The sequence below is a fragment of the Myxococcus sp. CA040A genome, assembly GCF_013336725.1.
Taxonomy (GTDB): Bacteria; Myxococcota; Myxococcia; order Myxococcales; family Myxococcaceae; genus Myxococcus; species Myxococcus llanfairpwllgwyngyllgogerychwyrndrobwllllantysiliogogogochensis.
The window spans coordinates 861,442-976,784 of the sequence record NZ_JABUMR010000003.1 but is presented as its reverse complement, the minus strand read 5'-3'; the positions used below and the strand labels follow the sequence as shown (position 1 = coordinate 976,784).

Genomic DNA, 115,343 nt, shown 5'->3' with positions numbered 1-115,343 from the left:
GTGTATCCGGAGGCCCAGCAGCCCAACACGCTGCAGGGCACTTGCGCGGATGGCACCGCGGTCACCACCGTGGGCACGGACGTCACGGGCGGCTACCTCAAGGATGGCTCGGTCGAACGCGTCCGGGTGATGACGCTCGACAAGACGCCGTTCGCCTCGGGGAAGACGGTGCGCGTGGAGGTCAGCGCCTTTGCCTCGGGCACCGGGGAGCAGTTGGAGATCTTCACCGCGGCCAACGCCGCCAGCCCGACGTGGGTGAGCCTGGGCGCGACCACCCTGTCGAGCGCGGGGTATGCGTGGGTGACGCGAACCTACACCCTGCCCTCGGGCGCGCAGCAGGCGGTGCGAGCCGTCCTCCGCTCCACCAGCCTCTCGGGTGCATGCCCCGGTGGCGGCTTCACGGACGTGGATGACCTCGCCTTCACGGTGCAGTGACGTGAACGACTGACCTACCAGAAGCGCCTGGGGCCGGAGTTCATCCCAGTCCCGGGTGCCGTTGGGAGGTGTGCCCTTCAGGCCGTGACTTCCGCAGGCTCCAACCGGCCCAACCCTGGCAGGAAGCGCCCCACCCGCGCCGCGTACTCGCGATACGCCGGGCCGTGCAGCCGCGCGAGGTGCTCCTCCTCCAGCCTTGCTTGAAGAGACACGAGTAGCACGTAGTCGGCGCACGCCATCCACGTCCACGCGCTCGGCGTCACGCAGGCCATCCCCACCACGACCCACAGCATGCCCGCGAAGATGGGATTGCGGACGACGGAGAACAGGCCGTCCGTCACCAGCGCCGTGGGCTCCCGGTCGATGCCAATGCGCCAGGACGCGCCCATCTGCACCTGGGCCACCAGCACGACGACGAGCCCCGCGAGCAGCACCGCCCAGCCCAGCCACCGGACGGCGTCCGGCACCGGCCACACACCGAGCCGCTCCGAGCCCAGCGCCGCGTACAACGCGCTCCAGGCCGTCAGGCCGAGGATGAACAGGCCCATGCACACGCCGATGACGCGCTGGAAGGGATTGGCGCGGCGGTGCAGCACGAAGGCAGCCTGGCCCGTGCGGCGGCGCAGCCGCGCGGTGGGCAGCACCATGGCGAAGAGGAGGAAGGCGACGGCGCTGGCGGGCAGCGCGAGGCGGTGGAGGGTTTCGGCGTCCATGAGAGGTCCTCGACGAAGGGGGCGAGCACCCGCCCGCCCCTGACGCCAGGGCTGACGCCCGGACTCCTCGCCGCATTACACCGGCTTTTGTCGGGCCTCTTCGGTGACTCGGGGACGCCCCGGCTCGCAGGCGCAGTCCACGCAGCCGTGGGTGCAGCAGGTGCCGCACAATTCGATGAGCCGACGGCCCAGGGCCTGCCGGGCGCGGTGCAGGCGGACGGCGGCGTTGTTCGCGGTGAGCCCTTCCTCGCGGGCGAACGTCGAGACGGGCGTGCCCTCCAGGTCCACGCGGCGGATGGCGGCCGAGTACTCCGGCTTGAGCGTGTCCGTCAGCCCCGCCACGCACGCGCACACGGAGGACTCCAGCGCCTCGGCATCCTCGGTGGAGCGGGGAGCCTCGGCGTCCTCGACGGCCAGGGCGCGCTCCTCCCTGCGGGCGCGGCGGTGGCGGTCCACCAGGACGTTGCGCAGCAGCCGGTAGAACCAGGCCACCGCGCTCTCCTCGTCGCGCAGCCCCTCGCCCTTCTCCAGCCCCTTCACCAAGGCGAGCTGGAGGACCTCCTCGGCTTCCTCCGGGCTGCCCACGCGCGGGGCCAGGAACGCGAGGAAGCGGCGCCGCTGGGCGACGAGGGTCTCCATGACGCGCGCGTCCAGGCTCATGCGGGCTTCAGCCTACCGCCTCGCGCGCGAGCGTCACGGCGGGCAGTTCGTCCTCGGTGGTCGTCGTCCGAGGCTGACGGAAGTAGATGCGCTCCATCAGGCGGCGCTGGTGCACCAGCGGCTTGTCGTACCGGTCCAGGCGCATGCCCCTGTGGCTGTAGGGCGTGTCCGCGACGGTGGGGATGAAGCGCGCGTCGTCGACGACCTCCCAGCGGGTGAGCTCCATGGCCACTCGGGCCGCCACCGGCAGGAAGGGCTTGAGCAGCGGCTGCACGCAGCGCAGGAAGGAGAAGACATGCAGGCGCGTCGTCTTCGCCGTCTCCGGCACGAAGAAGATGTTGGCGCGGGTGATGAATGGACGCTGCTTTCCGGAGGGCGCCTCCCAGCTCACGGTGTACTGGCTGTGCACCGGGTCGAAGCGCGTCACCCACTCGTTGCGGAACAGGTCGCCGTCGCGCACGCCCAGAAGCTTCATGAGCGGCGCGGGCCGCTGGGGGGCGCGATAGAAAACCTCCGTGTGGTCCTCGAGGTTGTGCGCCTCGAACTCCACCTGGCCCGCGTGAGGGTCATCCCAGCCCAGGCGGGTGTGGACGTAGGGCGTGTGCTCGTCCTCGCTGAAGTTGTCGAGCGCGACATGCAGCGGCGCCTCGAAGAGCACGGAGAAGCTGCCGCCGAAGAGGTAACCGTCGTTGGCGGGCAGCTCCGGCAGCGAGGACAGCGGGGTGTCGCGGTGGGCCAGCCACAGGTAGCCCCGGTGCTCCACCACCTGGAAGCTCTTCACGTCGCAGTGCCGCAGCTCCGGCTGACTGGGATTGGCGCCCTGTCCCTGCGCGTCGAAGCGCCAGCCATGGTACGGGCACTGGAGCCGACCATCCGCGCGCACGCGGCCCTTGGACAAAGGCGCGAAGCGGTGGGGACACGCATCCGCGAGCGCGGCGGGACGCCCTTCAGCGTCCCGGAAGAGGGCATAGGCACGACCGGCCACCTCCACTCGCATGGGTTTCTTACGGAGCGCGGTGGCTGGGAGCACGGGATGGAAATGACGGAGGACGTCGGGCAGTGGCTCCATACTTTCCAAGTATAGCGAGCGACTCAGGACAGGGGAGGAAGGCGCTCCAGCAACCGTCGCAAGTCGGGCTGAAGCTCATCCGGTGTTTCACCGGCCAGTTCCTCCACGGGGTGAGTGCCCCAGGTGACACCGTAGGTGCGCAGTCCGGCCGCCTTGCCTGCACGCAGGTCCAGGGTGGTGTCACCCACCATCCACAATCCGCCCGTCTCCAGCGCGGCGAGGGCGCGGTGGAGCACGTCGGGTGCGGGTTTGTGCGGAAAGTCATCCGTGCCCTGCACATGGTGGAGCACGGAGCCCAGGCCCATGGCGTCCACGAAGCGGCGGGCCATGGGGCTCTTCTTGGTGGTGGCCACGGCCAGCAGGTAGCCGCGCTCGCGCAGCGTGCCGAGGGCCTCCAGCACACCGGGATAGGGGCGCGAGCGGTTCATGTAGTTGAGGGGGTAGTGCTCGCGATAGGTGGCGCACAGCGCGGGCACGTGCTGGGGCGCGAACTCCGCGTACATCAAGTCGAGCGGGTAGCCGATGAGCGCGCGCACCTGGGCGTAGGTGGGGGCGGTGAGGCCATGCACGGGGAAGGCTTGCAGGAAGCTGTCGATGATATCCGGCAGCGAGTCCACCAGCGTGCCGTCGAGGTCGAAGAGGATTCCACGGGAGTCAGCGCGGCTCATGCGCTCCTGCATACGTGGTTCGTGCGCGCGCGGCACCTGTTCCCGACGTGGCCCTCGCGGGCACCCGGCCTGGGAAGCGGACGGGTGCCCGGGAGGGAGGCCGTCACCGCCCCGAGCGTCCGCCGATCTCCGGGAAGCGCTCGTAGGCACTCAGGAGGGCATTGAGGTGGGCTGGGTCGTCGAGGTCGAGCGGCGCATCCGTCAACCCGACCACCCATCCTCCCGTCGTGGTACGCCGCGCCCGCGAGAGCAGCGCCGCGTCGCGCATCGGGTCTGGAAAACCGATGGCCTGTGCGGCGGCGGCCGACCAGTAGCTCAGCCAGCCCAGCCGATGCGGAATCTCCGGTGAGCGAAGGTCCTTGGGCAGCTTGAGCGCTGGGAGCCCGCGTGGCGGTGGCTGCGGATTGGCCGCCCAGTTCTTGGTCTGGCGCGCGATCTCCACCCCCGCGCGGAACGGCGTCACATGTCCCCAGAACGCGCGAGCGGCCTCCGCGACCGCCGCCAACATCTCCGCGGCCTCCGCGATGCTGGCGCCATTCAGTGGCAGTGCGGCATGAACCTCGAACAGCGGGTGCCCTGCCGGCCCGAAGTCCTTCGGTAGCTCCAGGCCGTAGAGCGTCACGAGGTCGCTCTCACCGCCACCGTTGCAGACGAGCGGAAAGCCCGGTGAGTCCGACCTCCCCTGGGCAATCCACGCGTCGCGCTCTGGCAGTGACACGGGGTTTCCCTCGTCGGAGATCGTCCACTCCAGGCGCAGACCAGGAGACGTGCGCTCCATGGCGCGGACAACAGCCAGTGGGCGGTCATCACCGCGCATGAGGGCGGGGCCGTAGACGATGATGCCGAGGTCGTTGCGTTGCTTGGCCGTCATCTCTCTCAGCACCATTCCATGACGACGATGATGCCCTCAAGTTCTGGCGCTTCGACCTCCAGGGCATCTTTGTGCTCGGCGCTTCGCACGCCGATCCGGAAATCGAATCCGCAGGACAGAGCGAGGGCACGCTCTCGCCGCAGCTCCGCCACCTGTTTTCCAGGCACAATCCTCTGGAGGTAGACCGAGAACGTGTCGAAGTTGTCGGTCTTCACCTCCCACAACACACGCTCGCCGACTTGAAGGGCGTCGAAGCGCTTCCCGTTGACGAGCACATCCGAACCGGGGAATCCATTCCGAGGAACCCTGTCGGCGCACCGGTTGTGCAGGGCATCGCCGCCCAGGTGCGGCACGGGCCGGGGGGTGCAATCAGGGCGGTGCTCTTGCTCCAGGGAAACAGGGGGCACCGTGGGAGGGACGTCCTGTCCTGATGACTCGGGCTTCGGGCTTCGCTCCACCACGGGTTCCTTCGGCGAAGACCCTGTCTGGAACACAGGCTTCGCTTGCTCAGAATGGCCCCGTCGCAACTCGTAGGCATCCAGGGCTTCCTTGATGACGACGGCCACCACCACTGCACCGGTGATGATGACCGCGCCGACAACAATCTCCGGTGCCGCCAGGATGCAGATTCCGATTCCCATGGTTGCCGCCCCCACGGAGGCAATGGCGCACCTTCCCGTGGGGTCTTGAAAACGAATCCTCTCGTGGTCGAGCACGTGAAAACACTGCTCCACCATCACCGGCCACGGCTGGGAAGCCTCTTTGACGACGCACCGCCCCTCGTCGATCCAGGGCAGCGTCGCCGCCCTCTGGAGGTTGGCGAGCCTCCGGCTCCGGGGCACCAACGCGCTGGGGCTCGGCGCGGATGTAGCGCAGGAGGAGAGAAGAAGGAGCAGGAGCGAGAGGCAAGAGCGCAAACGCAAGGGCATGTCCTTTCGAGGACGCCAGAATGTCGCGGGGCAAGGCTGTGATTGCCGCCGTTCACTGGAGTTCGGCACGTGTTCCCGACGTGGGCCCTGACGGGCACCCGGCCTGGGAAGCGGACGGGTACCCGGGAGGGAGGCCGACACCCTCACCGTGCCGGTCACACGATGAAGATGTCGGCTTCGCGAGGCTCAGGGCGTGTAGAGCACCGCCGTGTTGAAGTAGGTGGTGCCATCGGCGAGCCCGCCTCCCGCGATGAGCACCTTCCCGGAGGGAAGCAGGACAGCCCGACCACCATACCGGACCGACGGCAAGCTCACGGAGTAGGCGGTGACACCTGTTGCAGGGTCGAACAACTCCGTGGTGAGCCCCACGCCTTCAAGGCCTCCCGTCAACATCAGGCGCCCCGAGGGCAACATGACCAGGTGCGCCCCACTCCGATTGTGATTCCACGTCCCCACACTCCGCTGGACGTTGAGCGCCGGGTCGTACTCCCACAACGAAGTGCCGACGTGCATCAGGACCTTCCCGGAGGGCAACAGGAACGCGTGTGTCCAGCCCCCGGTAAGCCCCGTCGCGGCGGCCCATGAGTTCGTGGCCACGTCATAGAGTTCGGCGATGGAGTTGCCCCCCGCAGCCAACACCTTGCCCGAGGGCAACAGGAGCGCGAAGTGGCCGCCCCGGCCAACCGCACTCGAGCTCGCGACAGGGACCCAGGAGTTCGTCTCGGGGTCATAGAGTTCGGGGATTCTTCCCCCTCCCGTGGGTTCAGCAGCGCCGCCGACGACAAGCACCTTGCCCGAGGGCAACAACGTCGCGGTGTGCGATTGCCGCTCGAAGGTCATCGAGGCCATGGCCGTCCAGGCGTTCGCCTGAGGGTCATAGAGGTCCACCTCACGCATTCCGTTCCCTCCATGCGTGGTGGTGAGCCCCCCCACCACCAGGACCTTGCCTGACGGAAGCACCGTCATCGTGTGGCCGATGCGCCCCCTGCTCATCGAGCCCGCGGCGCTCCACGCTCCCGTATCTGGAGCGTAGAGTTCCGCCGAGGCCAAGGTGCTACCGATGGCATTGTAGCCCCCTGCCACCAACACCTTGCCCGACGGGAGCAGGAGCGCTTTGTAGCTAATGCGCGTCGTGAGCATGCTGCCCGTGGCATCCCACCGCGCCACCGTGCCGCTGCCACAGTCCGGCCCATTGACCACGCTCACGCTGAACGTGTGCGCCACGGAGAAGCCGCGCACGTTGGTCACCGTCGCCGTGACGGTCGGCGCGCTGCCCGTCGCCACGCAAGCCGGCGCCGTCCAACGGACCTCGCTGGACGTGAAGCCGTTCGTCGCCGTGCCCAGCGTCCCGACACTCGAAGCCCAGCCAAACGTGAGCGCCGCCCCATCTCCATCCTCCGCCAGCACTCGCAGCGTCACGGCCTCGCGGCCCGCCACCGTGTTCGCGGACTGGTTCGCCAGGACGATGCGCGGAGGAACGCTCGGGCCCGTGCCAGGCCCCACGCAGACGCGCAGCGTCCCCTGCCCTCGTCCACCCTTCGCATCCGACACCGCCACCGTGAGCGCGCAGTTGCCACACGGGTCTCCCGACGGCACGGCGCTCGGCGTGAAGGACGCCGACGTGGACGTGGGCTGCGTCCACGCGCCCGCGCACACCGTGGACCACTGATACGTCAGCGCATCCCCATCCGCGTCGACCGCGTCCACCGTGACAGTGGTGCTCTGCCCCACCGGCACCGGAGAACGCGTCACGGTGATTCCCCGCACCGTCGGCGCCATGTTGAACGCCACGCTCACACTCGCCCCGCCCGAGTTCGGCCCGCCATCCGTCGACATCGTGCGGACATCGATGCGCAGGCTCGTCGCCGCGCCGCGCGAGTCCGTGACAGTCAACGTCAGCGCGAACTCCCCGGAGACCTGCGGCGCCGTCCACGTCGTGGTCGACGTGCCCGTGGTGGTGAACACCCCACCCGTGGCGCTCCACGCATAGGAAAATGTGTCTGTCACATCCTTGTCGTGAGCCGTGGCCCGCAACACGATGTTGCCACCCGGCAACACCACGCTCGACGACGCCACCAACGAGTCGATGCAGGGCACCGTGTTGTCGAACGGCGCCCCCGTGGAGAGGGATTGCAAGGTGATGGCCACCACCGCCGTCTCACCCGCCACAATCGTGACACCCTCCGCCACGCCGCGATAACGCAGCGCGCCCTGTGAATCGAACGCCTCCGCGGTGAACGTCCGCGCGGTGCCGGCGGGAACCTGGTGGAACGACCCTCGCCACGCACCGGCGTCCTGGACCAGCGTCACCGTGGACGCAGGGACACCCGTGGCCGTCAGGGTGACGGTGACACGCGTGACGTCCTCTCCCGCGAGCGCCTCCGAGACAGCTCCCACGAACTCCACCGCGCCCAGCGACTGCACCTCTCCCGACGAGCCACAGCCCAGGGCGGCCCCCAGCATTCCGATGATGAGACAGGCCCAGCCCCAGCGCGTCTTGCCTTGCATTTGCATTCGAGCTTCCTTTTCCCAGCGTGAGCAGGAATCGGCCGGGCTCCCCCGACGAGAGGGGGCGCGAGGTGAGGGAAGGGAGACAGGCCGGTCATGAGCCCGCACCACCCCGAGGGAGGCAGGTGCGGGCCGACGAAGTAGAGCATTCCCGCACCGCCCCGGGTGACCTCATGCAAGACAAACAATGGATGTCAACCCCGACCCTCGCATGACAAGGATTGACCCATGGGACAAGACAGCCTCACTCCCGGTGCTACACTCGAGTCAACCCGAGGTCTACAGGGGGAAGGACCTGACATGCGACTCGATATCTTCTCGGAGATGCAGCACCCGAAGGAACACTGGACCCAGCCGGACCATGAGCATCGGCTCATCCGCGAAACACTGGAGCAGGCGCGGCTGGCGGATGAGATGGGCTACGGCGTCTGGTGGCAGGTGGAGCATCACACCGCGGTGGAGTTCAGCTACAGCTCCGCGCCGGAGGTCATGCTCACCGCCATCGCGATGGGCACGAAGAACATCCACGTGGGCCACTCGGCCGCGCTCGCGCCCGCGCGCTTCAACCACCCCATCCGCATCGCCGAGCGCTCCGCGTTCATCGACCACCTGAGCGGCGGCCGCTTCCAGCTCGGCATGGCCCGCAGCACCATCCCCGAGTGGCGCGTCTTCAACATCGACGCGGACGCCACCCGCTCACAGATGCAGCAGGCTTTCGAGATGGTCCCGAATCAGCGTCATCCCCAAGCCCTACCGCAAGCCGCACCCTCCCCTGTGGCAGGCGTGCTCCAGCCCCGCGTCCTTCGAGCAGGCGGGACGCAATGGCGTGGGCGCGCTCGGCGTGACGCTGTGGGCGTCTCCGGAGCAGGTGGGAGAGATGATTCACATCTACCGCGAGGCGCTGAGGACGCGCTGTGAGCCCGTGGGCGAGTTCGTGAACAACCAGGTGGCCTTCTTCACCTTCGTGCACTGCGCGGACTCGGAGCGCGAGGCCATGGAGAACGGCGCCGCCCAGGCCGCGGCCTGGTACACCAACGGCTCCTTCACCTTCTTCGAGGCCAAGGATTTCTTCGTCAAGTCGGCCGCGGAGCTGGAGGCGCTCGCCAGGGACCCCGCCGGTGGCGGCCTGACGGGCCAGTACCTGCGCGGCAAGGACCCGAACGCCCCCGTGTCCAAGGCCCAGCGCATCCTCGGCCGCATCATGTCCGGCGAGGACGTGCCCCACGAGCAGGTCTGGGAAGTCTTGAGCGCGCAGGACTCGCTCATCGTCGGCACGAAGGACCAGGTGCGGCAGGGCCTCAAGCGCTACGAGTCGCTGGGCATCGACGCCCTCATGTCCTTCCACCAGGTGGGCGCCCTCTCGCACGAGGCCGTCCTCAAGAGCATCCGCCTCACCGGCGAGCTCATCCCCGAGTTCAAGACCCCCGCCCCTCCCTGAACCCCAGCCGCAACGACAGGCCCCTTCCCCGCTTCCCAGCCGCGCCATCGTGCGCACCTTGGGGAGCGGGGTTTGTCCGACGGGAGGGGATGGGGATGAGGGTCAGCCAGCTGACACTGGGATGGGGCCTTGCCTGCGCGCTGTGGGCGTTCAGCCCCGCATGGGCGGCGAACACGACCTCGCCCGCCAAGAAGGAGGGCGACCAGGGGAGCGGCGACACCGTGCGGCACGCCACGCGCCGCCCGAAACAATTCTCCCGGGAGTGGCACGTGAGCACCTCGGGCTCGGACACGGCGGCGGGGACGAAGCAGGCGCCGTTCCGCACCATCGGCCGCGCGCTGAGAGTCGTAAGTCCCGGCGAGGCCATCCGGGTCGCCTCCGGCGAGTACGCGGAGGGCCTGCTCATCGACAACGCGGTGAAGGCGGGCCGCGCGGATGCCCCCATCACCCTGGTGGGCGAAGGGCGACCGCGCATCGTCCCAACACCGAAAGGCGGCACGCTGGTCCAGGTGCGCAAGCCCTACTGGATTGTCGAGGGCTTCGAAATCGACGTGCGCGGCCAGCCCCGCTTCGCCGTCCTCTTCGAGGGCAACACCACGGGCTCCGTGCTCACCGGCAACGACCTCCACCACGGCACCCTGGGCGCCGGCATCGCCACCTACGGCGGAGCCCGGGACGTGCTCATCGAGAACAACCACATCCACGACTTCCGCAAGCAGCCCAAGGGCGACTCGCACGGCGTCGTCATCCAGGCCACGTCGCGCGGAATCACGGTGCGCGGCAACGACATCCACCACAACTCAGGGGACTCCGTGCAGTGCCTGCTGCCGGACAAGAAGGAAGACGCTCCGGCGAGCGACATCCTCATCGAGAACAACCTGCTCCACGACAACGACGAGAACGCCGTGGACATCAAGACGTGCCATCGCGTCGTCATTCGTGACAATACGATGTACGGCTTCCGCAAGTCTCCCACGTCCTCCGGAGAGGCCGTCGTCATCCACTACTCCGCGCGGGACGTGCGCGTGGAGGACAACACCATCCACGACGCGGGCCGGGGCATCTCCGTGGGGGGCTCGCGAATCGGCGACCAGCCCAGCCCCGTGGGCGTGGTGGTGAGCGGCAACGTCATCCGGGACATCACCCAGAGTGGCGGGAGCGACGGCACGGGCATCCGCGTGGAGAACTCGCGCGAGGTGCAGGTGGTGGACAACGCCATCTCCGGCACGCAGGGCTACGGGATGATGCTCGGCCTGGGCTCCAACGGCGCGCCCAGCGAGAACCTGACGGTGCGGGGCAACAGCATCCAGGGGCGCAGGCTGGTGCGCCTGGGGCAGCGGCAGCACCGGCCCGGCCTGAAGATGGACCGGAACCGGTACGGCTCCAACGGGACGTTCAAGATGGACCCCCAGGAGGAGACGAACCTCACCGACTGGCGCAAGTCCTCCGGCGTGGACCAGCAGTCCACCCCGCTCCAGTGAGCCCCAGGTCCCCTTCCGCTCGACGAACAGCGGAAGGGGCCTGCTTCACCGACGCTCAGGGCGTCTCGTCGGACGGCACGTCACCGGTGAGCACGCAGATGAGCGCGTCCGGGTCGCACTTCACGGGGAACAGCGGGTTGATGCCGGAGCCGCGCAGCCGGCCCACGGAGTAGTCCGCGTACGGGTCGCACTTCGTCTCGTCCGGCGCGCCCTTCGTCGCACAGCCCACCACGGGCCAGATGCCCTTGGCCTGGTACGTCGCCGTGCAGCCGTTCTCCGTGTAGGTCAGGTCCGCCTTGAACTGCGTGCCCGGAATCCCAGGCGTGTTGTAGATGCGCAGGTTGGACCACTCGTAGCGGAAGCTCTGCGCGGGCAGCGTGGCCGTGGCGGGCACGTCCAGCCGCGTGGGGCTCAGCTGGGGCACGTCGCAGAAGTTGTCCGCGCCGGGCCCTTCGCTCGAGAACGGGCCCACCGAGAACGGCGTGTGCGAGGGGTCCGGGTCCGGCCGGTCCTCCTCGAAGTCCGCCACCAGTTCGCCCAGCCGCTCGCTGCGCACCGCGACGGTGTCCCGCGCGTTGGGGTCCTGGCTGTAGTACTTCTGCAGGCCCAGCGGCTCCGGCTTGAGCTGTGCGCACTGCTGGTCCGGATTCTGTCCGGGCAACAGCGTGTACACGGTGGCGAACGAGCCGATGGAGCCGTCGCTCACCGCGCGCGCCACGACACACTGCGGCTCCGGGTCCTCGACGCCACAGCCAGCGAGCAGAACCAAAGCGGCGACGCCGGGTCCCCATCCCATCCAACGAGTCTTCATGGGTGATTGTCCTTTCATGGTGGGGGCCTAGAAGCTGAGCTTCGCGCCCAGACGGACGGAGCGCGGCGCCTGGTAGGCGGTGGGACGCTTGAAGTTGGGGTTGATGTCGGAAGTCGTGATGGGCAGGTTCGTCGCCGTGGAGATGACCTTGCAGCCCGGGTTGTTGGCCGTGAGGCACGCCGTCAAATCCTCCGGCTTGCCGCCCTGCTCAATCGCATAGACGCGGGTGAAGGTCAGCGTCTGGTCCACCGCGGTGTACTGCTGGAAGTTGAAGAGGTTGAACACATCCAGCGACAGGCTCAGCGTGTAGTCCTTTGCCAGCTTCTGGCTGACGCCCACGTGGGTGTCGAGGTTGTGGACCCAGGGCAGCCGGCCGGCGCTGCCGCGCGGCAGGATGAACGTCTCGGAGCCGCTGCGCCGGGGGTGCGCGCCCAGGTAGTTGAGCGGCGTGCCGGAGCGGCTGCGGTAGCCACCGCCAACATTGACGCTCGTCGTCCGCGTCACCTGGAACTCCCGCGCGCCGAACACCTTGATGGCGTGCGTGCGGTCACCGGGCAGCGGACCGTCGCGGTTGGTGGTGAGCGACAGCAGGTCGAAGTCGCGCGTGAGGTTGGGCGACAACTGGCCCGTGTCAGCGCGGAACAGGCCGGAGTAGTTGCCGCGCAGCTGGGACCACGTGTAGCTGGCCTGGGCCAGCCAGCCGTCGGAGAACGCCTTCTGGTAGTACAGGTTCACCGCGTCGTACTTGCGCACCGCCTCCGGGAAGTCCGTCGAGTACCCCTTGCCCGGGTTGCCCAGGAAGAAGGTGTTGCCGTCGTCACGGCTCATGTCCTCGATGACGTCGTTGAGCTGGCGGCGGGTGTACGTCAGGCCGAAGCGGCCGAGCAGCACCTCGTACTCGCCACCCACCATGATTTCGTCCGCGGACTGGGCGCGGATGTTCGGGTCCACCGGCACGCGGTCTCCACCCTGCGCGTCCCAGGCCTGGTTGGGGCTCTCGCTGTTGCCGATGAGCTGACGGTTGCGGCTGGCCACGCAGTCCGTCACCAGCGAGTTGCGGTCGTCGGGGCGGCACGGCGGCGAGTCATACGTGGCCGACAGGAGCTGCTGCTGCGGGAAGGACAGGTCCGCCATGTCCAGCGGCACGTTCTCGAAGAAGCGCGCGAAGTTGACGAACAGCTTGGAGCGCCCCTGCTGGGTGAAGTCGTAGACGGCGCCCACGCGGGGTGACCACTGGTTGGGCAGGTGCAGGCCCACCTTGTCGTCCAGGCCCCACAGCGTCTGCACGTCGTAGCGCAGGCCCGCGTTGAGCGTGACGGTGTCCATGATGGACCAGCTGTCCTGCACGAAGCCGCCCACCGTCATCGACGTGGACGTGCCTTCCTTGCTGGCCAGGAACACCGGCGAGTCCGGCCCATCCAGGTAGCCGTACTGGTTCAGCGTGTAGAAGCAGTCGCCGCCGGTGCACTCCTGCCAGGGCGTGCCGCCGGTGCGCGCGCGGTTGTTGTAGAAGCTCATCCGCTCCGCGTCGAAGCCCGCCTTGACGATGTGGTGGCCCAACGCCTGGAACAGGTACGTGCCCATCACCTTGCCCTGGACGCGGTCCAACTCCTGCTCGCTGATGGTGCCGGGGCCACCCGTGGAGTAGGCGGTGACGGGACAGTTGCGGCGCTGCTCGGCCTCCGTGGCGCCACAGACGGACGGGTCCAGCAGCGACTCGAACTCGGTGATGGTGTGGGGGCCGGGGTTGCGCGTGCGGCGCCAGGCGATGTTCGGCCGGGAGGACAGGCCCGAGTCCGACAAGAGCCCGGAGCCATCCGACGGCAGCTGGCTGTCCGACTGGTGGTGCCAGCCGACCGTCGCGTCGACGAGGAACTTCTTGTCGAAGAAGGACGAGGACTGCTTGGCGACGATGTCCATCACGCCGTTGGAGCGCCGCGTGGCGATGGAGTCGTAGGTGCCCTGGACGTAGGCCGTGCAGGACAGGCCCACGCAGACCTCCGGGTCACCGTCATCGCTGAAGGCATACTTGCCGTCGCCGCCGGAGGAGCGCGGCGTGCCGAAGACGGAGAGCGACAGGTTGTGGTCCGGGTTGAAGAGGTACGTCAGCTTGCTCATGTACTGGATGCTGCGCTCGTCCGCGAAGCGGGTGGTGCGCGAGCCTTCAATCGGCGTCACCTGACCGAAGCCCGTCTCCGGGTCCCTGCGGCGCTGGCCCACCGTGGCGCAGCCGATCGCCGGGTCCACCTCCGTGCAGAAGTCCAGCGTGCTCAGCTGCCGGTCCACGCGGATGCGATTGAACGACGGCGCCACGCCCACGTAGAACCAGAGCTTGTCCTTGAGGATGGGGCCGCCCAAATCAAAGCCGAAGTCACCCTGGTTCCAGGGCTGACCCTGCGCGGAGATGACGGTGCCTTCCTGGCGGACCACCGTGCCGTTGCGCTGCAACGCACCGGGGGCCATGTTCGCGAACACCGAGCCGTGGAACTCGTTGGAGCCGGACTTGGTGACGACGTTGAGCACGCCACCCGTGGAGCGGCCGTACTCCGGCATGTAGCCACCGGTGATGACGTTGACCTCCTGGACGAACTCGACGGACAGCGGCGTGCCCAGCGTTCCCACGCTCGGGTCATTCACCGACAGGCCATCCACCACGTACTGGCTCTCCGGCGAGCTGCTGCCGCTGACGCTCACGCCGTAGCGGTCCTCCGTGGCGCCCGGGGCCAGCTCCGCCAGCGACTCGAAGGAGCGCGACGCGGAGCCCTTCGTGCCGGGGCGGATGACGGCCATGGTGCGCAGGAAGTCCGCGTCCACGCTCAGGCCCGTCGTGCTGGAGCCCACGTCCACCGTGGGCGCCGCGCTGATGGAAATCTCCTCGCCGAAGGCCGAGGGCAACAGCTGGATGTTGACCCGGATGGTGCGGTCCAACCGCAGGACGATGTCGGCGCGCACGAAGGGCTCGAAGCCCTCGCGCTCCACGCGCAGCGTGTACGTACCCGGCGGCAACTGGGCGAGCCGGTACTGGCCGCTCGTATCCGAGACGACCACCCGCTCACCCTGCAGCTTCGGCGACGTCGCCGTCACGACTGCGTCCGCGAGCGAACGCTTGTCATCCGCGCTGGTGATGGTGCCGGTGATGACCGAGACGCCCTGCGCGAATGCCCCCGCGCCAAAGAGCAGGACCGCGAGACACAGCCCGCGAGCAAGACCTACACGTATGGACAAAGCTGACTCCCTCCCGTGATTCAGGGAGCACTCTGTCTCAAGACACGAGAAAGCAACAATCCCTAATTAAACAGTGCGGATTGGCGAGCCGCGCCATGCGCGCTAGGGGGCGCAGGCGGCGGTTGCCTGCTCCAGGGAGCGATCAAACGCCAGCCGCAGGAAGGCATCCAGCGGGGCTCGGCCCTTCTCCACGCGGCTGCGCAGCACGGCGCCCTCCCAGGCCCCGAGCATGAAGGTGGCGAGCATCTCTGGAGCGACGTCCTTGGCGACCTCTCCGGAACCCTGCGCCTCGAGCAGCACTTCCTCCAGGCGCGAGGACCACTCGGCGAAGGAGGCCGCCACGCGCTCGCGGATGAGGGGGCTGTGGTCGGCCAGCTCCGCGGCGAAGTTCGCCAGCAGGCAGCCGCACTCGAACCTGCCCGCGACGAGCACCTCCACCTGCGCGGCGAAGTAGGCGCGCAGCCGTCGCAGCGGTGTGAGGGACGTGTCGCGCAGCAGCGACAGGTCCGCGCTGCTGGCGCGCATGTACTGGTCCACCACCGCCGCGCCCAGCGCTTCCTTGCTTTCGAAGTGGTTGTAGAAGGAGCCCTTCGGCACGCCGGCCGCGTCGGTGATGTCCTGCACGCCGCAGCCGTTGAACCCTTGAGTACGCAGGGTCTCCAGACCGGCGGCGAGCAGCTTGTCGCGAACGCTGGCTCTCGGCATCGCTCCCTTTTAGGGCCCGTGCCCCGGGCCGTCAAAACCCGCCTCGAATTCGCTACAACCCCATGATACTCCACGGCTTTTCATTGAATATGACCAGTCGTCTTGAATCCACGGAGGTCGCTCGCTAGCCTGCCGGCCGGGAGCGGAGCCCGGACTGGCGCGGCGCCGCCCCGTCACCTGCGGAGGAGTGGAGCGATGGGCAAGTCGAGCGTGTCGGACAGGATTCGGGTGGGCATCATCGGGGCGAGCCCGCAGTGGGGGTGGGCGACCTACGCGCATCTGCCCGCGCTGCAGTCCCTGCCGGGCTATCGCGTCACGGCGGTGAGCACCACGCGGCAGGTGAGCGCGGATGAGACGGCGCGCCGGTTCGACGTGCCGCATGCGTTCGCGAGCTTCGAGCCGCTGGTGGAGCATCCCGAGGTGGACCTCGTCGTCGTCTCGGTGCGCGCGGCCGAGCACGCGCGGTTGGTGCGCGCCGCCATCGCCGCGAAGAAGAACGTGTTCTGCGAGTGGCCGCTGGGCGTTTCGGTGGAGGAGACGACGGAGCTGGCGGCGCTGGCGCAAGCGGCGGGGGTGCGCACCGTCATCGGGCTTCAGCGTCGGCTGGCGCCCGGCGCGCGTTATCTGAGGGATTTGCTCCAGGAGGGCTACGTGGGGCAGGTGCGCTCCGCGACGCTCCAGGTGTCCACGGCCATGCTCGGGCACACGCGGCCCAAGGCGTATGACTACACGGCGGACGCCACCAAGGGGGCCAACGCGCTGGCCACCATCACCGCGCACTTCCTCGACACGGTGCTGGCGGCGGTGGGGGATTTCCAGAGCGTGGCCGCGCTCGTCACGCGCCAGTTCGAGCACACCACGCTGGCGGAGACGGGCGAGGTCATCCCCGTCACCGCGCCGGACCAGGTGCTCATCACCGGCACGCTGAAGAGCGGCGCGGTGCTGTCCGCCCATGTCGAGGCCGGCAAGCGCAATGGCGGCGTCATCGGCTGCACCATCACCGGCACCGAGGGGGACCTGTACCTGTCGCAGGACCTCACCGTGTCCGGAGCGCGAGGCGACAACCAGCCGCTCCAGCCGCTGCCCACGCCGGAGAAGTACCTCCTGAGCGCCAAGGGCGCGCTGACCGACGACGCGCACCAGACGGCGCAGCTCTACGCGGCGTTCGCGAAGGACGTCGCGGAGGGCACGTCGCTCGCGCCCGGCTTCCAGCACGCGGTGAAGCTGCACCGCTTGCTGAACACGTTCGCGGAGTCGTCCGCGTCGGGACAGCGGCGGACGCTGTAGCGGAGTCGTCCGAGTCGGGACAGCTGCGGACGCCGTAACGGAGTCCTCCGCGTCGGGACAGCGGCGGACGCCGTAGCGGAGTCCTCCGTGTCGGGACAGCTGCGGACGCCGTAACGGAGTCCTCCGCGTCCGGGAGGGCGCGGACGCCGTCGTGGCGTCGTCCGCGACTGGGAGAGCAGCGGATGCCGCAGCGGCTTCCTTCACGTCTGGCAGGAGTGGACGCCATCCGCCGAGCCCTCCACCTCAGGACGTCGTAGGCGCCCCCAGGGTGGGTGGCCGGTGGGCATGGCGTCCTTCTGTGTGCTCGCCGGGCGGGAGACCGGTGGGGCCAAGGTGGCGCGGGCTCGCGTTGGTCTATGCTGCGCGCCTCGTGGACGCTCCCCTGCCCTCCCGACGACGCTACCTGGTGGCCGCCGTGCTCTTCGCCAGCGTGAGCATGCTGGCGGCGCTGGCGACGCTGTACGTGCAGGGCCTGCTGCCCGCCTCCGCTCCTTCCGCCGACGAGCCCTTCCACTACCAGGGCTTCGAGAAGGTGCTGCGACACGTCCAGCCCGACGGCGACGTGGACTTCTCCTCCATGGGGCGCGAGCGCGCGGAGCTGGACCGCTTCGTCGCGTCGCTCGCCTCGTTCTCTCCTCACAACCGGCCAGATGTCTTCCCGACGTCGGAGGACGCGCTCGCCTTCTGGCTCAACACCTACCACGCGCTCGTGCTCCAGCAGGTGGTGGATGGATATCCCTATCTGGAGAGCGTGGAGCAGCCCTGGCCAGGGCGCTTCTTCTGGGCCCGCTCATGGCCCGTGGGCGGCCGGCGGATGACGCTGTGGTCGCTGCGCCATCGCGTCCTCTCCGGGGAGTTCGCCGACCCGCGCGTGCACCTCGCGCTCTTCCACGCCACCCGGGGCGGCCCGCGCATGGACAGCTCCCACTTCCAGCCCGAGTACCTCCACTCGCAGCTCAACGAGGCCAGCCGCCGCTTCATCGGCGACAAGCGCAACGTGCGCCTGGACAGGGACACCGTGCACCTGGCGCGCCTGTTCGAGACGTACCGCGAAGACTTCCTCGCCGCGCTGCCCGAGGGACGCCGGGGCAACGTGCTCCAGTTCGTCTGGGCCTTCCTTCCCGACACCTGCGAGGAGCGTCCCGGCTGCGACACCCGCGCGGACCTGGACCACGCCTGCGGACCCAAGCTGGACCGCTGCCACATCGTCTTCGAGGCCGAGGACACCTCGCTCCCGGACGCCGCCGCGCGCCCCTCGCGCACGGAGCGCTGAAGCACCTCACGCCGGCAAACGCTCGTGAGTCCCGGGAGGCGGCGTGTGCTCCTCATCCTCTCGCGAGCGGGGGCGGGAGCGGGAGCGCTCCACCGGACCGCCGTCCTTGCGTCCGCGCAGCCACTTCTCCAAGCCCACCGCGGGCACCACCACCGCGCCCACCAGCACGGACAGGCCAATGGCCTCCAGCGACAGCGGCGCGGTGCCGAAGATGCGCCGCATGAAGGGCACGTACATGAAGGCGAGCTGCAAGAGCACCAGCGCCCCAATCCCCATGAACACGGAGGGGTTGCTGAACAGGCCCACCTTGCGCAGCGAGCCGGTGAGCGTGCGGCACATCACCATGTAGAAAATCTGGAAGCTGATGACGGTATTCACAGCCATCGTCTGCGCCTCGGCCAGCGCCCGCGCATGCCCCACGTCCGGCACCTCGTGCGCGTACTCCCAGAGGAACAAGCCAATGGCGCCCGCCGCCATCAGCAGGGCGACGAGGCCCGTGCGCATCACGATGAAGTGACTGAGAACCGGCGCGTCCGGGTCGCGCGGCCTGCGCCGCATGACGTCCGACTCACGCGCCTCGAACGCCAACGGCAGCGCGAGCGACACCGTGGCCACCAGGTTTATCCAGAGCAACTGCGTGGGCAGCATCGCCATCAACGGCACCGGCCCCCCTCCGAAGTCCTGGATGGGAAAGAAGGCCACGCCACACAGGAGGATGAGCGCGAGCCCCAGGTTGGTGGGCAACACGAAGGCCAGCGACTTGATGAGGTTGTCGTAGACGCGCCTTCCCTCCTCCACCGCCGCCGCGATGGAGGCGAAGTTGTCGTCCGTGAGGACGATGTCCGCCGCTTCCTTGGACACCGCCGTGCCTGTGATTCCCATGGCCACGCCGATGTTCGCCTGCTTGAGCGCGGGCGCGTCATTGACGCCGTCCCCCGTCATCGCCACCACGTGCCGCCGCTGCTGGAGCGCGCGCACCAGCCGCAGCTTGTGCTCCGGCGCCACCCGCGCGAAGACATTCGTGCGCTCGGCCACGTCCGCCAGCGCCTCATCGTCCAGCGCCCCCAGCCTCGCGCCCGCGACACCGGGCGTCCCTGGCTCGTGCAGCCCGAGCCGCGCGCCAATGGCCTCCGCTGTCGCCAGATGGTCGCCCGTAATCATCTTCACGACGATGCCCGCCTCGTGGCACGCCCGCACCGCCTCGATGGCCTCCTCGCGAGGCGGGTCCATCATTCCCTCCAGTCCCAGCAGCTCCAGTCCCCCCTCCACGTCCTCCAGAGCCAGGGTGTCTCGCGTCTCCGCCAGCTCGCGCGAGGCCACGGCCAGCACGCGCATCCCCCGCCGCGCCAGTCGCTCCACCTCCTCCAGCACGGCCTCGTTCGACGCGGCGCCGTCCGGCGCGCACCGTGCCAGCACGACTTCGGGCGCGCCCTTGAGGAGCAGCACGCGGCCTCCTCGCGCGTCCTCATGCAGGGTGGCCATGAACTGGCTCTCGGACTCGAACGGGATGGCGTCCAGCCGGTGGAAGCGGGCGCGGGCTTCGTCCACGCCGAGGCCCGCCTTCTCCGCCGCCACCACCAGCGCGCCCTCGGTGGGGTCACCCGTCATCCGCCAATCACCGCCCTGCCCGTGCAGCGCGGCGTCGTTGCACAGCGCGCCCGCGAGCAGCAGCTCCCGCACGTCCTCGGGCACCAGCAGAGCGCTGAGCGGCGGGCCATCCCTGCGCAGCTCTCCCCGAGGCGCATAGCCCACCCCGGTGACGGTGTAGCGCCCCGTCGGTGTCCACAGCGCCTGCACCGTCATCTCATTGCGCGTGAGCGTGCCCGTCTTGTCCGAACAGATGACGGTGGTGCTGCCCAGCGTCTCCACCGCCGGCAGCTTGCGGATGACGGCGCGACGGGCCGCCATGCGTTGCACGCCGATGGCCAGGGCGATGGTGACGATGGCGGGCAGGCCCTCCGGAATCGCCGCCACCGCCAGGGTAATCGCCACGACGACGGCCTCGCTGAGGTCATAGCCGCGCCACAGGCCCACCCCGAGCAGGAGCACGGACACGACGAGGATGGCCCCGGTGATGACCTTGGCGATGGTCGCGAGCGCCTTCGTCAACGGAGTCTGGAGGTCCGTCGCCCCGCGGAGCATCTCCGAGATTCGGCCCAGCTCCGTGGCACCGCCCGTGGCCACCACCACCGCCCTGGCCGCGCCGGACGTCACCAGCGTGCCGCCGAAGACGACGCTCGTCCGGTCGCCCAGCTCCGCGTCCTCCTCGACGGGCAGGGGCTGCTTCGACGCGGGGACGGACTCGCCGGTGAGCGCGGCCTCCTCGATTTGGAGGTTGCGTGAGGACACCAGCCGCATGTCCGCGGGCACCTTGTCCCCCGAGGCAATCTCCACCACGTCGCCAGGCACCAGCTCCGCCGCGGGCACCGCGCGCTTGTCGCCGGCGCGCACCACGGTGGCGTTCTCCGGCACCATCCGGCTCAGCGCTTCGATGGCCTTGCCCGCACGGAACTCCTGCACGAAGCCGATGACGGTGTTGAGCACCACCACCGCCGCCACCACCAGCCCGTCCGTCACCTTCCCCATCACCACCGCGAGCACCGCCGAGACGATGAGCACCCAGATGAACGGGCTGTTCACCTGACGCCAGAGCAGCCTCAACGGCCCTTCACCCTTCTGGCGCTCCAGCACGTTGGGCCCATGAAGCATCAACCGCTCTCGCGCCTGCTCGTCCGTCAGGCCCTCGGCGCCACTCTCCAACTGCTCGAACACGCGCTCGGGGGGAAGGGCATGCCAGGGCACGGCTCCGCGAGAAGACGCACGGCCATCCTCTCCAGAGGCGGCGGGTGGCGGCTCGTGCATGGGACTCCCCCTGCCAGGCATCGGCTGTGATGGGAGGCGTCACCTCCACCTCACCCGGGAAAGCTATGTCCGCCGCTTCCGCGCGCTTCACGCCCGCCCTCGCAGGGAGCAGGCGTCGCGTCGGGCCCGTGACAAATCCGTTGCCATCCGCGCATTTTCCAAGTAATCGAGAATTCATAGTTTTAACAACCTATCGACTTTCTCCTGATGACCTTCAGAAAGCCTGGTTGGGCCCTGGTGGGCGCGGTGCTGGTGGGGGCGGCTGTCGCCCTGCTGCTCTCCCGAGGGACACCTCCCTCCGTCGAGGACAGCGCGCGCTCCGATTCCGCCGCGAGGCCGCCCTCCGCGAGTGGCGTGCTGGTCGGCACGTCTTCAGGGATGCCGTCTCCCAACGAGCCGAAGCTGGCGGTTGAACAGCTTCCCATGCCGGGGTGCTGGGACGGCCTGAGAGACCTCGACAAGACGGCCACGCTGGACTCGCTGCGCGAGGCGCTGGGTGTCGCGGTGGGCAAGCGGGACAACCTGCTGGCCAGTTACCTCCAGGAGCGCCTGACGGAGGTGGTGGGCCAGGACGCGGGCCGCGGGCTCCAGGTGGTCGAGTGGGCGAAGCAAGCCAGTCCTCCCGAGCTGGGGCTCTACCTGGACGCGCTCAAGGCGGCCCCGGCCGTCCACGACGCGAAGGTGTCGGAGGCGCTGCTGAAGCTGGGTGAGGACCGGAGCATGCCGCTCCAGAACCGCTCGGCGGCGCTGGATGCGTTGGAGACCCAGCGCCGCCTGTCCCCCAGTGATTTGGCGCGACTGAAGGCCGTGGCGCTGGACGAGACGGCGGACTCCACGGCCTGGGTGGCCACGCGCACCCTGGGCCGGGTGATGAAGGAGGACTTCGAGCGCACCGGCACCCATGCCCCGTACTGGAAGGAGCTGCTCTCCATCGCCGGCAAATCGGACGACATGGCGGTGCGGCTGCTCGCGCTGGAGATGCCGTCGTATTCCAATCCGCTCATCGGCTCGGAGTCCTTCGACGAGCTCCAGCGCATCCTCACCACGGACCGCGAGCGCGACGTGCGGGAGATGGCGGCCTTCCGGCTCGGCGTCACCCGCGAACCGGAGGAGGCCCTGAAAATCTACGAGGCGGCCTTCGAGAAGGAGCACGACGTCTGCGTGCGCTGGGCCATCTTCCGCTTCGCCGTGCGCGCCGCCGGAGAGAAGGCGCTGCCGCTCTTGGCGAGGCTCGCCGCGAAGGACCCGCGCTTCCAGCGCGACTACGCGGAGTTCAAGCAGCTCTACGCCTCCGGCACGGTGGACTTCGCCCGCATCTGGCTGGGCAAGGGCGAGCACCACGCGTGCCTCGTCGAGGAAGGAGCGCCGCACTGATGGACGCCCTCGTGAGGAAGCACCTGGGGCGCGCGCTGCTGCTGTCGGCCCTGGCGGCCGGGGGGATGTCCGCGAGCGCGGCCCAGCCCCTGCTGACGCCGTCCACCTGCACGGTGGAGACGATGCTGGTGGACGTGCGCGCCGCGCTGAAGGGCGGCTCGCCGGCGCTGCGTCGCTACGTGAAGCTGCGGCTGCGAGAGGCGGCGCTGGCCCTGCCCGTCGCCGAGCTACAGGCCGCGCTGGAGCGGGAGCGAGAACCCGAGGTGCTGGAGGCCCTGGGCGCGGCGCTGGCCACCAAGGCGAGCCACGCCGAGTCGCCTACGCTGGTGCAGCCGCTATTGGCCCGGGCCGCCGGAGACGCGGACCCGGCCGCACGCGCGGCGGCCGTGCGCGCGCTGAGGGCCACGCCCTCCGTCGAGTTCATGGCGAAGAACGGCGGCGTGGTGACGTACGAGCAGCTCGCGAGGGATTCATCCCCCGAGGTGCGTCAGGCCGTGGCCGACAACCTGCGGGAGGAGAGCGCGCAGGTGTACTCCGGCCATGACCGCGCGGTGTCGGAGACGGCGGTGTCCGTGGCGGCGGCGACGGAGGACCCGGCGGTGGCGGCGAAGCTATTGGGCGAGGTCTCCATGGAGGCCGTGGGCCACGACGCGGTGGAGAGCGTCACGCGGCAGCTTGAGGCGGAGGACCCGGGCCTGCGCGCGGCGGCGGCCACGGCGCTGGGAGGCGTGCCAGGGGCGGAGGCGGATGGGGCGCGGCGCTCGCTGGTGGAGACCTTCCGACGTGACGCGAATCCCGCGGTGCGCAAGGCGGCGCTCGAGGGAATCGCCCGGCTGGGTCAGGCCTCCGCGCGGCCCCTCTTGGAGTCGCTGCGGGGCGTGGACGCGAGCATGGACTTGGAAATCGACGCGTGGCTGTCCGCGCTGAAGCTCAACCTCCAGGAGTGGCACCTGCTGCTGCGCGAGAAGCAGCGGCTGCGGAGGTGACCCCTGCATCACCGCCGTAGGCAGTGCCACAGCGAAACAACCCAGAGGAGGTTTCCATGAAGGGAATGAAGTGGATGTTGGCCACGGTGGTGCTCACCGTGACGGGATGGGCCACCAGCGCGCTGTCCGCGACAGCGGTGGGCCCCATCTGTGACACGGCCGCTCGCGTGGGCTCCACGACGTACTACTCGTGCTCGGGCAGCAGCCACAACGCGCTCGACATGAGCAATGGCACGTGCAGCGAGTGGAACCACCGGGGGATGATCAACGTCAGCCGCTACTACGCCTACTACGGCGGCTGTGCGAACAACTGCAGCGGAGGCACCACCTGTAACGGCGGCGCGGGCAACTACTACGTCGTCACCGGCGCCACCGGCTGGGACTTCCGTCAGCTCCACCTGAACTCCAACGTGTCCTCCGGCTCCAAGACGTGTGACCGCTGTGCGCTGGGCCTCGTGGGCTCCACGGGCAACTCCACCGGCGCGCACGTACACGCGGACAATCGTCAGTACGGCACCCGCAAGACGGCCTGGTACACCAGCGTCGGCACCACTTGCGGCTCCAGCGCGTACTGCAGCAATCGCGTGGGTACGCCCACGCTGTAGTCGCGGTCGCCACACCCCGCGCCCCGCTCCGGTTACCCTATGGCCGGAACGGGGCGTCCCTATTTTCAGGCGTCGGTGTGTCGCGCCGCTTCGGCCGCGGCCTGGCGCAACAGCTCCCCCGTCGCCGCGTCCGCCGGGAAGAACGACTCAATCGCCAGCTCCGCCAGGGTGATGTCCACCGGCGTGCCGAACACCGTCGTCGTGCCGATGAAGGACATGATGCCTCGCGGCGTCTGGATGCGCAGCGGCACCACCACGCCCGCGAAGTCCGGCTCCGCGGACGCGCTCGGGGCCCCCATCGCTCGCAGCTCCTCGAGCAGCACCGCCAGCGTCACGTCCGCCGTGCTCGACACCTGCCGCTGCAGCCTCGTCAGCACGTGCGCGCGCCACTGCTCCAGGTTGAGGATGCGCCGGCCCAGCCCCTCCGGGTGCAGGCTCAGCCGCAGCACGTTGATGGGAGGTTGGAGCAGCTCCATGGGCACGCCCTCCAGGAGCACCCCGATGGCGCGGTTGGCCGTGACCAGTTGCCAGTGCCGGTCCACCGCGAGCGCGGGATAGGGCTCGTGCCCGGAGAGCACCAGCTCCACCGCCTCGCGCGCCGCGCCCATCCGGGGCCCATCCAGCTCGTTCTCCGAATAGACAGGCGCGAAGCCCGCGGCCACCAGCAGCGCGTTGCGCTCGCGCAGGGGCACCTCCAGCTCCTCGGCCAGATGCAGCAACATGTCCCGGCTCGGCGTGGAGCGCCCCGTCTCCAGGAAGCTCACGTGCCGTGCCGACACATCCGCGCGGCACGCCAAATCCAGCTGACTCAAGCTGCGGCGCTGGCGCCACTCCCGCAGCAACTCACCCACCGGACGGCTCGGCATCATCATGCCCCTGACACTAGGAACCCGGGGGAAGCGCTCCAATTACCTCCCACGTAATCGACTTCAAATCCCCCGGCGCGCAATTTGTGTCTCACACGGCGGCCGGATTCACCGGCGCCGCTCTCCAAGGACACACCCATGAGCGCCATTCCCGCTTCCCGCACCCTGCTGGGCCACATCCTGCTCGCCGACGGTCTCATCAGCGGCGCCACCGGGGCCCTGATGTTCTTCGCCGCGGGGCCCTTGAGCGACTTGCTGGGCCTTCATGTCACGCTGCTGCGCTCGGCGGGCTTCAGCCTGCTGCCCTTCGCCGCGCTGCTCGTCTTCCTCGCCATGCGCCCGCTCGTGCCCCGAGCGCTCGTCTGGGCCATCATCGTCGCCAACGTGCTGTGGACGGTGGACAGCTTCGTCCTGCTCGCCTCGGGCTGGGTGCAGCCCACCGTCTGGGGTCAGGCCTTCACCCTGGTGCAGGCCCTCGCCGTGGCGGGCTTCACCTGCCTGGAGCTGATGGCCGTCAAGCAGGCCCGCGTGGTGCACGCCTGAGCCGCCTCACACTCCCGCGCCTGGAAGCGGCGCGGCGCTCGACGACTCAGAGCGCCTTGCGGACCGCTTCCAGCGCGGCGTCGTAGTCCGGCTCGTGCATCATCTCCGGGACGACCTCCCGGAAGACCACTCTGCCGTCCCGGCCCACCACGAAGGTGCTGCGCGCCAGGAGGCCCAGCTCCTTCATGTACAGGCCGTACTTCCGCGCGAACTCGCGGTTCTTGTAGTCCGACAGCACCGCGACGTTGTTGATGCCCTCGGCCGCGCTGAAGCGGTTGAGCGCGAAGGGCAGGTCCAGGCTCAGGTACCAGACCTTCACGTCCGGCCCCATGTCCGTCGCCTGCTTGTTGAACATGCGCAGCTGGATGGCGCAGACCTTGGTGTCCACGCTGGGCGCCACGCTCAGCACCACGACCTGACCCTTGAGCTCCGACAGCTGGTGGGACTCGAAGAACCCCTTGAAGACGGTGAAGTCAGGCGCGACGTCGCCCACCTGCACCTGTCCGTCCCCCTCCAGCGTCACCGGCTGTCCCCGGTAGGTGACCTGGTTCTTGAACTCGGCCATGAATCCCCACTCCTCTCATCACGCGGCCAGCAACGCCGCACCAATGAGGCCGCTGTCGTCACCGAGCTCCGCGTCGGCGATGAGCAGCCCCTCGCGGGACGTCTGGGACGCCCACGCCCGCACACCATCCAGCACCCGGCGCCGCATGCCGGGACAGTGGTTCAACACTCCACCGCCCAGGATGAGTCGCGCCGGATTCAACACCGTCACCTGGTTGGCCACCGCCAGCGCCAGGAACCGCGCGGCCCGCTCATACACCTCTCGAGCCGCCGCGTCGCCTGCTTCCGCCGCCTGCTCCAGCGTCACCGGCGTGAGCTTCGTGGCGTCATTCCCCACCAGCTCCGCCAGTGCGGGCGAGCTCCCGGCCGCCAGCAGCTCCCGCGCCTGCGCGATGAGGTTGTGTCCGCCGGCATACGCCTCCAGGCACCCCTGCTCACCACAGCCGCAGCGCCGGCCATCCGGCACCACCTTGATGTGGCCCAGCTCTCCCGCCACGCCGCCCGCGCCATCCAGCAACTGTCCGCCCGCGATGATGGCGCTGCCCACGCCCGAGCCCACGAAGACCACCAACAAATCTTGAGCGCCGCGCCCCGCGCCCGCGTGCAGCTCACCCCAGGCGGCGGCGGACAGGTCGTTCACCACCTTCACCTTCTGCCCCAGCCGGTCCGTGAGCAACTGGCCCAGCGGCACGTTGCGCCAGCCCAGGTTGGGGGCGACCGACAGCACGCCGGAGTCCTTGTGAATCTGCGCGGCCGCGCCCACGCCACAGCCGCCCACCACGACGCCCGCGGACTTCACCGCCGCGGACGCCGCCTGGGCGATGGTCTCCACCACCCCGGTGGGGCTGCGCTCGTCGAGGGCCACCTTCGCCGACGCGAGCATCTTTCCCGCCGCGTCCACCACGGCGGCGCGGGCGAACGTCCCACCCAGGTCGATTCCTAGCGTCGCCATGGCGGTGTCCTTTCTCAACCCTTCACGCGCTCGAACAACTCGGTGACCAGCGCTTCGACTTCCTTCTTCCGCGCGTCGTCCTTCAGCGCACCCTCGGGCGTGAAGGCCTCCATCGCCCGCGCCAGGTGCACCTGGGTGGGCAGCACCAGCGCGCCCACCGAAGACATCACCTGCCGCAGGTGCGGCTGCATGCGCGACGTGCCGAAGTTGCCGGGGCTGGCGCCCATGAGCGCCGCCCACTTGCCCTGGAACAACCGGCCCGGCGCACGCGACGCCCAGTCGATGGCGTTCTTCAGGCCGCCGGGAATGGACGAGTTGTACTCGGGGCTCGAGATGAGGAAGCCCTGGGCCCTGGCCACCCGCTCGCGCAGCGCGACGACGGGCGCCGGCAGGCCCTGGGCCTCCACGTCGCCGTCATAGAGCGGGACGCCGAGCGACTTGAGGTCCACGACGTCGACCTCGGCCCCCAGCGCGCGGGCCTTCTGGACGCCCACCGCCAGGAGCAACTGGTTGAACCCGCCGTTCCGGAGGCTTCCGCTGATGGCGAGGATGCGAGGCGACGACATGCTCACCCGCCCACTTCCTTCTGCACACGGGCCACCGTGCCCTCGATGAGCGCCTGGATTTCCTTGAGGCGCTCGGCCGTGTTGGCCTCGAAGCGAAGGACGAGGATGGGCTGCGTGTTGGAGGCGCGGATGAGGCCCCAGCCGTCGGGGAACGTCACGCGCACGCCGTCCACGTCGATGATGTCGTGGCCCGCCGCGCGCAGCGTCTCCGTGGCGCGCTTGACCATCTCGAACTTCTTCTCTTCCTTCGTCTCGAAGCGCAGCTCGGGGCTGGCGTACGTCTTGGGCACGTCGGCGAGCAGCTCGGACAGCTTCTGCTTCTCGTGGGTGAGGATTTCCAGCAGGCGCGCGGACGAGTACACCGCGTCGTCGAAGCCGAAGTAGCGGTTCTTGAAGAAGATGTGGCCGCTCATCTCTCCGGCCAGCTCCGCGTGCTCCTCCTTCATCTTCGCCTTGATGAGGGAGTGGCCCGCCTTCCACATGATGGGCCTGCCGCCGCGCTTCGCGATGTCGTCGTACAGCGTGTAGCTGCACTTCACCTCGCCGACGATGGCCGCGCCCGGGCTGTCCTTCAGCACGTAGCGGCTGAAGAGGACCATGATCTGGTCACCCCAGAGGATGTTGCCCTGGTCGTCGATGACGCCGATGCGGTCGCTGTCGCCGTCGTAGGCGATGCCCACTTCCGCCTTCTCGCGCTTCACGGCGGCGATGAGGTCCTGGAGGTTCTCCACCACCGTCGGGTCCGGGTGGTGGTTGGGGAACGTCGCGTCCATCTCGCAGAACAGGGGCACCACCTCGAAGCCCATGCTCTCGAACAGCGGGACGGCGATGGCGCCGCCGGTGCCGTTGCCCGCGTCGATGACAATTTTCATCCCCTTGCGGCCCACCTTCACCGTCTGCTTCACGAAGTGGTTGTAGGGGGTGATGATGTCGAACGGGGTGACGGTGCCGGGCGTGGCGGAGACCTCGAAGTCAGCGGCCTCGATGAGCTTTCGCAGCGCCTGGATTTCGTGGCTGTGGAAGGTCGTCTTCCCCGCGCCAATCTTGAAACCGTTGTACTCCGGCGGGTTGTGGCTGCCGGTAATCATGGCCAGGCCATCCACCGGCAGGGTGTTGGCGGCGAAGTAGACCAACGGCGTGGGCACGACGCCCACGTCGAAGACGTTGAGGCCCGTGGACGTCAGGCCGGCACAGAGCGAGTCGCGGAAGCGGGTGGACGACTCGCGGCAGTCGCGGCCCACGGCGATGAAGCGGCCGCCCTTGCGTCGGATGATGGTGCCCAGGCCCTTGCCCAGCAGCTCCACCACCTCGGCGGTGAGGTCCTTGTCCACCAGACCCCGGATGTCGTACTCGCGGAAGATATGCGCGTTCATGAAGGTGTCCCCGCCCTCGGAAGACCGGAGGGCATGACGGAGGGCGGCGGACTCTACACGAGCCCCGACCTTCCCGGCACCCGCCGAGACGGGGGCGCAACCTGCTGAACGGAGGCCCCTCGGGGGCCCTTCAAGTCCCTGGGGTGCCAATCAACCCCTGGATGTGCCCGCCTGTCGGGCGGGCGGCGGTACACGCCGGGTCTCCACGCCCCCTGGAAGGTCTCCCGGAAGACACGGCCCTCAGTGCGTGAGGGCCTCCAAGCCAGGGGCCTCGACGGCCGGGAGGACCGCCAGACGCACCCGTCCGCGCAGCTCCTGGTAGTGCCGCAGCCAGGAGGCGTTGAGGGGGTCCAACGAGAGGGCCTCCGCGTAGCGCTCCAGCGCGGCGTCCAGCGAGCCCCGCGCCTCCAGCGCGTGCCCCTGGGTGAAGAGCGCCCGGGCCCGGGTCTCCGCCAGGGGACGCGCCGCGAGGAAGGCCTTGCGCAGCACGTCCGCCTGAGGCTCCGACAGGCCCGCGTCGAGGCAGCGCGCCACTCCCGCGAGGTTGCCGCGCGTGGCATCGAAGCCCGCGCGTGACACGGGCTCGCCCAGCACGCGTCCCGCGGCCTCCACCCGGCGCAGGAGCGACTCCAGGGCCTGACGTTGCCCCAGCGGAAGCGCGCGCTGACGGAACAGGTTCAGCCGGCGCAGCCCGGCGCTCGCGCGACGACGCACCTGCTCGAAGTCCTCGTGAGGCAACGCGCCCAGGAGGGCGTACGGGTCCTTGGCCACGACGGCCGCGCGCGACAAGAGCCGCCCCAGCTCCGCGTCCGGCACGGGCTCCGCGTCCAACTCCCCCGGCATCACGCCCACGCCCAGCGCGCGGCCCAGCAGCGCCCGCGCCGCCTCGCCCGCGAACTGGACATAGAGGCCCGAGGCCCCGCCCCACGCCCGCGCTTCTTCACTCGTGACATGGCGGACCACGTCGCAGTCACACGCCACCTTGCGGCCCCCCAGTGACAGCTCCACGGGGAGCTGCGAGGCCAATTCCGGCAGCGGGCCCGCCCAGGTGGCGAAGAAGCCATCCACCGTCACATCGCCCACGCGCACGGGCACCAACTCCGTGTCCGTCGCCAGCCCCAGCCGGACGCCCAGCCCGCGCGGCGACTCCATGCGCGGCGGGTTGACCTCGGTCGGCGTGGCGTTCCCATGCGCCGCGTCTCGCAGCGCCAGGTGCAGCGGCGTGGCGCCGTCCTCGGGGAGGATGTGCCCGAAGATGGAGACGCCGCCCTTCGACGTGCGCGTGCGCGTCGACGAAGAGGGCTCCAGTCGCCCGATGCCCTGGCTCTCCAGCAGCGCCTCGCGGAAGGCCCTCGCGTGCGGGAAGCGCTCCCCGGGGCGCTGGGCCAGCGCGCGCAGCAGCACCGTGGAGAGCGCGGGAGGAACCCGCGGGTTGAGCACGTGCGGCTCGGTGGGCGACAGGCCTCCCACGCGGCCGAAGCCGAAGGGCAGCCGTCCCGTGGCGAGCAGGTAACCCACCACGCCCAGCGCATACAGGTCCGTGCGCCCATCCACCGCGTCCCCCGCCCACTGCTCGGGCGCGAGGAAGGCGGGCGAGCCCACCACCATGCCGCACGCGCGCTCCTCCGGAGAGAGGCTGGCGGAGAGCACCGCCTGCGTGCCGAAGTCGAGCACCTTCACCTGCCGCTCACCGCGCGAGTCCCACGTCAGGATGAGGCTGTCCGCGGACAGGTCCCCGTGCACCAGCCCTCGCGCGTGCGCGGCCTCGAGCGCGCACAGCGCCTGGGCCAGCAGCAGCACCACCTCCGCCGAGGCCAGCGGCATGGGCAGGCGCGAGAAGGGCTCACCCTCCGCGTACTCCATGAGGAGGCACGGCAGTCCCTCGGGGCCCCGGCGCACATCCAGCACGCGGGCCACGTGGCGGTGCTTCAGTCCGCGCAGCGCCCGGGCCTCCGCCTGGAAGCGCGCGAGCACCGCGGGCTGGGCGGCCAGGTGCCGATGCAGCACCTTCACCGCGAAGCGATGGCCCGTGGGCTGGTGCTCGGCCAGGTACACCGTGCCCAGCGCTCCGGCCCCCAGCGGCTGGCGAAGCACGAGCGGACCGTGACGCTGCCCTTCCAGCGACGGCGCCTGGGGACAGCCCGTACCCACCGGATGCTCCACCGCGCAGTGCCTGCATGCCATGTTCGCCACCGCCCCTGCCGCCCCTGGATGGGGCGGGCGGCGGTGGCACTGCAACCCCCGTGCACCCCCCGCTTCGTCACCGACTGGACAGGACAACCTCCCGACGGGACGAGAACCCGGGGAAACCCGTTACCCACGAAGCGGAAAATGTTTCAGCCCCGAGAGTGGAAGTTTCTCCAGCGCACACTGGGCGCCTGCGCCTACAGATACTTCTGAAGCTTGCGGGCCTTGAGGGCCTCGACCACCTTGCGGACGTCCTGGCTCTTCTCGCGAGGCACCACCAGCACCGCGTCGCCGGAGTCCACCACCACCACGTCCGTGAGGCCGACGACGGCCAGGGGGCGCTTGTCCGCGAGCACCACGCAGCCCTTGCAGTCCACCACCACCGCCGAGGCACCGGAGATGACGTTGCCGTTCTCGTCCGCGGGGCGGACCTCCGGAATCGCCGCGAAGGAGCCCACGTCGGACCAGCCGAAGTCCCCGGGCAGCACCGCGATGTTGGACGCCTTCTCCATGACGCCGTAGTCGATGGAGATGGAGGGCAGCTTGGGGAAGACCTTCTTCAGCACCGGGCCGAAGGTGCGCTTGCCCGCTGCCTTGCTCAGCGCGGCCAGGCCCTTCTTCATCTCCGGCATGTGCTGCTCGAAGGCGGCCAGGATGACGTCGGCGCGGAAGACGAAGATGCCGCCGTTCCACAGGTACTCGCCGGAGGAGACGTACGCCTTGGCCGTCTGCGTGTCGGGCTTCTCCTTGAACGCCTTCACGGAACGGCCGCCACCCGAGAGCGCGTCACCCACCTGGATGTAGCCGTAGCCCGTCTCCGGGCGGTTGGGCTGGATGCCCAGGGTGACGATGTGCCCCCCTTCCGCGATGCGGGCCGCCTCCTCCAGCGTGCGCTTGAAGCCGGGGACGTCCGCGACATGGTGGTCCGAGGGCAACACCACCATGATGCCCTTCGGGTCTCTCGCTGCCACGTGCACGGCGGCCAGCGCAATCGCGGGCGCGGTGTTGCGCGCCACCGGCTCCACCAGGATGTTCGCCTTGGGCAGGCCCTTCACCAGCTTCGCCGCGGCCTTCGCGTGCAGGGGGCCGCACACGATGAAGGTGTTCTTCACCGTCGACAGGCCCTTGAGACGGGCGGCGGTGTCGGTGATGAGCGGCAGCTTGGAGGCCAGGGGAAGGAACTGCTTGGGCCGCGCCTGACGGGACAGGGGCCAGAAGCGAGTGCCGGAGCCACCGGCCATGATGACGGGGTAGAGGGCCATGCGGGGTACGACTCCTGCGAGTGCCGGCTCGTCGCCAGCGGGAGGCGCCAGGGTCTTCCCCCAGCGTGAATGGCGGCGCACCATACCGTTTCGGCCTTTCCGGGAAAGAGGGGAGCCGCTTCCCATGAAGCCCCCGTCCAGGCCGTTGCGCCTCCCACCTTCCAGCCAAGACCGCCCGCCTGTCCGCCCTCCGGACGATGAAGCGGCCCCGAGCGGCGAGAGTTTTGACCCGCCCCCGAAAAGCCAGTCTCATGCCGCGCTGTTGGACTTCCTCAAGGCCAGAACCACCGGGCTGACGCTCACCCTCACCGTCGCGCTGGCGCTGGGGCTTTCGCTCGCCCCGATTCCGGAGTCGTGGCGCCCCCTGCCCAGTCTCCAGCGAGGCCCCCTGGGCCCGAAGCTGGTGGCGCTGGCGGTGCCGGCGTCCTTCACCGGCGGCCGCCCCGCCCCTCCGCCGGAGATTGAGGTGGTGGCGTCGGACACGCCCAAGCAGGGCGCCGTGCCGGAAGAGGACCCGGCCGACGACGCGGGGACGGAGGTGGTGGACGCGGTGCCCACGCCCGCGGTGCCCACCGTGCCCGGCATCGGCCTGGAGGAATTGAGCGCCCCCTCGCTGGCGCGCGCCGTGGAGCTGGAGGCGTTGCGCGAGCGGATGAGCGCCCAGCACGTGGATATCGAACCCAACTGCCGCAAGGCACGCGCGGACGGCACCTGTGAGGAGGACGGGCTCGCCCCCTTCCACCGGGCGCTGACGGAGCTGCGCGCGGACACGCGGCGCACGCCGGTGCGCGTGGTGCATCTGGGAGACTCGCTCGTCGCGTCGGACTACATCACCGACGTGGTGCGGGACAGGCTCCAGGAGCGCTTCGGCTCGGGCGGCAAGGGCTTCCTCTTCATCACCCGCCCCGCCAGCGCGGGCCGGTGGACGCGCTCCGGACGGGGCTCGGACGGCTGGGAGATTGCCCGGCTGGTGGACACCAAGTGGCCCCGCGACAGGGTGGGCTGGACGGGTGTGGCCTTCACCTCGGCGGGTGGCTCGCAGAACACGAAGTATGACGTGGAGGGCTCGCGGGTGGCGGAGCTGTTCTTCCTCGCCCAGCCTTCCAGCGGCTCCGTGCAGCTCTCCGTGGATGGCCGGCCGCTGCAGCGCATCCAGACGCGCGGCTTCTCCAAGACGAAGTCAGAGGCGGCCTTCGCGCGGGTGAATCTGCCCGAGGGCGCCAAGACGCTGACGCTCACCACGTCCGGCAAGGTGGAGCTGCACGGCGTGACGCTGGAGACGGGCACGCCGGGCGTCATCTACGACACGGTGGGCCTCTTGGGCGGAATGGCGGAGGTGTACCTGCGCGCCCAGCCCGCGGCCTTCCGCGCGCAGCTTCGTCAGCGCAAGCCGGCCATGGTGGTGTTGATGGTGGGCGGCAACGAGGCGTTCTTCTTCTCGAGAGACCGGACCACGCTCGAGGAAGTGCGCGCGCAGATGAAGGAGCTGGTGTCTCGCGTGCGAGCCAACGTGCCGGACGCGGCGTGCCTCGTCATGTCACCCATCGACGCGGGCGTGCGGACCATGGGCGGCGAGCTGGTGCCGCGCCGGGGTTCCAAGGAGGTCTCCGACATCTTCCGCGAGGAGGCGCGCCTGGGTGGCTGTGCCTTCTGGGACGCGTACACCGCCATGGGTGGCGAGGGCGCGGCCCTGCGATGGTTGGAGGCCGGGTTGATGTTGGAGGACCTGGTGCACCCGCGCGCGAAGGGCTCCGATTTGCTGGGCCACCTGTTCGACCTGGCGCTGCAGCGAGGGTTCGCGAAGGTGCACGCGCCGCTGGTGCCGGTGGCGGACGCGCCGGGCCTGCGGGACGCGGACACCGCGCTGACGAAGACGTTCGACCGGCTGCGCCGCCGCGAGTCAGGAGAGGCTCTGCGCGTGGGCATCGCCCAGCTCGGCGCGTCGCATACCGCGTCGCACTACTTCACGGACGCGGTGCGCGGGGTGCTGACGAAGCGCTTCGGTGACGCGGGCCGGGGCTTCATCGCCGCGGGCAAGTCCTCGCCTCGGCTGGAGAACGCGCGCGTGGCCCGTGAGCTGGTGGGCGACTGGACGGTGGAGGACGCGATGGAGGCACCGCCGGGCGGACTGTGGGGCCTCACGGGCATCCGCGCCGTGGGCGCGCCGGGCGCGAAGCTGCGCATCGAGTTCTGCAAGGACTGCAAGGACGCGAAGACCTTGACCGGGCGGCTCGACCTGTACGCGCTCGACGCGCCCGACACGAAGGCTCCAGACATCCGGGTGGACGGCGAGGCCATGCCTCCGGACGCGCCGCTGCCGGAGCCGCTCGCCGCGCCGATGGTGCGCATCCGCTCCTTCCCCGTCACGGGCGCCTCGCACGAAGTCGAGGTGGTGGCGCCGGCGGGCAGTGGGGTCACCGTGCTGGGCGCCGCGCTGGAGTACGACACGCCGGGCGTGGTGCTGGACGCGCTGGGGCTGCCGGGGGCCATGGCCTCCACGCTGCGGGACATGGATGCGTCGGCGGTGGATGCGCAGCTCGCCTCGCGCCGTCCGGACCTGCTCGTCTTCTGGTACGGCACCAACGAGGCGGGCAAGGCGGACCTGGACGCGGCGGCGATATCGAACGACTACCCCGCGCTCATTGCCCGCCTGCGCAAGGCCACCGGCAACGCCGAGTGCCTGTTGATGGGGTCCACGGACCGGCTGGCGCAGGACGCGAATGGCCGCTGGACGGAGGCGCCCGCGCTGGCGTCGGTGCTGGACACGCTGCCTCGGGTGGCGCGTGACGCGGGCTGCGCATACTGGTCTCCTCGCGCGGCCATGGGCGGCGAGCGGGCGATGCTGCGCTGGCAGCGGGCTCGTCCGGTGCTGGGCCATGCGGATGGCGTGCACCTGACGCCGGAAGGCTACGAGCGGCTGGCGGCGAGCTTCGCGCGGGACTTCCTGGCGGCGTACGAGCTGCGCAAGAAGACCGAGCCCACCGCGCGCATGGAGGGGAACTGACGTGCTGTCGCACAGCCTCCAGTACCTCGTCTTCGTCATCGCGGTGTTCGCCCTGTACTGGGCGGTGCACCGTCACTACTGGCCGCGCCTGTTGGTGCTGCTGGTGGCCAGCGTCTACTTCTACGCGGCCTTCACGCCCTTCCCGCTCATCATCTTCCTCATCGGCGTCACGGTGGACCACCTGCTCGTCAAGGGGATGGGACGCGCGACGTCGCAGGGCGTGCGCAAGCTGTTCGTCACGCTGTCGGTGGTGTCGAACCTGGGGTTGCTCGCGGGCTTCAAGTACCTGGAGCTGTTGCGCAAGACAGCGCTGGAGCTGGTGCCCGAGTCCTGGGGCCTCCACGTCCGCGAGACGCCGTTCAGTTTGATTCTGCCGCTGGGCCTGTCGTTCTTCGTCTTCCAGGCCATCAGCTACACGGTGGACGTGTACCGGGGGAAGGCCAGCTCCGAGCACTCGTTCCTCGAGCACCTGCTGTACATGCTCTTCTTCCCGCGCGTGGTGAGCGGGCCCATCGTCCGCGCGTCGGAGCTGATGGCGCGATTCAAGGACGTGCCCACGCTGACGCCGGAAGAAGGCGGACAGGCGATGTTCCGCATCGCCGTGGGCCTGGTGAAGAAACTGGTCATCGCGGACGTGCTGGGCAGCGGCATTGTCGACCCGGTGTTCGCCTCGCCGGACAAGTACGCCTCCGCCGAGTGCATCGTCGCGGCCATCGCCTACACCTTCGAGCTCTACTACGACTTCTCGGGCTACTCGGACATCGCGCTGGGCGTGGCGGCGCTGTTCGGCTTCAAGTTCCCGGAGAACTTCAACCGGCCCTATCTCGCGAAGAACCTGGGCGAGTTCTGGAACCGGTGGCACATGAGCCTGTCCACCTGGCTGCGGGACTACCTGTACCGGCCGCTGGGCGGCAACCGGGTGTCGAAGCCTCGGGTGTTGTTCAACCTGATGACGGTGATGGTGCTGGGTGGCCTGTGGCACGGCGCGGACTGGCGCTTCGCCGTCTGGGGCGGCGTACACGGCGCGGTGCTGGGCCTGTCACGGTGCTGGGAGTGGTGGGTGGGCAAGCCGGAGAAGCCGGGGGTCCCTCGCATCGCCCTGGGGATGCTGGCCACGTTCACCATCGTCGTGCTGACACGCGTCGTCTTCCGGGCGAAGACGATGACGCACGCGGGTGAGTTCTACGCGCGGATGATGGAGGGCGTGCCGGGCATCGCCAACGTCAGCCCGCTGGTGTGGGGCATGTTGGCGGCGGCGGTGTTCTTCCACGTGGTGCCGATGAAGCTCTACACGGTGACGTCGGAGCTGTTCGTGCGGATGCCGGTGCCGGTGCGCGCCGTGGCGCTGGTCGTCCTCGGCCTGGGCATCCGCCACCTGTCCGCCGTGGAGACGCGGCCGTACGTGTACCTTCAGTTCTGACGGCGTCCGGGCGCGGCGAGCACGGACTCCAGGCCGGGCACCTGCGCGAGCTGCCCCAGGAAGTCGCGGAGGATGCGCGCGGTGGCTCCCCAGATGACGTGGGAGTCGTACGTGTAGAAGTACAAGTCCCGCTCGGCGCCGAAGACTTCCTTGCGCTCCACGCGGAGGATGGCAGGGTCCATCAGGGCGACGAGTGGCACCTCCAGGATGAAGGCCACCTCTTCTGGACTGGGCTGGTACTTGCCGTCGCCCGGAATCACGCCGACGAAGGGGCGCACGCGGTACTGGGAGATGGTGGGCACCTCGTCCAGCATGCCCAGCACGCGCACGCCGCGCCGGTCGATGCCCAGCTCCTCTTCCGTCTCGCGCAGCGCGGTGTGCAGCGGCGTGAGGTCCTCCGCGTCGCGGCCTCCGCCCGGGAAGCTGTACTGATTGGCGTGGGTGCGCAGGGTGGCGGGTCGTCGGGTGAAGACCACGTGCGGCACGCCGTCGCGCTCGAACAGCGGCACCAGCACGGAGGCCTCGCGCAGCACGAGCCCCGGCAGGTCCACATTGCGCGCCGGACGCGTCGACAGCCGCGCCTCCACCCCCTGGAACAACGCCTCCACGCTCACGACGCCAGCCTCCCTAGTCGGTGATCTGCTTCTCGATTTGCTGCTTCCCCGGCTCGCGAGGCACGTCCACGTTCTCCACGCCCGACAGCGGCTTGAGCACGCCCGCCTGGAGCAACCCGAGGAGCAGCAGACCGAGCGCCACGCGGTACACCACGAACACCAGCGTCGTGCGCGAGCGCAGGTAGTTCAACAACCACGCGATGGCCGCCATGCCCGAGGCGAACGCCACCAGGGTGCCGACCCAGAGCGACACGGCGCTGGGCCGCTCGGTGGCTTCCAACAGGTGCTTCAGCTCGAAGATGCCCGCCAGCGAAGTGGCGGGGATGGACAACAGGAACGAGTAGCGCGCCGCGTCCTCGCGCTTGAGCCCCAGCGACAGGCCGCCCGTGAGCGTCGTGCCCGAGCGCGACGAGCCGGGGATGAGCGCCAGCGCCTGCCACAGGCCGATGAGGATGCCGTCCCGCCACGTCATGTCGGCCAGCGTCCGCTGGTGTGAGGCGCGCTTCTCCACCACGAAGAGGATGATGGCCAGGATGATGAGGCTGCCGGAGATGACGTAGAGCGAGCGGAACTGCGTCTCGATGGCCTTCTTGAAGGCCAGGCCGCAGAGGCCGATGGGCAGCGTGCCCACCAGGACGAACCACGCCAGCCGGGACTCCACGGTGCCGAAGGGCTCGCGCTTCGCAAGCCCCCGGAAGAACGCCGTCACCAGCGAGACGATGTCCTTGCGGAAGTAGATGAGCACCGCGGCGACCGTGCCCAGTTGGATGACCGCGGAGTACGCGGCCCCCGGGTCCTTCCACCCGAACAGCTCCGGCGCGATGCGCAGGTGGGCGGTGGAGCTGATGGGCAAGAACTCGGTGAGACCCTGGACCAGTCCCAGGACGATGGCTTCAAGGAGGCTCATAGGCGCGGTCCCCGGATGTATGCCCGGACACCGCCGCCAGCAAGGGCGAACCTCCGCGTGTGTGGCGGGGCGAGCACGCGGCGTCCCCCTTCCCCCTCGGTCCAGGTAGGCTCGGGTCCGCGACATGCCCCCTGCCCCTCCGTGCCCCTGCTGCTCCGGACTGCGCTACCGCGAGTGCTGCGCCCCCTTCCACCGGGGCGAAGCAGAACCGCCAGACGCCGAGCGACTGATGCGCAGCCGCTACAGCGCCTTCGCCCAGCGCGAGCCGACGTACCTGTGGAAGACACTTCACCCCAGCCACCCGGACCGCGCGCGGCCCGAGGACGTCGTGGTGCGCGAGCTGCGCGCCTTCGCGCAGGCCCACCAGTTCCCGAAGCTGGTGGTGATGGACCGTCAGGCCCCCGACGCCCAGGGCACCGCGCAGGTGCTCTTCTTCGCGAAGGTATTCGAGAAGGGCAAGGACCGCTCCTTCGTGGAGCGCTCCGACTTCCGCCACGACGGCACCGGCTGGCGGTACCTCTCCGGTGACACGCTCATGCTCCGCGAGCTGACCGTCCCGCCCGAGTCCCTCACACTCGCGACGTTTCCCAGGTAGGCCAGCTCCGCGCCTCGAAGGACCCTCGATGCCCACCGCGACCTCGAAGCTGTCTTCCCTGCTGAAAGCCGCGAGCCAGCACGACTGGAGCCGCGTCCTCGACGACCTGCTCGTCGCGTGGCGTGCCGCGCCCCACACCGCGCTGGCCGACCGCATCGTCACCGTGGGACAGAAGCTCTCCGGCGACATCCCTCCGCCCAAGGACTGGGATGCGCTCGCGAAGAAGCCCGACGCGAAGAACCTCACGACGCTGCTCGCCGCGTTGCTCGACAAGGGCTCGGTGAAAGGGAGGCCCCGGCTGGAGACGCTCGCGGACTGGCCCGAGGACCCGCGCATCGACCGCTGGGTCGCGAGCCAGTTCATGGACCCGCCCTTCACCAGCACCGGGGCCCGTCCATACTGGACACGGCTGGGCCCCCTGGCGCGCCGCGTCCGGGATGCCCAGGCCGCGAGTTCGATGCTGAAGGCACGCGCGGGCTACGACAAACAGGATGACTTCGAGGAGTTCCTCGCCGGCCACGTCGACCGGATTCGCGTCGGGCTCGAGGCCGCGAAGGACGCCGAGCTTCACGCCGACGACGTGAAGGTCCTCGCCGGGTTCGACGCGGCCCTCCAGGAAGCCGCGCCACCGAAGCCCCGGAACGCCGCGGACGCGGAGGCATTGCTGGCCCAGGTGCTCGCGAAGCCCGAGGACGACGAGGCCCGCGCCGTGCTGGCCGACGTGCTGCTGGAGCAGGGCCACCCTCGCGGCGAGCTCATCGCGCTCCAGCTCGAGGCCGCCCGGCGCCCACTCACCGCCGCCGAGCGCAAGCGGGAGCAGGCGATTCTCAAGAGCGCCCGGAAGGAGCTGCTCGGCCCGCTCGACGAGGCGCTCAAGCCCGACTGCGTCTTCACGCGGGGCTTCCTGTCCCACGCCGCGCTGAAGCAGGGCAACGCGCGCGCCACCCAGAGCGCCATCGAGAAGACCATCGGCCATCCCCTGTGGGCCACGGTGGAGCACCTGGAAGGTCGCGGCGACTACGACATCACCACCGACCCCGTGATGAAGTCGCTGCGTTCGCTCGCATACAGCGACGTGGGGCTCCGGGATCAAGCGAAGATGCCTCGGCTCGAATCCCTGGCGGTGCGTGGCGCCGTGGACGCCTGGATGGAGCTGGGCCAGGACCCCAGCGCGTTCCCCTCGCTGCGCCACCTGGACCTCTTCCTCTTCCCCGCGTGGGTCTCCCGTTTCCTGGCGACACCGCTCGTGTCGCGACTGGAGCGACTCCAGGTCCGCATCTACGTGAGCGCCCAAGACTCGTCGGCGGCGCGGGAGTTCTTCTCGCTCGTGCCGACGCTGAAGGTCCCTGACCTCACCTTCCGACTGGTGCACAACGACACCAAGGACTGGAGCTGCGGCTTCCGCTTCGTGCGCGAGCCGGATGGCCAGCACGCGGTCCACGTCTTCACCACGAAGATGAACGAGCCCTACGAGGAACTCGTGCGCGACGACCTCGTCGCCGGACTCGAGCAGATCGCGCGGCTCAAGCGCTCGAAGCTCACCCTGGCCCATCGGCTGAGCTCGGACGTGAAGGCGGACATCGAGCAACGCGTCAAGGCGCTCGGCGGCACGCTGGAGACCTGACGCGCCTGCGAGGAACTACGACGAGGCCCGGCGTGACAGCTCCGGGCCTCGTCCCTTCATCCGCGCTTAGCGGGGCACCGTCGTTCCAGCCGGCGGAGCAGTGGCCGCGGGCGAGGGGTCGCTGGTGTCATCGACGGCATTGGCGGTCCTCCAGGCCAGGGCCGCGAAGCCATCCGGCACCGCTCCCCCCTCATCCGTCGGGTCCGGCGGCGGCTTGTCGCCAATCTCGTCGGACTGGTTGGTGCAGGGGTCATACGGAGGTGGCGCGCTCTGCTCCTCGCCTCCTCCCTGATTGCCCTGCTGAGGGTTGGAGCCCGCGTCGACGGCGTCCGTCCCCACGGAGCCCCCGCTCCGGACCCTCACCGGCGCGGTGAACGTCGTCGTGGGGATGCCCTTGCGGCGGACGTTCGCGAAGAACGCGTCGCTGGAGGCACGGTCACCCGACACCGCGTACGCGAAGGTCTTCCCGCCAGGGTTGACGCCCAGCGCGAGGAACTTGCCCGTGCGGGGGCACAGCCCGACGACCATCTGGGTGGCGCCCTCGGGCAGCTGCGCGTTGGGCGGCAGCGGCTGGACCTTGGGAGTCTTCGGCATCGGGCCGGGCTCGGGGCACGGACTCGGCGTCGGTCGCGAGCCCATCGTGCGGCACCCCGTCACCGCCCCCACCAGCACCAGGCACATCATCCACTTGTTCATGTTCTTCATTGTCTTCCCCCTCCACTCGAACCAGGCGGGCCCATCCCGCCTTCATTCAAAAACCAGGACGGAGCGCACCCAACTGCGAGGGTCTCGCCGCATCCACGTCATCCGCACATCTCGCAGGGCATTGGCCGCGCGCTCTCCACGCTGAATCCGCTCACGCACCGCATTGAAGAAAGGTCCCGCTTCGGCATCGGGCACGTCCACGGTCGCCGCGAGCACGGTGCGCGCCCCCGCATCCAGGAAGGCGACGGGCAGGCTGAAGCGCTCATATGTCCAGGTGACGCCATGCGCGGCCCGGCACGCCGCCAGGATGACCAGGGGCTGGCCTCGCAGCTTCGTCGCACGCACTTCGCCCGCGGTGAGCGCATAGCGACCGTTCGACTCGGGCGACAGCACCAGCAACGACGCCTCGGACACATCCGGGTTCATCAGCCCGTGGGCATGGACCTCGATTTGCGTGGCGTCCGCCATCGCATCCAACACGCGTGAAGGCGTGGCCTGCCGTCCCAGCAACATCGTGGCGTCATCCCCGGGCAGCCCCGCCCACCCGCCGAGCGCTGGCAGCCCCAGCGACGCGGGCGCCTGCACCTCCGCCACCACCAACCGACGTCCCATGCTCGGTGCCGGTACGGCCGGCCCTGGCCTGACAACATGGTAGGCCCACGCCACATCCTCGGGCAGCAGCCCCGCTCGGCCATGAAGCGGAGGACGCGCCACCACCTCCACCGCCGGGCAGGCTCGCAGCATCGTCGTCACCGACTCGGGCACGAGTCCCTGAAGCTCCTCATCCAGGGGCGCGCGGCGGCTGGCATCGTGATGCTCCACGAGCTGCCCCTCCGGTCCTCGCGCCAGCACGAGGGTCCGCTCGACATCCACGGTGACGGCCAGGACACACCGCTCGGGAAGCGGGCCGCCCAGCTCCTCGCCGAAGAGTCGGAACGCCTGTTCGGACTCTCCGGCCCGGGCCGCCGCGAAGAGCAGGGACGTGTAGCTGTAGGCGCGGGCCTTGCGCGCATCGACGCTGGTGGAGGGAAGGCGCTGCGCCTCGGCGATGGACCGCCGCAGCAACGCCTCGCCCCGCACCCTGTCCTGCTCCACGAGGAAGCGCCCTTCGATGTGCGTGAGCAACGCCGCCTCGCCCGGGGTGAGCGTCCCCTGCTGGCGCCGCTCCGACATCCCCGCCACGAGCCGAGCATCCTGTTCCGGGTCCGGCCGCAACCGCGCCAGGTCCGCGAGCGTCTTCGCGCCCGAGAGCAGCAGGGGCGTCTTGCAGGAGAGCGCCTCACGCATGCGCTCCCGGGCCGGCGCCACGGACAGATTCCCCAGCAAGGCCAGCGCGTCGTTCGAGCGGACGAAGTGGCGGATGGTGCAGTCCTCGGGACGCTGCGCGAGCGCCTCCTCCAGATAGGCCCGTGCCTGCGCGCCATCACCCTGGTAGCGGGCGAGCTGTCCGAGATGGAGCAGCAGTTGCGCCTCGCCCCACCTCGGGTCCGTGCGGTACAGGGCGCGCGCGGCCTGCAGGTGACGATGGGACTCCGCCAGCCGGTGGAGCTGGCGATAGAGGTCGCCCAGGTCCGACTCAATCGGGATGCAGCGGTAACCCAATGGATGTTCCTGGCAGAGCGCGGCAGCGGCCAGAAGGTGTTGCTCCGCCTGGAGCAGCTCTCCTCGGGAGATGGCCACTCTGGCGCGCTCGTGCTCCAGCAGGAGCGTGAACCACGGGTCCCCCAATCGCGCGACGAGCGGGGTGAGTTCGTCCAACCGCTCCGCCACCTTCCCCTCGCGCACCAAGGCACCCAGGTACAGGTCCAGCTCGCCGGCGCGCCGCAGCTCGTCCAGGAACGCGGCGAGCCCCCCGGCGACCTCGTGCGTGCGGTACAGCTCCAGGTAGCGACGGGCCAGGGGCGCGCGGACGTGGAAGTCCCGTCCGCTCGCCCAGCGGAGGGCATCTCGCAGCACCGTGCCACCGTCGCGTGCATCCAGGACCGTGGCCGCCGACTCCAGGGCGCGCAGCCGCTCCAGCGAGGGCGCCGCGCGGATGGCCTCGTACAGGAACATGCGGAAGATGCCGGGATGCGCCTGGAGGACCTCGACGGACACGGGCTCGCCCTGAGTCACCAGCGCCTGTCCTAGCGCCGACGGCTTGCGCCAGTCCTCCGTGCTCATCAGCCGAGCGCGCGCCGCGGACGCGCGGGTCCTCGCCTCCGCCGCCCAGCCCGGCTCCCCCAGCGCGGCGACGGCGTCGAAAGACAGCGCGGCGAGTGCCCACAGCTCCAGGTCTCGCAGCACGAGCGCCCGATTCCACAGTGCCTGCGCATGCGTCGGCCGCGCCGTCAGCACGCCCTCCAACAGCGCCAGCGCCGTGGCGGAGTCTCCCTGGTCCAACGCCATGATGGCCCTGTCGCTGGCTACGTCCGGAGACGTCCCCGCCTTCGCCAGATAGGGCGCCGCCAGCTCCGCGTTTCGGCGCACCAGATAGGCCGCTGCGAGCCCATGCATGTCGCCCTCGGCCTCCAACCGCGCCAGCTCACGCAGCGGCGCGGGAGGCGGCCCGCCGGCATCCCCCGAGCGCAGCGGTCCGTAGGGGCGGTGAACGTCCGCGCCGGGATGGCTCACCCGCGCCTCCAGCGTGCGCACCGGAGCGCCCGTCAGGAACAGCTCCGGCGACACAGGCTCGGAACGTTGCCGCGAGCGCACGCCGGCCACGACAGCGGCGGCTCCCGCGACACCCACCACCACCACGAGCGCGGCCCACCTCGGCCGCGGAATCCAGGACCAGGACCCGTCATCCACCGCCGTACTCCCCGCGTATGTGCCCTGGCAGCCCATGCCCACCCAACGGCGGGTCGCCAGAATCTTCCCGCCGGGACGCTACGCCGCTTCTTTCGTCATCGCGATGCCGCCGCGACGCGAGCGCGGTCGATGTTGACGAGCGCGGGCTTCGCTTCAGGGCTGACGTCACCTGCGCCGCGTGCCCAAGCCCGTGGCCCCGGCCCGGGTGCGAGGAGGAACGGGCCGACCAAGACGCGCACGGAGGAGCGCACCCCAGGTGGGCGCACGACGCGGGCTTCGAGCCACGAGCCCGTGGACGGGGCGCCACGGCTTCGTGTCCGGAGGACCACGCGACCCCTCTCACGCGCCTCGCAACGAGCCCTGGCGCGAGCCTTGCTCTCGCCCCGGCCCCAACGCGCGAAGCTCGGCCCACGTCGCGCGGAACCGGAGCCCCATGTCCCGCAGCCCCTCGACACTGCTCGCCCTCATCACCCTCGCCACCACGAGCGCGCTCGCCGCCGCGCCGAAGGCTCCAGCGGCCCACCCGGGCTGTTTCCTGTTGATGGACCTGGAGACAGGCAAGGTCACTCGCAACGACGCGGTGAAGTGCGCCGCGCGGCTGCCGCCCGCCTCCACCTTCAAGGTGCCTCACGCGCTCATCGCCCTGGAGACCGGCGTCGTGGCGAGCGTGGACGAGGTGCACAAGTGGGATGGCACCAAGCACTCCATCGCGATGTGGAACCAGGACCAGACGCTGGACACGGCCATGCGCCGCTCCGCGGTGTGGTTCTTCCAGGGCACGGCGAAGCAGCTGGGCCGCGAGCGCATGGAGGACTGGCTCGGCCGCTTCGACTACGGCACGAGGGACGCCTCCGGCGACATCACCCTCTTCTGGCTGGGAGGCCCGCTGCGCATCTCTCCCGACGAGCAGCTCGACTTTCTCGCGCGCATGTTCCGGGGCCAGCTCCCCGTCAGCCCGAAGGTGCTGGAGCAGGTGAAGGGCACGATGACGCACGGGCCGGACACCGTGGCCAGCGTCCGCGACGGCATCAACCTGGGCGGCCCCTGGAAGGACGGCGCGGTGCTGAGCGCCAAGACGGGGTGGTACCCGAACAAGTCCGGTGACGTCACCTGGCTGGTGGGCCACGTGGCCTCGCCCAAGGGACGCCACGTCTTCGTCAGCGCCGTGCGCTCTCCCGCGGGCAAGGCCCCGTCGCGCTCGCCGGCACTCGCGTCGGCCATCGACGCGCTCAAGGCGCACGGGCTGCTCTGAAACGACGATGGGCCGCCCCCATGGTGGGAAGCGGCCCATCTCGGTCCCACGTCAGCCCCCATCAGCGGGGCGAAGGCGCGGGTTTCAGACCACCTTCAGGCGACGACCCGTGGAGGTGCTGTTCGCCGCATCCCGGAGCGCGTCCTTCTTGTCCGTGCGCTCCCAGGTGAACTCCTTCTCCGTGCGGCCGAAGTGCCCGTACGCGGCGGTCTTCTGGTAGATGGGCCGCAGCAGGTCCAGGTGCTCTGTGATTTCGCGCGGCTTCAGGCCGAACGTGTTGCGGATGGCCTTGGCGATGCGCTCCTCGGGAACCGTGGCGGTGCCGAAGGTCTCCACCATGACGCTGACGGGCTCGGCCACGCCGATGGCGTAGGAGACCTGAACCTCGCAGCGAGTCGCCAGGCCCGCGGCCACGACGGTCTTCGCGATGTGGCGCCCCATGTACGCGGCGGAGCGGTCCACCTTGGACGGGTCCTTGCCGCTGAAGGCGCCGCCACCGTGACGGCCCATGCCGCCGTAGGTGTCGACGATGATCTTCCGGCCGGTGAGGCCCGAGTCGCCCATGGGGCCACCCACCACGAAGCGGCCCGTGGGGTTGATGTAGAACTTGGTCTTGTTGTCGATGAGCTTCTTGGGGAGCGCCTTCGCGATGACGTCCTCGCGGATGGCCTCCTGGATCTTCTTGTTGGAGACGTCGTCCGAGTGCTGGGTGGACACCACCACCGCGTCGATGCGCACCGGGCGGCCCTCGCGGTACTCCACCGTCACCTGGCTCTTGCCGTCGGGACGAAGCCAGTCGTGCTGCTTGCGGCGCACGTCCGCCAGCTTGCGGGTCAGCGCGTGGGCGTAGTGCAGCGGGGCGGGCATCAGCTCCGGCGTCTCGTCGCACGCGAAGCCGAACATCATGCCCTGGTCACCGGCGCCCTGCTCCTTCTTGTTGTCCACGCCGCGGGCGATGTCCTGGCTCTGCCCTTCGATGGCCACCATGACGCCGCAGGTGTTGCCGTCGTAGCCCATGGAGCTGTCGGTGTAGCCAATCCGGCAGATGGTGCTGCGGACAATCTTGGGGATGTCCACATAGGTGTTCGTCGTCACCTCACCCGCGACGATGGCGAGGCCCGTCTTGACGAGCGTCTCCACGGCGACCCGCGCCTGCGGGTCCTTGGCGATGATGGCGTCGAGGACACCGTCGGAGATCTGGTCGGCGATCTTGTCCGGGTGGCCCTCGGTGACGGATTCGGACGTGAACAGGTAGTCGGTAGGCATGTCGTCTCAGTGCAAGGGGGGCGCATACCGCGCGCGCGGGCGGACACTAAAGTGTGGTCCCAAGGGAGTCAAACAGACATCCGGGCCGCTTCATTCGGGTGTCCGACATGCAGGGCGACCGGGCATGGTGCCCGCCCGCCAGGCGTCTGGGGTTGAATTTCGCGAAGCGCCCAGCGTTCTCCTGGGCTAACAGAACGCCGAGCATTCCCTGTGGAGGACTCGCCCGACATGAACGCCCGCTTCCGTACCCTCTCCCTCCTGGTCGCCTTCACCCTGTCCATGCCCGCCCTCGCCGCGGCCCCGAAGAAGGACGACCCTGTCGTCAAGCCGGTGAAGACGGTGGTGACGTCCGTGCGCTACGAGCGCGACGCGGCGGCCCTCAAGCTCTTCGGGGGTGAGGAGCAGGGGAAGTACCTGCTTGGCGACGCGTGGGCCAAGGGCACCGACGAGCAGCGCAAGGAGTTCGTCACCCTCTTCCATGGCCTGTTCGCGAAGATCGCCTTCCCGCGCGTGAGGGAGAACTTCAAGTCGCTGGAGGACATCGTCTACTCCCCCGCCGAGGTGACGGGCAACGAGGCCACGGTGGACTCGGTCGTCTTCATCAAGCACCCGCTGAAGACGCAGGAGATGAAGTTGAAGTACCGGCTGGTGAAGGACGCCGCCGCGTGGAAGGTCGTGGACGTGACGGTGCTCGGCTCCTCCATGCTCCAGGACATCCGCGACACGCAGGTGCAGCCGCTGCTGGCCCAGGGCGGATGGGACCTGCTGCTGGGGCGCATGCGGCAGGAGCTGGCGAAGAAGTAGTCGCCGCGCCCACTCCCGACGGCCGGGCCACCAGGCCCTCGGCCGTCGGAGGGGTTCCGAGGGGGCGACGCATGGCGTAGTCTCGCCCTCCCCTCTCGTCGGGTCGATGAACACCACCTCCTCCTCCGCTCAGCTCTCCGTGAGCCGCACCTCCCACGCTCCTTCCGAGCGGGAGGTGGACGCGTTCTGCGTGCAGTACGCGCCGCGCGCGCCCGGGCACCCCGCGGTGCGGGACTTGTACCGGCTCTTGCGCGACGTGCCCGAGGACGGCCTGGAGTCGCGGCTGGACTGGGTGGAGCGCTGGATGGCGTGGCTGCGCGAGCGCATCCCCGCCCACGGGCTGGTGGACGCCACCGAGCCGGAAGCGCCCCCCGCCGACACCCGCCTGTCGCTGATGGTGCGCATCATGGAGGGCGAACCGGCCATGCGGGCCGCGGTGACGCACCTGGTCTCCGCCGTCTGTGATGGCAGCCGGGGCCTGAAGCTCTTCGCGCAGGTGGGCCTGCCCGCGGGCCAGGGCTTCTTGTCGGAGGCGTCCGACCGGCTGGCCCGCACGCTGCTCCCCTCCCCGCCGGAGCCCGGCAAGCTGTCGGAGCTCCTGCTGCGGCTGTTCCCCGTACCGGAGGACGCGGTGTGGCTGGCGCTGCTGTCGCCCGCACTGCTGGCGAAGCTCGCGTCACTGGTGGGCGAGCCCCGGCCGCCGGACCCGGTGCCCGCCGCCCGCGTGCGCGCGGACCTGCTGGACGCCCTGATGCTGCTGGCGGTGCAGACAGCGGCGCTGGGGACCATGGAGGACGTGAGGGAGCGTGCCCCGGAGACGGCCTTCCGCGCCTCGCCCTTCCTGCGGCTGCGGATGGTGTGCGACGCGGTGCTGGCGCGCGACGCGGCGGCGGACACGATGAGGGACCTGGCCACGTGCGTGGACGACTGCCGCCTCGTGGTGGGCAGCGTGTCACGGCACCTGGAGGCCTCGGGCGTCAGCGTGGACCTGGTGTACCGGCTGGAGCGCATCCGCCGGAGCCTGGAGCGCATGGAGGCCATCGCCCGCGTGCTGGGCGCGCCTCGGGGTGAGCCGCGCTGGCGCGAGGCGCTGGGGCTCCTGTCGGACCTCCTGCGGCGCGCGCACGCGGACCGCTCCGTGGGCGAGCTGGTGCGGCGCAACGTGCGGATGCTGGCGCGTAAAATCATCGAGCGCGCGGGCCACTCCGGCGAGCACTACATCACCAGCACCCGCTCGGAATTCCACGCCATGGTGCACTCGGCGGCGGGCGGCGGGCTGGTGACGGCCGTCGCCGTGGCCCTCAAGTTCGCCCTCACCGCGCTGGCGCTCGCGCCGTTCTTCTCGTTTCTGGCCGTGGGCCTCAACTACGCGGTGGCCTTCCTCCTCATCCAGGCCCTGGGCTTCACGCTGGCCACCAAGCAGCCCTCCGTCACGGCGGCCACGCTGGCGGGCGCGGTGGGCGAGGGCGCCCGGGGCGACCGGCTGTCGAGCCTGGTGGACATCATCCCCCGCATCACCCGCTCGCAGCTCGCCGCCTTCACCGGCAACCTGGGCTGCGTGCTGCCCGCCGCGGTGGCCCTGGCCCTGGCGTGGCAGGCCGCGCGGGGCACGCCCTTCCTCTCCCCCGCCAAGGCCCAGGCCACGGTGGCCTCCATGCACCCCTGGCGCAGCGGCGCGCTCCCATACGCGGCTCTCACCGGCGTGCTGCTCTGGCTGTCCAGCGTGGCGGGCGGGTGGATGGAGAACTTCGTGGTGTACCGGCGGCTGCCGGAGGCCCTGGCCCACCATCGCATGCTGCGCCGCGTCCTGGGCGTGGGCGGCGCGCAGCGGCTCGCGGACGGGCTGGTGCACGGGGCGTCGGGCCTGGGCGTCAACGTGACGCTGGGCTTCCTGCTGGCGCTGATGAGCGTGCTCGGGCGCTTCTTCGGGCTGCCCCTGGATGTCCGCCACGTCACCTTCGCGCTCGGCTCGCTGGCCATGGCCGGGGGCGCGCTCGGCCCCCAGGCGGTGCTCCAACCCGACTTCCTCATGGCCCTGGTAGGCGTGGGGCTCATCGGGGTCATGAACTTCACCGTGTCGTTCTCGCTGGCCCTGGGCGTGGCCGTCCGGGCCCGTGACGTCCCCCTGGGAGAGGCCCTGCCCTTCCTGCGGGCGGTGGGGGTCCGCTTCCTCGCCGACCCCCGCTCGTTCTTCCTGCCCCCCCGCGCCCCACCCGAGCCGCTGCCCGCCGCCCTCCCCGTGGAAGAGGGGCACTGAGGGCTCGTCGGCACCCTGTCAAATATTCCCGAAGCCGCCTGGCGGGTTTCTCCGTGGCCAGGAAGCCAGCCGGGCAGGTGGGCCGTGCTTCCGGGGCAGCGCGTTTGTCGGTAGGGTCGCCCGCGAATGAGCGGCGCTCCTCGAAACCCGAACTCGCATTCTCGCTTCGCCTACGCCTTCGCCGAGCTGCTGGTCCGTCGTCCAGGCACCATCCTGGCCGTACTGCTGACCCTGCTCGCCGTGTCCACGTGGGCCACGCTGAAGCTGCGCATCAACTCCAACCAGCTCGACCTCATCTCCCAGGATTTGCCGGAGGTGAAGGACGTCAAGCAGGTCATCGACATGGTGGGGGGCAGCGGCTTCTTGATGCTCGCCCTGCGCTCGACGGACGAGGCCGCGATGAAGCGGACCGCCGACGACATCGCCGGCATGCTCGAGGCCGACAAGCAGAACGTCCGCACCGTCTCCTACAAACTGCCCGTCGAGTTCATCCAGCAGAACATGGTCCTCTTCGTGAAGACGGAGGACCTGGTGGAAGGCAAGCGCCGCATCATGGCCTTCCTCGAGGACAAGCTGCGCCGCAGCAACCCCTTCTACATCGACATGGGCGCCACCAAGCCGGTGGAGCTGGACATGCAGGACCTGGTCGACAAGTACTCGTCCGTCGGAAAGAAGAGCATCCGCGACGACTACAACATCTCCAGCGACAAGAAGATGGTGCTCATCCTCGTCAAGCCGATGTGGGACACCACGGAGATTGGCAAGACGAAGGACTACCTCGACAAGCTCAACAAGGACCTGGCCGCGTACTCCACGCAGGCCGGCAAGGTGAAGCTCGTCGAGGACTACAAGCTGATGGGCGACTCGAACCTCATCGCCTACGGCTACACCGGCTCGTACAAGACGACGGTGGACGACTCCTTCGCCATTGAAGAGTCGCTGCAGCCTGTCACCGTCATCGCGCTGGTGACCATCTTCGCCATCACCATCCTCTTCTTCCGCAAGCTGGCGCCGACCTTCATCGTCGTCAGCGGCACGGTGATTGGGACGATTTATACGCTGGGCTTCACCTACGCGACGATTGGCGAACTCAACATGATTACGTCCATCCTGGGCGGCATCCTGATGGGGTTCGGCATCGACTACGGCATCCACTTCACCTTCCGCACGAGGCTGGAGCTGGGCGCGGGCAAGCCGTACGACGTGGCCATCATCGACGCCTTCGTCAACGCGGGCCGCCCCGCGGCGGTGGCCGCCATCGTGACGGGTGGCTCCTTCTTCGTGCTGATGGTGAGCGAGTTCCGCGGCTTCTCCCAGTTCGGCTTCCTGGCCGGCTGCGGCACGCTCATCCTGGGTCTGACGCTCTTCGTGTGGAGCGCGTCGCTCTTGGCGCTGGTCGGCCGCATCAACCCTGAGTGGCCCAAGAAGCTCATCGGCGAGATGAAGCCGCCGCCGGTCAACTCCTCCAGCGGCCAGGAGCTGCGCATCCCCCGTCCCGGCCTGGTGCTGGGCGTGAGCACCGCCATCGTCGCGCTCATCTGCGCCGCCGCCGTCCCCTGGGCGGGCACGGGCGAGCCGCCCGAGGGCGCACTGAGCTTCTTCGACCGCGTGAAGCACGGCGTGGGCTTCAACTACAACACCCGCGCGCTCATCCCGGACGGCATGTCGTCGGTGCTGCTGCAGGACGAAATCAACGTCCGCTTCAACATCTCCAGCGACCCGATGGCCGTCTATACGAAGGACCTGGACGAGGCGGAGGGCGTGTACCGGGAGCTGACGCAGAACGCGCACAAGTACCCGTCCATCGACCAGGTGGTGAGCATCTTCACCTTCGTGCCGCCCGAGGCGACGGCGAAGGCCAACGAGAAGGTGCTCCAGGAGTGGAAGCAGGACATGGCCAACCTGGAGGCGCGCGGCTTCTCCATCTCCGCGCTCCCGCCGGACATGCAGGACAAGGCCACGTTCTTCATGAAGGTGCTGGATGCGAAGCCCTTCGACGTGCACGGCGTGCCGGACAACTACAAGGCCCAGTTCAAGAACCTGCCCACCGCGCAGAACAAGGGCTACCTCACGTTCATCTACTCGAGCGTGGACCTGTTCGACGGCCAGAAGATGATGCAGTTCGCGGACGAGACGCGCGGCATCCCCGTCACGTACAACCCGGGCCGCTTCGACAAGGACGACTTCGACCCGCCGGGCCCCACCGCGCAGAAGGAGTTCCGCGCCGCGGGCGCCACCCAGCTCTACGCGAAGCTGGCGCGCATCGTCCTCTGGGACGGCAAGGTGACGGTGGTGCTCACGGCGCTGTGGATTCTGGCCATGCACTTCCTGGACTTCCGCAACGCGAAGCTGGCGCTGGCGTCGGTGATTCCGCTGGGCGTGGGCGTGGCGATGATGCTCGGCATCATGTCGCTGACGGGCCTGCGGCTGAACTTCATGAACATCATCATCCTGCCCATCCTCCTGGGCTTCGGGGTGAGTCACGGCCTGTACCTCCTGCATCGCTTCCTGGAAGGCACCTCGCCGCTCGTCGCCCTGCGCAGCGTGGGCGCGGCGGTGGCGTCCTCCACGCTGACGGCGGTGGCGGGCTTCGCGGCGCTGCTGGCCGCCAAGCACAACGGCCTGCGCTCCATGGGCATGGTGGCCTGCATCGGCCTCATCACCACGCTGGTGGTGTCCTTCACGGTGCTGGCCGCGGTGATGCAGCTCATGCATGACCGGCGGCGGCGCGAGTCGGCCCCGGGGGGAGATGCGCCCCAGGCCGGCGGCGGTGAGGACAGCTCGACGCGGGCGGCCTGAAGCACGCGGTACGCGTCACGCAACGGCGCGGTAACGAGGCCCCCTTCACCCGAAGGGGGCCGGGAGAGGGACATCATGAGGATGATGCGATGGGCGCCCCTGCTCGGGCTGGGGCTGTTGGCGGGTTGCTCCGCGGTGAAGACGCACCGCGTACGAGGCGACTACGCGCAGGTGGACCGCAAGGCGACGAAGCGGCTGGTGGTGGTGGCGCAGCCGCTCCCGGACGAAAAGCCCGCGGTGGGTGAGCTGTGGAGCCTCATCGCCCGCCAGTGGGTGAACCAGAACCGCGACTTCATCGTGAAGGACAACGTCGCGCTGCCGGGCCGGCCCTCGGACACCACGTTCAAGGGGCTGTGCGTGGAGGGCGTGGAGGGCGTGCTCTGGCTGGACCCGAGCGTCAGCCTCAAGGGCGACGGCGCGGAGGCCGAGGTGAAGGCCCAGCTGTTGCGGTGCACCGACGGCCAGGAGGTCTGGGCGGCGGAGGCGGCGGGGAGCTGGAGCTCGCGCGACGAGGACTACGCGGCGCGCGTGACGAAGTTCAGCGAGGAGCTGGGCGAGGAAGTGGCCCCCTACGTCGTGCCCACCACGAAGCTGTTGGCGGCCACGCTGGAGACGCTGCCCAATCCCGAACTGACGGAAGCGGACAAGGACGAGAAAATCGAGCTGGGTGAGTAGGCTCGTCCCTCGTGGACGAGACCCTCATCGCCCTGCGGCTCGGCGTCGCGGCGCTGCTCGGCGCCGTGCTCGGCCTGGAGCGGGAGCTGCGGGGGCAGGCCGCCGGGCTGCGCACGCACATCCTCGTCTCCCTGGGCGCCTGTCTCTTCACGCTGGCCAGCGTCTTCGTCGAGTGGACGCTGGGCGGCGACTCCCCGGATGGCTCGCGCGCGGATGTCAGCCGCATCGCCAGCCAGGTGGTGGTGGGCATCGGCTTTCTGGGCGCGGGCGCCATCATCCGCGACCAGGGCCAGGTGAAGGGCCTGACGACGGCGGCGAACCTGTGGCTCACCGCGTCCGTGGGGCTGGCCACCGGCATGGGCTTCCACTGGGCGGCCGGCACCACGGTGGTCATCGCGCTCCTGGCGCTCGCGGGCCTGCGTCCCCTGGAGCGCGCCATCCGACGACACCGTGTCCGCAAGGGGCTGAAGGTGGAGGGCGGGATTTCCGCGCACCCCGACGAGGAGGGCCCGGACTGAAGCGCGGTTACCGGTCCAGGTCTCCGGGAATGACGCCCAGCGCGCCCGTCGCGTCATGGTGGAGGACGGCGTGGCGGGCCGCCTCTCCGCGCGCCTCCAGCACGTCCGGGCGGACCCCCGGCAGGCTCGCCAGGTCCTCGCGCAGGTACACGTCGTCCCGGTCGATGTCCGACACGTCCGAGAAGGCCACCCGGTGATCTCTCGGGAAGTAGCTGCCTTTCTCGATGAGGAAGCCCATCTCGTCGACGGAGACGATGAGGCCCAGGTTCTCCCCGTCCCTGTCCCGCGCCGTCATGCCCTTCTGGATGTCCGCTGGATTGAACACGCCCGCCTCCCAGGTCAGGTTGTTCGACCTGCTGACTTGAAAGCTGGGCATGGCCCGCGCGCTCCGGCATGGGCCACCCGCCGGGCAGCCAGACGGGCAGGCCCCCGCACCACGCCCCGGCTGAGGGCGCGGGGGTTTCAGCCCGTGGTGCGCCCGGAAGGCGCGTCACCGGTCAGCTCCGGCGCGCGGTCCGGCGTGTCGACGAAGCGCCGGTCCATCTCCGTGCGCATGAAGCGCTCGATTTCCTCGGCGGTGGTCAGCTCCATCGCCTCGCGCAGCAGCTCCGCCGCGTCCACGCGGCTCACCCGGCGGATGAAGCGCTTCACGGCCGGAATCTGCCCGGACGTCATCGACAGCTCGTCGAAGCCGAGCGCCAGCAGCACCAGCGTGTAGAGCGGGTCTCCCGCCATCTCCCCGCACATGGACACGGGGATGTTGGCGGCCTTCGCCGCGCCGACGATGGTCTCCAGCATGCGCAACACGGACAGGTGCAGCGGCCGGTAGAGGTAGGCGACCTCCCGGTTCTGGCGGTCGATGGCCAGCGAGTACTGGATGAGGTCGTTGGTCCCCACCGAGAAGAAGTCGGCCTCCTGCGCGAGCCGGTCCGCGATGATGGCCGCGCTCGGCGTCTCCACCATGATGCCCACCGGGAAGCGCTTGCCCACGGGCAACCCCGCGCGGCCCAGCTCGGTGCGGCACGCCTCCAGCTCGCTCCGGGCCTCGCGCAGCTCGCTCACCCCGCAGATGAGGGGGAACATCAGCCGCAGGTTGCCGTGCACGCTGGCGCGCAGGAGCGCGCGCAGCTGCGTGCGGAACAGCTCGCGGTTGGACAGGCAGTAGCGGATGGCCCTCAGGCCCATCGCCGGGTTGGGCTCCTTCTCGTGCTTCGTCTTGCCCGGCACCTTGTCGCCGCCCAAATCCAGCGTGCGGATGGTGACGGGGCGCCCGCCCATGGCCTCCAGCACCTGACGGTACGCGCGGTAGTGCTCCTCCTCCGTCGGCGCCGTCTTCCGGTCCAGGAACATGAACTCGGTGCGGTACAGGCCAATGCCCTCCGCGCCGTGCGCCAGGAGCGACGGAATCTCCTCCAGGAACTCCATGTTCCCGTTGAGCCGGATGCGGAAGCTGTCGGTGCTGATGGCCTCCAAATCCTTCGTCGCCAGCGCGACCTGCTCGGCTTCCTGGTGACGGCGCTGCTCCTCGCGGAAGCTCTGGAGCTGCTCCTCCGTGGGGTTGACCAGGATGATGCCCCGGGTGCCATCCATGGCCACCAGGTCCCCGGGGGAGATCTGCTCGCTGGCCCTTCCAGCGCCCACCACCGCGGGCGTCTCGCGCGCTCGGGCGACGATGGCCGTGTGGCTCGTCTGGCCGCCCAGGTCCGTCACGAAACCCGCCACCCGACCGCTGCGCGCCATCATGGCGGCGTCGGCCGGGGGCAGGTCATGTGCGACGACGATGGCCTCCGCGGGGACTTCCACTTCCTCGTCCACCACCTGGCCCATCAGGTTGCGGATGATGCGGTCGGCGACGTAGTCCACGTCGGAGCGCCGCTCGCGGAAGTACTCGTCCGGGATGTTGTCGAAGAGGTGCTTGATTTTGCGGGCCACGCGGCGGACGGCCCACTCGGCGTTGATGCGGTCCTCGACGATGAGCTGGTTGACGGCGTCCACCAGCATCGGGTCGTGGAGCATCAGCCGATGCGCCTCCAGGATGAGGGCGTGGTCGGAGCCCTCGGTGCGCGTGATTTGTTCCTTGAGCTCGGCGAGCTGGCGGTCGGACAAGTCCACCGCCGTCTTCATCCGCATCCGCTCGGGCTCGACCTCCGCCTCCGCCAGCCTCAGCTTCGGCGTGCGGATGCGTTTGCGGTCCAGGATGAAGGCGTGGCCTACCGCCACGCCGGGTGAGGCGCCGATGCCCATCAACCTCAGTGTGGGAGTGGCCTGGCTGCTCACGTGTCTTTCTTCCCTCCGAGTCCTACCGCATTTTCATTCTCACCCGTCACTTCGACTCGCCAAAACGGTCGGCGATGAGCTTTGCCAGCTCCTGGAGACACGCCTCGGCGTCGTCTCCCTTACACGTCAGCTTCACCTGGACCCCCTGGGCCGCCGCCAGCATCAGCACGCCCATGATGGACTTGGCGTTGGCCCGCTGACCCTGGGCCTCGATGAGGACGTCGCTCTTGAAGCGGTTGGCCACCTTGACCATCTGCGCCGCCGCCCGGGCATGGAGCCCCAGCTCGTTGATGATCTCGTATGTTCCTACAGCCTCGGTTGCCATCGCGACTCCTACCTCTCGTCTTAAAGGAAGGCACCCGCCGCGCCGGCCAATATCGCCGCGAGGTAGAGCACCACGTAGTTGGGCACCCGACGGCTGACCAGCACGTAGGATGCAACCCCCAGGGCCAGGCACCCGGCCGCCAGCAGGGGCGCATGCGCCCCACCCGCGTTGGCCCCAAAGGACACCGCCAGCCAGGCCGCGAGCCCGCCAGCGCACAGCGCCGCCACCGTCCTGAGCCGCGCCCCCCGGGCCGGCAGGTTCGCCCGCGCCACCGCCTCCACCAGCCGGTCTCCCAGGGTGAGCCCCAGCCAGTACAGCCGCACCCGCAGGAGCAGGTGCACCAGATTGTAGAACACCAGGAACACCGGCACCGCCCACAGCCCCATGAGCGGCACCAGCGCGGCGCCCACCGCCCCGGCCGCGGGCTTGAGCGACAGCCAGAAGAAGCCGTCCCCCAGCGCGGCCAGCGGCCCCATCAGCGCCGCCTTGAAGGCCACGACCTTGTCCGGAGTCTCCTCGCCCCGGGCGATTCGCTCCTCGTGGAAGACGACTCCGCCGACGATGGCCGCGGCCACGTAGGGGTGGGTGTTGAAGAAGACCAGGTGCCGGCGGACGGCCTCCTCTCGCGCGGCGCCGGACGCGTACAGCCGCTCCAGTGCGGGGAAGACGGCGTAGGCCAGCCCCAGGTTCTGCATGCCCTTGGGGTTCCACGACGCCTGGAGGAAGAGCGAGCGCATGAAGACGCGCAGCAGCACCGTCCAGGGCAGCGGGGCATCGGGAGCGCTCACGTGCGCTCCTGGAGCAGGAAGAAGACGACCGTCACCGTCACGGCCGCCGCGCCCAGCGCCGCGTAGAGCGGAGCGCGCCTGGCGTGGCTGCCCTGCGCGGCGATGGCCGCCGCCACGGAGGCCATGGCGGGCCACGCCCACGCCAGCCCGCGCACCATCATGGGGGGCATCGCCTGGAGCAGCGGCTCCACGAAGAAGCCGGCGAGCGCGCACAGCGACGTCAGCACGCCGTACACCACGAAGTGCGGCCACATGCCCCACAGGTTCTGCCGCATGGCGCGCGTGAGGTCGCCGGTCTCCGCGGACGACAGGGCCACGCGCGCCAGCCTCGCCGTATACCCCTCCAGCAGCCGGTCCGCGCGCCGCCCCACCCGGCCCATGCCGATGAAGAGCAGCACCGCCAGGGACCAGATGGCCGGCGTGGAGCCCGCGCCGGAGGCCAGCGTCATCGTGGCCGCGGCAGCGCTGGTGGCGGTGGCCGCCAGGGTGTCGTTCTCCGGCAGCGCCGCGCCCAGGTTGGCGGTGCCCAGGAAGAACAGCTCCAGCAAGAGGCCCACGCCCAGCCCGGAGGGCACGTCATTGAGGAGCAGCCCCATGACGGTGGCGGCCACGAGCGGCCGGGACAGCATGGCCTGGAGGAACGCCTTGCGCTCCACGGCCACCAGTCCGCCCCACACTCCCGCCAGCGCCACCTGGGTCCAGACGACGCTCACGCGCTCACCCGGCCTTCGCCCACCGCTCGGACAGGTCCGGCAGCTCCACCGGCTTCTCCGCCGGCACCGCGCGCGCTTCCACGCGCACGCCCTGCTCCGCCAGCTGCTGGAGGGTGCGCAGCTCCGCCTCCGCCAGGAACACGGATGGGGACACCTGCCGCCGGCCGGTGCCGAAGTGGACGTTGCCCAGGTTGAGCTCTCCCAGGTTCAGCCCGTGCGCGTACGCGAAGGGCACGGAGGCCACGTCGCGCAGGAGCACCAGCGTGCGCACCCCGTCCTTGGACAGGGCCGCGAAGTCCACCTGGGACAGGGGGAGAATCTGCACCTCGATGGCGCTCTGCACCGCCAGCGCCATGGCGGCGCGGATGAGCGGGCTGGAAGCAGCCTCGTCATCCGCGACCACGACGCGGGACACCTTGAGGTGGGGCAGCCAGGCCTCGACGACCTGGCCGTGGATGAGGCGGTTGTCGACGCGGACCAGGGTGATCACGGCAGTCTCGAATCGCCGACCCGCGCGGGTCCGTCAAGTTCGCGGTTGCTGCTGGGCCTCGCGAAGCAGGGCGGATGCACAGGTGATGTTGCGCTGACCATGGGATGCCAGCTGGTTGGCCATCTCAGGGAGGGTGAGCTGCTCGGAACGAAGCGAGTTGGCCTTGAGGAGCATGGGCAGGTTGACGCCCGCCAGGACCTCCAGGTTCATGCGCTGACACATCATCAGCGACTCCTTACAAGGCGTACCTCCGAACAGGTCCGCGAGGATGATGACACCGTCACCGGTGTCCACGCGCGACACTGCCTGCTTCATCTTCGCGCGGATGTCCTCGACAGGAGTCCCCGGCTCGATGTTGCAGGTTGCCACCGCGGGGAGTTTCCCCACGATCTGTTCCGCGGTGGAGACCAGCTCCTCCGCCAAACGCCCGTGCGATGCGACGACGAGGCCGACCATGTTCACTCCTGACCAACCCCCCGGAGATCGCGTCCTACGCCTGAACACGACGTTGCGCAACTCCGGCGAAAGTTTCCGCCCTGTACCCTAGATAAGCTCTCACGTCTTGTCTCGAAAGGTAAGACGCCATTGCCTCCCGTGCCCGAAATTTCGGGTCCGGCCTCGCGCAGGGCTGTCGCCTGCCGGACGGGGGAGCGCCGTCGCATCCCCCACGTTCATGAGATGCGGAGGGGGTGGTGGAGATGCTTCGCGCCAACAAGCGCGCGCCCACGCCCCCCACACCCTCGGGCAGCGAGGGTGCAGGCACCCCACTCAGTGGGAGGGCTCGTCCGCAAGCTCGCCCCTCCCCTCGGGGCATGGTTGACTGCCGCACCTGGGGCACGCCGGGCCCCACCTCCGGCGATGCGGGAGGACTGCGTGGCGAACCAGAAGCTGCTGAAGGCCGGGGATGCGCTGCCGGACGTGACGCTGCCGGGAGCGGGCAACCAGCCGGTGCGCCTGCGCGACCTGGCAGGGCAGAAGGTGCTCGTCGTCTACTTCTATCCGAGGGACGACTCGCCGGGTTGCACGGTGCAGGCGTGCGGCTTGAGGGACCAGTACGAGGACTTCGTCGCGGCGGGCGCGGAAGTGGTGGGCATCAGCGGTGACTCCTCCGCGTCCCACCAGGGCTTCGCCGCCAAGCACCGCCTGCCCTTCGTGCTGCTCAGCGACGAGAAGGGCGAGGCGCGCCAGGCCTTCGGCGTCGGCACCTCCTTCCTGGGCATGCTCCCCGGCCGCGTGACGTTCGTCGTGGACCGCGCCGGAGTCATTCGCGACAGCTTCGAATCCCAGATTCGCGTGGGCGAACACGTGCGGCGCTCCCTGGAGCTCGTCCGCTCGCTCGCCGGTGAAGCCGCTCCCGCCACAGGGAAGTGATGGGGTGGATGCGCGCGTGCGCGCCTCGGAATGTCGCGGCCGCACGGGCGCGTCCCATGCGCGAACACGTTGCGCGGCCCCTGGGGCAGCGCACCCCCGCTCCACCGCGCCAACCCCGCGAAGCGCCTGGGTTTCCGCCCCCGTAAAGCCCGTGGCCCATGCCTTGCTCTTGTGTCCGGATGCCACGCGATGACCGCGCGGCACGACGCAAGGAACACGGCCATGAATACCCAACCCGAAAGCTTCTACGACACGGTCCTCTTCGCGCTCGGCCCCGTCGTCCTCGGCTACGCCGCGTGCATGGTGGCGCTGCTCGTGTCGTACGCGCGCCCCTAGCCACGCCCACGTGTCGGGGCCTGGACGGGATTCCTTGGGAAGAGCTATAAGCCGAATACCGCGACAGGGCCGCATTCTCTGAATGAGGACCGCCGCGTACTCCGCGAAGTCACTCCCAAGCATTCCCCGAAAGGAAGTCCGACATGAGCTTCAGCTCAGGTGGTCGCCTCAATTGGTGGATGGGTGCGGTTATCAGTGCCTCGTTGCTGGGTGCCTGTGGTTCGCCAGAGGAGCGGGCGGGAGAGGTCCCCGTCGAGGCCGAGACGGCGCGAGACGCGGTCGCCGGAGATGTCGCCGTGAAGTTGTCCACGCCGCGCCAGTCGCTGGCCGCGCGTGAGGGTGTGAGCGTGACGGTGACGCTCACCAACGTGTCGAAGGACACGGTGCGCCTGCTCAAGTGGCACACGCCCACGGAGGGGCTGAAGGAGGACCTGTTCGCCATCACCGTGGACGGCGCGGCGGTGGAGTACCAGGGCCGGCACTACAAGTGGGCCACGCCGGTGGAGAGCGACTTCCTGCGCATGGCCGCGGGCGAGAGCGTCTCGTACACGGTGGACCTGGGCGAGACGTATGACTTCTCGCGCACGGGCAACTACAGCCTGCGCTACGACTCGGACGCGCACGACTCCACCGTGGGCCACGAGGGCATCTCCCAACTGCGCTCGGACAGCCTGAACCTCTTCGTCGAGGGCCGCCCCTTCGTCGACCTGGGCGCCGACCAGGACGGCACCGTCTCCTCCATGGCGCTGTCCACCGCGAACTGCACGGCCGCGCGGACGACCCAGGTGACGACGGCGTTCGCCAACGCGAAGACGATGTCCACGAACTCCATCAACTACCTCGTCAATGGAGTGCCGCCGTACCTCCGGTACACCACGTGGTTCGGGACGTACAGCGCGGCCAACAAGACCATCGTCCAGAACCACTTCAACGCCATCCTGAGCGGCTTCAACAACCAGTCGGTCATCGTCGATTGTGGCTGCACGGACAGCGCCTACGCGTACGTCTACAAGAACCGTCCCTACCGCATCTACGTGTGCAACGCCTTCTGGCCCGCGCCCGCGACGGGCACGGACTCCAAGGCCGGCACGCTGATTCACGAAATCAGCCACTTCACCGTGGTGGCGGACACGGACGACCACGCCTACGGACAGAGCGCCTGCAAGAACCTGGCGAACTCCAGCCCGACGAACGCGCGCGACAACGCGGACAGCCACGAGTACTTCGCGGAGAACACGCCCGCGCAGTAGTGACGGGCCTCCAGTGACATGATGTGACGCGAAGCGGGGGCGCGGCCGGGCGCCCCCGTTTTGTTTTCCGGGCGGCGCGAGGCCTCGGGCCCCACGCCGTCTTCCGAGGGCGGAGGAAACCATGACGCGTGGACATGTGGGCCGCATCGCGCTGCTGACCCTGGCCATCACCGGGGCGGGCTGTGCGTCGCGCAAGGAAGAGACAGCGCCGCCAGCGGACGCGCGGCAACAGGAGGAGGCAGCCGTGGCGAAGACGCTGGAGTGCTCGCTGAGCGGCCCCGCGCAGGTGAAGGCGGGTGAGCCGGTGGAGCTGGTGTTCAAGCTCACCAACCCCACGAAAGAGCCCCTGTACGTGCTCAAGTGGCACACGCCACTGGAAGGCATCCGCAACAACATCTTCACGGTGACACGCGCGGACTCGGCGGCGGAACTCTCCTACGGAGGTCCGATGATGAAGCGCGGGCCACCGGATGCGTCCTCCTACGCGACCATCGCCCCCGGGGAGTCGGTGGAGGGCACGGTGGACGCGGCGCTCGCATACGGGCTCCAGGAGCCGGGCACCTACCGCATCACCTTCCGGGGACCGCTGATGGACGTCACCTCGGACCAGGCGAAGGTCCCCGCCCTCGCGGGCGAATACCACGACGTGGCGCTGAAGTGCCCCGAGGTCGTCGTGACTGTCACGTAGGTCGCGAGGTGGAGGCGCTCGGGGCGCTCGCGCGCGGGCTACAGCGCGAGCACGCCCTGCACGGACTCCATCATCCGCACGCGCCGCTGGGTGACGGGGCTGCTGCCATCCAGCAGCGCCGCCGTCTCCGCCAGCACCTGCTCCAGCGGATAGCGCTTCACATACGGGTCCGGCGTCGTCTGGCCGCCGGGCACCGTGGACTGCCAGCCCACCATCAAGTCGGTGGCGCCCTCCAGCGCGGCCTCCACGGCGGCGAACGCGAGCCGGCCCGCAATCATCCGGTCATGGTGCGTGGGACTGCCGCCGCGCACCAGGTGGCCCAGCACCATGCCGCGCGCCTCCACGCCCTTCAGGTCCTTCAAGCGCTCCTGGAGCCGCGAGACGAGCAGCGGCGTGGGCAGCTCCACGCCCTCCGCCTTCAGCACGAGCACCCGGCGCTTGGTGCGCCCCTCCGCGAGGTTGCGCCGCACCAGGTCCTCCAGCGCCTGGAGGATGTCCGCCTCGCCCCTGCCCTGCTCCCGGAACAGCACCGCGTCGGCGCCCGCGGAGACGGCCGCCGCCATCGCCAGGTAGCCGCAGTGCCGGCCCATCACCTCGACGATGAAGGCCCGGCGGTGGGCGCGCGCGGTGTCGGAGATGCGGTCGCATGCTTCCACAATCGTGTTGAGCGCGGTGTCCACGCCGATGGCGGACGCGCTGCAGCCGATATCGTTGTCGATGGAGGCGGGAATTCCGACGATGGGCGTCTTGCACTCGCGCGCCAGCAGGTGCGCGCCGGTGAGGCTGCCGTTGCCACCGATGACGACGAGGCCCGACAAATCCTCCAGCCTCCGGGCCGCGTCCGCGCGTCCCTCCGGCGTCATGAAGCGCTGGCTGCGGGCGCTGCCCAGGATGGTCCCGCCCAGCTGGCCGCTCGCATCCAGCTCCGGCTCCGGCACCAGCGGGCCACCCTCGCCGTCGGGCCGGGTCAGCTCTCGGAAGCGGCCCTCCATCAACCCCTCGTAGCCGAACTCCACGCCCAGCACGCGCACGCCGCGCACCGCCGCCACGCGCACCAGGGCGCGCAGCGCCGTGTTCATCCCCGGCGAATCCCCGCCAGACGTCATCACCGCGAGTGTCCTGGCCATGAGCCTCTCCTCGTGCGTGTTCCAGCGCGGGACGCCGCGAGCGTCCGTGAGGCGTCACCATAGCGCGAGGAACACCGCCCCCGTGAAGCTCAGCCCACCACCAGTCGCGCGCGCTGCCGCGCCGGACGGATGTGCGCCCGCGCCCCCGCGCCGAAAACCAGGAAGTCCTCTTCCATCCCGTCACTGAAGATGACGCCCCCCGACGGCATCCTCGACTCCAGCACCAGCTCCTGCTCCTCCGTCACGAAGCCGCCCACCACCTCCGCGCCCGAGTGACGACTCACGAAGGGCTCGCGCACCACGAAGGCCAGCCGGGGCTCCTCCCACCCCAGCCGCCACGGCGCGCCCGGCACGCCGCCCGTCCGCGCGGTGAGGCTCCGGGCCAGGGTAAAGATTGAGGACAGCCACCCGCTGGAGCCCGCCCCCGTGGACACCAGCACGCCACTGGACGACTGCGACTCCTCCTGTCCGCCATGGCTCAACCTGTAGCGCGCCGACACGTGCGTCCGCGCGCCGATGAACAAGTCATTGAAGGCCAACAGCCGCTGCCCATCCTCCAGCCGGGCCTCCGCCAGCGTGACGCCGCGCAGCCGGGCCTTGCCCTCGAGCACCTTGCGCACCGCGCCACGCGCCCCCGCGACTTCGTAGGGCAGGAGCACGCCGTCGAAGCGCTCCGGGTCCGGATTCACGCCCACCAGCGGCTGCTCCCCCACGTACTTGGCCACGTTCGCCACCAGCCCGTCCTGCCCGGCGACCACCACGATTTCCTTCCCGCTGAAGAGGAAGGTGGGCGCCAGGCCGCGGTCCACGTGCTGCACGGGAAGCCCCACGTCCAGCGAGTCCCGGAGCCGGTCCACCGCGCGCACGTAGGCTTCGTCCTCGCGCTCGAACTCCTCGAAGTCCTGCCCGGCGTGCTCCACGTAGAACTTCGCCTGCTTCTTCGTGTTGAAGCGCTCCACCAGCCCCGCCAGCCGCGTGCGGCGGGTGACGAGCAGGATTTTCTCGAACATGGCCCGGCCCTCCCCTCGTGGTGACTCAGCGCTCGCGGGCAGGCCCCTGCGTGGCATTCCGCGGGGTGTCCCTCGGCGGCTTCGCACCCGCGTTCATCAGCGAGTTCAAGAGGTCCGGCGACACGTTCAGCTCGCCGATGCGGTGCGCGTTCTCCGCCATCTCCCGGAAGGCGAGCGCGATGTTCAGCGCAGGGTCCCCACCGCTCGCGGACGTGGCCATCAGCGTCTTCCAGTCCACCCCGCGCACCGGCGCCAGCGTCTTCTCCAGCGCGTAGGCCCGCGCGTCGGCGGCCTGCTTCTCGTTCTGCGTCCAGCGCTCCATCAGCGCCGAGCGCTGCTCCTCCACCGCGATGTCCCCCGCCATCTTCGCCTCGCGAATCTGCCGCTGCCGCTCCTGCACGGCCAGCTCCGTCGCCAGCTCGCTCTCCTTGATGCGGCGCTCCTGCTCCACCGCCGCGTTGCGCCGCGCGTAGATGGCCTCGTCCGCCTGACGCTGCAGACCCTCGCGCGCATCGGCCTCCAGCGCCCGCGCCATCTCCGGCGTCGGCTTCGCGGACAGGAGCGAGAACGCCATCACCTCCACCCCCAGCGCCCGGATGGGCTCCGCCGCCGAAAGCGACGCCAGCACCTGGGCTTCAATCGTCTGCGCCCCCACCAGCACCTCGCGCAGCGCCATCCCCTGCACCACCGTGCGCGCCCGCACCTGCGCCACCTGCACCAGCCGCTCCGGCAGCTTCTCCGGGTCCTCCGAGCGATACCGCCCCGACGGCCCCAGCGAGTAGTCCAGGAGCGACGACAGCTTGCGCGCGTCCGCCACCCGGTACGTGAGCTGCCCCTGCAGCGTCACCGCCTGGAAGTCCCGCGTGATTTCGTTGAACGCGAAGGGCACGTCCACGCTCGACAGCGGCACGCTCACCAGCGTCGCGGACGGCTTCCAGTAGAAGAACGAGAGCCCCGCCCCCTCTCGCACCACCTGTCCCCCCTCGAACTGCATCACATACGACGTCGGTGCCGCCTTCATGTACCCGATGACCATGCGCCCGCCCTCGCTGCTTCGTGTACCTTCGACACATACTTAGTGTCCAATTAACACAAAATCAAATCAAAGCGACGGAGCGGTCCACCGACCCACGCGCCGTCGGCGTCCGTCACCGCGAAGCGGGAGGCCGTGCGTCGCCTCGACAGGGGTCCAGGGCGAGGATGCGCTGCTCGGCCACCCCACTCCCGGCCCGGCGCGTCATCACCGCGTCAGGGTCGATTCCCGAGCCGCTGAAAATCCGGGGGGCGACAAAAGAGGGGCTTCAGTCGTGGACGAATGGGGCTCGCGTGCGCAGGGTTGCGGGGAAGCCCTGGTCCGGTTCCTTCGGGACGAAGTCGGCGGTGAAATCACCAGGAGCAGCATGCCTCGACACCAAGGGACGACTCGACGCCCCAGGCAGGGAAGCCACGCGACACACCCGCTCGGGCGAATCATGCCGCTCGCGGCCCGCCGCCCCCGGCCCCGCCCTTGCAAATCCACGGGAGGGGACACGCCATGCACATCGCGGTGATTTCAGACCTCCACCTGGGCAGGCGCGACGTGGCGGACCACTTCGGCCACGAGGACTCCGCCTTCGCCCGCTTCCTGCGCGTGCTGGAAGGCAACTTCGAGCGCATCGTCCTGCTGGGCGACATCTTCGAGACGCTCACGTCCCGGGCCCCCGGGCACCAGGCAGCCGAGCTGGCCGCCGCGCGCGCCGCCCATCCGGAGCTGGTGCGCCGCTTCGCCGAGCCGCGGTACCACTACATCCACGGCAACCATGACCTGGTGGCCGGCACGGTGCTCGGCGCGCCCGAGCAGCTGGTGCTCGAGGCCGACGGCGTCAGGATGTTGTTCACCCATGGGCACCACCACGACTGGGTCATCCGCAAGGCGCGCTGGTTCTCGGAGGCCGCGGTGTGGACGGGCGCGTGGCTGCGGCGCATGCACCTGCGCGCGATGTTCCGCATGTTCCAGGCCATGGACGCGCGCCTGATGCACGCGGTGCCGGACCCGGCGCGCTGCACCTTCCAGCAGTGGGCCCTGGCTCGGGCCAGCGACAGCGCCGCGGACATCGTCGTCACCGGCCACACCCACCTGGGCATGCGCGTGGAGCACGGCAGCCGGCTGTTTCTCAACAGCGGCACCTGCTCGGAGGGCCAGTTCTCCTTCCTCAGCCTGGACACCCGCGCCGGCCAGTACGCGCTGCACACCACCTGGTAGTGCACAGGCCGGCCGGACGCGGAGGGGGCGACGGGCCGGGCCCCCTCACGTTCCGCTCGCTCCCACCCGGGACGGGCGAAGTAACATCGCCGGATGTTCAGGCGGCTCACCCAAGCGCTCCGGCTTCTCGCGCGGAGCATCCCGGGTCCGAGCTCCGACGAAGGGTCTCCACGCGGCGGCGAGGTACCTTCCGAGGAGGCTCCGGACCGCGCCCGCCGAGCACCCGCCGCCCGCCGCGCCTCGCAAGCTCCGGACCGCGCGGCCCGCTACTTCGACCTGCACGACGACTTCCGCACCCCGGACCGGCGCGAGCTGAGCGACCCGGTGTCCCTGGACGGGCGGAAGATGAACTCCGTCTGGTTCTTCACCTCCGGCGCCGCCGTGCCGCACCGGGGCCGGCTGAAGCTGACCGCCGAGCCCCCCGGCCGCCCCCTCGACTTCTCCCTGGCGGGCGCGGGCCTCACCCCCGTCGTCCACGCCTCCGTGGCCGCCATCTTCCGGGAGCTCGCCCCCGACGACGTGCAGCTCATCCCCGTGGAAGTCGAGCGCGAGCCGGAGTCGTTCTTCATCCTCGTCGCCACCCGCCTGGTCCGCTGCCTGGACGAGACCGCCTGCGCGGAGGTCTCCCACTACACCGCCGAGGACGGCCCCCCCGAGCGCGTGGGTCACTACCGCACCGTTCGCGGCCTGCGCATCGACCCCGTGAAGACCGAGGGCGCCCGGGTGCTGCGCACGTGGGGCTGGCCCGTCAGCCTCATCGTCTCCGAGGGAATCAAGGAGGCCCTGGAGCACGCCGGCGTCTCTGGCGTCCGCTTCGCCGAAGTCACCCCTCCGGCCGCCCCCCGCAAACGCCGCCGCAAGTCCCGGAGCAAGCCGCGCCGGGGCTGACCCACCCGACTTCCAGAGTTTGATGCCCAAAGTGCTTGACACCGAGGGGTCGTGAACTTGTGGGGTAGGTAAACCAACTGTATCTTTCTCGCCTTACAGCTAATTCCTGAGGCGAAAGTTGGACAGGCTCGACGCGCCAGTGCCGGTTCCCGCAGATGACGTTTACTTCGGGAAATACAGAATTCTGCAACGGCTCGCGGCGGGTGGGATGGCGCACATCTTCCTGGCCTCCATCGACGGGCCGGACGGCTTCTCCAAGCCGTGCGTCATCAAGCGGGTGCTGCCGGAGTACGCGAACCTGGAGGCGTTCAGCCGGATGTTCGCGGACGAGGCGAAGGTCGCCGCGCTGCTGACCCATCCGAACATCGTGCAGGTCTTCGACTTCGGGAAGATTGATGGCCAGTACTACCTGGCCATGGAGTGGATTCAGGGCCAGGCGTTGGACCGGGTGCTGCGGCACGCGTGGAAGTCTCACTTCCCGCTGGGCCAGCGGGTGGCGGTGGACGTGGGCATCGCGGTGGCGGACGCGCTGGCGTACGCGCACTCGAAGACGCTGCCGGACGGCACGCCCCTGAAGCTGGTGCACCGCGACGTCACGCCGGGCAACGTGCTGGTGTCGCGCGACGGCATCGTCAAGCTGGCCGACTTCGGCATCGTGAAGAGCGCGGTGAACGTCGAGCGCACCAGCGTGGGCGTGGTGAAGGGCAAGTACGCGTACATGTCCCCGGAGCAGATCACAAACCGGGAGCTGGACCACCGCTCGGACCTCTACTCCCTGGGCATCGTCCTCTACGAAGCGTCCACCGGACGCCGGCTGTTCAAGCGCGAGACGGTGGAGCAGACCATCATCGCCGCCACCCAGGTGCAGGTGACTCCGCCTTCACAGGTGTCACCGGGTTTCATGCCAGAGCTGGAGCGCATCATCCTGCGCCTGCTCGAGAAGGAACCCGACGCGCGCTACCAGAGCGCCCGTGAGCTGGCCATGGACCTGGAGCGCTTCCGCGCCGCGCAGAACTGGACGTCGGGCGGGCGCGAGCTGGCCACGCTGGTGACGTCGCTGTTCCCCGCCGACAAGACGGGCCACCACAACACCGCGCTGTCCGCGTTCGGCTCGTCATCCACCAGCGGCATGTCCAGCGGCGGCGTGCCATTGGAGCGCACGCCGAACCCCAGCGTGCGGCTTGGACCTCCCGTGGAGGAGCGGACCTCTCCCACCACGCGCGGCCCGGTGGCGGACGCCGCGCTGGCCATCCCCGTGGACCTGGCAGAGCCGCCGTTCCCCTGGCCCATCGTGTTGACCGCGGGCGCCGCGGCCTGCGCCAGCGCCTTGTTCTGGTACTTCGTCGCCTGAGAATGACGGCCTTCGTGCCCGGGCTGACGTGGCGCATGCGGTGAGACCGAGAAGCGGATGAAACAGAAGACCTGGATTGCCGTCATCGTCGTCGGAACACTCGCCGTCAACGCCATGGCGTACGTCGTGATGCGCAAACGCCGCGCGACGGAGGCCATTCCCGCCACCGCCTCCGTCACTCCGCCCCGGCCTCCATCAGCGACGGCCGCGCCGCCACCGCCCGACCCCGTCACCGCCCCGCCGGTGGATGACGCGAGCGAGGGACTGGCCCGCGCGCGCCGCGCCGCCGGACTCGCCGCGCTGGAAGACCGCGACTACGACACCGCCGTCAGCGAGTTCACCGAGGCGCTGAGCCTGCGCAAGACGCCGGGCGGAGACCTGGTCGAGCTGTTGCGCATCGCCACCGACCTCCAGTCGCGCGAGCGCAGCCGGGGACGCGGAGAGCAGGCCAAGGCGACCCGGGAGCCTCCGACGCGGCAGACCGCCCGCACGCGCGCCTCCAGGGCCGCCGCCGCTCGCGCGCAGCAGCAGCAACCCAGGGAAGAAACCACCGTGCTGGAGGAGCCTCGCGGCGGCTTGCTGCTGGTGACGTCCACGCCGCCGGGCCTCGTGGTGCAGGTGGATGGGAAGGCCGTGGACCTGACGCCCGCGCGACTGCCCCTGCGCGCGGGGACGTACCGCGTGGCGCTCGCACAGGGTGACCGCCGGCTGGTGGAGGAGACGGTGGAGCTGGAGGAGGACGGTGTGCGCTCCATCAACCGCGACCTCAGCGAGCAGTTGGCCCCACCACCGCCCGTCGCCGCGAAGCCCGCCGCGCCCGCTCCCCCCGTGGCCGTCGCCGCGCCTGCCGCCGCCGTGGAGCCTCCGCCCACGTCCGTGGCCACCGCCGCGGTCGCGAAGAGCGCCGCGACGGGCAGGGGTGAGCTCGACATCACCTCTCCGTCCCTCTACGGCGAGGTCTGGGTCAACAACCGTCCCTATGGCTTTCCCCCGCTCGTCGCCCAGAACCTCCCCGCCGGCCCCGCCCGCGTGGAGGTCCGCGTCAACGGCGAGGTGAAGCGTCGCATGAGCGTCGAGGTCGAGCCGGGTCGTCGCACGGCCGTCCGGGTGCGCTGAAGCCCCGCCGCGCACCGCTGTCTCCCATTCCTTTTCAGACGCGGGCCCTGGCCGCCCACGCCCCGTCCTTGCCCAGAGGTCCGCCCCCATGCCGTTCCGCCCTCGCTGGCCCCGCCCCGTCCTGCTCTCGCTGCTGCTCTCCGCCACGCCCTCCGCCATCGCCCAGTGGGAGCCGGAGACCTCCGAGCCCACCACCGAGGCCGAGGCCGCGCCCCCGCCGCCCGCGTCGGGACAAGAGGTGCTGCCGCTCGATGAAGAGTCGGACGTGCACAGCCAGGTGGCCTCGTTCGCGATAACGAAGCTGCGCGACTCGCCCGCCGTGGTGACCTCCATGACGGCGGAGGAGATTCGCAACTCGGGTGCGCGCGACCTGATGGACGTGCTGCTCCAGGTGCCGGGCTTCTTCTTCGGCGTGGACACCCAGGGCGCCGTCGGGCCGGGCTTTCGAGGGCTGTGGGGCTACGAGGGCAAGGTGCTGCTCGTCGTCGACGGCAAGGAGCTCAACGAGCAGCTCTACTCGACGATGCAGCTGGGCAACGAGCTGCCCGTGGAGCTGATTGAGCGCATCGAGGTCGTGCGCGGTCCCGGCTCGGTCATCTACGGCGGCAACGCGGAGCTGGCCGTCATCAACGTCATCACCCGGGGCGTGCAGGGCAGCACGGACCTGATGGTGTCTGGCACCTACGGACAACTGGCGAAGGTCAACGGCCGGCGGAGCCTGACGCTGTCGGGGCGCAAGGTGTTCGAGTCCGCGCCGGGACTGAGTGTCTTCGCCTCCGCGTCGCTCGGCCAGGGCCAGCGCAGCGACGCCCAGTTCCAGGACTTCTTCGGCAACAGCGCGGACATGGGCGGCAACACGAAGCTGAACCCGACGACGGTGCAGGCGGGCGTGGGCTACCGGGACCTCCAGCTGAGCGTGCTGTACCAGCGCTTCGCGACGTCAGCCATCGTCGCCTTCGACGAGGTGCTGGACGCGCCCTCGTCCTCCGACTTCGAGTCCTTCCACGCGGAGCTGAGCAACCGCTTCCGTCCCAGCGAGCGGGTGGAAATCATCCCCCGCTTCAACCTGACGCTCTCCGAGCCGTTCCGCGACGCGGACCAGGCCTCCGAGTTCTATTACGAGAAGCGGGTGATGCGGCTGCGTGGCCGGACGATGGCGCGCTGGGCGGCGCTGGACGTCCTGCAGCTCACCGGTGGCGTGGACGTGGCATCGGACCAGGGCAAGCTCAGGGGCCCCGCGGACGTGGGCCTCCAGACGGCCTTCGGGGAGGACGGCGCCACCAGCGTCTCGTACCTCAACGTCGCGGGCTTCGTGGAGGCGTTCTCGGAGAACCCCATCGTCACGGTGGTGGCGGGCGCGCGGTATGAGAACCACAGCGACTTCGGCAGCTCGTTCGTCCCCCGGCTGGTGCTCTTGCGCGGCTTCGGCCCGTTCAGCGCCAAGGCGCTCTTCAGCCGCGCGTTCCGCGCGCCGGGCATCGAGAACATCAGCCTGGGCGCGGACGTGAAGCCCGAGCGCACCACCGTGTACGAGCTGGAGGGCACGCTGCGCTTCGGCGACGGACACGCCCTGAGCGCCAACGCCTTCGACGTGGGCGTGTCGGACCCCATCATCTACTCGTACGACGCGGTGGCGAACGAGGAGGCGTACCGGAACCTGGGACGGCTCGGCAGCCGGGGCATCGAACTGGACTACCACGTCAAGGGGAGCTGGGGCCGCGCGGCGCTCAGCTACTCGTTCTACGCGCCGTCGGGCCGCAACGACGTGGCGGACTACCAGGTGCCCGGGCACTCCAACGCCTTCACCGGGATGCCCACGCACAAGGCCTCGCTGTCGGGCAGCCTCAAGGTGCAGCCGTGGCTGTCCGTGAATCCCACCGCGGTGCTCGTGGGCCGGCGCTTCGCGGTGGACGTGCCGGACGACGACGGCGACTCGGCCGTGGAGGAGCTGCCCACGCAGTTGTTGCTCAACCTCTACGTGCGCGCGGAGGACGTGGGCACGAAGGGGCTGGAGATTGGCGCGGGCGTCTACAACCTGCTCGGCACGAACTTCCGCATCGCCCAGCCGTACAACGGCGGCCACGCGCCCATGCCCGTGTTCTCCCGCGAGTTCCTCGTCAAGCTCAGCTACCTGTTCGACCCGGGCCTGAGCGAGCTGTAGTCGCGCCCCCGAGCCGGGTCCCACGTGGGCCTGGCCCCCGGATGCCGCCCCGAGCTCGGAAGCAGCCCGCGCGAGGCCGTCAGGCATGTCGCTCCCCAGACTCCGAGCCGCTGGCCCGTTGAACGGTGGGCGTCAGCGTCTCGGGAACTCACGGGAGAACACAAGCATGAGCACCTCGCGACAGGGGCCGGACTCGCGAGGGCGCCCACACCATCGCGACGCCTGTTCATCGTCATTGTTCGGGTCTCTTCGGTCCCATTCTCGGGAACTTGTGGGGGCGCCTCGCGACGGGAGCGGACTCCCTCTCCTGCTCGTCTTGACTCGCGTCGTCTTCGACAGGAGCCGCGTCGTCTTCGACAGGAGCCAGGTCGTCTTCGACAGGAGCCGCGTCGTCTTCGACAGGAGCCAGGTCGTCTTCGACAGGCGCCGTGTTGACTTCGACAGGGGCCGTGCCGTCTTCGACAGGGGCTTCGTCGTTGTTCATGTCGCGCCTGCGCTTGGTGCGCGCGCGCCCCCGGGCCACGCCCTCTCCAGCGGTGGTGGAAGAGGACAGGGAATTCGAGGAGCTGGCGACTTGCACCTCCTTGCAGCGCTGGCACAGCCCCTCGAGCCTCCCGCGCAGATAGGCCAACGTCTTCGGCGCGTACACGTCCAGTTGGCCCAGCTCTGTTCCCAGGAGTATCTCGCCGTCGCTGTTCCGCGGGAGCACGAGCCTGCGGAATTGGCGACTCTCCACGCGGTCAATCAGCGCCCGCAGGTCCTCGTCGAGAATCGCCGTGTTCTGCGCATAGGTGGCATCGGACCAGCGCCCCATCGCCGGTGACGTCCCGCCCGAGATGCGCAGCGTCCGCAGGGGGACGACATTGGGAACACCCACGACGCTCGTGCTGGAGTCCTCACGGACGGACGGAGCCCGCTGCATCGCCTCCGAGACCTCCTGCACGTAGAGGTCCTCCTGATTGCGCGTCACCACCGACGGCACGAGCAGGGTCAACTGGGGGACGACCCGCACCTTCCCCAACTGGGCGTTCGCCCAGTCGATGAGCTCCTGGACCTTCTTCTGCAAATGAGCCCACGTCCTGGGCGCGCCCTTCGGCAGGTTGGCGACCCCCGTGCCGATATCCAGCGTGTTGGACGCGAGGTTCCACGGCACGACGAGCGTCGTGTACAGGCCCTGCGTCAGGAGCCGGAGTGCCTCTGCGCAGTCGTCGTCGATGGCCTGCTGGTTCCTGGCGAAGTCCGTGTCGACCATGCCCACGCCAGGCACCCAGCACGTGCGCACCCCGAGCGCGTTCGGGTTCATGCGGATGATGGCCTGCGTACTGCTCTGGAAGTGTTTGTTCTTCTTCGACGCGTCGTTCTCACCGAAGAGAAAGAGCCCCCGTGGATGTCGGGTCGGGGTGTCGTGCTTGAAGTGGTTCGTGCTCGGCCAGAGGCACACGGGACCGGTCATCGCCGGGTCCGTCGAGGAGCCCCCCGCGCTCGAAGCCGTGCTGGACGAAGACGTGGCCGCTGACTGCGCGAGGGCCCTCAGCGCCCCTTCTCCGCCTCGGCGGCGCCGCACGGCGAGGGCGGCGTACCGCTCGGGCGACCCCGCCACCGAGGGCCCCAACCCCTCCTCCGGGCATACCGCCTCGTAGTGCGCGTTCCTCAGGTTGGCGAGCCGCAGCAGGGGCGCCGCCTCATGCCCCTCCTCACGGGGCACGAAGTCCACCTCGTCGCTCCAGTATGCGAGGGCGCCCGTCCTGGCGAAGGTCTGGAAACGCACGCGGAACAGGTTGGAGACCGCCGCCAGCACCACATGGTCTCCCCACACACCGTCCCGGCTCATCGCCCGCAGGTACTGACTCCAGGCATCTACCCCGTTGACGCGCCGGTATGCCGGCTCGTTCGGCCAGCCCGCCCGATGCCAGTCGAGCAGCAAACCCATGTCCCGCCGGAACGTCTCCACCGACACGGGCCCCACCCGTGCTCCACCGCCCCCTCCCCGCCCGGCGAGCAGGTCATCCAGGTGATTGACCGCCAACTGGCGCACCGCGCCGTGGTGCCGCTCGTCGCCGAAGAGAAGCTGAGCCAGGGAGCGGAAGAGGCAGTCACCTCCCCCTGCGTTCGGCTCGCGCCGCTGATGGAGGGACGTCAGGTGTTCATCCATCGAGATGGCCCGGACGGCGCTCCTGCGCCCTCCATCCGACTCCAGGGTCGGCCGCCTGCCCCAATAGGCCGCCGTGTCGAAGCCCTCCGCCCGGAGCGCGACGAGCGTCAGACGCACTTGCATGGCATCCGCCACCAGGCTGCCAGACCGCTCGTGCTCGGCCTCACCGACCTGGGCCGCCGCCTCCAGAATCTGGTCGAGCGCCCTGGCCGCCACCTCGTCGGACTCCGTGGACTTCTGGTAGGCGAGACACAACGCCTCCAGCCTCCGCATCTCCTCGGAGCCCCTGGGCGCCTCCGGGACCTCGGGGGGCAGGGCGGTCTCCTCGACGACCAGCTTTTCGCGCCCGTCGTAGACCAGCCTCAAATCAGAGACGAGCGGCATGTGGTCGCTCATCTTCTTCGCGTCCGCCATCAGGTCGACCCAACGCGCGTCGTCGCTGCCCTTCAGCGTGACACCCGCGCCGCGCAGATGCCCGAAGATGCGCTCCTCCTCCTCCAGCCGCGCATCTTCCCTCTGGATGAGCTGCCAGAAAGGTCTCAGGTGCTCGGACAGGAGCTCGCCGTGGATGCGAAAGAGCTTTCGCTCCTTGTCAGTGGCGAGGACCATCGGGAACGGGATGACGAAGACCGAGGCCTGCTCCAGCCTCCAGCCATCCGTGCGCGGCGAGTACACGAGAATCTTGTCATAGCCACTCGCGCCATAACGTTGCTGGGGCGAAGTCGCGAACGACTCGATGAGCCCCAACACATCCTCGACGGAGTTGAGCGACGATACCGGCTCGCCGCGCTCCGTCGTGGAGGGGTTGAACGGAAGGGCCTTCACCGCCGTGTTCAGCAGCGCGCGCAGGGACTGCTTGGAGCCACTGCCAAAGTCGTGGTCCGCATCGGACGCCCAGGCCGTGAAATCACTCACCGCGAGGGTGGAGCGCTCATCGGCCAGTGCGTAGAGATGACTGGCATTCGCGCCGGGCCCCAGCAGCGTATCGAAGAACCGGTGGAACGAGAGCTTCGGCTTGCAGTCGACGATGTACGGGGTGCCATCGGGCGCGAGGCCTTTTTTGGGCCTCGCGGTGTCGATGTTCAAGTCGGACAGGACGATGCCCAGGGTCTTGGCCTGGCGCTCGGCCTTGCAGTACTCGAGGAAGGCTGAAAAGTCCTTGCCCCGGGCAGGCCCATTGTCAGCCTTGGGCGAGGGCGGATGCCAAGCGATGACGCCTATCTCCGGAGCCGCTTTCACCTTGGCGAGCCGCACCGGAATCCGCAGGGGCTCTCGCTTGCTGAAGAGGCTCCCGGCCTCCTTCTCTCCACGCGCCAGATAGGTGCTGACGTAGGAGACGGCCTCCTGATCGATGCTCACCTTGGAGGCGCGCCACAGGACACCGTACGCCTCATCCTGCGTATAGAGGCCCTTGACGGCCCCTTCGGGCACCTCTCGGGGCCACGACTCGTAGACCTCCACATGACGGGCCCGGCACTGGGCGTTCAGCGCATCACGGATGCGCAAGAACTCGCGCAACCCCGCATGGGTCGACGGCCCGTCTTCGGTCTCGTTCTTGCGCCGGGCATAGGCCGCGAGCTTCGACTGATAGAGCCGATTGAGATGCTCGGTATTTGAACGAGACAGGATTTGTTCGAACTCGAACTCGCGCCCCTGCTTCCTGGAACGCGGCACCTCCTCCTTCGCGATGCTGAAGATGAACCCCTTGAAGAGTTCTCCGCAGTACGCGAGGAGCTGTTCGACGGCGAACTTCGCGAGCTTGTCGCGAGCAGTCCGCTCAGCTCCGAGTTCCGCATCCTCTCTCTCGGTGGGTGAGTAGCGCGGCGCGAAGGGCTGGAGCCAATCGTAGTACTCCTCTTCCACGAGCAACCGCACACAGTACGGGTGAAACTCCGCGATGAGCTTCGGGGTCTTGCGCTTCACATCGATTTCGGTCGCGACGAGCCGCGCGGCAGGGGCATCATCATCATCATCCGGCCCACCGAAGCGATCGATGAGCAGGGGCTCGCAAGCCTCCCATGCGGTTTCGATGCTCTCATTGAGTTCGTCGAGCCTCTCGGCATCGAGTTCTTGCGTCGTTTCGCTCCAATCCGGGTCGGGTGCTGATTCGGCCGTGACACCCGGCCAGATGGCTCTGCGCACCCTCGTGGCAAAGATTTTCGCCAGGTCATTGGCGAACTCCGATTGCCACTCCCGGACAGCGGCATCCTCGGCATCCCGAGGGGCGACGTTCCTGACGGCGCTCGCGGCGGCCTTCTTTCGATAGCGCTTGGGCACCGGGAAGCGCTCCCACAGCGCGGTCAACGAATCGCCGCGCACGCGATTCGGCGGTGGCGGCACCGGTGGCTTGGGCTCAACCAGACGCTGGCCCCCCTTCTTCTTCAGCTCCAGGATGGTGACGAGGTCCGGGTTCGCCGCCCGGATGACGTGCGCCAGGGCGTCGATGGTCCACTGCTTGCGGACCGCGGGGGTTCCGCTCGGCCCTCCTCCCAGGTCCGCGATGTTCCACAGGAGCACCCGGAGCGGGAAGCTCCGGTCGAGCACGGGCGCGTCAGCCACGGTGGTCTCCGCGCCGAGCGGGACACTCCGGACCTCGGACCGCGCGTCCCTCAGCGCTTCGGGTGGCGACTCCAGGGGCGGGATGACGACTTCGGAGGAGGACGCATCGAGCATCTGCGCATGCATCTGCTCGTCCGACAGCCGGTGCGAGTCCGTTGAATCAAGGCTCTCCAGCACCTTGTCGTACTCATCCCCCATGAGCGAAGCGAGGGTCTCATCGTCATCGGAGACCGCCTGGGCCTCCACGTCGATGGGTGGGAGTTCGTCATCGTCGCCGAGCGGCTGGAGGTCCTCGTCGTCATCGTCGTCGACCGGTTGGACCTCCTCCCCCACATCATCCCAATCGTCACCGTCGTCGGCGGCCCAGCCGTTGTCATTCCCCTCGGCGGGGACAACAGGCAGGGGAGTGCCGCAGGCGGCGCACCGGGGAGCGGCCTCCGCTCCGTCGTCCATGACTTCAGCGCGGCAGTTCGGGCATCGCATCGCGAAAGGCTCCCTGGATTACGAACGGTGAAGCAGGCCCAGCGCGGCGCGGGTCGCCTCGTCCACGTCACCGCTCGGAGGCAGCCCGAGCGCGTACTGAAACCACTCGACGGCCAGACGCGTCTTGGGCCCCAACTCCCCCTGCTCGCCTCCGCAGGAGAACCCCAGGTTCTCCAGGCGCTCCCGCAGCCCCTCCGGCGCGCTCGTCGACCGCAGCGCGACGAAGCGCAGCGTCAGGCGGCGCTCATCGGGGCGACCGGGCGCCACCGTCACCTCGCCCCTCACCGCGCGCTCCGGCAGCACCTGCACGACGCGCCCCTCGTCATCCGTCACGCCCTCCTGCGCGGGCAGCTCCTCCTCGTCATCCAGCCACACCTTCAGCAGATAGGGCTGGTGCGCGCGGGGTTGGTGCGCGCCGTCGCGCAGCACCAGCACCAGGGCCAGGGGAATGCCAATCCGGTGCACCACCTGCCGGTAACCTGTCTCCACGGTGACCCACTCCCGGGCGAAGGGCCGCGCCACGACGCGAGTGCCCGGCGCGGGTGCCACGTCGGACGCGAGCGCTTGTCCCGTTCGCGCATCCACGAGGCGCGATGGGCGCACCCCCCACCTCGCGGCGAGGACCGTGAGAGACTCGGTCCCCTCGCACGTCCAGGTGAGCGCCTTGGGCTGGGACGCCGGCCCCCATCGCGCGCTGGCCCCCGCCTCGCGAGGTGGCAGCTCCAACGCGCCGAGCACCCGCCACAGCGCGGGCTCCACGTCGAGCAACCGCAGGCGATAGCGGCCTTCCTCCAACCCCTCGAACAGCGCGACGCCCTGCTCATCCGTGCGCGTGCGCAGGGCTTCATCCCCTGTCAGCCGCGTCAGCTCGAGCGCCACGCCCGACAGCGGCGCCTCCCGGTCATCGACGACGACCACCTCCACCTGGCCCTTCCTGGACTCGAGTGGACAGGGGGCAATGGCGGCATCCGTCCCGGACGTGGGGGGTGGCATGGCAGTGGGTCCTCGCTCAGGCGTGCGTGTCGGGTCGGCCCGGGCGGCGGCGACATGCCCGTGCGACTCCGGTCAGGTGTCGGTCCCAGGCGGAGCATGGAGGAGGCGAAATGCCTCTTCCTTCCGTCGGTTCTGGAGGACCACGTCCTCGCGGCGGCGGCGCTCGTTCACCACCCTGCGAAGGCGCGCGACAGGGTCCGAGACGCCCGCGTCATCCAACCAGGTTCGCATCCAGGCATGAGGGCGTTGCTCCTCGAAGTCCGCGCCCAGCGACTCGGCGAGGCTGACGTAGAGCCGCACGTCCTCGAGCGCGAGGATGCCCCGGTCCACCGCCCGGCGAACCACGGGCCGCAGCCGCTCCCGCGTCCACGCCGGCTCCACACGAGCAGGCCCGGGCACGACAAGAGCCTGCTCCGCGAGAAGGTCCCCGACCCGCTGCTCGACCCGCGCATCCTCCGCGGAGAGCCGCAACGTGGTGATCTGCAACTCACGAATCCGCAACAACGGAGACACCCACGCCGGTGAAGTGACGCAGGATTATTTCCAGGACATCAGAGGAAAGCAAGGTACGGAGGCGTCTCGGACGGATTCATCCGGCGACGAGTCCTCCGCGACGAGGCAGGTGAAGACAGGCCTCCGCGTGGCGGACGACCAGGTGCCCGGGCACGCCAACGCCTTCACCGGAACGCCGCCTCGGCGGTGGAGGAGTTGCCCACGAGCGGTCGAGCAATCTGACCTCGTGGGTTTCACCGGAACACGAGGCGGAAGGACGCGCCGCCTCCGTTGCGGGACTCGTGAGGGACGCTTTATCGTTTCGCCTCAGTCCTGGAAGCACGGTTGCGCGGGGGGCCAGGAATTCAGGCTCGATAAGGCACCCCTTTGTTGATCATCCGTGACGAGCAGAAGCAGGTCTTCCAACAGGAGTCGCGTCGACGGTTCGAGGTCCTCCTCGCCGACTTCCTGCGAGAGCACTACCCCGCGGCCCGCCGCATGGCACCCGAGCAGCTCTCCGGGTTCGTCCACACGCAGGTCAGCAAGGCCGGGCCCTATGGGCTGGTGAGCCGGCGCGGCGCGGCGCTGTTCGTGGCGGCCGCCTGGCATCTGGGTGACGGCTTCGACCTGCGGTTGCGCGGAGGAAAGCGGCCCATCTTCGGCCGCGACACGTTCCCCTCTGAGCGCGAGGCGATGCTCGAGGACCTGCTCCACGAGTTGGGCGCGGGCGTGCCCGCCGGAGAGGGGGCCGGACGATGAGCGACACCTTCGACGATGACCCGCGCTCCAGGCCCCCGTTTCGTCCCGCCCCTTCGTCCTCGAAGCCCCCCCATGGAGAGCCGCCCCACAAGCAGAGGACCCCCGCGAGTGGCACCTTCCCGCCCCCGTTGGAGGACGAGCCGAACCTGACGGACGACAGCGACTCCGAGACCGAGGCCGTCGTCCCAGGAGAGTGGCGCCCCTCCACCCGACTGAAGGGGCCCAAGGCCCTGGACGGTGGACAGAAGCGCGTTCACGGGAACTGGGATCCGCCTTCGGGCTCGGAAAGCGACGACAGCGACGACGACAGTGATGACGACAGTGGGGACGACTCCCAGTCCCCCATCATCCACGACAAGAAACGCACTCGGTACAGGTACGCGCGGACAGGAGAGCCCGAGTACCCATTCTTCCCTCCGCGGGCGTCGTCCTCGATGGACGTCGACCTGGTGGTCCTCCCCTGCGACCCCCCTTCACCGCCCCCCTTCGTCCCTGAGATGGAGGAGGACGAGGGCCCCGAGGAGACGGAGGGCTGGTTCTATGCCACCGCCAGCAAGTACGAACCCGATGACACAGGGGAGCGCGCCCTGGTGTGGTTGGACCTCGTCGAGGAGGAGTGGTTCGACGAGCGCGCGGAGCTGGAGCGACAGGAGTTCCATCGCCAGAACCGGTGGACGCCCCTCTGGGAGCTGGAGTTCCAGGCGGACGGCTACCGCCATGAGGCGGGAGTCCCCACCGTCACCGTCGTCGTGGGGAACAGCAAGTTCCACATCCAGGAAGGCATCTGGTTCCGGGTCAGGGTTTCGTCCACCCGTCCCACCATGGACGTCGACAACGGCCCCCTGGAGGTGTCGTGCTACCGGCAGTTCCCCTCGCTGAAGTTCGGGCCCGAGCAGACCTGGTGGGTGCTGGAGCTGGAGGCGATTGGGGACCAGGGCAAGGAGCTGGCGCGCATCTATTCCATCCGCCCCGAGGACAGCACGGGCCAGCAGAGCACCAGCCTCAACCAGCACGTGTCCTATGTCGGCGTGTTCGACATCGGTCAGGGCAACTGCAATGCCCTCTTCGACGCGAATGGCCACCCGTTCGCCTACTTCGACTTCGGCCTGGGGGACGACAAGTCCCACAAGTACACGCGCCCGACGAACTACCAGCCCTGCATGGCCGGCAACCCCGTGGTCATCCTGTCGCACTTCGACACGGACCACCGGCAGCTCGCGGTGGAGAAGCCGCAGGCCATGCACCTGCCCTGGCTGGTCATCGAGAACAAGCCCGTCACCAGTGACAGGAACTTCTTCAACGCGCTGACCCACGTCCGCGTCATCTCCAACAACCAGCTCTGCTTCGAGGAATACCCCTGGGGCTTCGTGCTGCGCGCGGACTGGCCGGGCCACCACAACAGGGAGATCGACAAGAACGAGATTGGCCTCGCGGCGCTGGTGCGCGTGCAGGACGACAGCAACGCGCCGCCCATCGGCCAGCGCCGGGCGCTCGACGCGGGCGGCACGCGGCCAGAGCTGTTCCCGGAAGAGCGCTACGTCCTGCTCACTGGCGATGCGATGTTCCAGCACATCGCCTCGTGTCGCGCGGGAGACCTGGACGGCAAGGTGGTCGGCATCCTCGCGGCCCACCATGGCGCCAAGGACGGCCTGGAGGAGAAGTACATCCCGCTCGCCGCGCCGCCGCTGCACGGCCTGCCGCCCACGGTGGTGTACTCCTACGGCATCTTCTTCACGGGGAGCGCCAAGAACAAGGTCGGCAAGCACGGCTACGCGAAGAACGGCGGCGCGGGACACCCCTTCCCCGAAGCCGTCGACATGTACCGCGTGCGCGGCTACCACTACGTCCAGAAAACGGCGGAGGACATCGACGTCACCCTCATCAACACGCACACGAACGTCCTCGTGGTCCACCCCCGCCATGGAAAGGAACACAACGACGACGTCACCCTGAGCGGGGCCGCGCATGCGGTCTACAACGCGGGGCCGCACCCCATCCACAAGCTGGACGAGGACCACTACACCTTCCCGGTGCCTCGCGACGGCACGCCGAGGGTCGAAGCGGGCATCCTGTCCACCTGCGCCGTGCGCGTCTTCGACGCGGGTCCGAACACCTGGTGCTTCATTCGCAAGCCCGGGCACGGCCTCTCGGATGGAGACATCGTGGCCATCGCCGGGACGTCCAACGACCACCCGGCCATCGCCATCCACCGGTGTGACAAGAACTACGTCGCGGCGCCGCTCTCCATCCTGGCCAGCCAGTTGGACGCGGATGGCACCCTGGATGGAGCGCCAGCCGCCGTCTACCACCTGCCCGCCAACCACTGCCTCGTCCGCCATGAGCGGCACGGCCTGGACGCCCACGGTGCGCCCCAGGTCAACCTGAACGGCGTGGGCCTGAACGCTGTCACTGTGCTGGACGAGGACCACTACATCTGGCCCCTGTCCACCAACGCCACGGCGACGCCCACCGTGAACAAGGTCGCCACCGCGGGCGTCACCGTGACGCTCATCGCGGTGCCCACCGGCGACGCGCTGGTCGTGGACCCGGGCCCCGCGCGCACACCCGGCATCCAGGTCCGCCTGCGCAAGTACGACGGTGGCGGCTTCCCCGCGGCGCTGACGCAGATGCCGCTGCAGCCCGTCCCTGGCGTCGCCGGCTACTACACCGTCGATCAATGCCATCACAAGAATGACTCCTCCCCCATGCGCATGGAGCTCAACGGCGTGGTGGGCCAGCGTCGCCACTGCCTGCTGGGCTGGAGGGGACCCGGGACGCCGCCCGTAGGGCTCGCCGCGACGAACATCCAAGCGGCCACCACGGCGTATGAGCAGGCCGCCGCGCGTGTCTCCCACTGCTACGCCCAGGCCCAGGCGGCGACGCTCGTCGGGGGCGCGGCGGAGGCCGCGAGCAAGGTGACCGGCAACTCCGCGGCCGACGTGGCGGACGAGGCCGAGACGGAAATGACGGGCGCGGCCTTCGTGAACCTCCATCCCACGGCGGCGACCAAGATGGCCCTCCGCGACGCGATTCTCGCGGCGCGCGGCGAGCCCAATCGCAGCGCGGCCTCTCGCCTCATCAACGGCATCGTACAGCGGCTGCGGCAGCCCGCCATCCTGGCCAGCCAGGAAGCGGAGCGACAGGCCCGCGCGTCCGTGCAGGTGGTCCACACGAACGGAGGCCCGCTGCCGCTCCAACTCGTGCATTGCCAGAAGCCGCCCGCGTCCCAACATCCCGTGGCCGCGAAGCCCGTCCCGGAGCCCGTGCTCGGCGTGGGGCCACGCGCCACGGGGACCTCCATGCCCCCGGGCGGCGGCGCTCCCGTCGTCGAGGCCACCGAGTTGCTCACCTTCCCCGCGGGCGAATGCCTGGTGCACCACCCGGCCCATGGGCTCGTGGGGACGAAGCAGGTGAGGCTGCGTGGCACGGGCGTGGCACTCCTGGATGGCGCGCGCAACGCAACCGTCGTCGACGCCCATCACTACCGGCTGGATGCCAGCGCGGGAGCGAACCACGTGCACACGCTGCCGAGCGTGGGCGTGCGCGTGACGCTGATGGACTTCCCCGAGGGCCAGTGCCTGCTTCACCACCCCGGCCAGGGCGCCACGCTGGGCTGCGTCCACGTCGACGGCTCCTCGGCCGGCGCGTGGGATGGCGACCACGAGGTGACGGAAATCATCGACGCGGACCACTACAAGCTGCGCTTCACCAGCGCGGTGGCCAACGGCGAGGCCGCCCAGGTGGACGGCACGGCGGTGACGCTGGACGATGACGGCACCGACACCATCGTCACCCACGTGGCCCATGGACGCGGGCTGGGTCCGGTGGTCGTCACGGAGAGCACGGACCCATCACTCGACGGGCCTCAGCGGGTCGTCGAGATTGTCGACGCGAACACCTACCGCACGGACAAGGCGAGCCCGGTGAACGTGCATGCGACGGCGAAGCTGGGCGGGGTGGATGTCGTCCTGGACGCGGACCTCACGGGAAGTGTCGTCACCCACGCGAACCATGGACGAGGGCTGCGAATGGTGAAGCTCCAGGGCGCCAGCGTGCCCGCCTACGACGGCGCCCACCCTGTCGCCCGGAACCTGGACGCGGACTGGTCCCTCCTGGACGTGTCCCAGGGTGCGGCGGCGGAAGTCACCGGGCAGGTCGCCGGCAACAACGTCACGCTGCTGGACAAGGCCCCCACCGAAAGCCTCCTGCGCCAGACGCAAGCCGACGGCTTCTGGGGCACGGCCCAGGTGGAGTTGGTGGGCTCCACCGGCCACTTCCACGACGGCGAGCGCACGCTCGCGAACGTGGGCGGCACCCCCTCGCTGCGCACGCTTCCGCGCAACGAGAAGGTCTATCGCAAGGATGAGGTGGACCTCTTCGTCCCGGTGACGGTGGTGGACCACATGGGCAACCAGGCGGTGGCGCGTCACCCCAACCATGGCCTCAAGGGCGCGCCCATCGTCACCATCAACGGCGCCGCGGTCATCGCGCTGAACGCGGCGCATGCCGCCACCGTGGTGGACTCCAACCACTATGCCCTGCCCCTGGGCGCTCCCGCCGCCGCGGTCCAGAACATCACCTCGCAGGTGACGCGAACCCCGCTGGCCATCGCCGGACCGGCGGCTCCCGCCCAGGGAACCCCCAGGCATGGCGTCACACTCAGCGTGATGGGAATCGCGGCGCTGAACGGGCACCACCAGACCGCTCAGGTCATCGATGAGACGAGCTACGAGTTGGCCATCACCACCGGCGCCGTCCACCTCGGCGTCGCCGGAATGGCGGACACCGGCATGGGGGCGGGCCCCGTGGCCATCACCCTGGATGATGACGGCACCTCCTGCACGGTGACCCACGCGGTGAACCACGACCTGGGCGCGGGCACGGTCACCATCACCGACGGCAACCACGTCGGAGGCACGTATGCCTATAATGGCCTGTATGCCGTTGCGGGCGTCACCGACGACGACTCCTACGACATCACCCTCCCGGTGTCGGGGGTGGTGAGGACCGTCAAGCTGAAGGCCAATGGGCGCACCGCCTACCTCGCGGACGACGGCGCGGGGGTGGGCACCCTGGAGCACTCGAATCCCCACGAGCGCGTCATCCACCTGGCCCCCGCGAACGCCGCGCCGGTCTCATGCCTTCCCGCCGCCTGCGACTTCACCAATCTCACCCAGGCATGAGCACCCACGCGGACAACGAAGGCCGACGGCTGCTCTCCGGCGAGCCGTTATGTGAAGAGGGCAGCTACCTCCAGGCGACGCTCGGCGGGTGGTTCCGCCTGAGTGAGTCCGGCGCCCCCGTGCTGCTCACCGTGGAGCACCTGTTGACGCCGGACCCCATCAGGGCCGCGTCCGCGTGCCTCGCGGTAGGAGGCCCGCCGCCGCGCCTGCGCTGGCAGGGGGAAGACGCCATCGTGAACCGCCGTCCCGAGGGGCGCTGGCTGTGCCACGCCACGTCGGGCGAGCGCGTCGCCAGGGTGCTGGCCTCGGGAGTCCGACCCGAGACGGGACACCAGGGTCCGCTCGACGCCTGCATCGCCGCGCCCGTGGCCCCGTCGCTCGGCTCGGACGAGTACCCGCCGCTGCCCTGGGTGCCCCGCGTCGCGGAGCCTCGCGAGGGCAGCACCGTGCTCAAGTTCACCCGGCGGGGCGGACTGCGTCACGGCCGCATCCTCTGCGTGAGCGAGTCTGGAGACGAGGTGCTCGTCACCTCCACCAGTGAGCAGCCCTTCGCGGTGGAAGGCGACTCGGGCGCGCTCCTCATCGACGTGGAGGCCCGTGCCGCCATCGGGCTGCACGTGGGTGAGGTCTACATGCGCTACGTAAAGGAGCGTCAGTGGGCCGTGTTGTGGCGGGCCCGTCCACTGCCGCTCCTGATGAAGGCCTTTCACCTGCGGCCCTACTGAACAGCCCTTACACGCGCACCGGGGACTCCGTCGCGAAGGACACACGGGCTTCAAGGTGCCTGCGCCGTCCTGCCCCACCCACGTCCGTGGCCCGAGGGTCGCGGTGGGGTGGCAGGGACAGCCTGCTCGGCGAGAACTTCCGCAGCGCCCAGCCGTACAATGGCGGCCACGCGCCCATGCCCGTGTTCTCCCACGAGTTCCTCGTCACGCTCACCGCCCTGTTCGACCCTGGCCTGAGCGAGCTGTAGCCACGCCAGGTCTTCCCTCTGGAGTCTCGCCCGACCATGAGCACGCACGGCCACGGCAAAGGCCCCCGGCTCATCGCCGGAGAGCCGCTGAGTGAGGAGGGCAGCCCCTACGAGACCTCCCTCGGAGGCTGGTTCCGCCTGCGTGAATCCGGCGACCCCGTGCTGCTCACCGTGGAGCACCGGCTGGGACCACCCGTCCTCCCACCGGCGCCCGGCGGCCTCACGATGGGAGGAGGACTGGTGCCACAACCTCCACCGTATTCGCGGGGAGAGGACGGCATCGTGGACCGCCGTCCCGAGGGGCGCTGGCTCCGCCACGTCACCACCCAGACCCGGGTCGCCCAGGTGGTGGCCACGGAAGCCAGACAGTGGAGCCCCTCGGGCCTGCTCGACGCCTGCATCGCCGCGCCCGTGGACCCGGCGGAGCGTGGCACGGGCGAGTACCCACCCGTGTCCTGGGTGCCCCGGGTGGCGGCGCCCCGCGTGGGCAGCACCGTGATGAAGTACACCTCCCGGGGAGGCTTGCATCGCGGCCGCATCATCTCCGTGGGCGAGGACGGACAAGAAGTGCTCGTCACGGCCACGGATGACCGGCACTTCTCGGTGTCGGGTGAGCCGGGCGCGCTCCTCATCGACCTGGAGGCCCGCGCCGCCGTCGCGCTGTACCTGGGCGATGTCTACATGCGAGGCGTGAACGAACGACAGTGGGCCGTGCTGTGGAGCGCGCGCCCCCTGCCGCTCCTCATGGAGTCCTTCCGCCTGGCGCCGTTCTGAGCACCCCGCGCACGCGCCTCAGGGGTGACGCTCCAGGACGATGTCCCGGCGCGCGAGCCACACGCCAGAGGCCGTGCGCGACAGCTTCACGATGCCACTTCCACCGCGAAGCTCCTGCTTCTCGCGGTAGCGCGGCGTCACGCCAAACTCGCCGTCGAACACGACGTCATCGACGTGGTACGCGGGCCGCCCCGGCTCGCCAATGAACAGGTGTACGTGCGCCGGCAGGGTGTCGTTCGGATAGGGCGCGGGCTTGATGGTTTCGAACGCATAGACGCCGTCCCCACCCGTCCTCGCCCACCCGCGCAACCGACCATGGCGACGGCTCCACTCGGACTCCCGCGTACCGTTCGCATAGAGCCCCGCCGCGTTGGTGTGATGCGCGTAGATGACGACACCCGCGACGGGCTCGCGTGACTGCGCGCTCAACACCCATCCCGTCAGCGTCATCCGTTCTCCGGGCTCCTCGGCGCTCGCCAGCCGAACGGTGGGAATCAGCCGCTCCGGCACCCGCTCCGCGACGGCTTCACATCCCTCGCAGGTGTAGAGCTGGGCCCTGACGCGGGGCGCCACGGGGACGGCTTCCGCTGGGACCGCGCAGGTGCAAGCCACCACACTCACGGCGCAGGACCCCAGCCCCAGCACGACGGAACGCCGACTCAGCTCTCGCATGAAGCCTCACAACAGGCGGCGCACCTCCGGATTCCAATCCCCTCGGACGTCCCGCGCGGACCTGGCTCTGTTCAACCCGGTGCATCGACACGACCAGCCTGGTGACGCGGGCCGGCGCGCTCCTGGCCCTCTCCATGACGCGCCCGCCAGCCGAGGGCGCGGAGCCCTTCCTTCTCGCGCTGGATGAAACTGTTCAAGGCGGCGGGCCCACGCTATGGTGGCGGCCGCTGTCGTCATTCCACTCGGAGCCGGACGTGAGCCTCACCCCGTCCAGCGCCCCACCTGGGTGACCCGGCACCTCCCACCCTGAACTTTGTTCGCCGTCCGAACAAAGTTTCGAGCGCCCCTCCAGGCGGCACTCTCGCCGCGCGTGGCCCCACTCGGCGGGCTCGAGGCGCCGCTCGTGCCCTCTTATCCCTTTCACGTCACCGTCGCCGCGACGCGTCAGGCAATGGGACGGGCCGCGCGCGGCGCCGTGTCTGGGTTTGGCGTCAAGGCCCTGTCACGCGGCGGCTTGCAATCCAACCAACGTCGCTGGTACTTTCTTCGTCACTCGAACGAATGAATCACGGGTTCGTGACGGAGTGACGGTGGGCCCCGGGGGTGTGGGCGGATGGGCACGGCGTGATTCACCTCACTCTCCTCTGAAGCAGAGCGCCTTTCTTGACGCATCGCACCACGCGAGCGTCGGTTCCTTGCGTCGTCTGGTTTCTTCGCAGTGCGAACGAAGTTTTCCAGCAGGGAGGGGAAGCCCATGCAACACAAGCGTTTCGCCTGGACGTGTGCCGCGGCGGGGTTGCTCGCCGCGATGAGCCTGCTCGGTGCATGTGACCCGGAGGAGGACGACAAGACGCCCGACCCCCAGACTGACGCGGGGACGAAGCCCGACTCGGGCACTCCGGACTCAGGACAGCCGGACGCGGGGCCCGTGGACTCGGGGGTGCCGGACGCGGGTCCGCCAGACTCCGGGCCTCCCGACGCGGGCGAGCCGGACGCGGGGCCTCCTGACGCGGGCCCCACCACGGTGCTTCCCCTGACGGTGGACGGAACGTGGGCGCCCAGCGGCTACATGGGCGACGGCGCATCGGGCGGCATCGTCTCCGCGCCCGAGTGCGCCGCGACGCGGCCGGGCACGGGCAAGGGCGACTGCCACAAGTTCACCTATACGGCGGGCGGCGGCAACTGGGGCGGCGTGTGGTGGCAGTACCCCGAGAGCAACTGGGGTGACCTGCCCGGCTTCGAGGTCCCCGAGGGCGCGTCCGTCCTGTCCTTCTATGCGTGGGGAGCCACGGGAGGCGAGGTCGTCAAGTTCCTGGTGGGTCTGAGTACCACGGCCGACGGCTTCAGCCTCGATACCGGAGACCAGACGCTCACTGCGGAGCCAAAGGAGTACACAATCGACGTCAGCCGCGTCCGATACCGGAAGGTGGTGGGTGGTTTCGGCTGGGTAGCGGGGGGCAAGCCGACCCCGGTCGTCTTCTACGTCGACGACATCCAGTGGAGATGACACCCACCGCGCCTTCCGCGCGGCGGAATGGAGCGTAAGGGGACGATGAAAGTGGGAACGGCGGCACTGACGGTCGACGCGGCGGGCATGCGGGCGCAGAACAGCAGCCTGCTGCTCAACATGATCTGGCGCGAGCGCCAGATTTCCCGGGCGGAGATTGCCCGGAGGACGGAGCTGAGCCCGTCCACCGTGTCGGCCATCGTCGCGGACCTGGAGCACTCGGGGCTGGTGCGCAGCATCGGCGCCGGCGTCTCCCGAGGCGGCCGTCGCCCCACCCTCATCGGCTTCCGGGATGACGCCTTCAGCATCCTCGGCGTGGAGATGGGCGCCACCCACGTCACCGTGGTGCTCACGGACCTGCGGGGCCGGGTGCGCACCCACCGCAGCGCCGCACAGCAGGTTCGCAACGACCCGGAGGGCACACTGAAGACGGTGCGGACATTGGTGCAGGAGTGCCTGGACGCCGAGCGCGTTCCCCGGCGCTCCGTCGTGGGTCTGGGCGTGGCCGCGCCCAGCCCGGTGCACCCGTCCGCGCCCGGGAAGATGTCCCCGCTCATCCTGCCGGCGTGGCGCGGCTACGACGTGCGGGAGGCCTTGAGCACCACGTTCGACCTGCCGGTGTTCGTGGACAACGACGCGAACCTCGGCGCGCTGTCGGAGTGCTACTGGGGCGCGGGCACCAGCGGCGAGGACCTGACGTACATCAAGCTGGCCACGGGCATCGGCTCCGGCCACATCATCCACGGCGACGTGTACCGCGGCGCCGGAGGCACGGCCGGAGAGATTGGCCACATCGCCGTCGACTCCGCGGGGCCCCCGTGCCTGTGCGGGCTGCGCGGCTGCCTCGTCACCCTCATCGGCTCCGGGGCGCTGGTAGAGCGCGCGCGGGAGCTGATGGGCACCAAGGGCCGCAAGGCTCCGACGATTCGCGAGATTGTCGAAGGCGCGCGCGCGGGCGACCCGGCGGCGCGGCAAATCATCGATGGGCTGGGCCAGTACCTGGGCGTCGCCGTCGCGGGCCTGCTCAACCTGCTCAACCCCGCCATCGTCGTGCTCGGCGGGGAAATCTCCTCCGTGGGCGACCTCTTGTTGGACCCGTTGCGGGCGTCGGTGCGCAAGCGCGCGCTGTCCACGTCCATGGCGGAGACGCGCATCGTCACGTCCGCGCTGGGCGACAAGTCCATCGCGGTGGGCGCGGCCACACTCGTGCTCCAGGCGGCCCTCCGGGACCGCACGTTATTTCCCCTCCAACACGTCGGAAAAACCGCATGACGCCCAGCCGACTCCTCCCGTGGTTCGCGCTCCTGGGGTGCATGGCCTGTGACCCGGCCCGCTCAGGACGCACCGACCCGCCCCCCACCACCGTCCAGCCCTCGCATCAGGATTGGAAGCTGGTGTGGCAGGACGAGTTCGACGGACCGGCGGGCACGCCTCCTTCCACCGAACGGTGGAGCGCGGACGTCGGAGGAGACGGCTGGGGCAACGGCCAGTACGAGCACAACACCGCGCGGCCGGAGAACGCGTCGCTGGACGGCGAGGGCCGCCTGGTCATCACCGCGCGGCGCGAGCGCTACCAGGGCAACGACTACACCTCCGCGCGCCTCACCACGCGCGGCAAGTTCGAGCGGACCTACGGGCGCTTCGAGGCGCGCATCCAGCTGCCCACGGGCAAGGGCATCTGGCCCGCCTTCTGGATGCTGGGCGCGAACTTCAACCAGGTGGGTTGGCCCACGTGCGGCGAAATCGACATCATGGAGCACCGGGGCCAACTGCCCGCCATCGTCCGGGGCTCGCTGCACGGGCCGGGGTATTCGGGCGGGGAGAACGTGGGCCAGGAGCACGTCGTCGCGGGCGGCAGGCTCTACGAGGACTTCCACGTCTTCGCGGTGGAGTGGGACCCCGACCGCATCCGCTGGTTCGTGGATGACATCGCCTTCATGGAGGTGACGCCCAGGGACCTGCCGGGCAACGCCCGCTGGGTGTTCGACCATCCGCACTTCCTCATCCTCAACGTCGCGGTGGGAGGCGGCTTCGTGGGCCCGGTGGACGGCACCACGCAGTTCCCCCAGCAGATGCGGGTGGACTACGTGCGCGCCTACTCGAGGGTGGAATGAGGCCCGCGGGCCTCGTCACCTCCGCCCTCCTCCTGCTTCTGTGCGCGGCGTGCTCGAACGAGCCCCGTCCGCGTCCGCCGGGGACCCTGTTCGTCTCCGTGGAGCAGCAGAGCGCGTGGGTGCGCAACTTCAACCCGCTCTTCCCGGGCGCGGGCTCTCGCTGGCCCACGCGCGCGGGCGTCTACGAGTGCCTGGAGCTCTACACACCATCCAAGGGTGACTACCAGCCGTGGCTGGCCACGGGGCACGCGTGGTCCGAGGACCGCCGCACCCTGCGCTTCACGCTGCGCGAGGGCGTGCGCTGGTCCGACGGCAAGCCCTTTACCGCCGAGGACGTGGCCTACACCTTCCAGTTGCTGCGCAAGCACGCGGCCCTGGACGCGGGCGGCGTGTGGCGCTTCCTGGCGGACGTGCGCGCCGAGGGGCCGCTCACGGTGGCCTTCCAGTTCTCGCGCACGTTCATCCCCGGCTTCGGGGACCTGGCCGCGCAGCCCATCGTCCCGCGCCACATCTGGGAGCAGGTGGCGGACCCGGTGACGTTCACGAATCCCATCCCCGTGGCCACCGGTCCGTTCACGCAGGTGAGTGTCTTCCGCAATCAGGTGTACGAACTGAGCCGCAACCCGTACTACTGGCAGCCCGGCAAGCCCGCCGTCAGGGCGCTGCGCTTCCTGGCCTTCCCCACCAATGACCAGGCGAACCTGGCGCTGGTGGAGGGCGAGGTGGACTGGGCGGGCAACTTCGTCCCCGCGGTGGACCGCACCTTCGTCGCCAGGGACCCGAAGCACCACGCGCGCTGGTTTCCGCTCTTCGGCAGCACCGTCTTCCTCTACCCCAACACCACCCAGCCCCCGCTGAACGATGTGCGCGTGCGCAAGGCGCTGAGCATGGCGTTGGACAGGGAGCGGCTCGTCGAAATCGCCATGTATGGCTACACGCGGCCGGCGGACGCCACGGGCCTCAACGACGCGTACACGGGCTGGCGGGACGCGGACGTCGCGGACGACGCGTGGGTGCGCCACGACGCGAAGGAGGCCGCGCGGCTCCTGGACGAGGCGGGGCTCACGCGCGGGCCTGACGGGCTGCGCCGCCAGGCGGACGGCAGCCCACTGACGCTGGACATCGAAGTGGTGGGCGGCTGGTCGGACTGGGTGCGCGCGGGGCAGGTCGTCGCGCGGGACTTGCGCAAGCTGGGCCTCCAGGCGCAGCTGCGCACGTACGAGTTCAGCGCGTGGCAGGCGCGACTCCAGAAAGGGGAGTTCCAGCTGGCCATCTCCTGGTCGCTGGACGGCCCCACGCCGTACACCTTCTACAAGTGGATGCTGTCGTCCGCGACGGTGCGTCCGGTGGGCGAGGTGGCTCCCGCCAACTGGCAGCGCTACGGCGACAAGGAGACGGACGCGCTGCTGGAGCGCTTCGAAGTCACCGACTCGCGCGAGGAGCAGCAGGCGCTGATGGCACAGGTGCAGCGGCGCTTCTCCGAGACGGCGCCGGCGATTCCGTTGTTCCCGAACCCGTCCTGGGGCGAGTCCAACTCCAAGCGCTTCACGGGCTTTCCCACCGAGGCGAACCCCTACGCCCGGCTTTCGCCCCACGCCGAGCCCGACAGCCTGCTGGTGCTGACGGCGCTCGCCCCGAGGGAGGCGCCCTGACCATGCGCTACGTGCTCCGCAGGCTCGGCTTCTACCTGCTCGCCGCGTGGGCCTCGCTGACGATGAACTTCGTCATCCCGAGGCTCGCGCCGGGAGACCCGGCCACGGCGATGTTCGCCCGCTTCGAGGGCCGCATCTCCCCCGAGGCGCTGGTGGCCCTGAAGACGGCGTTCGGCTTCACGGATGCGCCGTGGCACGTGCAGTACTTCACGTACCTGAAGCACCTGCTGACCGGGGATTTGGGCCTGTCGTACGCGTACTACCCGTCGCCCGTGTCGGAGGTCATCGGCACGGGCCTGTTGTGGACGCTGGGGCTGGCCGGGTGCGCGGTCATCATCAGCTTCGCGGTGGGGACGATGCTGGGCGTGCTGGCCGCGTGGAACCGGGGCGGTTGGCTGGACTCCGCGCTGGCGCCCGCGCTCGCCTTCCTGGGGGCCTTTCCCTACTTCTGGCTGGCCATGCTGGCCCTGTACCTCTTCGGCTTCGGGCTGGGCTGGTTCCCGCTGCGTCACGCGTACTCGCACGACGTGGAGCCCGGGGCGACGCTCACCTTCCTCGCGGACGTGGGACGACACGCGGTGCTGCCGGCGACGTCCATCGTCGTGGCCACGCTCGGCGGGTGGATGCTGAGCATGCGCAACACCATGGTGGCGGTGCTGGGCACGGACACGCTGCGGCTGGCGCACGCCAAGGGCCTGCCGCCCCGCCAGGTGATGCTGCGCTATGCGGCGCGCAACGCGCTCTTGCCCAACGTCACCGGCTTCGGCATGGCGCTGGGCTTCGTGCTGAGCGGCTCGCTGCTGACGGAAATCGTCTTCTCGTATCCAGGCACCGGCTACCTGCTCATCCTCGCGGTGCGCAACCAGGACTACCCGCTGATGCAGGGGCTCTTCCTGGTCATCACGCTGGCGGTGCTCGCCGCGAACTTCGCCGTGGACCTGCTCTGCCTCTGGCTGGACCCGAGGACCCGCGCCCATGCGTGACACCTTTCGACGCTTGCTCCGCCAGCGCAAGGCGGCGGTGGGAGGCACCCTCCTGCTGGGCTTCCTCCTCGTCGCGCTGGTGGGCCCGTGGTTCGTGATGGACCCGACGGAGCTGATGGGCCAGCCCCACCAGCCGCCTTCGAGTGCCCACTGGTTCGGCACGACGGGCCAGGGCCAGGACGTGCTCGCGCAGACGGTGGTGGGCGCGCGCGAGACGCTGGCCATCGGCTTCGCGGTGGGCGCGCTCGTCACGCTGGTGGGCGCGCTGGTGGGCATCACCGCCGGCTACCTGGGCCGCCGCGTGGATGACGCGCTGACGCTCACCACCAACATCTTCCTGGTCATCCCGGGCCTGCCGCTGGCCATCGTCCTGGGCGCCTATCTGCCGTCTGGTCCGTTCCGCATGGTGGTGGTGCTCACCTTCGCGGGCTGGGCCTGGAACGCGCGCGTCTTCCGCGCGGAGGCGCTGTCGCTGCGAGGTCGGGACTTCGTCGCGGCGGCCGTCGTCGCCGGAGAGAGCCACCTGCGCATCATCACCCGCGAGCTGTTGCCCAACATGGCCTCGCTCGTGGCCTCGTCGTTCATTGGCAACACGCTGTACGCCGTGGGCGCGCAGGTGGGCCTGGAGTTCCTGGGCCTGGGTGACGTGGGCTCGGTGACGTGGGGCACCAACCTCTACTGGGCCGGCAACGACGCGGCGCTCCTGACGCGCTCCTGGTGGATTTTCGTCCCCACGGGCATCTGCATCGCGCTGGTGGGCTTCTCGCTCACGCTGCTCAGCTCCGCCATCGACGAGCTGACCAACCCCTCGCTGCGCGCCCCTCCGAAGGCGCCCAGCGCCGCGGTGGTGCACGCCGTCGCCTCGCCCGAGCAGGAGGCCGCCACGCCCGGCGCGCTCTTGAGCGTGCGCGAGCTGTCCATCGAGTACATGACGCAGGCGGGCCCTTCCCGCGTGGTGGACCAGGTGTCCCTGGATATCGCCCCCGGCGAGGTGTTCGGCCTCGCGGGTGAGTCCGGCAGCGGCAAGTCCACGCTGGGCTCCGCGCTGTTGCGCCTGTTGCCCTCGTCGGCGGCCATCACCCACGGACGCATCCTCTTCGACGGAACGGACGTCACCGCGTTGTCGCCGGAGGCGCTGCGCGCCTTCCGGTGGAGCCGTGTGTCCATGGTGTTCCAGAGCGCGATGAGCGCGCTCAACCCGGTGCTCACGCTGGGCGAGCAGTTCCACGACACGCTCGCGGCGCACGGAGGTAACTCGCGCGCATCCTCGTACGCGCGGGCCCGTGAACTGTTGAGCATGGTGGGGTTGAAGCCCGAGCTGGTGGACGCATGGCCGCACCAGCTCTCCGGGGGCATGCGCCAGCGCGTGGGCATCGCCCTGGCCCTGGCGCTGGAGCCCCGGCTGGTGGTGATGGACGAGCCCACCACCGCGCTCGACGTGGTGGTGCAGAAGGAGCTGCTCCAGCGCGTGGTGGAGCTGAAGGAGCGGCTGGGCTTCGCGGTCCTCTTCATCACGCATGACCTGCCGCTGCTGCTCGCGCTGGCGGACCGCGTGGGCATCCTCCAGGCCGGCAAGCTGGTGGAGGTGGACACCGCGCAGCGCCTGCGCACCGACGCGCGGCATCCGTACACGCGCCTCCTGTTGTCGTCCTTCCCTCACCTGGGCGCGGCCGACGCGCCGACGCCGTCACCCGACGTGCTGGAGCAGGCCACCAGCGCGCTCAAGCCGCCGCTCGCCGCGTCCCCCGGAGGTCGTCGATGAGCCATCCCCTGCTGGAAGCCTCGCGCCTGAATCGGAGCTTCCCCGTGGGCGGCTTCCTGTCCCACGCGCGCCGCAAGGTGCTGACGGATGTGTCCTTCTCGCTGGAGCGCGGAGAAATCCTCGCGCTCGTCGGCGAGTCCGGCAGCGGCAAGTCCACGCTGGCCCGCCTGCTGGCGCGGCTGGACACCCCGGACTCGGGCGACATCCTCCTTGGCGGAGAGAACGTGCTCGCCCGCGAGGGCGGCGCCGCGTCACTGGCCTACCGGGGCCGCGTGCAGATGGTGTTCCAGGACCCGTTCGCCTCGCTCAATCCGGTGCACACGGTGGCCTATCACCTGGAGCGCTCGCTGGTGCGCCATGGGCGCGCACGAGGCGTGGAGCTGACGCGACGGGTGCACGCGCTGCTGGAGTCGGTGGGGCTGACGCCGGCGGAGCAGCTCGCGAAGCGCTATCCGCACGAGCTGTCCGGAGGCCAGCGTCAGCGCGTGGCCGTGGCGCGGGCGCTGGCGGTGGAGCCCGACGTCATCATCGCGGACGAGCCCACCTCCATGCTGGACGTGTCCACGCGCCGGGGGGTGCTCCAGTTGCTCAAGGGCCTGACGCGCGAGCGCGGCATTGGCATCCTCTTCATCACCCACGATCTGGCGAGCGCCCGTCACCTGGCGGACCGCGTGCTGGTGCTCTACGCGGGCTCCGTCGTGGAGACGGGCCGCACCAGCGACGTGCTCCAGGCGCCTCGCCACCCGTATACGCGGCTGTTGTTGTCGGCCGTTCCGGATGGCGTGGACTTCCTGCGCACGCCCCTGCCCGCGCGCGTGGCGACCGTGCCCGCGCCTCCTCTGGGGTGTGCCTTCGCGCCCCGCTGTCCTCACGCCGACGTGCGGTGCCACGAGGCGCTTCCTCCCTTTCACCTTCCCGCGGCGGAGCACCACGTCCGCTGCCATCTCGAGTCCTCGAAAGGAGTCCCTGACGATGCGGCAGTTTCCTCATGACTTCGTGTGGGGTGTGGCCACCTCCTCGTACCAGATTGAAGGAGCCACCGACGCCGACGGGCGCGGTGAATCCATCTGGGACCGGTTCGCCGCCACGCCCGGTAAAATCGCCGACGGAACCAACGGCAACGTCGCCTGCGACCACTACCACCGCTGGCGCGAAGACGTGGAGCTGATGCGCTGGATGGGATTGAAGGCGTATCGCTTCTCCGTCGCCTGGCCGCGCGTGTTCCCCATGGGGCGCGGCAAGGTGAACACCGCTGGCCTCGACTTCTACTCGCGGCTGGTCGACGGACTGCTGGAGGTGGGAATCGAGCCTGTCGTCACGCTGTACCACTGGGATTTGCCGCAGGCGCTTCAGGACAAGGGCGGCTGGGCCTCGCGCGACACGGTGAGCGCGTTCGTCGAGTACGCGGACGTGATGAGCCAGAAGCTCGGGGACCGGGTGTCGCGGTGGATTACGCACAACGAGCCCTGGTGCATCAGCATCCTGGGCTACGCCAACGGCGAGCACGCCCCCGGCATCAAGGACTGGGGCCAGGCGCTGGCCACGGCCCACCATGTGCTGCTGTCGCATGGACAGGCCGTCCCCGTCATCCGCGCCAACGTGCCCAGGGCGGAGGTCGGCGTCACCCTCAACCTGGTGCCCGCGGAGCCCGCGTCGCCCAGCAAGGAGGACCATGACGCGTGCCGCTCCTTCGACGGCGGCTTCAACCGCTGGTACCTGGACCCGCTCTACGGGAAGGGCTACCCGCGCGACGTGATTGACGACCATGTCGCCGAGGGGCGACTGAAGTCGGACACGCTGCCCTTCGTGCGACAGGGGGACATGGCGGACATCGCCGCGCCCATCGATTTCCTCGGGGTCAACTACTACAACCGAGGCGTCATCCGCAGCGACCGCATCCCCGAGGCGCAGAACGCCCCGCGCACCGTCCACGTCAGCCCCGAGAAGACGGAGATGGACTGGGAGGTGTCGCCCCACGGACTCACCCAGCTGCTCGTGCGGCTGCACCAGGACTACAAGCCCGGCCGCCTCTACGTCACGGAGAACGGGGCCGCCTACGGCACCACGCCGGACGCGGACGGCCGCGTGCGGGACACCAAGCGCGTGCACTACCTGCGCACGCACCTGGAGGCCTCGCTGGAGGCCATCAAGCAGGGCGTGCCACTCAAGGGCTACTTCGCGTGGTCGCTGCTGGACAACTTCGAGTGGGCGTACGGCTATCAGAAGCGCTTCGGCATGGTCTACGTGGACTACGCGACCCAGAAGCGCATCCCCAAGGACAGCGCGCACCTGTACCGCGCCGTGGTGGCCCAGAACGGGCTGGATGTGGAGCTGGCCGCATGAGAGCCCTGTTCCTCGCACCCCTCCTCGCGGCGGCGCTCTACCAGGCCCCCGTCCACGCCGGGCAGGACGCGCAGCCCGTCCAACCCGGCGGCGCGCAACCTCAAACGGCGCCGGTGGAAGCAACTCCGCCGGCCGCCGCTCCTCCCGGTGGCGCGCCGCCCGCGGCCACCACCACGACGCCCTCGGGTCCTCCGAGCCCGGCGCCGTCTCCCGCGCCGCAGCCCCTCACCCTGCAGCCCGTGGACGTCACCGCGGGCGCGGAGCAGGCCACCGTCGTCAAGCTCCAGCGCGACGAGCGGGGCTTCAAGCTGAAGGTGGACGGCCGCGACTTCCTGTTGCGCGGCATGAACTGGGGCTACACGCCCATTGGAGAGAACTACCGGTATTCGCTCTGGAACCAGCCCGACGACTTCGTGCGCGCGGTGCTGGCGCGGGAGATGACGCTGCTGCGCGACATGGGCGTCAACGCCATCCGCCAGTTCGACGACATCCCCCCGCGCTGGGTGGAGTTCATCTTCAAGAACTACGCAATCACCACCGTGGTGAACCCGCTGATGGGCCGCTATGGCGCCACCGTCAACGGCACCTTCGTGCCCAACATCGACTACTCCAACGCCGCGCATCGCAAGGCGCTGCTCGAGGAGCTGGCGAAGAAGGTGGAGGTGTACCGGGGCGTTCCGGGCGTGTTGATGTGGCTGCTCGGCAACGAGAACAACTACGGCCTGCACTGGACCAGCTATGAAATCGAGGCGCTGCCGGGCCAGGAGGACGCCGCGCGCGCGGTGCACCTCTACACGCTGATGGGCGAGGCGGCGCGGACCATCAAGGCCCGCGACGTCAACCACCCGGTGGCGATGGCCAACGGCGACCTCCAGTACATCGACCTCATCGCCAAGCACGCCACCGACATCGACATCTTCGGCGCCAACGTCTACCGAGGCCCCAGCGTCCGGGACTTGTACGAAGAGGTGCTGCGCAAGGTGGACAAGCCGGTGCTCTTCTCGGAGTTCGGCGCGGATGCGTTCAACGCGCGGGACGGCCGTGAGGACCACCTGTCGCAGGCCGAGTACCTGCGCCAGCAGTGGGAGGAAATCTACACGCAGACGTACGGCCAGGGCCGCGTGGGCAACGCGCTGGGCGGCTTCGTCTTCCAGTGGGTGGATGGCTGGTGGAAGGTGGGCCAGGAGGCCAACCTCTCCCTGCACGACACGACGGCGTCGTGGCCCAACGGCGGCTACGCGGCGGACTTCGTGGCCGGTCAGAACAACATGAACGAGGAGTGGTTCGGCATCTGTGCCCTGGGTACGCCGGACGACGCGGGCATCTCCCGCATCCAGCCGCGTACGGCCTACTACGTGTTGCAGGCGGCCTTCCGCCTGGACCCGTACGCGGAGGACACGGACCTGGACCGCATCCACGCGCACTTCGCGGGCCTGCGGCCCTCCGAGCTGTCGAAGAGCTACGAGTCCTCCATCGCCCTGGCGAAGGCGGACGAACTCAGCGCGGTGCGGGTGTCGAACCTGCGCCTCGTCATGGACAGCTCGCTGTCGCGTGGAAGCATCGCGACGACGCGGCCGAACCTGACGGCGGCGGACCACACGGAGTCCATCTTCTTCGACCTGGCGCTCCAGCCCGCCACCGGCGTGTACGGCCGCGCGTCCTTCAACGTGGTGGGCAACGTGGCCACCAACCGCCTCAACAACCTCTTCTACGAGAACCGGGGCACCACGCCGACGCCGACGACGCCGGCACCGGGGGCCTCGCCGACGCCGGGCGTCTCCCAGCCGGGAGTGAATGGCTTCGACCGCTTCGCGCTGTACCAGGCGGAGTTCAAGCTGGACCGCGCGGACTTCGCGTTGGAGGGCTTCTACCGCGTCGGCCACTACCACTGGGGCGAGGAGGGCGACTTCTTCGGCCTGTACCGCGAGGCCAACTACGGGCCGAACATCGACATCTACCATGGCAACGCGCCCTTCGGCGTGGTGCTCAGCGGCAAGCGCTCCTTCGAGGGCTTCAAGCTGGCGGTGGGTCCGGAGCTGTACTGGGGCGCAAACCCTTCCGTCGTCGCCAAGTACCGCAAGGGCTTCGGCGACATGGCGCTGACGCTGGTGCACCAGGAGGACATCGCCCGGGGCGCGACGCAGCAGACCGCCTCCGTCATCCGCGAGCGCGTGGCGCGTCGCACGGCGCTGACCTTCGAGTGGAACCGGGGTCCGCTGGCGCTCGACATCGGTGGCATCCTGGCCGCGCCCCAGCGCATCGGCGAGGAGTTCACGTGGACGCGCGAGGCGACGGGCGGCGCCAGCTACATGGGCAGTGGCCAGGAGGTGCTGCGCGACAAGGTGCAGTTCCTCGACACGCTCGGCGCGAAGGCGCGGGCCACGTATGACCTGGGCGGCGTCCGGCTGTTCGCCCAGGGCTCGTTCCGCGGGCTGGTGGCGGACGGTGGTCCCGAGCCGAGCATCGTGCTGACGGGTTGGAGCCTGAGGGAGAGCGGACGCGGCAACCACTTCGGAGCGCAGGCGGGTGCGGCCTTCCAGTTGGGCACCATCGAGGTGGCGCCCAACGTGCTGTACCAGAAGCCGCTCATTGGCCCGAATCCGAACATCCCCGACACGTATGACCAGGACTCGGGCACGTACTTCCCCGCCGTGCGCGCTCGCAACGTGTTGCAGGACGCCTTCACCGTCCTAGACAACCGCGAGACGCTGGGCGCGGAGCTGCTCATCACCTTCGACCCGACGCCGGGGACGTGGTTCTGGGCGTGGGACCGGGAGATGCGCGAGGACGCGCCCTTCGCCGCGGGCCTGGACCTGGTGTACCGCCGACAGCCGACGTCACGGGATGCGAGCATCGCCATCCTCGCGGACGGCAGCGCGGTGGCCTTCGCCGGAGCGCCTCCCGCGCGCGACGAGTGGGAGACGACGCTGCGCATGGTGGGCAATCCCACACAGCGGCTGAAGCTGTACGGCACGGCCTTCGTGGGCAGCGTGCAGTCCGGAGGCGAGGACGCGCGGCAGGTGCGCCGCTTCGGCCTGGACGCCAACGTGCTGTACGACACGCTGCTGCTCGCCACGCAGCTGCGGTTCAACGACTGGGGTCCGTACGACTACCACCGCGTGTTCAACCTCACGTATCCGGTGCAGCTCGGGGGCGACGTGTCCTACGGGCTCAAGCGGCCGGTGCTGGGCGCGGTGTCCACGCGCTTCGGTCTGCGAGGGCTGGTGCGCATGCTGGATGAGTACTCGGAGGGCATGAGCACGACGGCCATCACCGAGGGGCTCAAGGGCCGCGAATACGAGGTGGGTGCGTATGCAATCCTTTCGCTCTGAGGGACAACGTATGAGGACGTGTCTCGTGCTCCTCGCGGTGCTGGGCATCTTCGGGTGTTATGACCGCGCGAGCTATGTCTATGGCGAACCGCTGGAGGACCTGACGCTCGAGGTCTACGACCCGACCATGGGCGTGTATCCGAGCACCGTCATCCTGGACGACCCGAACAATCCGTTCGCGGACTCGACGCCGGGGACGGAGACGAAGTGGGTGCTCCAGGCCAACGCGGGGCCGGTGGCCGCGTTCTACTCGTGGGCCACCGTGCTCGCGCGGGGACCGTATGGCGAGGCGCAGTACTACGTCGGCCTCAACCTGCTCGGCGTGTACCAGAACGGACTGGCGAGGCAGGAGGACCTGCCGGTGGTGCGGGACATGGCCATCCGCTCGTACCAGTCGGTGTTGGACAACTTCCCGGACGCGGTGACGTACGACTCGACGGGGACGATTCCCTACGAGCTGTTGACGCCGTCCTACAAGGCCATCGTGGAGATGGGTGGGACGGTGACGGGCGGTTGGGTGCTGGTGCGGACCTCGAGTGGTGGTGAAAGGGCGGTGCGGCCATGAAGCGGACCGTGGGAGTGCTGCTGTTGACGTTGGCCGCGTGCCGGCCGGACCCGGGTGCCTCCGACTACGAGAACCACCAGCCGTCCTCGCAGGACGACGCCGGGACGAATCCCCAGGACGAGGTGCTCCCGGGGCCGTTCCCGTTCGAGGCGGGCCAGCGGCGCCTCTTCGTCGGCTTCTACGAGGGAGGCCGGTCCGAGGAAATCATCATCAACGACGTGGACACGCACATCTACCTGTACGAGGGCACCGTCACGATTGAGTCCTCGAGCACGCGCATCGAGGGGAAGACGGCGGACCGCATCGTCCACGCGGGCAAGGGGTGGCTGGGGTTTGGCATCCACTGGGATACGGGCCACAACCTGGACGCGTGGAAGACGCTGCACGTGAGCCTCAACTCGTCGGACCCGGGGTTCGCCTCGGTGAAGATTGGGATGAGCGACACGGAGGGCGTGCAGCTCGACGTGGCGAAGTATGGGTATGTGAACGACGGGCAGTGGCACCACCTGGCCATTCCGCTGTCGGACTTCACCGCCGCGGGCGTGAGCCTGGGCGCGGTGCTGTCGCCCTTCGTGTTCATCGCCGGCGGTGGGCCCTCGGGCAACGCTCTGCTCTTGGACAACTTGTACTTCACGACGAACTAACTGTGAGGCTCGGGCCCGCTTCCGTGGTTCGAGGGAGCGGGCCTGTGCCGAGCCCACGGGCAGCAAGAGGCGAGCACCTCCGAATCGAGCTGTGGTTCTATATCACCCCTTCACGATGACGCCTTTCAGCTGGGTTCGCGCCTCGAACTCGCTGGCCAACAGCTCCATTTTCACCGGGTCCTCGCAGCCCAGGCTCAATGAGAACATCGGCGCCGCAGGGTGCCGATAGAGGAGCAGACACGCGTCATCGCGATCATAGAGCGCGCAGCGCTCGGTAGGAGGGATGCGCTTGAAGTCATGCTCGTCGGCCAGGGTCGACACAAGGTCCGAGCGAAATCGGGGAGCGGAGTTAGGGGCGTCAGGTGAAGTAAAGACTCTTCGATAGGGAAAAGCCGACAAGCGAACGGCCTTGAAGGCTTCGTAGTAAAGAAACTCCTCCAGACCTACGTGCGCCAAGTGAGCGGTATCCGGAGAGAGGTTCTTCTCGAGCGGCATGCGGACGAGCAAGCAGTCATCGCCACCATGCGGCTTCGCACGGTCGAGGAAATAGTCCCAGCCTGCCGGCCCATTGTCCCCCGCCACCAGGAGACAGCGGCCATGCCGCAACCAGGACAGGGTTTGGTAGGTCAGGATTTTCCCATCGATGGAGAGGTCGGCCTCCGCAAGCTCGAGTCCGCCCATTCTGGAGCCCATGGTCTGAAGGAAACGCAGGTAGGCCCCTGGCAATGCCCCTGCGTGTTCTTCCAGGAGCTCGATATCCACCTCGTCGGCGGGCTCAATCTCCCGTGCGAAACCGGGGCGATATTTTTCGATGAGTTCGACAAGTGCCTTCATGCTTGCCTCCGCGTCAAGGACACTTCGTATCGCAGTACAAGGCAGGGAGCCCTTCCTGGCATTTCGCGCACGACGGCACGTTCTCGCCAGACTTGAAGCCGTCCTTCTTGCTGTACTCTTTCTCCAAGGTGACCCTCTTCGTCACGGGGTCCTCGACCAATGCCTCGAAGACAATCTTGGTCCCCATCTTGGCGACACTCGACCCGTCAATCGTCTTGAGGCCTTTCACCATGGGAGAGAACCATCTCTCAATGAGCTGACGCGGTTTGTGACCCTGATTCTTCTGCATGATTTGCTTGGCGGCACACTGCCATGGGTCCGAGTTATCACCGGCGCCCCCGACAAGAGGACTTGCACATACGAAGCCCGCAGATGACACGGCTCTCGCAAAAGCCGGGGGTGCCTTGCCCGAACAGGCGGCAAGCTTCCCTCCTTGCTTGCACACACAAATCATCACGCCGAGCATGTAGCCCTTGGAGAAGGTGCCATATGCCACCTCCATCCGAAGGACGGCGTTCACTTCGAAGAACGCCTCAAGAGCACCCACCTTGGCCTCGAGGCTTTGAATTTCGCCGGTCAAGCCTGCCAGTTCTTGTTTCTGGGGATCTGTCAGCAGCCCTTTCTTCTGCAATCGCCGCAGTGGAATGTGCGCTCTGCGTTTCCGCGCGAGTTCGATGTTCGCATTGTTCAAGTCTCGAATCTTCTCCTTCTGCGCATCAAAAGCGTTGCGCACGGCTTTGGTCAGCGCGCGAATCATATCTAGCGTCTCAGCGCCAGCCTCCAGCGGATGCGTCTTGCCACATCTCCCACATGGCTTGTCGTCGCCATAGGTGACGGCAACGACCTTGGCATTCTGGATGAGCCCCGTCATGGTGGCGGCATTGGCAGGGCTGCCTGAGGGACCACAGTTGTTGAGCATGGGGTCGCTCAACAACTGGACGTTCTTGCCTTCGATTTGAACGTTCATCGAACCGGGTCCCAAGAACTTCGTGGGACCATGGGTGTTGCTGGAGATGAGGCCACCACCGGTCCCCTTGCTGGCCATGTCACCCTGACTGCCAAAGCTTGCCCCTGCGACAGCGACAGGCTGTCCGTCAATGGTCACCGTCTTGGAGTAGCCTTTGGGCGAGTCGCCACTCTTGCCGATATTTGGCAATGGAGTGGGAACAAACGGAGCAGGCGGGCCAGGCATCTTGCAGACATTAGGAAGCGTGGCTGCTGCAACTCCCGAGCTACCCTGGGTGACAGGGGTCTTCGGGGGATTGATGGCTACGGTGCCCATGTTCGGATTTCTCCTCGATGCCCAGGACTCGGCGCCTCAAGCAGTGCAGCGGCCCGAAGTCCGGCATCAGAGCTGCCCCAGACCAACGTACGAGGGCCACGTGAATACTCTCGGCGCCATGCTTGCGCGCACATCAGCAAGTTCAACGCGCCTGTCGCCGCACCCACCTCGCCGCAACTCCGCACGGGAGTATGGTAGGCGGAGGCATCACGAAATGAAGCCCCGAGTCGCAGCGCCACGAAGCCCCATTCCTCGGTGCGATACCGCTCGCCGTTGATGTCGCAGTAGATGTTCTCGACCACGTCTCGTGGTTTGTCGAGTGGGTTGAGGGCTTGGCGCACGACTGAAGTCAGCCCGTCCGCCAGGTTGAGCGCGGGCGTGTTTATCAACTGGGTCTCACGAGCCGTAGCCGTCGCGCGCACACTCGCGGCGGGCGCCAAGCCCAGCTTGCGTGCGTTGGACTCAGGCATCAGTGCGATGAAGGCAGCGGATTCTCCAGGAGCAAACCCCGTACGAGACCCCTCCTCCAGCCACTGATTGTTTTCACGCAGCCAATCGAGCGTTTCGAGGTCCTGGTAGCTGTCGATCCCACCCACGAGTATCAAGGGGCACCGACCAGCGTGGCCGCCCCACGTAACAGCCTGGTGAAGGCTCTCCAGTGCCGCCGCATGGCCTGTGAGGCGAGGCTCGACTCGCAGGCGAAGACGACCGGCGTCGACGGCACTCAGCATGGCAACCACCCGCTGAAGGTCGGGGGGCTCCCAACCCGGGCGCTCTTCCGGGAATCCGACGAGCACAGGCACCTCGACATTCCACTGTGCCGCCGCTGGCGCCAGTTTCTCAAGAACTTCGGCCAGCGCCGCGACTCCAAGTGCAGCCATGCGCTCTGCTGCACCCCACTCCCGGCGGTCGAGCAAGCCATCCTGCGCGAGAAATGAATCCGTCCCGCTTCCCAGTTCCGATACCTGCACGCGTCGCACTCGGCTGATACCTGCTCGAATCGCGGCGGCAGTGGTCTCCGCGGTCGTCCCCACGGGCGTCCGTGCTCCGGCCGCGACAATTTGTAGCGCCGCACTCATCTCAGTCGGGCCTCATGGTAATCACCGTAAAGTCGAGGTGGTCGAGTTCGAGCGGTCCAACCTTGAGCCCCGTCTGGTAGACCATACTCAGTTTCTTCAGCTCAGGTTCGATGAGCACTGTACCCAGTGTGGCCTCGTGGAATTGCCGAATGGATCCAAAATGGGTGTCAAACCCGAAGCGTAGGCGAGGTAGGACCAATCCAAGTGAGCCGTGTGGCGAGAGCTGGTGTAGCGCAATCCGTTCTCCACCCACAAGACGACGTGACGAACGCTGATCAACAGGTGCGCAGAGGGCCGAACGGGCGTCGAAGTCGCGCGGCAGCAGTGGGCGTTGAGTCTTCGACCAGACATCGTCGAAAGTGCCGAACAGTTCGATACGTGGTGACCAGTGGCTGGCGATGGGACCAAAGCCAGCAGGCCCATTCTCCGCGGGATTGCCTTGCAGGTACTCGATGCGATGGGCGGGCTGCCCTACGAGATGCGCATCACGAGTGGCCAGACCCCGTCCCACGGGGTTGCGAGAATCCCCACGGTGCTTGCGAGGGTCCGGGTCGTTGGTATCGAACCCTCCCCATGCCCATTCGTAGTGGATGCGCTGACGCACGAAGGGCTCTGCGGTTGATGGTCTCACGCCCAGAACGCCACGCCGGTAGACACGTTCTCCGTGGACCACCAGCATCTTGTCCACGTCGTGGATGCGAACAGCAACGTCGACCCTCGAAGCGGGCCGCCCGCCTGGCGCATGCGCACAGGCATGAATGACGACATCGGTATGCGGCTTGGGCGCAACGAGTTCGGCCTCATATTGGAGGCTGGACTGGCCGGGAGCCCCCAGATAGACAGGCTCATGCAGCGGGAGGCCCTGTTCGGCGGATAGGCTCAGGCGACCTCGCTCGTCGAACTCGAAGGTTGCCTTGACGGCAACAACCCAGACGTGATTGCCGTCCTTGTCTCGAATCCAGGTACGTTCGGCGCCAAAAGGCGTGCGATTCGAAAGGACCCACATAAGGTTCGCCGTATTCGCCAGTCTACGCAATCAATCTCAGGCATCGGCAAGGGTCGCCCAGTATCCAGCGCGCTCATTGTCCAGAACCATGCAATTTTCGCAGACAAAGAGTGTCTTGCCGTCGTCAGGATTGGATGAGCTCTCTCACGCGACAGCCACCTTGACGCTCACCGCCTGACGCCCACCTCGCGCTGCGTCGTCACCGCCTGTTCCACCGCGCATCCCCCTCCTCCGCGGTGAGGAGGATGAGCGTCGCGGTGATGGCGGCCTGCACATCCGGCGGGTCGCCCGTGAGCGCGTCCCGGTACAGGAAGAACTGCCCCACCCTCACGATGACGTTCGACAACGCCTCCAGCCCCATCGCCGGTCGGAGGTGCTTGTCCCTCACGCCCTCCTCCAGCGCCCTCCGGATGCTCGCAGCGCAGCGCTCCTCCACCCGGCTGCTCTTCGACATCAGCACGCGCATCGCGTACTCGGAGTCCTGCTGGATGAAGCGCCGCAGTGGCGCGTCCTCCACAATCAGGTGGATGAGGCGCTGGGTGACGTCCGCCACATACGCCGTCCCCTCCCCCTGGAACTCACTCCTCGCGGCGGTGAGCGCGGCCTCGAACCGAAAGGACAGCACCTCCCCATAGAGCAGCTCCCGGGTCCCCGCCCAGCGGAACACCGTCGCCCGACTGACGCCCAGCTCCTGCGCCATCCGGCCGATGTCGAAGCGCTCACCCTCATTCCACCACCGCATCGCCAGCGCGAAGAGGTCCTGCGGCGTCGCCCGCGTGGGCACCTCCAGCCGCTGAGAGAGCGGCGTCACCCGCGCCCGCGCCTTCTCTCGCGAGGCCGGCCGACGCGTCCTCGAAGGCGCTTCCTTCGTCGCGCGCCGCGAGTCCTTCACGCGCGTCCGTTTCATGTCGCCGCGCTCAGCATCTTCCGCCGTCGCCGCCGCATCCCCGCCACCAGCACCCGCTGGTACAAGGTCGGCAACAACCGCTGGAACAGGTCGATGAGGACCGCGTCCCCGCCAATGAGCTGCCGCCGCCGGTTCTTCCGAATCGCAGTGAGGATGTCCTCCGCCGCCCGCTCCGGCGTGGTGGCCAAGGCCTTCTCGAAGTCACTCGACGAGCGCTCGTCCGTCCACCCCCGACGCACCGTCACCCGCGCATTGCGCGCGATGTTCGTCTTGATGCCCCCAGGATGCACACAGGTGACACCGATGGTCCCCGGATCCACCTCCAACTCCTGCCGCAGCGCCTCCGTGAAGCCCTTCACCGCGAACTTCGCCGAGTTGTACGCCGCCTGCGTCGGCACCCCAATCAGTCCGAAGACGCTCGACACATTGACGATGTGCCCCTCGTCCACCGCCTTCAGGTGCGGCAGGAACGCCTTGGTGCCGTACACCACCCCCCAGAAGTTGATGTTCATCAGCCACTCGAAGTCCTCGTACCGGGTGTCCTCGATGGTGGCGCCCAACGCCACGCCCGCGTTGTTGATGATGATGTGGACCGCGCCGAACTCTCGCGCCACGTCATCCGCCCACGCGTGCACCTGCTCGCGCTTCGCGACATCCACCCGGTCCGCCCGGACACGGACACCCAGCGCACGGCACTGTGTCTCCGTCTCGGAGAGCCCCTGCACATTCACGTCCGACAGCGCGACGTGACATCCCTGACGCGCGAGCAACACCGCCGTGGCCCGGCCAATGCCCGAGCCCGCTCCGGTAATCGCCGCGACCTTGTCCTTCACCGATTTCATCCGTTGGCTCCGTTCCGCGTCCACCGCCACCGCGTCAGCCGTGCGCCTGCTTCCGGGGGCTCGCCCCGGTTTTCAAGGACGCGCGCCGACGCCGGGTGATGGCGACATATTCCGAGGGCTCGAAGGTGGCGACGCGGCGCCTGTAGTCGAACGTGAAGCCCGGCCACAGCGTCGAGTTGCGCCCCGTCGCATCCAGGTACCAGCTCACACACCCGCCCCGCATCCACACCGTCCGCGCCATCCGCGCGTCGACGTCGCGGACGAACGCCTCCTGCGCCTCCACCGTCGGTTCCACCGCCGCCAGCCCCCTGCCCTCCAGGTAGCGCAGCGCGCTGAGCACATGCGCCAGCTGGCTCTCAATCATCAGGATGACGGACGTGTGCCCCAGCCCCGTGTTCGGCCCCAGCAACATGAAGAAGTTGGGGAACCCGCTCACCGACGTCCCCAGATGCGCCTTCATGCTCCCCGCCCACGTCTCCGCCAACGTGCGCCCATCGCGCCCCCGGATGTGCCGGGCGAATGACGGCTCCGTTATCTGAAAGCCCGTCCCGAAGATGAGCGTGTCCACCGGATGCTCGACGCCCGATGCCGTGACGACGGAGTGCTCGCGCACCTCCTGGAGCCCCTCCGTGACGACCTCGACATTCTCCCGCGTCAGCGCCGGCAGGTAGTCGTCCGACACGAGCACTCGCTTGCAACCCATCGTGTAGGAGGGTCGCAGCTTCGCGCGCAGCACCGGGTCCGGGACGGACTGCTTCAGGTGCCGCCATGCCCCTCGCTGGGCCCAGCGGATGATCCACGGATACATGAACGCCAGCGCGGACAGCTCCTTCACCGCGTAGAGGCCCGCGCGCATCAGCCACCGCGCCCCGGGAACACGCGCGTACAGCCACTGCTTCCAGCCCGAAATCGCGTGGTCATTGCGCGGCAGAATCCAGGGAGGCGTGCGCTGGAAGAGGACCAGCCGCTCGACCTTCGGCTGGATGGCCGGGACGAATTGAATCGCGGACGCGCCCGTGCCCACCACGGCGACCTTCCTGCCCGTCAGCTCATGCGAAGGGTCCCACCGCGCCGAGTGCATCACCTTGCCCTGGAAGCGCTCCAGCCCCGGGAGCGAGGGCTGTACCGGCTCGCCGAACGCCCCCGCCGCGAGGATGAAGACGTCCGCGGTGAAGAACCCCTCCGACGTCTGGAGGCGCCAGTGCCGCGCATCGTCATCCCAGCGCGCGTCCTCCACGGCGTGACGGAAGCGCACGTGGGGGAGCACGCCGAAGCGCTCCGCGCAGTCGCGCAGGTACGCGTGAATCTCCGGCTGGGGCGAGTACGCCCGGGACCAGCGCGGATTCGGCGCGAAGGAGAACGAATACAGATGCGACGGCACATCGCACGCGCACCCCGGATACGCATTGTCCCGCCAGACGCCGCCCACGTCGTCCGCGCGCTCGAAGAGGACGAAGTCCTCCAGCCCCTCCTGCTTGAGCCGGATGGCCATCCCCAGGCCGCCGAACCCACTGCCCGCGATGGCCACGTGGAAGTGCCGCGTCGGGGGAAGGGACATCCAGGCCTCCAGTGGGAATCCGCGCTACGGACTCCCAGCATGGCGCGCCATGAGTCACTTCACAAGGGTGACGCATGCATGAGGTGCCCCGACAGGGTGTCGCATGAACGACAGGCTCGGGCGGAGGCTTCGAGCCCACCGCCGGGAGGCCTACGCGGTCAGGTGCTCGACGAGCGTCTTGAGGCCGATGCCGATGAGCACCAGGCCGCCGAGGATTTCGATGCGGGTGCCGAAGCGCTCGCCCAGCCGCTTGCCGGCCCAGGCACCGACGATGGACAGCACGAAGGTCATCACGCCGATGAGGGCGGTGGAGAGGACGATGCCCAGCTCCAGCGCGGGCAGCGTCACGCCGACGGCGAGCGCGTCGATGCTGGTGGCCACGCCGAGCGTCAGCAACATGGGCAGGGGGATGCCGGTGGCGGCGCGCTCCTCCTCGTCATGGGAGAACGCCTCCCAAATCATGTGCCCGCCCACGAGCGCGAGCAGCCCGAAGGCAATCCAATGGTCCACCGCCGCGAAGTGCGTGAGGATGGCCTTGCCCCCGAGCGCACCGCCCAGGGACATGCCGAACTGGAACAGGCCGAAGGTCAGCGCCAGCTTGAGGACATCCGGAGGCCGAGCCCCCCGGATGGCCATGCCACTGGAGACAGCGGTGGCATCCATCGCCACGCCGAGCGCGAGCAGAAGCAGGGTCACGGAGGCCACGGACTACTCTTTCTCGATGTCGCGGTCCCAGAGCTGAACGCGGGTGTTCTCGTCGGCCAGCCGTCGGGTCAGCTCCGCGGCGATGGCCACCGAGCGGTGCTTGCCACCCGTGCACCCCAGCGCCACCGTGAGGTACGCCTTCCCCTCCTTCTGGTAGCGAGGGAAGAGGAAGCGGCACAGGTCCACGACCTTCTCGAGGAACTGCTGCGTCTCCTCGCGGTCCAGCACGTACGCGGCCACCTTGGGCACCTTGCCCGTCAGCCCCTTCATCTCCGGGACGAAGTACGGGTTGGGCAGGAAACGCACGTCCAGCACCAGGTCCGCCTGCGGCGGCACCCCGTACCGGTAACCGAACGACATCACCGACAGGCTCGGCCCCGCGGCGGGCTCCGGGCTGAAGCGCGCCTGCACCATGCGCTTCAAGTCGTGCACGTTCAGCACCGACGAGTCGATGACCTGGTCGGCGATTTCGCGCAAGTCACGCAGCTCCTGGCGCTCCGCCTTGATGCCGTCCGCCACGGTGCCGTTGGGCGCCAGCGGATGGCGGCGGCGCGTCTCGCTGAAGCGACGGATGAGGCTGTCGTCGCTCGAGTCGAGGAAGAGCACCTCCACGTGGTGACCGGCGCGGCGGACCTCGTCCAGCACCCGGGGCGCGTCCTTGAGGAACACGCCTTCACGCACGTCCATCACCAGCGCCATCCGCTCGATGTTGCCCCCGCCCGCGAGCTCCGTGAGCTTGGGCAGCAGCAGCACCGGCAGGTTGTCGATGCAGAAGAACCCCGCATCCTCCAGCGCCCTGATGGCGGTGGACTTGCCGGAGCCGGACATGCCGGTGATGACGACCAACTGTTTCGCGGGCGCGGTCACTCGACCTCTTCTCCCAGGGTGCGGCGCATCGCCCCTTCGGCGATGGCTCGGTTGAGCCGCTCGGCGAATTCCCTCGCCGAGTGGTGGCCCTGAAGCTTCAACAACTGGTTGCGGGCGGCCACCTCGATGATGGTCGCCATGTTACGGCCTGGACGCACGGGTACCACCGACAGCGGGATGTCCACACCCACAATCTGGAGGTGTTTGTCCTCCACGCCCAGCCGGTCGTACTCCTGATGGGGGTCCCATTCCTGCAGCTCGATGACGAGCTCGATTTTCTTCTGCTCGCGCACCGCCGCCACGCCGAACAGGTCCTTGATGTTGATGATGCCCAGGCCCCGGATTTCCATGTGGTGCTTGATGACCGGGTTGCCCGCGCCGTAGACGGCCCCTTTGCGCCGGGTGACGTCGACGATGTCGTCGGCCACCAGCCGGTGGGCCCGCATCACCAGGTCCAGGGCAATCTCGCTCTTGCCGATGCCGCTCTTGCCGAGCAGCAGGATGCCCACGCCGAAGACGTCCATCAGCACGCCGTGCAGGCTGCTGGACTCGGTGAGCGCTTCCTCCAGGAAGGACTGCACCCGGGTGATGAACTCGCTGGAGAGCAGCGGCGTCTTCATCAGCGCCAGCCCGCCGGACTCACACGCCGTCACCAGGACGGGCGGAATCTCCAGCTCCTTCGTCACCACGACGCACGCCAGGTCCTCTTCCTCGAAGAGCTTGGAGAGCGCCTCGCGCTGCCGCGACTCCGGCAGGGTGGCCAGGTACGAAATCTCCGTGTTTCCGAACACCTGGACCCGGTGGGGGTGGAGGTGCTCGGTGAAGCCCGCCAGCGCCAGCCCCGGCTTCTGGATGCGTGGTGAGTCCACCGTCCGAGTCAGCCCGCTCGCGCCCGCGATGAGCGTGAGCCGCAAGTCGTAGTCGTGGTCCTCGATGAGCTGGGAGATGCGGATGGATTTCATCGTCGGGGCCTGGAATATCACTGGTGGGACCTTTTGAGGCGAGGTGCCCACCTGGCATGTCGTCCCCTACCTCTACCCCCGATAACCCACCCGAGCGAAGCCCTGGTCGCCCGCTGGGGGAATCGCTTGGGACTTCAACAATGAGCGCCGAGGCCATTTCCCGCCGCCTCGTGCGTTGCTAAGCCCCCGGCCATGTCCGACTGCCTCTTCTGCAAGATTCGAGACGGCCTCATCCCGGCCAAGTTCGTCTATCAGGACGACGCCTGCCTGGCCTTCGAGGACATCAATCCCCAGGCGCCCACGCACGTCCTGTTCATCCCCCGCAAGCACATCGCCACGGTGAACGACGTCACCGCGGAGGACGAGGCCACGGTGGGCCACCTCTTCGTGGCGGCGGCCAAGCTGGCGAAGCAGCGGGGCCATGACAGCAACGGGTACCGGGTGGTGATGAACACCCACCGCGACGCGGGGCAGACGGTGTTCCACATCCATCTGCACCTCCTGGCGGGTCGGCCGCTGCTCTGGCCTCCAGGCTGAGCGGGCACGCGCCGCGGATCGCCAGGGCGCTGGAGTGGACGCGAGCCGGGTGAGCGGGTGCTAGCGTTCCCCGACAGCGCAGGGGTGCGCCGCGCATGCCCTTCACCACGGAATCCTCTCCCAGCAACCGCCGCGCCTATACGGTGCTCTCGCTCCTGCTCGCGGCGGTCGCCGGCGCGGTGAATGCGACGGGCTTCGTGGCGCTCGGCATGCACACGTCTCACATGTCCGGGAACATGGCGGCGCTGGGCGAGTCGATTGCCACGGGCGAAGCACGCCTCGCGGTGCTCGCCGCGCAGTTGCTCCTGTCCTTCCTGCTGGGCGCGGTGTGCGCGGCGGCGCTGCTGGATGCGTCCCGACACCGCTCGCGAGGCCGGCACGTCGCCGCGCTGATGGTGGAGGTGGTGACGTTGGCCGGCATCGGCACGGCGCTCACGTCCTCGCCGGGGACGCGCGCGCCCGTGCTGATGTGGGGCCTGTCGTTCGCCATGGGGCTGCAGAACGCGCTCGTCACCCGGGTGTCCGGCGCGGTGGTGCGCACGACACACGTCACCGGCATCCTCACGGACATTGGCATCCAGTTGGTGCGGATGTTCGCCTGGGTACGGGACGGGGCTCGCGGCCAGGGCGTCGCCGGCGTGATGCGCGGGCTGCGCGCCCTGCCTTCCGCCATCGAGTTCGAGCGCACGCGCCTGCACCTGGGACTGGGCGCCGCGTTCCTGCTGGGGTGCACCAGTGGGCCGCTGCTCTATGTCCACCATGGGCCCGCGGCACTGGGGTTGCCGTGCGCGGTGCTGCTCCTGCTCATTGGCCTGGACTTGAGCCCGGCGGCGCGGCGCCAGCCGGACTCGGCCTCGCGCGCCTGAGTCACGGCGAAGCGGGCTTCGCCATGGGCACCTTCGGCGGGCCCGAGGGCGCCTCCACATCCACGACGTTCGCGTCGGGGCCAATCTGGCGCAGCACCCGCAGCACGCTGCTGCGGTCATCGGTCCAGGCGAAGTCCTGTTCGTCTCGCAGCCCCAGGCGGCGCACCCGTGCCTTGGCACGGGTGAAGGTGGGGCCCCAGGAGAACTCGCGGTCTGGACTGAGCAGCATCCAGTTGCTGCGCAGCGCGCTTCCTTCCGTGTCGTGGAAGACGAAGGCCGCATACATCCCCAGGCGGCGCGCGTGCGACAGCGTCACTGGCACCAGGTCCAGGTGCACGTTGCTGATGTGCAACGCGAGGACTCCGTGCGGAGCCAGGTGCCGTTTGTACAGGGCGACGGCCTCCTCGGTGAGCAGGTGCACGGGGACGGAGTCCGAGGAGAAGACATCCAACGCCAGCACGTCGAACCCACCGGGCTCGCCCCGCTCCAGCTCGCGCTCCAGGGAGATGCGCGCGTCCCCTTCCACCACCTCAATCGTCGCGGGCGAGTCGCCCAGGTAGCTGAAGAAGCCGCCCTCGCCTCGCGCCAGGGAGATGACCACCGGGTTGATTTCATAGAAGCGCCCCCGGTCCTCCTTCTCCAGCAGCGCCGCGCTCGTCCCCACGCCCAGCCCCAGCACACCCATGCGCAGGCCCGGAGGCAGTCCCACCGCCGCGCGCAGCCGACGCTGCTCGGCGACAGCCAGTCCCAGACCGGCCTCTCGCGTGTAGTAGGTCGTGGGCCACGAGCGCAGCTCCGGTTTGACGTACTGCATGCCATGGGTGATGGCGCCGTGGCGCTGACTGTAGAGGTGCTTGTCCGGCGACTCCTCGTTCTGCTCCGTCACCCGCACCACGCCGAAGAAGTTCCGCTCGCTGAACAGCGCCTTGTCCAGCTCCCGGTTCACCGACAGGAACAGGTTCACCGTCACCATGACGAGCATCGCGCCGCGCAGCACCCGTCGGCCGCGCTGACTCCACGTCTCTGCCGCCGGCCCGCGCACCATGCCCGCGAGCGCCACCGCGCAGCAGCCCCCCAAGGACAGCGGGTACTCCCAGTACGCGCGGAAGAAGGCGGTGGCCACGCCGCTGACGAACAGCGCGCCCAGCACGCCACCGGCGGACACCCACAGGTAGAAGGCGCTCAAATGGCGCGGTGACGGACGCAGCCGGTACAGCTCGCCGTGACACACCATGCAACCGGCGAAGAGCGACGCGGCGTAGGCGATGAGCTGGAGGGTGAGCGGGAAGTGGGCCCCCGCCGCGTGTGCGTGCGCCACCATCGCTCCGGAGCCGATGAGCAGCACCGAGTAGACGGTGCGCGAATAGAAGGACTCTCGCGAGAAGGCGATGATGAAGGTGAGCAGGTAGACGGCCAACGGCAGCACCCAGAGGAAGGGACCCGCCGCCACGTCCTGCGAGAGCTGGTTCGTCGTCGCGAGCAACAACACGGACGCGCACGTGGCCAGTCCGAGCCACGCCAGCGTCCGGCCCACACCGGGTCGAGCCTCGGAGTCGCGGGGCGCGGCCTCCAGTGAGGCGCCTCGTGCTTCTCGCCGCATCGCCTCGAAGGCGGCTTCCCGGGCCGCCTCCGCGTCCGTCTGAAACCGTGACGCCGACTCAAACGCCGTCGATGAACCTGCGCCTGCATCCTGCGTGGCCATCGCGCCGACTCGGGCGCTGACGTCTTGCGATGCGAGTTCGCCCGCTGTCACTCGGGCCGTGGCGCCCTCCACGAGGGAATCCTCTCGTGGACCTGTCGCTTCCGTGCTCGCCACCACGCGCTCATGCCGCAGCACATCCAGCGCGCACACCGCGCAGGCTCCCACGAAGAGGACGAAGCCCACGCCCCAGCCCCACGCCTGCGTGGCTCGCCCCACCCACGGCTCCACGAGGAAGGGGTAGCCCAGCAGCGCCAGCAGCGAGCCCACGTTCGACAGCGCATACAGCGCATACGGTGAGCGGCCGGGCCTCGCGCGAGCAAACCAGGACTGGAGCAGCGGCCCCGTCGTGCTCAACACGAAGAACGGCAGGCCGATGGTGGCCGCCAGCATCGCCAGCAACCTCGGCACCGCCAGGTCCGTGCCCACCGGACGCCACTCCGGCCCCGGTGCCACCGGCGAGCCCACCCACAAGGCCCGCGCCCCCAGCACCGCCACCGCCACCGCCAGGACGCCCAGGTGCACCTTCGCCTGCGTCCGTGGCGTCAGCCGCGAGGCGAGCCCGTGCGCATACGCATACCCTCCCAGCAGCGCCGCCTGGAAGAACAGCATGCATGCGGTCCAGACGCCGGGCGTGCCTCCGTACCACGGCAACGCATACCGCCCCGCCAGGGGCTGCAC

Annotated in this window: 93 protein-coding genes and 1 pseudogene (2 of these 94 only partly in view); 46 read left to right on the top strand and 48 right to left on the bottom strand. The window is 69.1% G+C overall.

The window, feature by feature from the left end; genetic code table 11:
• Positions 1-435, top strand: partial view of an FG-GAP-like repeat-containing protein gene (locus tag HUA75_RS16080; protein WP_174486881.1) — the 3' end only. It extends 2,049 nt beyond the left edge of the window; 435 of the gene's 2,484 nt are visible here — the last part of the coding sequence; the start codon falls outside the window, past its left edge; the stop codon is at positions 433-435.
• 77 nt (positions 436-512) lie between these two features.
• Here the strand turns inward: HUA75_RS16080 and HUA75_RS16075 are convergent, their stop codons facing one another.
• From HUA75_RS16075 to HUA75_RS16045, 7 genes are all read right to left on the bottom strand, one after another.
• The gene (locus HUA75_RS16075; protein ID WP_141640522.1) at positions 513-1,148 is read right to left on the bottom strand and encodes an isoprenylcysteine carboxylmethyltransferase family protein; all 636 of its coding nucleotides are present in this window, start codon (positions 1,146-1,148) and stop codon (positions 513-515) included.
• A 75-nt stretch (positions 1,149-1,223) separates the two neighbouring features.
• Positions 1,224-1,808 (bottom strand): RNA polymerase sigma factor, encoded by a 585-nt coding sequence (locus HUA75_RS16070; RefSeq protein ID WP_141640521.1) that lies wholly within the window; start codon positions 1,806-1,808, stop codon positions 1,224-1,226.
• A gap of 7 nt (positions 1,809-1,815) precedes the next feature.
• Positions 1,816-2,877 carry a Rieske 2Fe-2S domain-containing protein gene (locus HUA75_RS16065; protein ID WP_174486880.1) on the bottom strand — a complete coding sequence of 354 codons (1,062 nt, stop codon included), beginning with the start codon at positions 2,875-2,877 and terminating at the stop codon, positions 1,816-1,818.
• 23 nt (positions 2,878-2,900) lie between these two features.
• Positions 2,901-3,545 carry an HAD family hydrolase gene (locus HUA75_RS16060; RefSeq protein ID WP_141640519.1) on the bottom strand — a complete coding sequence of 215 codons (645 nt, stop codon included), beginning with the start codon at positions 3,543-3,545 and terminating at the stop codon, positions 2,901-2,903.
• A 103-nt stretch (positions 3,546-3,648) separates the two neighbouring features.
• A complete protein-coding gene (locus tag HUA75_RS16055) occupies positions 3,649-4,416 on the bottom strand; it encodes a DUF5953 family protein (protein WP_141640518.1) in 768 nt (255 codons plus the stop codon).
• Positions 4,417-4,421: 5 nt separating this feature from the next.
• Complete coding sequence (locus HUA75_RS16050) at positions 4,422-5,132, bottom strand: DUF6310 domain-containing protein (RefSeq protein ID WP_371746120.1); 711 nt, start codon at positions 5,130-5,132, stop codon at positions 4,422-4,424.
• Positions 5,133-5,531: 399 nt separating this feature from the next.
• On the bottom strand, positions 5,532-7,859 hold the full coding sequence (locus tag HUA75_RS16045; protein WP_174486879.1) for a kelch repeat-containing protein: 2,328 nt from the start codon (positions 7,857-7,859) through the stop codon (positions 5,532-5,534).
• A 222-nt stretch (positions 7,860-8,081) separates the two neighbouring features.
• On the opposite strand from HUA75_RS16045, the pseudogene HUA75_RS46735 reads away from it, so the two are divergent.
• The 3 genes and pseudogenes from HUA75_RS46735 to HUA75_RS16035 all read left to right on the top strand — a co-directional run.
• Positions 8,082-8,507: pseudogene (locus tag HUA75_RS46735) on the top strand (LLM class flavin-dependent oxidoreductase); the annotation flags it as partial.
• A gap of 76 nt (positions 8,508-8,583) precedes the next feature.
• Complete coding sequence (locus HUA75_RS46730; protein WP_371746129.1) at positions 8,584-9,291, top strand: LLM class flavin-dependent oxidoreductase; 708 nt, start codon at positions 8,584-8,586, stop codon at positions 9,289-9,291.
• Positions 9,292-9,386: 95 nt separating this feature from the next.
• Entirely contained in the window at positions 9,387-10,772 is a 1,386-nt protein-coding gene (locus tag HUA75_RS16035) for a nitrous oxide reductase family maturation protein NosD (protein WP_174486878.1), read from the top strand.
• 55 nt (positions 10,773-10,827) lie between these two features.
• On the opposite strand, the gene HUA75_RS16030 is transcribed toward HUA75_RS16035, so the two are convergent.
• From HUA75_RS16030 to HUA75_RS16020, 3 genes are all read right to left on the bottom strand, one after another.
• Entirely contained in the window at positions 10,828-11,583 is a 756-nt protein-coding gene (locus tag HUA75_RS16030) for a hypothetical protein (RefSeq protein WP_141640514.1), read from the bottom strand.
• Positions 11,584-11,610: 27 nt separating this feature from the next.
• Complete coding sequence (locus HUA75_RS16025) at positions 11,611-14,808, bottom strand: TonB-dependent receptor (protein ID WP_174486877.1); 3,198 nt, start codon at positions 14,806-14,808, stop codon at positions 11,611-11,613.
• A gap of 102 nt (positions 14,809-14,910) precedes the next feature.
• Positions 14,911-15,513, bottom strand: a complete 603-nt coding sequence (locus tag HUA75_RS16020) for a TetR/AcrR family transcriptional regulator (RefSeq protein WP_141640512.1) — start codon at positions 15,511-15,513, stop codon at positions 14,911-14,913.
• Positions 15,514-15,708: 195 nt separating this feature from the next.
• On the opposite strand from HUA75_RS16020, the gene HUA75_RS16015 reads away from it, so the two are divergent.
• Together HUA75_RS16015 and HUA75_RS16010 are read left to right on the top strand one after the other, a co-directional pair.
• On the top strand, positions 15,709-16,800 hold the full coding sequence (locus HUA75_RS16015) for a Gfo/Idh/MocA family protein (RefSeq protein ID WP_174486876.1): 1,092 nt from the start codon (positions 15,709-15,711) through the stop codon (positions 16,798-16,800).
• A gap of 370 nt (positions 16,801-17,170) precedes the next feature.
• On the top strand, positions 17,171-18,073 hold the full coding sequence (locus HUA75_RS16010) for a DUF547 domain-containing protein (protein WP_246136926.1): 903 nt from the start codon (positions 17,171-17,173) through the stop codon (positions 18,071-18,073).
• A gap of 6 nt (positions 18,074-18,079) precedes the next feature.
• On the opposite strand, the gene HUA75_RS16005 is transcribed toward HUA75_RS16010, so the two are convergent.
• Positions 18,080-20,935 (bottom strand): HAD-IC family P-type ATPase, encoded by a 2,856-nt coding sequence (locus HUA75_RS16005; protein WP_174486875.1) that lies wholly within the window; start codon positions 20,933-20,935, stop codon positions 18,080-18,082.
• Between the two features lie 207 nt (positions 20,936-21,142).
• Here HUA75_RS16005 and HUA75_RS16000 point away from each other — a divergent pair, with 207 nt between their 5' ends.
• Genes HUA75_RS16000 through HUA75_RS15990 form a run of 3 tightly spaced genes read left to right on the top strand, consistent with a single transcriptional unit; the run spans position 21,143 to position 23,900 of the window.
• A complete protein-coding gene (locus tag HUA75_RS16000) occupies positions 21,143-22,309 on the top strand; it encodes a HEAT repeat domain-containing protein (protein ID WP_174486874.1) in 1,167 nt (388 codons plus the stop codon).
• The gene (locus HUA75_RS47535) at positions 22,309-23,295 is read left to right on the top strand and encodes a HEAT repeat domain-containing protein (RefSeq protein ID WP_174454282.1); all 987 of its coding nucleotides are present in this window, start codon (positions 22,309-22,311) and stop codon (positions 23,293-23,295) included. The genes HUA75_RS16000 and HUA75_RS47535 overlap by 1 nt, the downstream gene beginning before the upstream one ends.
• A gap of 56 nt (positions 23,296-23,351) precedes the next feature.
• The gene (locus HUA75_RS15990) at positions 23,352-23,900 is read left to right on the top strand and encodes a peptidase M23 (RefSeq protein ID WP_141640507.1); all 549 of its coding nucleotides are present in this window, start codon (positions 23,352-23,354) and stop codon (positions 23,898-23,900) included.
• A 65-nt stretch (positions 23,901-23,965) separates the two neighbouring features.
• On the opposite strand, the gene HUA75_RS15985 is transcribed toward HUA75_RS15990, so the two are convergent.
• Positions 23,966-24,772 (bottom strand): helix-turn-helix domain-containing protein, encoded by an 807-nt coding sequence (locus HUA75_RS15985; protein ID WP_254627578.1) that lies wholly within the window; start codon positions 24,770-24,772, stop codon positions 23,966-23,968.
• A gap of 132 nt (positions 24,773-24,904) precedes the next feature.
• Here HUA75_RS15985 and HUA75_RS15980 point away from each other — a divergent pair, with 132 nt between their 5' ends.
• The gene (locus tag HUA75_RS15980; protein WP_141640502.1) at positions 24,905-25,309 is read left to right on the top strand and encodes a hypothetical protein; all 405 of its coding nucleotides are present in this window, start codon (positions 24,905-24,907) and stop codon (positions 25,307-25,309) included.
• Positions 25,310-25,355: 46 nt separating this feature from the next.
• Here HUA75_RS15980 and tpx read toward each other — a convergent pair whose 3' ends face one another.
• The 6 genes from tpx to HUA75_RS15950 all read right to left on the bottom strand — a co-directional run bounded on the left by tpx (position 25,356) and on the right by HUA75_RS15950 (position 32,213).
• The gene (gene tpx / locus HUA75_RS15975) at positions 25,356-25,874 is read right to left on the bottom strand and encodes a thiol peroxidase (protein ID WP_174486873.1); all 519 of its coding nucleotides are present in this window, start codon (positions 25,872-25,874) and stop codon (positions 25,356-25,358) included.
• Positions 25,875-25,892: 18 nt separating this feature from the next.
• Positions 25,893-26,825 (bottom strand): ROK family protein, encoded by a 933-nt coding sequence (locus tag HUA75_RS15970; protein ID WP_141640500.1) that lies wholly within the window; start codon positions 26,823-26,825, stop codon positions 25,893-25,895.
• Between the two features lie 14 nt (positions 26,826-26,839).
• Complete coding sequence (locus HUA75_RS15965) at positions 26,840-27,391, bottom strand: NADPH-dependent FMN reductase (protein WP_141640573.1); 552 nt, start codon at positions 27,389-27,391, stop codon at positions 26,840-26,842.
• Positions 27,392-27,393: 2 nt separating this feature from the next.
• Positions 27,394-28,764: a phosphomannomutase/phosphoglucomutase gene (locus HUA75_RS15960; protein ID WP_141640499.1), complete on the bottom strand. Its 1,371-nt coding sequence runs from the start codon at positions 28,762-28,764 to the stop codon at positions 27,394-27,396.
• A gap of 240 nt (positions 28,765-29,004) precedes the next feature.
• The gene (locus HUA75_RS15955) at positions 29,005-30,948 is read right to left on the bottom strand and encodes a protein kinase (RefSeq protein WP_174486872.1); all 1,944 of its coding nucleotides are present in this window, start codon (positions 30,946-30,948) and stop codon (positions 29,005-29,007) included.
• A 200-nt stretch (positions 30,949-31,148) separates the two neighbouring features.
• Positions 31,149-32,213 (bottom strand): mannose-1-phosphate guanylyltransferase, encoded by a 1,065-nt coding sequence (locus tag HUA75_RS15950; RefSeq protein ID WP_141640497.1) that lies wholly within the window; start codon positions 32,211-32,213, stop codon positions 31,149-31,151.
• 124 nt (positions 32,214-32,337) lie between these two features.
• On the opposite strand from HUA75_RS15950, the gene HUA75_RS15945 reads away from it, so the two are divergent.
• Together HUA75_RS15945 and HUA75_RS15940 are read left to right on the top strand one after the other, a co-directional pair.
• Complete coding sequence (locus HUA75_RS15945) at positions 32,338-35,217, top strand: GDSL-type esterase/lipase family protein (RefSeq protein ID WP_174486871.1); 2,880 nt, start codon at positions 32,338-32,340, stop codon at positions 35,215-35,217.
• Position 35,218: 1 nt separating this feature from the next.
• A complete protein-coding gene (locus tag HUA75_RS15940) occupies positions 35,219-36,637 on the top strand; it encodes an MBOAT family protein (RefSeq protein ID WP_174486870.1) in 1,419 nt (472 codons plus the stop codon).
• On the opposite strand, the gene HUA75_RS15935 is transcribed toward HUA75_RS15940, so the two are convergent.
• Both HUA75_RS15935 and HUA75_RS15930 read right to left on the bottom strand, forming a co-directional pair.
• Entirely contained in the window at positions 36,628-37,251 is a 624-nt protein-coding gene (locus HUA75_RS15935) for a CoA pyrophosphatase (RefSeq protein ID WP_141640494.1), read from the bottom strand. The two genes, HUA75_RS15940 and HUA75_RS15935, sit on opposite strands and share 10 nt — an antisense overlap.
• Before the next feature lie 13 nt (positions 37,252-37,264).
• A complete protein-coding gene (locus HUA75_RS15930; protein WP_141640493.1) occupies positions 37,265-38,158 on the bottom strand; it encodes an undecaprenyl-diphosphate phosphatase in 894 nt (297 codons plus the stop codon).
• A gap of 124 nt (positions 38,159-38,282) precedes the next feature.
• Here HUA75_RS15930 and HUA75_RS15925 point away from each other — a divergent pair, with 124 nt between their 5' ends.
• The gene (locus tag HUA75_RS15925; RefSeq protein WP_174466207.1) at positions 38,283-38,753 is read left to right on the top strand and encodes a YchJ family protein; all 471 of its coding nucleotides are present in this window, start codon (positions 38,283-38,285) and stop codon (positions 38,751-38,753) included.
• A 28-nt stretch (positions 38,754-38,781) separates the two neighbouring features.
• Positions 38,782-40,377, top strand: coding sequence for a TIGR02996 domain-containing protein (locus HUA75_RS15920; RefSeq protein WP_174486869.1), 1,596 nt, complete (start codon positions 38,782-38,784; stop codon positions 40,375-40,377).
• Positions 40,378-40,443: 66 nt separating this feature from the next.
• On the opposite strand, the gene HUA75_RS15915 is transcribed toward HUA75_RS15920, so the two are convergent.
• Positions 40,444-41,082 (bottom strand): hypothetical protein, encoded by a 639-nt coding sequence (locus HUA75_RS15915; RefSeq protein ID WP_141640490.1) that lies wholly within the window; start codon positions 41,080-41,082, stop codon positions 40,444-40,446.
• Positions 41,083-41,124: 42 nt separating this feature from the next.
• Positions 41,125-43,872, bottom strand: a complete 2,748-nt coding sequence (locus tag HUA75_RS15910) for a CHAT domain-containing protein (protein ID WP_174486868.1) — start codon at positions 43,870-43,872, stop codon at positions 41,125-41,127.
• A gap of 433 nt (positions 43,873-44,305) precedes the next feature.
• Between HUA75_RS15910 and HUA75_RS15905 the strand changes: the two genes are divergently transcribed.
• The gene (locus HUA75_RS15905) at positions 44,306-45,124 is read left to right on the top strand and encodes a class D beta-lactamase (RefSeq protein WP_174486867.1); all 819 of its coding nucleotides are present in this window, start codon (positions 44,306-44,308) and stop codon (positions 45,122-45,124) included.
• Positions 45,125-45,208: 84 nt separating this feature from the next.
• Here HUA75_RS15905 and metK read toward each other — a convergent pair whose 3' ends face one another.
• Entirely contained in the window at positions 45,209-46,390 is a 1,182-nt protein-coding gene (metK, locus tag HUA75_RS15900) for a methionine adenosyltransferase (protein ID WP_141640487.1), read from the bottom strand.
• Between the two features lie 228 nt (positions 46,391-46,618).
• Here metK and HUA75_RS15895 point away from each other — a divergent pair, with 228 nt between their 5' ends.
• The 5 genes from HUA75_RS15895 to HUA75_RS15875 all read left to right on the top strand — a co-directional run bounded on the left by HUA75_RS15895 (position 46,619) and on the right by HUA75_RS15875 (position 53,443).
• The gene (locus HUA75_RS15895) at positions 46,619-47,194 is read left to right on the top strand and encodes an ABC transporter substrate-binding protein (RefSeq protein WP_141640486.1); all 576 of its coding nucleotides are present in this window, start codon (positions 46,619-46,621) and stop codon (positions 47,192-47,194) included.
• A 106-nt stretch (positions 47,195-47,300) separates the two neighbouring features.
• Positions 47,301-49,451 carry a site-specific recombinase gene (locus tag HUA75_RS15890; RefSeq protein ID WP_174486866.1) on the top strand — a complete coding sequence of 717 codons (2,151 nt, stop codon included), beginning with the start codon at positions 47,301-47,303 and terminating at the stop codon, positions 49,449-49,451.
• A gap of 126 nt (positions 49,452-49,577) precedes the next feature.
• Positions 49,578-52,250 (top strand): RND family transporter, encoded by a 2,673-nt coding sequence (locus tag HUA75_RS15885; RefSeq protein WP_141647092.1) that lies wholly within the window; start codon positions 49,578-49,580, stop codon positions 52,248-52,250.
• Positions 52,251-52,325: 75 nt separating this feature from the next.
• Positions 52,326-52,925 carry an MXAN_6521/LA_1396 family lipoprotein gene (locus HUA75_RS15880; RefSeq protein WP_141647093.1) on the top strand — a complete coding sequence of 200 codons (600 nt, stop codon included), beginning with the start codon at positions 52,326-52,328 and terminating at the stop codon, positions 52,923-52,925.
• Between the two features lie 11 nt (positions 52,926-52,936).
• Positions 52,937-53,443: an MgtC/SapB family protein gene (locus HUA75_RS15875; protein WP_174486865.1), complete on the top strand. Its 507-nt coding sequence runs from the start codon at positions 52,937-52,939 to the stop codon at positions 53,441-53,443.
• A gap of 7 nt (positions 53,444-53,450) precedes the next feature.
• Here the strand turns inward: HUA75_RS15875 and HUA75_RS46210 are convergent, their stop codons facing one another.
• From HUA75_RS46210 to HUA75_RS15840, 7 genes are all read right to left on the bottom strand, one after another.
• Complete coding sequence (locus HUA75_RS46210) at positions 53,451-53,819, bottom strand: hypothetical protein (RefSeq protein ID WP_217446084.1); 369 nt, start codon at positions 53,817-53,819, stop codon at positions 53,451-53,453.
• A gap of 86 nt (positions 53,820-53,905) precedes the next feature.
• Positions 53,906-55,720 (bottom strand): phosphoenolpyruvate--protein phosphotransferase, encoded by a 1,815-nt coding sequence (gene ptsP / locus HUA75_RS15865; RefSeq protein WP_174486864.1) that lies wholly within the window; start codon positions 55,718-55,720, stop codon positions 53,906-53,908.
• A 46-nt stretch (positions 55,721-55,766) separates the two neighbouring features.
• Entirely contained in the window at positions 55,767-56,045 is a 279-nt protein-coding gene (locus tag HUA75_RS15860; protein WP_141647096.1) for an HPr family phosphocarrier protein, read from the bottom strand.
• A 20-nt stretch (positions 56,046-56,065) separates the two neighbouring features.
• Entirely contained in the window at positions 56,066-56,833 is a 768-nt protein-coding gene (locus HUA75_RS15855; protein WP_141647097.1) for a PTS system mannose/fructose/sorbose family transporter subunit IID, read from the bottom strand.
• Positions 56,830-57,546, bottom strand: coding sequence for a PTS sugar transporter subunit IIC (locus HUA75_RS15850; protein WP_174486863.1), 717 nt, complete (start codon positions 57,544-57,546; stop codon positions 56,830-56,832). The genes HUA75_RS15855 and HUA75_RS15850 overlap by 4 nt, the downstream gene beginning before the upstream one ends.
• A gap of 4 nt (positions 57,547-57,550) precedes the next feature.
• Positions 57,551-58,036 (bottom strand): PTS sugar transporter subunit IIB, encoded by a 486-nt coding sequence (locus HUA75_RS15845; protein ID WP_141647099.1) that lies wholly within the window; start codon positions 58,034-58,036, stop codon positions 57,551-57,553.
• Between the two features lie 33 nt (positions 58,037-58,069).
• Complete coding sequence (locus HUA75_RS15840; protein ID WP_141647100.1) at positions 58,070-58,492, bottom strand: PTS sugar transporter subunit IIA; 423 nt, start codon at positions 58,490-58,492, stop codon at positions 58,070-58,072.
• Positions 58,493-58,909: 417 nt separating this feature from the next.
• On the opposite strand from HUA75_RS15840, the gene HUA75_RS15835 reads away from it, so the two are divergent.
• The 3 genes from HUA75_RS15835 to HUA75_RS15825 all read left to right on the top strand — a co-directional run bounded on the left by HUA75_RS15835 (position 58,910) and on the right by HUA75_RS15825 (position 61,681).
• A complete protein-coding gene (locus tag HUA75_RS15835) occupies positions 58,910-59,407 on the top strand; it encodes a peroxiredoxin (RefSeq protein ID WP_141647101.1) in 498 nt (165 codons plus the stop codon).
• A gap of 479 nt (positions 59,408-59,886) precedes the next feature.
• Complete coding sequence (locus HUA75_RS15830; RefSeq protein ID WP_174486862.1) at positions 59,887-60,993, top strand: M35 family metallo-endopeptidase; 1,107 nt, start codon at positions 59,887-59,889, stop codon at positions 60,991-60,993.
• 121 nt (positions 60,994-61,114) lie between these two features.
• Positions 61,115-61,681 (top strand): protease, encoded by a 567-nt coding sequence (locus tag HUA75_RS15825; protein ID WP_141647103.1) that lies wholly within the window; start codon positions 61,115-61,117, stop codon positions 61,679-61,681.
• A gap of 38 nt (positions 61,682-61,719) precedes the next feature.
• Here the strand turns inward: HUA75_RS15825 and HUA75_RS15820 are convergent, their stop codons facing one another.
• The 3 genes from HUA75_RS15820 to HUA75_RS15810 form a co-directional block, all read right to left on the bottom strand.
• On the bottom strand, positions 61,720-62,808 hold the full coding sequence (locus HUA75_RS15820) for a 6-phosphofructokinase (RefSeq protein ID WP_141647104.1): 1,089 nt from the start codon (positions 62,806-62,808) through the stop codon (positions 61,720-61,722).
• Between the two features lie 89 nt (positions 62,809-62,897).
• On the bottom strand, positions 62,898-63,818 hold the full coding sequence (locus HUA75_RS15815; protein ID WP_174486861.1) for an NAD+ kinase: 921 nt from the start codon (positions 63,816-63,818) through the stop codon (positions 62,898-62,900).
• Between the two features lie 25 nt (positions 63,819-63,843).
• A complete protein-coding gene (locus HUA75_RS15810) occupies positions 63,844-64,854 on the bottom strand; it encodes an SPFH domain-containing protein (RefSeq protein WP_174486860.1) in 1,011 nt (336 codons plus the stop codon).
• A gap of 498 nt (positions 64,855-65,352) precedes the next feature.
• On the opposite strand from HUA75_RS15810, the gene HUA75_RS15805 reads away from it, so the two are divergent.
• The 5 genes from HUA75_RS15805 to HUA75_RS15785 all read left to right on the top strand — a co-directional run bounded on the left by HUA75_RS15805 (position 65,353) and on the right by HUA75_RS15785 (position 71,576).
• Positions 65,353-66,060, top strand: a complete 708-nt coding sequence (locus HUA75_RS15805; protein ID WP_174486859.1) for a metallophosphoesterase family protein — start codon at positions 65,353-65,355, stop codon at positions 66,058-66,060.
• Between the two features lie 93 nt (positions 66,061-66,153).
• Positions 66,154-66,948, top strand: coding sequence for an imm11 family protein (locus HUA75_RS15800; protein WP_174460961.1), 795 nt, complete (start codon positions 66,154-66,156; stop codon positions 66,946-66,948).
• 208 nt (positions 66,949-67,156) lie between these two features.
• Positions 67,157-68,299, top strand: a complete 1,143-nt coding sequence (locus HUA75_RS15795) for a serine/threonine-protein kinase (protein ID WP_174454259.1) — start codon at positions 67,157-67,159, stop codon at positions 68,297-68,299.
• A 57-nt stretch (positions 68,300-68,356) separates the two neighbouring features.
• Complete coding sequence (locus HUA75_RS15790; protein ID WP_174486858.1) at positions 68,357-69,415, top strand: PEGA domain-containing protein; 1,059 nt, start codon at positions 68,357-68,359, stop codon at positions 69,413-69,415.
• A gap of 88 nt (positions 69,416-69,503) precedes the next feature.
• Positions 69,504-71,576 carry a TonB-dependent siderophore receptor gene (locus HUA75_RS15785; RefSeq protein WP_174486857.1) on the top strand — a complete coding sequence of 691 codons (2,073 nt, stop codon included), beginning with the start codon at positions 69,504-69,506 and terminating at the stop codon, positions 71,574-71,576.
• Between the two features lie 232 nt (positions 71,577-71,808).
• Here the strand turns inward: HUA75_RS15785 and HUA75_RS15780 are convergent, their stop codons facing one another.
• From HUA75_RS15780 to HUA75_RS15770, 3 genes are all read right to left on the bottom strand, one after another.
• Positions 71,809-76,740, bottom strand: a complete 4,932-nt coding sequence (locus HUA75_RS15780; protein ID WP_174486856.1) for a hypothetical protein — start codon at positions 76,738-76,740, stop codon at positions 71,809-71,811.
• A 48-nt stretch (positions 76,741-76,788) separates the two neighbouring features.
• The gene (locus HUA75_RS15775; RefSeq protein WP_217446083.1) at positions 76,789-77,763 is read right to left on the bottom strand and encodes a peptidoglycan-binding protein; all 975 of its coding nucleotides are present in this window, start codon (positions 77,761-77,763) and stop codon (positions 76,789-76,791) included.
• A gap of 72 nt (positions 77,764-77,835) precedes the next feature.
• Positions 77,836-78,267 carry a hypothetical protein gene (locus HUA75_RS15770; RefSeq protein WP_174487044.1) on the bottom strand — a complete coding sequence of 144 codons (432 nt, stop codon included), beginning with the start codon at positions 78,265-78,267 and terminating at the stop codon, positions 77,836-77,838.
• A 375-nt stretch (positions 78,268-78,642) separates the two neighbouring features.
• On the opposite strand from HUA75_RS15770, the gene HUA75_RS15765 reads away from it, so the two are divergent.
• The 5 genes from HUA75_RS15765 (at position 78,643) to HUA75_RS15745 (ending at position 85,944) form a co-directional block, all read left to right on the top strand.
• The gene (locus HUA75_RS15765) at positions 78,643-79,014 is read left to right on the top strand and encodes a hypothetical protein (protein ID WP_174468647.1); all 372 of its coding nucleotides are present in this window, start codon (positions 78,643-78,645) and stop codon (positions 79,012-79,014) included.
• Entirely contained in the window at positions 79,011-84,197 is a 5,187-nt protein-coding gene (locus tag HUA75_RS15760; protein ID WP_174486855.1) for a hypothetical protein, read from the top strand. Before HUA75_RS15765 ends, HUA75_RS15760 begins: the two co-directional genes overlap by 4 nt.
• Positions 84,194-84,922, top strand: a complete 729-nt coding sequence (locus HUA75_RS15755) for a hypothetical protein (RefSeq protein ID WP_141644436.1) — start codon at positions 84,194-84,196, stop codon at positions 84,920-84,922. Before HUA75_RS15760 ends, HUA75_RS15755 begins: the two co-directional genes overlap by 4 nt.
• 86 nt (positions 84,923-85,008) lie before the next feature.
• Positions 85,009-85,170, top strand: a complete 162-nt coding sequence (locus HUA75_RS15750) for a hypothetical protein (RefSeq protein ID WP_174454253.1) — start codon at positions 85,009-85,011, stop codon at positions 85,168-85,170.
• A gap of 36 nt (positions 85,171-85,206) precedes the next feature.
• The gene (locus tag HUA75_RS15745; protein ID WP_174486854.1) at positions 85,207-85,944 is read left to right on the top strand and encodes a hypothetical protein; all 738 of its coding nucleotides are present in this window, start codon (positions 85,207-85,209) and stop codon (positions 85,942-85,944) included.
• Positions 85,945-85,962: 18 nt separating this feature from the next.
• Here HUA75_RS15745 and HUA75_RS15740 read toward each other — a convergent pair whose 3' ends face one another.
• Positions 85,963-86,517: an intradiol ring-cleavage dioxygenase gene (locus tag HUA75_RS15740; RefSeq protein ID WP_181790822.1), complete on the bottom strand. Its 555-nt coding sequence runs from the start codon at positions 86,515-86,517 to the stop codon at positions 85,963-85,965.
• An 853-nt stretch (positions 86,518-87,370) separates the two neighbouring features.
• Between HUA75_RS15740 and HUA75_RS15735 the strand changes: the two genes are divergently transcribed.
• The 11 genes from HUA75_RS15735 to HUA75_RS15685 are packed head-to-tail and all read left to right on the top strand — an operon-like array spanning position 87,371 to position 101,518.
• Positions 87,371-88,123 (top strand): hypothetical protein, encoded by a 753-nt coding sequence (locus tag HUA75_RS15735; RefSeq protein WP_141644433.1) that lies wholly within the window; start codon positions 87,371-87,373, stop codon positions 88,121-88,123.
• A 45-nt stretch (positions 88,124-88,168) separates the two neighbouring features.
• The gene (locus HUA75_RS15730) at positions 88,169-89,395 is read left to right on the top strand and encodes an ROK family transcriptional regulator (protein WP_174460953.1); all 1,227 of its coding nucleotides are present in this window, start codon (positions 88,169-88,171) and stop codon (positions 89,393-89,395) included.
• Entirely contained in the window at positions 89,392-90,237 is an 846-nt protein-coding gene (locus HUA75_RS15725) for a family 16 glycosylhydrolase (protein ID WP_174454249.1), read from the top strand. The genes HUA75_RS15730 and HUA75_RS15725 overlap by 4 nt, the downstream gene beginning before the upstream one ends.
• A complete protein-coding gene (locus HUA75_RS15720; protein ID WP_174486853.1) occupies positions 90,234-91,889 on the top strand; it encodes an ABC transporter substrate-binding protein in 1,656 nt (551 codons plus the stop codon). The genes HUA75_RS15725 and HUA75_RS15720 overlap by 4 nt, the downstream gene beginning before the upstream one ends.
• Positions 91,890-91,891: 2 nt before the next feature.
• Entirely contained in the window at positions 91,892-92,872 is a 981-nt protein-coding gene (locus tag HUA75_RS15715; RefSeq protein ID WP_141644429.1) for an ABC transporter permease, read from the top strand.
• Complete coding sequence (locus HUA75_RS15710) at positions 92,865-94,634, top strand: dipeptide/oligopeptide/nickel ABC transporter permease/ATP-binding protein (RefSeq protein ID WP_174486852.1); 1,770 nt, start codon at positions 92,865-92,867, stop codon at positions 94,632-94,634. The genes HUA75_RS15715 and HUA75_RS15710 overlap by 8 nt, the downstream gene beginning before the upstream one ends.
• Positions 94,631-95,626, top strand: a complete 996-nt coding sequence (locus tag HUA75_RS15705; RefSeq protein ID WP_174486851.1) for an ABC transporter ATP-binding protein — start codon at positions 94,631-94,633, stop codon at positions 95,624-95,626. Before HUA75_RS15710 ends, HUA75_RS15705 begins: the two co-directional genes overlap by 4 nt.
• Complete coding sequence (locus tag HUA75_RS15700; RefSeq protein ID WP_174486850.1) at positions 95,607-96,977, top strand: GH1 family beta-glucosidase; 1,371 nt, start codon at positions 95,607-95,609, stop codon at positions 96,975-96,977. Before HUA75_RS15705 ends, HUA75_RS15700 begins: the two co-directional genes overlap by 20 nt.
• Entirely contained in the window at positions 96,974-100,309 is a 3,336-nt protein-coding gene (locus HUA75_RS15695; protein ID WP_174486849.1) for a glycoside hydrolase family 2 TIM barrel-domain containing protein, read from the top strand. The genes HUA75_RS15700 and HUA75_RS15695 overlap by 4 nt, the downstream gene beginning before the upstream one ends.
• A 10-nt stretch (positions 100,310-100,319) precedes the next feature.
• The gene (locus HUA75_RS15690; protein ID WP_174486848.1) at positions 100,320-100,874 is read left to right on the top strand and encodes a hypothetical protein; all 555 of its coding nucleotides are present in this window, start codon (positions 100,320-100,322) and stop codon (positions 100,872-100,874) included.
• Entirely contained in the window at positions 100,871-101,518 is a 648-nt protein-coding gene (locus HUA75_RS15685; protein ID WP_174454243.1) for a hypothetical protein, read from the top strand. The genes HUA75_RS15690 and HUA75_RS15685 overlap by 4 nt, the downstream gene beginning before the upstream one ends.
• Positions 101,519-101,620: 102 nt before the next feature.
• Here the strand turns inward: HUA75_RS15685 and HUA75_RS46720 are convergent, their stop codons facing one another.
• The 10 genes from HUA75_RS46720 to hprK all read right to left on the bottom strand — a co-directional run bounded on the left by HUA75_RS46720 (position 101,621) and on the right by hprK (position 111,560).
• On the bottom strand, positions 101,621-102,352 hold the full coding sequence (locus HUA75_RS46720; RefSeq protein WP_246137328.1) for a hypothetical protein: 732 nt from the start codon (positions 102,350-102,352) through the stop codon (positions 101,621-101,623).
• A gap of 13 nt (positions 102,353-102,365) precedes the next feature.
• Positions 102,366-103,634 carry a PAAR-like domain-containing protein gene (locus HUA75_RS15675; protein WP_174486847.1) on the bottom strand — a complete coding sequence of 423 codons (1,269 nt, stop codon included), beginning with the start codon at positions 103,632-103,634 and terminating at the stop codon, positions 102,366-102,368.
• Positions 103,622-104,614: a hypothetical protein gene (locus HUA75_RS15670; protein ID WP_371746119.1), complete on the bottom strand. Its 993-nt coding sequence runs from the start codon at positions 104,612-104,614 to the stop codon at positions 103,622-103,624. Before HUA75_RS15670 ends, HUA75_RS15675 begins: the two co-directional genes overlap by 13 nt.
• A 100-nt stretch (positions 104,615-104,714) precedes the next feature.
• Positions 104,715-105,719, bottom strand: a complete 1,005-nt coding sequence (locus tag HUA75_RS15665) for a DUF2169 domain-containing protein (RefSeq protein ID WP_141644420.1) — start codon at positions 105,717-105,719, stop codon at positions 104,715-104,717.
• A 199-nt stretch (positions 105,720-105,918) separates the two neighbouring features.
• On the bottom strand, positions 105,919-106,626 hold the full coding sequence (locus HUA75_RS15660; RefSeq protein WP_174486845.1) for a QsdR family transcriptional regulator: 708 nt from the start codon (positions 106,624-106,626) through the stop codon (positions 105,919-105,921).
• Positions 106,623-107,468: an SDR family oxidoreductase gene (locus HUA75_RS15655; RefSeq protein ID WP_174486844.1), complete on the bottom strand. Its 846-nt coding sequence runs from the start codon at positions 107,466-107,468 to the stop codon at positions 106,623-106,625. The genes HUA75_RS15660 and HUA75_RS15655 overlap by 4 nt, the downstream gene beginning before the upstream one ends.
• Before the next feature lie 34 nt (positions 107,469-107,502).
• Positions 107,503-109,026, bottom strand: a complete 1,524-nt coding sequence (locus tag HUA75_RS15650) for an NAD(P)/FAD-dependent oxidoreductase (RefSeq protein WP_174486843.1) — start codon at positions 109,024-109,026, stop codon at positions 107,503-107,505.
• Between the two features lie 150 nt (positions 109,027-109,176).
• A complete protein-coding gene (locus tag HUA75_RS15645) occupies positions 109,177-109,731 on the bottom strand; it encodes a manganese efflux pump MntP family protein (RefSeq protein WP_141644416.1) in 555 nt (184 codons plus the stop codon).
• Between the two features lie 3 nt (positions 109,732-109,734).
• Positions 109,735-110,598 (bottom strand): RNase adapter RapZ, encoded by an 864-nt coding sequence (gene rapZ, locus HUA75_RS15640; protein ID WP_141644415.1) that lies wholly within the window; start codon positions 110,596-110,598, stop codon positions 109,735-109,737.
• The gene (gene hprK, locus HUA75_RS15635; protein WP_141644414.1) at positions 110,595-111,560 is read right to left on the bottom strand and encodes an HPr(Ser) kinase/phosphatase; all 966 of its coding nucleotides are present in this window, start codon (positions 111,558-111,560) and stop codon (positions 110,595-110,597) included. The genes rapZ and hprK overlap by 4 nt, the downstream gene beginning before the upstream one ends.
• Before the next feature lie 192 nt (positions 111,561-111,752).
• Between hprK and HUA75_RS15630 the strand changes: the two genes are divergently transcribed.
• Both HUA75_RS15630 and HUA75_RS15625 read left to right on the top strand, forming a co-directional pair.
• The gene (locus HUA75_RS15630; RefSeq protein ID WP_174486842.1) at positions 111,753-112,097 is read left to right on the top strand and encodes a histidine triad nucleotide-binding protein; all 345 of its coding nucleotides are present in this window, start codon (positions 111,753-111,755) and stop codon (positions 112,095-112,097) included.
• 95 nt (positions 112,098-112,192) lie between these two features.
• A complete protein-coding gene (locus HUA75_RS15625) occupies positions 112,193-112,963 on the top strand; it encodes a YoaK family protein (protein WP_174486841.1) in 771 nt (256 codons plus the stop codon).
• A 1-nt stretch (position 112,964) separates the two neighbouring features.
• Here HUA75_RS15625 and HUA75_RS15620 read toward each other — a convergent pair whose 3' ends face one another.
• Positions 112,965-115,343, bottom strand: the 3' portion of a protein-coding gene (locus HUA75_RS15620; protein ID WP_174486840.1) for a spermidine synthase. It continues 51 nt past the right edge of the window; only the last 2,379 of its 2,430 coding nucleotides appear in the window; its start codon lies beyond the right edge, outside the window; its stop codon occupies positions 112,965-112,967.

What these genes read in the sequence shown, in the direction of transcription:
- HUA75_RS15775 (WP_217446083.1), bottom strand. Translation starts at nt 77,763, where the DNA reads ATGCCACCCCCCACGTCCGGGACGGATGCCGCCATTGCCCCCTGTCCA.
- HUA75_RS16055 (WP_141640518.1), bottom strand. Translation starts at nt 4,416, where the DNA reads ATGACGGCCAAGCAACGCAACGACCTCGGCATCATCGTCTACGGCCCC.
- HUA75_RS15920 (WP_174486869.1), top strand. Translation starts at nt 38,782, where the DNA reads ATGCCCACCGCGACCTCGAAGCTGTCTTCCCTGCTGAAAGCCGCGAGC.
- HUA75_RS15800 (WP_174460961.1), top strand. Translation starts at nt 66,154, where the DNA reads ATGTTCAGGCGGCTCACCCAAGCGCTCCGGCTTCTCGCGCGGAGCATC.
- HUA75_RS46210 (WP_217446084.1), bottom strand. Translation starts at nt 53,819, where the DNA reads ATGCCCAGCTTTCAAGTCAGCAGGTCGAACAACCTGACCTGGGAGGCG.
- HUA75_RS15715 (WP_141644429.1), top strand. Translation starts at nt 91,892, where the DNA reads ATGCGCTACGTGCTCCGCAGGCTCGGCTTCTACCTGCTCGCCGCGTGG.
- HUA75_RS16060 (WP_141640519.1), bottom strand. Translation starts at nt 3,545, where the DNA reads ATGAGCCGCGCTGACTCCCGTGGAATCCTCTTCGACCTCGACGGCACG.
- HUA75_RS15660 (WP_174486845.1), bottom strand. Translation starts at nt 106,626, where the DNA reads ATGAAACGGACGCGCGTGAAGGACTCGCGGCGCGCGACGAAGGAAGCG.
- metK (WP_141640487.1), bottom strand. Translation starts at nt 46,390, where the DNA reads ATGCCTACCGACTACCTGTTCACGTCCGAATCCGTCACCGAGGGCCAC.
- HUA75_RS15780 (WP_174486856.1), bottom strand. Translation starts at nt 76,740, where the DNA reads ATGGACGACGGAGCGGAGGCCGCTCCCCGGTGCGCCGCCTGCGGCACT.
- HUA75_RS15730 (WP_174460953.1), top strand. Translation starts at nt 88,169, where the DNA reads ATGAAAGTGGGAACGGCGGCACTGACGGTCGACGCGGCGGGCATGCGG.
- HUA75_RS15675 (WP_174486847.1), bottom strand. Translation starts at nt 103,634, where the DNA reads ATGGGCACCGTAGCCATCAATCCCCCGAAGACCCCTGTCACCCAGGGT.
- tpx (WP_174486873.1), bottom strand. Translation starts at nt 25,874, where the DNA reads ATGGCCGAGTTCAAGAACCAGGTCACCTACCGGGGACAGCCGGTGACG.
- HUA75_RS15970 (WP_141640500.1), bottom strand. Translation starts at nt 26,825, where the DNA reads ATGGCGACGCTAGGAATCGACCTGGGTGGGACGTTCGCCCGCGCCGCC.
- HUA75_RS15720 (WP_174486853.1), top strand. Translation starts at nt 90,234, where the DNA reads ATGAGGCCCGCGGGCCTCGTCACCTCCGCCCTCCTCCTGCTTCTGTGC.
- HUA75_RS15785 (WP_174486857.1), top strand. Translation starts at nt 69,504, where the DNA reads ATGCCGTTCCGCCCTCGCTGGCCCCGCCCCGTCCTGCTCTCGCTGCTG.
- HUA75_RS15760 (WP_174486855.1), top strand. Translation starts at nt 79,011, where the DNA reads ATGAGCGACACCTTCGACGATGACCCGCGCTCCAGGCCCCCGTTTCGT.
- HUA75_RS15945 (WP_174486871.1), top strand. Translation starts at nt 32,338, where the DNA reads ATGAAGCCCCCGTCCAGGCCGTTGCGCCTCCCACCTTCCAGCCAAGAC.
- HUA75_RS16015 (WP_174486876.1), top strand. Translation starts at nt 15,709, where the DNA reads ATGGGCAAGTCGAGCGTGTCGGACAGGATTCGGGTGGGCATCATCGGG.
- HUA75_RS16005 (WP_174486875.1), bottom strand. Translation starts at nt 20,935, where the DNA reads ATGCACGAGCCGCCACCCGCCGCCTCTGGAGAGGATGGCCGTGCGTCT.
- HUA75_RS15755 (WP_141644436.1), top strand. Translation starts at nt 84,194, where the DNA reads ATGAGCACCCACGCGGACAACGAAGGCCGACGGCTGCTCTCCGGCGAG.
- HUA75_RS15990 (WP_141640507.1), top strand. Translation starts at nt 23,352, where the DNA reads ATGAAGGGAATGAAGTGGATGTTGGCCACGGTGGTGCTCACCGTGACG.
- HUA75_RS15905 (WP_174486867.1), top strand. Translation starts at nt 44,306, where the DNA reads ATGTCCCGCAGCCCCTCGACACTGCTCGCCCTCATCACCCTCGCCACC.
- HUA75_RS15925 (WP_174466207.1), top strand. Translation starts at nt 38,283, where the DNA reads ATGCCCCCTGCCCCTCCGTGCCCCTGCTGCTCCGGACTGCGCTACCGC.
- HUA75_RS15655 (WP_174486844.1), bottom strand. Translation starts at nt 107,468, where the DNA reads ATGAAATCGGTGAAGGACAAGGTCGCGGCGATTACCGGAGCGGGCTCG.
- HUA75_RS15685 (WP_174454243.1), top strand. Translation starts at nt 100,871, where the DNA reads ATGAAGCGGACCGTGGGAGTGCTGCTGTTGACGTTGGCCGCGTGCCGG.
- HUA75_RS16045 (WP_174486879.1), bottom strand. Translation starts at nt 7,859, where the DNA reads ATGCAAATGCAAGGCAAGACGCGCTGGGGCTGGGCCTGTCTCATCATC.
- HUA75_RS15915 (WP_141640490.1), bottom strand. Translation starts at nt 41,082, where the DNA reads ATGAAGAACATGAACAAGTGGATGATGTGCCTGGTGCTGGTGGGGGCG.
- HUA75_RS15880 (WP_141647093.1), top strand. Translation starts at nt 52,326, where the DNA reads ATGAGGATGATGCGATGGGCGCCCCTGCTCGGGCTGGGGCTGTTGGCG.
- HUA75_RS15790 (WP_174486858.1), top strand. Translation starts at nt 68,357, where the DNA reads ATGAAACAGAAGACCTGGATTGCCGTCATCGTCGTCGGAACACTCGCC.
- HUA75_RS15695 (WP_174486849.1), top strand. Translation starts at nt 96,974, where the DNA reads ATGAGAGCCCTGTTCCTCGCACCCCTCCTCGCGGCGGCGCTCTACCAG.
- HUA75_RS15950 (WP_141640497.1), bottom strand. Translation starts at nt 32,213, where the DNA reads ATGGCCCTCTACCCCGTCATCATGGCCGGTGGCTCCGGCACTCGCTTC.
- HUA75_RS15980 (WP_141640502.1), top strand. Translation starts at nt 24,905, where the DNA reads ATGAGCGCCATTCCCGCTTCCCGCACCCTGCTGGGCCACATCCTGCTC.
- hprK (WP_141644414.1), bottom strand. Translation starts at nt 111,560, where the DNA reads ATGAAATCCATCCGCATCTCCCAGCTCATCGAGGACCACGACTACGAC.
- HUA75_RS15650 (WP_174486843.1), bottom strand. Translation starts at nt 109,026, where the DNA reads ATGTCCCTTCCCCCGACGCGGCACTTCCACGTGGCCATCGCGGGCAGT.
- HUA75_RS15890 (WP_174486866.1), top strand. Translation starts at nt 47,301, where the DNA reads ATGAACACCACCTCCTCCTCCGCTCAGCTCTCCGTGAGCCGCACCTCC.
- HUA75_RS15700 (WP_174486850.1), top strand. Translation starts at nt 95,607, where the DNA reads ATGCGGCAGTTTCCTCATGACTTCGTGTGGGGTGTGGCCACCTCCTCG.
- HUA75_RS16020 (WP_141640512.1), bottom strand. Translation starts at nt 15,513, where the DNA reads ATGCCGAGAGCCAGCGTTCGCGACAAGCTGCTCGCCGCCGGTCTGGAG.
- HUA75_RS15810 (WP_174486860.1), bottom strand. Translation starts at nt 64,854, where the DNA reads ATGGTCATCGGGTACATGAAGGCGGCACCGACGTCGTATGTGATGCAG.
- HUA75_RS15710 (WP_174486852.1), top strand. Translation starts at nt 92,865, where the DNA reads ATGCGTGACACCTTTCGACGCTTGCTCCGCCAGCGCAAGGCGGCGGTG.
- HUA75_RS16030 (WP_141640514.1), bottom strand. Translation starts at nt 11,583, where the DNA reads ATGAAGACTCGTTGGATGGGATGGGGACCCGGCGTCGCCGCTTTGGTT.
- HUA75_RS15885 (WP_141647092.1), top strand. Translation starts at nt 49,578, where the DNA reads ATGAGCGGCGCTCCTCGAAACCCGAACTCGCATTCTCGCTTCGCCTAC.
- HUA75_RS16035 (WP_174486878.1), top strand. Translation starts at nt 9,387, where the DNA reads ATGAGGGTCAGCCAGCTGACACTGGGATGGGGCCTTGCCTGCGCGCTG.
- HUA75_RS15815 (WP_174486861.1), bottom strand. Translation starts at nt 63,818, where the DNA reads ATGTTCGAGAAAATCCTGCTCGTCACCCGCCGCACGCGGCTGGCGGGG.
- HUA75_RS16070 (WP_141640521.1), bottom strand. Translation starts at nt 1,808, where the DNA reads ATGAGCCTGGACGCGCGCGTCATGGAGACCCTCGTCGCCCAGCGGCGC.
- HUA75_RS15665 (WP_141644420.1), bottom strand. Translation starts at nt 105,719, where the DNA reads ATGTGGGTCCTTTCGAATCGCACGCCTTTTGGCGCCGAACGTACCTGG.
- HUA75_RS15965 (WP_141640573.1), bottom strand. Translation starts at nt 27,391, where the DNA reads ATGTCGTCGCCTCGCATCCTCGCCATCAGCGGAAGCCTCCGGAACGGC.
- HUA75_RS15955 (WP_174486872.1), bottom strand. Translation starts at nt 30,948, where the DNA reads ATGGCATGCAGGCACTGCGCGGTGGAGCATCCGGTGGGTACGGGCTGT.
- HUA75_RS16075 (WP_141640522.1), bottom strand. Translation starts at nt 1,148, where the DNA reads ATGGACGCCGAAACCCTCCACCGCCTCGCGCTGCCCGCCAGCGCCGTC.
- HUA75_RS15690 (WP_174486848.1), top strand. Translation starts at nt 100,320, where the DNA reads ATGAGGACGTGTCTCGTGCTCCTCGCGGTGCTGGGCATCTTCGGGTGT.
- HUA75_RS15805 (WP_174486859.1), top strand. Translation starts at nt 65,353, where the DNA reads ATGCACATCGCGGTGATTTCAGACCTCCACCTGGGCAGGCGCGACGTG.
- HUA75_RS15725 (WP_174454249.1), top strand. Translation starts at nt 89,392, where the DNA reads ATGACGCCCAGCCGACTCCTCCCGTGGTTCGCGCTCCTGGGGTGCATG.
- HUA75_RS15960 (WP_141640499.1), bottom strand. Translation starts at nt 28,764, where the DNA reads ATGAACGCGCATATCTTCCGCGAGTACGACATCCGGGGTCTGGTGGAC.
- HUA75_RS15630 (WP_174486842.1), top strand. Translation starts at nt 111,753, where the DNA reads ATGTCCGACTGCCTCTTCTGCAAGATTCGAGACGGCCTCATCCCGGCC.
- HUA75_RS15985 (WP_254627578.1), bottom strand. Translation starts at nt 24,772, where the DNA reads ATGATGATGCCGAGCCGTCCGGTGGGTGAGTTGCTGCGGGAGTGGCGC.
- HUA75_RS15735 (WP_141644433.1), top strand. Translation starts at nt 87,371, where the DNA reads ATGCAACACAAGCGTTTCGCCTGGACGTGTGCCGCGGCGGGGTTGCTC.
- HUA75_RS47535 (WP_174454282.1), top strand. Translation starts at nt 22,309, where the DNA reads ATGGACGCCCTCGTGAGGAAGCACCTGGGGCGCGCGCTGCTGCTGTCG.
- HUA75_RS15860 (WP_141647096.1), bottom strand. Translation starts at nt 56,045, where the DNA reads ATGGCAACCGAGGCTGTAGGAACATACGAGATCATCAACGAGCTGGGG.
- HUA75_RS15625 (WP_174486841.1), top strand. Translation starts at nt 112,193, where the DNA reads ATGCCCTTCACCACGGAATCCTCTCCCAGCAACCGCCGCGCCTATACG.
- HUA75_RS46720 (WP_246137328.1), bottom strand. Translation starts at nt 102,352, where the DNA reads ATGAAGGCACTTGTCGAACTCATCGAAAAATATCGCCCCGGTTTCGCA.
- HUA75_RS15930 (WP_141640493.1), bottom strand. Translation starts at nt 38,158, where the DNA reads ATGAGCCTCCTTGAAGCCATCGTCCTGGGACTGGTCCAGGGTCTCACC.
- HUA75_RS15840 (WP_141647100.1), bottom strand. Translation starts at nt 58,492, where the DNA reads ATGGTCGGCCTCGTCGTCGCATCGCACGGGCGTTTGGCGGAGGAGCTG.
- HUA75_RS15830 (WP_174486862.1), top strand. Translation starts at nt 59,887, where the DNA reads ATGAGCTTCAGCTCAGGTGGTCGCCTCAATTGGTGGATGGGTGCGGTT.
- HUA75_RS15705 (WP_174486851.1), top strand. Translation starts at nt 94,631, where the DNA reads ATGAGCCATCCCCTGCTGGAAGCCTCGCGCCTGAATCGGAGCTTCCCC.
- HUA75_RS16000 (WP_174486874.1), top strand. Translation starts at nt 21,143, where the DNA reads ATGACCTTCAGAAAGCCTGGTTGGGCCCTGGTGGGCGCGGTGCTGGTG.
- HUA75_RS15825 (WP_141647103.1), top strand. Translation starts at nt 61,115, where the DNA reads ATGACGCGTGGACATGTGGGCCGCATCGCGCTGCTGACCCTGGCCATC.
- HUA75_RS15745 (WP_174486854.1), top strand. Translation starts at nt 85,207, where the DNA reads ATGAGCACGCACGGCCACGGCAAAGGCCCCCGGCTCATCGCCGGAGAG.
- HUA75_RS15820 (WP_141647104.1), bottom strand. Translation starts at nt 62,808, where the DNA reads ATGGCCAGGACACTCGCGGTGATGACGTCTGGCGGGGATTCGCCGGGG.
- HUA75_RS15895 (WP_141640486.1), top strand. Translation starts at nt 46,619, where the DNA reads ATGAACGCCCGCTTCCGTACCCTCTCCCTCCTGGTCGCCTTCACCCTG.
- HUA75_RS16065 (WP_174486880.1), bottom strand. Translation starts at nt 2,877, where the DNA reads ATGGAGCCACTGCCCGACGTCCTCCGTCATTTCCATCCCGTGCTCCCA.
- HUA75_RS15795 (WP_174454259.1), top strand. Translation starts at nt 67,157, where the DNA reads ATGGCGCACATCTTCCTGGCCTCCATCGACGGGCCGGACGGCTTCTCC.